Below are 115,343 nucleotides of genomic sequence, written 5' to 3' on the forward strand. Positions count from 1 at the left end.
TAGCTATTTCAGGTGCATACAGAAAGCTATTGTGTAGTAATGTTTTTGCCGTGCCTGCCGAAAGCTTGCTGAAGGCAGGCGCAATGCCTCCCCAAAGTATCCCCAAAGCATCCTCAAAGCCTGCACTAAGCCTGGTTAATGCCCAAATGAAGTTCAAATGGTGCCTTTTCAATGCTCCTATAATGCTTAAACAATGCCCAGCTCTGGCATGAATAACATCCCCGTGTGGCACGAAATCGCATATCTGTATTATTGTACCCCTGCCGCGCCTGCCGAAAGCTTGCTGAAGGCAGGAATATTGGTAGTTAAATCAGTAATGCGTATAAATAATACCTCCTCTTTCTATCGACCTTTGCCTCATCAATTTAAATTTTATGCAAAGCGATAAATCAAGTATTGTTTCAACCCTTCCCAAAAGAATTTTAGGGAAGAGCGGATTGGAAGTTTCAGCACTGGGCCTGGGATGTATGGGACTGAGTTTTGGCTACGGCCCGGCAACCGGCAAACAGGAGGCCATAAAACTATTACAGGCTGCTTTTGATAGCGGTATCACCTTCTTTGATACAGCGGAAGCTTACGGTCCATATGATAATGAAATATTGCTGGGTGAAGCGCTGGCCCCTTACCGAAATAAAGTGGTCATTGCCACCAAATTCGGATTCAAAGAAGGAAAACCTGCCCTTGGATTAGATAGTAGTCCTTCCAACATCAAAGCAGTAGCAGAAGCTGCCCTGAAAAGATTGAAGACCGATCATATTGACCTGTTTTATCAACACCGGGTAGACCCATCTGTGCCCATTGAAGAGGTTGCCGGAGCCATACAGGAATTAATGGGTGAGGGCAAGATCCTTCACTGGGGATTGTCTGAAGCGGGGGTGGCAACCATCCGTAAAGCACATGCCATTCAGCCGGTTGCTGCGCTGCAAAGCGAATACTCATTATTCTTCCGGGAACCCGAAGAAGAGATCATCCCAACACTGGAAGAACTGGGTATCGGTTTTGTTCCCTTCAGTCCACTTGGGAAAGGTTTCCTTACCGGCGCCATCAATGAGCATACACAATTTGATCCCACCGATTTCAGAAATATAGTCCCGAGATTTTCCGAAGAAAACAGGAAGGCAAACCAGAGAATGGTTGATATGGTAAAAGCAATCGCCGATGCAAAAAAGGCCACACCTGCGCAAATTTCCCTGGCCTGGCTGCTGGCTCAAAAACCATGGATAGTTCCCATTCCCGGAACAACCAAATTGCATCGTCTGCAGGAAAATATAGGTGCTGTGTCTATTGAATTGACCGAAGCCAACCTGGAGCAGATCGAAACATCAGCTTCAAAGATAACTATCCAGGGAGAAAGATACCCACAGCATTTGCAAAAGCAGGTGGGAAAGTAATTCTAACCACAACGCATGAACACGAAAATTAAATACTGGTTAAGCATCTTCGCGGTTTTCTGTTTGCTGTCTTCATGCTCAAGGGCGCAGAAGCCGGGTGCTCAAAAATCATCCCGGCCGGAGGATAAAAAGGTGTTGATCGTTTATTTGTCACGTACCAAAAACACCAAAGCAGTTGCTGAAATGATTCACCGGCATATTGGTGGCAAACTGGTGGAACTTGAATTGAAAAACCCCTATCCCGCGCATTATCAAACCACCGTTGACCAGGTGGCCCGTGAAAATGCCAGCGGATTTTTGCCCCCACTGAAAACTGTAATTGACAGCATAGAAACATACAACCTGGTGTTTATTGGCTTTCCCACATGGGGCATGCAACTGCCTCCGCCCTTCAAGAGTTTTTTGAAACAATACGATCTCAGTGGTAAAACCATTATCCCTTTTAATACCAATGCTGGTTATGGTGTGGGAAACGGATTTGAAACGATCAAACAGCTCTGTCCCAACAGTAAAATACTGAAAGGCTTTTCAACAGAAGGCGGAAAAGAAAGAGATGGGATTCTTTACATTATGGAAGGGAATAAAGCCGTGCAGGTGGAAGAATCCGTGAAAGGATGGTTGCAAGAAATCAGCATTATTAAATAGTCTTTTCATGATACCAGCAGATTTCATCAACTAATAAATTGCAGATATGGAAAACAACAATCGCCGACGGTTCCTGAAAACAGGCGCAGCAATCAGCAGTGCATTCTTACTTTCACCAACACTTGGACTCAGTAATACGGGATCAGAAAAAAGATCCGTGACTCCAACCGATACCAAAAAACGTGTATTGGGTTCAGGAAGTCAAAGCCTCGTAGTTTCAGCATTGGGATTAGGTTGTATGGGGATGAGCTACCATCGCAGTTTTGTTCCCGATAGAAAGGAAATGATCGGGTTGATTCGCAAGTCTCCTGATCTGGGTGTTACCTTCTTTGATACTGCGGAAGCCTATGGCCCATTAGTGAATGAGGAACTGGTGGGTGAGGCTTTACAACCGATAAGAAAGAATGTGATCATTGCAACTAAATTCGGATTCATTGATGGTAAACCAAGCCTGGGACTTAATAGTCGCCCGGAGAATATTCGGAAAGTGGTGGAGCACTCTCTTAAGAGTCTGCGCACAGACTATATCGATCTGTTATACCAGCACCGTGTTGATCCCAAAGTACCAATGGAAGATGTTGCGGGCACAGTGAAAGATCTGATCAAAGAAGGTAAGGTGAAATATTTTGGCCTCAGTGAAGCGAACGCCGCAAATATCCGTAAAGCACATGCTATTCAACCCCTCACCGCCTTACAGAGTGAGTATTCTATCATGACCCGGCAACCGGAAAACGATGTGATAAAAGTTTGTGAAGAGCTGGGTATCGGCTTTGTTCCTTATAGTCCCCTTAGCAGGGCACTACTTTCTGGTTATATTCATGAGCGTACCAAATATAATGCGGCCAATGATAACCGACCTACACTACCCCGTTACCAGAAGGATGCCATTATCGCCAACTGGCCTATAATTGAGATATTGAAAGATTTTGGTGATCACCGGGGACTAACAGTTGCCCAGGTAGCACTGGCATGGCTGATGGCACAAAAGCCATTTATCGTTCCCATACCAGGAACTACCAAACTGGCTCACCTGCAGGAAAATATGTGGTCTGCCAATTATACCTTCACACCTGAAGAACTGCAAAAGATTACTGCTGACTTATCTAAGATCAAAATTGTGGGCGATCGATACACGGGCACTGCGGCACAACAAACAAATAAGTAAGACTTTAGATAAAAAGTGCCATATCGTGTTTTGTAAACGAAGGAGATGGCCTTTTTTAATTATCCATGCAAAACTTACTTGATCTTAAGAGATGGAATGAGTGGATCTGTTTCAACCAGCTCCAGTGCCTTCACCATATTCGCAGTTCCATTCTTATACTTCAAAAAATGAGGCGTTTTCAAGTGCATCTGGTATGCTTCTTCATTGGCGTATATCTCCAGAATGGTTAAGTGAGTTGGTCTTTCCTTTTCAAACACGGCATATAAAGTCAATACACCTGGTTCTTTTTCAATGGAGGCTTCAATCTCTTCTTTTAAAAGTGACTTATATTTTTCCAGCTGGGCGGCATCAACCTCAACTTTTGCCAGCCTTACTTTATGCAGAGTTACATTACCCTTAAAAACTTCTTCCTTCTTCTGGGGCGAAATTATTTTCTTCAGCGTGGCCCTTGCCGCTTCTGCTCGTTCTATTCCAATATTCATTTCTGTGAGATCGAATATTCCCATTAACTGCTCTTCAGTCATTCCCAGTTTCAAGCCAATGGCCAGATGACCTTGTAATTGAGCTTCCACTCCACCCAGGGCAGATAATGCTGAAATGGTTATAAGCTCGCGCTGACTGTAGGTTAGCAGATCGCGACTGAATATATCAGCAAACAAATGCTCTTTCAGAAATGTATCGATCACCGGTGAGAATGCATTGTAGCCTGTTTTAGGATCTCTTTCCTCACGACCAGTGAGAGCTTGCAAGGTTCGCTTTCCCCGCTCATATTTTGTGACGGAGTCTTTAATGGGGGAAGCGTCCTTTCCCATTATATCTTTTATGCCTTTTGCTTTTCTCTCTTCAAGCACGGCCATAAAATTGATGATACCATTCAGACTACGGGGAAACCCACAATAAGCGTAGAGATGCACAAGCGTTTCTTTGATCTCATTGATGGTAAGTCCCGCATCTAGTCCCGCATTCAATTCCATCTTCAATTTCTCAATGTTGCCCACTGCAGTTAGTGCGGCAATTGCCGACATGCTTTTCTGTCTGGCATTTAAGGATCCATTATTGGTAGTTTGCGCACTCATGGGTTGTACTATACACAGCAAAACCAGAAACAGCAACTGTACCGGAAAAAATGTTTTTACCATATTGGTGATTGTTATTTGTTTTTTGCATTATCATATTCTGCATCAGTGACTGCCTCCCGCCATACTACGCTTTGATCGCCAAGGAAGTTTGTAATGGCAATATGCACGAACATGCTATTGGCTGAAGCCCCATGCCAATGCTCCGTATTCTCGGGGATGGTTACCACATCACCTTTTTTTAATAGGCGGGGCTCCTTCCCCTTTTCCTGGTAAAATCCTTCCCCCGATGTAATGATTAATGTCTGTCCTTTCGGATGAGTATGCCAATGGGTTCTTGCACCTGGTTCAAAAGTGACATTGCCAATAGAATAATCATTGTTCTTGTTACGGGTAACCAGTGGCGTTAGGAAGGCATTTCCGGTAAAATAAGTATTTGGTAAAGGATCTCCTTTCGGAAATATTAAGTTATTGTATTGGGTAATCATCTCTCCTTGATTTTTTGAACTTTTACATGCTGATATGGATATGATACATAAACAACATGCCATTTGAAGGATTTTCATAAACTACTATTTGTGATCAGAATGCGCTATCGGCCGCTTATTGAAGGTCCCACCTTTTATCCGGATGGTACTGATACAGATTACTGATTCTATTACCAGAATTACTGAAGCAGACATCTTATCTAACCATTCAATTAATATGTCGTACATATTAAGTGTATATTAAATTTTGCGCAAACGATTGCCTTTCTATATCAAACGTTTGCATTTTTTGGTTGGCGTATTTGTAACTCCATACAGGTAAATCTTATTCGGCAAAACGCTTCATATTCGTTTGGAAGATGATTGATAAACATCAATTGTAAAAACCAAACGAGTATGAGAAATTTTTTGCTATTAATTGCATTCCTGGCAATAGGCTTAACGTCAGTTGCGCAAAAAGTTCCTGTAAAGGGAACCGTTCGGGATAAGTCCGGAAATTCATTACCCGGCATCTCCGTTACGGAGAAGGGTACTTCCAATGTTGTTGTTACTGATGATAAGGGCGCGTTCAGTATTTCAGTATTGGAGAAAGCCAGCCTGGTGCTTACCGGAGTTGGGTTTGCCAGCCAAACTATTGAAGCCAGAACAGGTAATACACTTGCTGTACAACTGGATACTGAAGCTGCAGAATTACAGGAAATAGCAGTAGTCGGTTATTCAACCAAGAAAAAATCACAGCTATCCAGCGCGGTCACAGTAGTATCGGCAGAAAAGCTGACGGATGTAACTTCCAGCAACCTGAATTCTTTATTGCAGGGTAAAGCACCAGGTGTGGTGGTATCCTCTGCCTCAGGAGATCCCACTTCGGGATCCAACGTGGTAATTCGTGGTGCAGGAACCATAAATGCAAGTACAAGTCCGCTTTATGTTGTGGATGGAAATATCGGCGGAACTTATAATCCAACCGATGTTGAATCAGTTACTGTTTTGAGGGATGCAGCTGCAACAGGTTTATATGGCTCAAGAGCGGCCAATGGAGTAATTATAATCACCACCAAATCAGGGAAGGCAGGTAAAACAAAAATCGAGTTGAATTCTACCCTTGGTGTTGCCCAGGCCACAACTGGAAATTTCAAACTGATGAATGCGAAGCAGCTCTATGATTATCAGCAGACTTTCTATAATCCTGATCCAGCTGCGCTCAATAACAATACCGACTGGTGGGATCTTGCATTCCGCAATGCAATGGTAAACAGCTATACCCTTAGTGCAAGTGGAGGAACAGAAAAAAGCCAGTTTTATGTTTCCGGAAACTATTACCGCGAGGAAGGAACACTCATAGAAAACAGTAATAACCGGTACAATTTCAGGGCTAATTTAACGAGCAGGCTCACCCAAAAGCTGAAGCTTACAACCATGCTGAACGGAATATTCATCCAGGATAAATATAATCCGGATGCAACAGTTTATGATGCATATCTGAACCTTCCCTTTGATGCGGCGTATAATGCTGATGGCACCCCGGTTGATGCACGTTATGGCACCTGGTATGGCCGCGACCGCGACAATTACCTTCATTCCTTACAGTACAATACATCAAAAGCACGCAGCTTTAATATGAGTGCTGATGTTAACCTGGATTATACGTTACTAAAGAACCTAACGCTTTCTACGTATAACCGTGCCCGTATTTACCATTACAACAGTGATTCATATTACGATAAGCGCTCCAAGGAAGGTGCTACCAACAGTGGGTCTGCCTATATGAGCAATGGTTTTAACACTACACTGGTCTCCTCAAACCGTTTGCGTTATGGCCTTGAAATGGGGCAACACAGCCTGTCGTTATTAGGGGTCTATGAAATAGAAAAGGGATATTCAGAAAGCAGCGGTGCATCCGTAAAGGGTTTGCCTCCAGGTAGAGATGCCTTTAGTACGGCAACAGATATAATTCAGAATCCTTATGGTGGTAATGACCGTTATATGTTCAGTAAATACCTGGGACAGGCAGATTATAGTTTTGCCAATAAGTATTTTGCTGTTGCCTCTGTTGTCAATGAATTCTCATCCCGGTTCGGGGTTAATAACCCGGCTGCCACATTTTATCAGTTGGGTGCCAGCTGGATTATCAGCAATGAAAATTTTATGACCGGCATCCAGCCAATTAGCTTCCTGAAACTTCGGGCTAGTTATGGTACTACTGGAAACGCTGAAGGTATTGGGTACTATGCATCCATGGGACTCTATAGCATTTCCACCGGTGCAAGTTATGCAGGCCTGCCCGGCGCAGCACCCAGCCAGAAATCAAATCCTGATCTGACCTGGGAAAAGTCCAAGTCAATGAACCTCGGTATTGATATGAGTTTCTTTAAAAGGATTGATCTGTCGGTCGATCTTTACAGTAAAGAAACCTCCGATCTGCTATTCTTCCGTGGCTTGCCCGCCACATCCGGATTTGATGGGGTATATGAAAACGTTGGTGCTATTCGTAACAGGGGGGTGGAATTCAATCTTACCACTAAGAATATTGTTAAAAAGGATTTCAGCTGGGAAACCAATTTCAATATGGCCTTTAACAGGAACAAGGTACTTGAGATAAACGAAGGTCGTACAGAGGTGAACACAGGCGCCCGTCAACCTGTTGCTGTAGGTCGTGATATGGACGAATGGTTTATGCCGGTTTGGGCAGGCGTAAATCCTGACAATGGTGATCCATTATGGCAGAACCTGATCATGGATGCTGACAATAAAAATTATATCACGTATACCAATAATTACAACCTGGCTTCACGTGTTTATACAGGTAAATCTGGCGCCCCTAAATTCACCGGTGGTTTATATAATAACCTTCGTTATAAAGCCTTCACTCTTTCTGCTTTCGTCAATTTCGTATATGGCAACTATGTGTATAACGATAGCCGGTTTTATTTCGACAATGATGGTTTATACGAAAGCTACAACCAGATGCAACTGGCAGATGGCTGGAATCGCTGGACCAAGCCTGGTGATATCGCAACACACCCTAAGCCCATCCATGGTCGTTCGGATGCCTCCAACGCTACTTCAACACGTTACCTCGAAGATGGAAGTTATCTGCGGCTGAGAAATATAACCCTTGGTTACAATCTGCCCGACCAGATAACACAATCTCTTCGTATTGCTAATTTTCGGGTATTTGTTAGTGGCGATAATCTCTATACTGCCACTAATTTTTCCGGAACAGATCCGGAAGTTGATCTGGGCTCTGGTCAATCCAGCATTAAATATCCCATCAGCAGGAAATTACTTGTTGGTTTAAACATTACCCTTTAAGCATACTGAAAATTTAGAAACATGAAACATTCTTTTATATCTGCATCACTGCTTGCTGTTGTTCTGATGACCAGCCTGGGTTCCTGCAGAAAAACCTATCTGCCCTCCACGGCAATTGATGAAAATTCCGCTCTCTCCAATGCGGGTGATATTGAAACCGCAACAATCGGTACTTATGCCTTATTCAAAAACGAAGGCTATGTTCGGAGCGGCCACTTTTTAATGGAATATCCCAGTGACGAAATTGCACAGGGACAAAACTCCTCTGATGATCTGACAAGGGCCTATCGTTACACGCACCTGGTAACTTCTTCGCACCCTCAATTGTTCTGGTCGCAGGCTTATAAGGCAGCCGGTGCAGCAAACAGGATCATTGAAGTAATACCTGATAATGCAACTCCTGATCTTCTACAATTAAAAGGAGAGAACCTTTTTATCAGGGCGATGATGCATTTCAATCTGGTTCGGATTTTTGGACGTCCGTATTCACAAGGCAGCGGACTGGATGCCGGTGTGCCTATACTGAAAGAGGGGTTAACGGAAGAGGAAAAACTGACAGTACCCCGAAGCACAGTAAAAGAAGTATATGAATTTGTAATAACTGACCTGTTAAAGGCTGCTGAATTCATGACACAGCAAAAATCAAATTCTTTTGCCTCCAGGGAAGTTGCATATGCTTTATTATCGCGGGTTTATCTCTATATGGAAGATGATGCTAAAGCCATTGAGTATGCGAACCTCGTAATTGGAAATGATATTCCTGGAACTGCTGCTACAGGTCGTTACCGGCTTTTGCAGGGCGCCGAATTCTCTAACTATTTCAGGAATGCACCAGATGGAAATAAGGAAACAATTTTTTGTATCCGTCATATAAAAACAGAAGATCGTGGATATTCTGCAATCGGCTCCATGTACTTCAGTGGAGATGCCAGCGGGAACGCGCAGAATCAGGCATTCAGTGGATGGGGGGAAATTTATGCCTCTGAAAAATATGTGAATTTCCTAAAACAGCAACCCGGTGATCGCAGGCTTTCCTTTATTTCCAGTTATACAGTAAACGGTGTTCAGCAAATGAATACTAAACTGACTCCGAATACCCCTATGCATTATATCAATAAATACAGCTTGCAGGAAGGAATTGTTAACCTTAGCTCTCCTGTCTATATCCGCCTGGCTGAATTATATCTAAATCGCGCCGAAGCTAATGCGAAACTAGGTAATACTGCAGCAGCACTGGAAGATGTTAACCTGATTCGCACCCGCGCAGGTGTTGCTTCATATACTGAGGCAGACCTTACTTTATTGAATAAATCTATCCTTGATATTGTATTGGAAGAACGTTGGCTGGAACTCGCATTTGAAGGTCATCGGGTGTATGATCTATTCCGTAACAATCGGTCTATGATCCGGAATTATCCTGGATCGCATGTGGTAGGTGGTAACGTAAACCAGACGATCCCTGCTGCTGACAACCGGGTTATATTCTATATTCCGCAAAGCGAAATTGATAAGAACCCGGCGCTCTCTCAAAATCCTTAAGCGTTCATTTTAAAAATTATGTGGATGCTACTAATAAAACAAATCATGGGTTGGGGACTTTTCTTATCTGCCCTTGCCTGTGGTAAATCTTCAACGGGTGGTGATAATATACTAACCCCGGAACCCATCATTACAGGTACCAATATCCCACTGGGAGGAAATGCTTACCTGGTAGAAAAGCCCGTGGGTGCAACTGAGAAAATTGAAGCTTCCGGACTGGAGGGCTGGACAAATACCACTACCGTATGTGCAGTATATTTTCTGGTTGAGAAACCGGGCGAAGTATCTATTGCAATTAAAGGGAGGGTTCCTGCAGGTAACAGCACCATAGAGGTGGGTATAGGCGACAAATCCTTTAGAAAGGAATTGACCAATTCAACAGTTAAAGTGGTCAATATTGGATCTGTGCAACTGAGTGAGCCCGGGTATCTGAAACTGACGCTAAAGGGTATTCAGAAAACAGGAGCAGAATTTGCACAGATATCCGATATCGTAGTTCATGGCGCCGCTGCAACGCGGGTAAAATTCGCCAATGATCCAGAGAATTTTTACTGGTCGAGAAGAGGCCCTTCGGTTCATATGACCTATTCGATTCCCACTGAAACCCAGGTGGAATGGTTTTACAATGAGCTAACAGTTCCGGTTGGAGAAGACAAACCCGGTTCATTTTTTATGAGCAATGGTTTTTCGGGTGGCTACTTTGGCATCCAGTCGAGAGCCAATGACCGCTGGGTTTTATTTTCTGTTTGGGATCCTGCAGTTGGACAAGGAACAACGCAGGCCATTGAACAGGGCGAAAATGTAGTGGTACAGCGTTTTGGCGGAGAAGGAACCGGTGGTCAGAGCTATCTCGTTTATGACTGGAAAGCTGGCACAACTTATCGTTTCCTTACCCGGGGCCGTCCAGATGGCGCTGGTAATACACTTTTCAGTGCCTGGTTTTACGCCCCTGAATTAAACAAATGGACTTTTATCGCTACCTGGAAACGACCTAATACAAGCACCTTTCTTACGGGCAACCATTCCTTCCTTGAGAATTTTTATGATGAAAACGGATGGATGGAAAGGAAAGTAAATTTTCATCAGCAATGGATGTTGCCAGCCGCGGGTGCCTGGACGGAGATCACTTCGGCCCGATTTACCGCAGATGCTACTGCACGCAATAAGCAACGTTTTGATTATGCAGGCGGGCTCAGTTCCAATGAAGGGTTTTTTCTGCGAAACGGCGGTTTCTTTTCTCCCGCTGTAACGATGGATCAACAATTTTCCAGGCCTGCTAAAGGGCAGGCACCAGTAATCAATCTTGAAACATTACCAAAAAAATAAACGGGTATGAAAACAACATTTTTATGCATAGCATTCGTAGTATTTACTATCATGGGCTGTAGCAAACCGGAGGCTGTTCTGTTCAAAGACAACAGCACTGCCATCAAGGCCGACAAATCATCCTGGACGGCAACTGCCGATAGTGAAACGCCTGATGGTTGGGAAAATACCGGTAAAGCCTCCGCTTTGCTGGATGGCAATAATGCTACCTACTGGCATACAGATTATTCTGTATCACCAACACCCGGGTATCCGCATTGGGTTTTAATTGATATGAAGGCAGACCAATATATGGTAAGTGTTGCTGTTACAAACCGCCAGGCTGCCACGCCAAATCGTGTGGGAATGAAAAAATTCAAACTGGAAGGAAGCAGAGATGGCCAGGCATTTACTTCACTGGGTGAATTTAATTTTGCGATCACCAATGCTGCGCAAACATATCCCTTATCTCCTTCGGAGGGTTGGCGCTATTTAAAACTGACTGCCCTCGAAAGCCAGACCGGCACAACCGCACATACATTCCTTTCAGAGATCGATGTGTTTACGACAAAGTAATTATGAAGTACTGATTCTTTTTATTGAGCATTTAGTTTTGGTTAAACGAGCCGGGGTTTCAACCCCGGCTATTCATATACTCTATTAACTAATAATCCCAGCAACCCGCACAGGGTTCTCCATCTACATCAGATAAAGTTACTTTAACGATGTCCTTCGCTTTAAGTCCTCCTTTATCGGTTACTTTAAATTCAAAAATATATTCACCATATTCGGGTAAGTAAATTCTGGCAATAGCATCTTCCATTGGTGGGATAGTAAATCCTGGTGGACAAGATATTAATCTCCAGCTAAAACGGAGTATTAACCCTTCAGGATCTTTACCGATCCCATCTAATGTTATAAGCTTAGGTTTATGGTTAAAGAACTGATCAGTCCCGGCATTGGCGGAAGGTGGTTTGTTATGGAGCAATGAGAATGGTCCCGCCTCATCATTTTTGTTGCAGGCAATTAATACCAACAACACAATGCCTATATAAAATGAAAACTTATGTGGTTTCATGGCACTTGTTTTAATTGATTAATGAATAAATCTTATCTGCTTATCCATATGCTCTATAAGAGCGCTTCCAAGCATCTTACCTGCGGCAATAGAAAAGCGGTAATGCAGTCCTCCTAAAACGCGGCTATCACCTGCATCTTCAGCTGCATGTTGAAACGAATAATAGTATCGTGTTGGTAACCCCAGAAAGTCATAGGTGTGATCGGTGAAGGCGTAATTATTGCCAAACTCCTGGCTCATTACGATGGCAGCCGGAATTGAAAAACTGGAATGTGCTGAAGGATATTCCGGGTGGTTTGGAGTAGTTATAAATGAATTCCAGGCGGGCATTGCCATTACTGACCGGATATAAGTAACTGGCCTTAAAAGATTATAGTGGTATTTGGCTTTCCAGGTAGCAATCCGGGCATCGCTCTGTGAAATACCAAGGCGAACATAAATTAACGCCGCACGGTCAAGCATAACCGCATCGCCTTCCATTTCCAACACTTGCATCAATATACTTAGCCAGTGTGCATGACCTCCGCCCGGTACATCTCTCCATGCAATGACCTGTTCTTTCTGCTCATCGTTAAGGGTAAGTGATAGGTCGTAAACTTCCTTTACCGCAGCATAAAATTCTGATGATGGATCAGTGGAAAAGGCTAATGGCGGACCTATATGCGCAGCTTCCACACTCCCTGGAATGAGGGGCCTGTTTGTTCCCCAATAAGGGTTTTGGGGATTCAGATTAGCTGGCGGTGTTTTTCCCAGGCACCTGGCCCAACAGGTAAAATATATAGTGGGTGTTCTGTAAGAGAGCCGTCTGATTTAGACCATTCGTAAACTGAGAGGGCAACTGCTTTGCCAAAATCAACTGATGTCTGAAAGGTTGCAGACATTTATCTCTTCCTGGTAGCGTTCATTCAATGCAGCTTCCAGAGAATCTGTAGAACCTTTATCCGCCTCAGATAAATTGGAATAATAATACCTTTTCATTTCCGCAAAAACAGTATTTGCTACCGTTGGCCAATGGTAGGCGATCCCAGGTTCTGTTGAAGGCATGGCGGGCATGTCAGATAATTGACCACTTAGTGTACGATAAGCAGGCATCCCGGGCAGAACCGATTCGTATAAGGCGATACTGCTATATGCCCAGTGCTGCATCATCACAAAATTATTCAGTAGGGTTGGATTGGATCTCAACAACCTTAAATCAAATTTTATCCAGGTTTGAACCACGTCTGACGGATAGGTTTTGGTTTGCTTCAGATGCCCATTAAACTGTTTAACCTCCTTCATTATGTCTTTCTGAGAAACATCGTTTTCAATTACATCTTTTTTACATGATACAACGAAAATGAGACATAGAATCAGCAGAAATAAATTATTCTGTAAACTGGTTATTCTTTTCATAATTGATAAGTTTTTGGTTAATGAATAACTACACGCAGTAGTCAAAATTAAAATCTAACCTGTGTGGGGTCAATAGCATAAACAGTTCATTTTTAGATGAAAATCATTGCTTTAACAGCATGAATATGCTATTCCAAACTAGCCCGGGATTTGATAACTTTATAGGAGGCATTCATTATTGAAATGAAGCAATCAGAATTTACCCCTCCGCGCATTAAACCTTTCCTGCTGTTAATCATTTCAGTGGTGCCGGCTTTTTGCATCGCTCAGAATAAACCCCCTATTGATTCTCTCAAAAGTGTTTTGAAATATCAGCCGGAGGATAGTTCCAGGGTTCAAACCTTAAACCTGCTAAGCAGACTACATTGGCAAAGAGCTAAATACAGTGATGGGGTAAACTACGCAGATGAAGCGCTTGCTCTTGCTGAGAAAATCATATTTCATCCAGGTAGGGCCGAAGCCCTCAATAACAAAGGAATAATTGCTTCTTACCAGAGTAATCATCGGGAGGCTCTTCAGCAATTCAGTGAGGCACTTAGAATAAGTGAAAAATCAAAATTTTATAAAGGAGTTGTTGGTGCTTACAACGGAATTGCCGGAGTGTATTATGCACAGGGAAATTATCCTGAGTCACTGAAAAATCTCTTTGCATTACTTAAGATTGGGAAAGAAGGCGGCGATAAAAAAGGGGTATCTAATTTTTATAATAATATCGCGATTATTTATGCTGTACAGGGTAATTACTCTGAAGCAATTAAAAACCACTTTGCCAGCCTTTCATTAAAGGAAGAATTAGGCGATAAAAATGGTGTATCAAACTCATTTGCAAATATCGGTCTCAAATATAGTTCTCAGGGAAATTACCCGGAAGCATTAAATCATTATTTTAAGTCGTTGAAGATAAAAGAACAACTTGATGATAAGCAGGGGATTGCAAATACCTGTAACAGTATCGGGCTGGCTTATATGAACCAGCATAAATATTCGGAAGCTATGGATTTTTGTTTTGCTTCATTAAGAAAGAATGAAGAAATAGGGTATAAGATTGGTATTGCCCATGCATACAATAGCCTTGGTCTCATTTATGGTAAACTACATAATTATGAAGATGCCTTGAAATATCATCATGTGTCTCTGAAAATCAATGAAGAGCTCGGGGATAATAAAGCAATTGCCTGTTCATATATAAATTTGGGTGAAGCTAATACTAGCCTTGGAGATTATTCAGAAGCAAGGAAACTCCTTCTGGAAGGGTTAAACCTTTCCAAAAAAGTAGGAGCCAAGGATGATATAAAAAACTGCTATGAACAACTTTCGCGGCTCGACAGTTCAACTGGAAATTGGAAGGGGGCGTTCTATAATCATAAACAGTTTATTCTTTATCGAGATAGCCTCCAGAATGAAGCTCATGGGAAGAAAATAATGGAGGCACAACTTAAATATGAGTTCCAACGCCGGGAGGATTCGCTTAATTACCTTCAGCAACTTACCAGTGAACAGTTAAAGCAGCAATCCTTATTAGCGCAACAACACCAGCAATCTCTTGCGATAAAAGAAATGGAAGTTTCCTTAATGCTTAGCGATAAAAAAGTGAAGCACCTTGAATTAGAAGCTAAGGACGCAGCCTTTGCCTTGCAGAAGGCAGATATAAATAAAAAGAATCGAGAATTATTGATTCTCAACAATCAAAAGGCCATTCAGACACTCCGCATAAAAAAGCAGGAGGATCTCCGTAATTATTTGTTCCTGGTACTGACCTTATTCGGAATTCTCGCCATTCTGATGTATAAGAATTACAGCACTCGTCAAAAGTTGAAACTTCAGACCCTTCGAAATAAAATAGCCAGCGACCTGCACGATGACGTAGGAAGTACGTTGAGCAGTATCTCTATATTTTCTCAGATGGTACAGCAACAGTCAAAGGAGGTAAATCCCATGTTGGAAACCATTGAGGAAAGCTCAAGGAAAATGCTCGATGCTATGGCCGATATTGTTTGGACCATCAATCCGGAGAATGATCAGTTTGAGAAGATCATTTTACGGATGCGAAATTTTGCCTATGAAGTGCTTGGAGCCAAAGGAATTGATTTCGAATTTATTGCAGATGATGAAGTGGAAAGATTGAAATTGTTAATGGATGTCAGGAAAAATCTTTACCTGATATTCAAGGAAGCTGTTAACAATATGATTAAGTATTCAGGAGCGGATAAAGCCTTATTCTCACTTAGCTCCTCCAATAATAATTTGACCATGCTGATTAAGGATAATGGTAAAGGCTTCGCAGTAGAAAATTCCAGGGTTGGTAATGGTTTGAAGAATATGAAAAAAAGGGCAGATGAAATTGGTGGTCAACTCACCATTGATTCTCTTCCAGGCAAGGGAACCACAATTGTATTAAATCTCGCTGTATAAAAAAAGAAAAAATGGATATACGTGTAGCCATATTTGAAGACAATAAGAGCTTACGCCAGGGGCTTTTTCAATTAATTAATGGCAGCGACGGTTTTGAATGCGTTGGTGCCTTTGAAGATTGTATGAATGGTTTAAAAAACATTGAAGAGAGCAGGCCCGATGTAGTATTGATGGATATTGAAATGCCAGGAATGAATGGCATTGAGGCGGTTAAACTTATTCGCCAAAAATTTCCTGAATTGAAAATATGCATGCAGACAATATTTGAAGACAGCGATAAGATTTTTCAGTCTATCCAGGCTGGTGCCTCAGGGTATATTCTTAAAACAACATCCCCCTCACGGATACTTGATTTTATTCGGGATACTTATGAAGGTGGCGCACCCATGAGTCCTTCGGTAGCTTCAAAAGTTTTAAATATTGTAAAACAACAATCCCCTTATACTGCTGTGAACGATTTTAATCTCTCTGACAGAGAAAAAGAAATTCTTTCCTGTCTTGTAAAAGGGATGAGCTATAAATTGATTGGCAGTACCTGTTTCATCAGCATTGATACAGTACGCGGACATATCCGCAGCATTTATGATAAACTTCATGTGCACTCTAAGGGTGAAGCAATCGCCACCGCAATAAAAGGTAATATAGTTTGATGCACTCTCCCTTTCCATTGCGCTTTGGTTTTATGGTGTCTTAAGCATGGTACTGAATTGGAGCTGACAGGGTTCGGCGTAGGATCCACGTTACGTGCAAAAAAAATCCTCGCAGAATATTGTATCTGCAAGGACTTTTGTTTTCTTAAGCTCCCCCTGCTGGACTTGAACCAGCGACCCTCTGATTAACAGTCAGATGCTCTAACCAACTGAGCTAAGGAGGAATAACCAGCTTCACAGTTGCCTGTAAAGTTCCCTTTTGGGGAGTGCAAAAATAGGCATTTTTGCAATCGCACAAAATTTTTACTGCCTTATTTTAAAACAATGGATGTATTGAATCATTGTTCTTCCACATATGATAATGAAACATCAATCAAAGGATGCAGCATAGGGGTCATTCCGCTTTCTCTGCACCATCAGCCATTCAAAACATTTGGCTCCTGCTGTTCCTATAAAAATACCCAACAGGGCTCCCCCCGCTATATCGAGGGGGTAATGTTTACCCACATATACCTGTGCATAGCCTATTATAAAAGCCCATACAAATAACCAGCTCCAACGTTTTCCTTTTACCAGCCATATTGCCCAGTACCAGAAGCTTGCCAGCGCAAAATGATTGCTCGCATGCGATGAAGGGAAACTATGATGACCGCCACAACCCACGAGCGACCTGACCATTCCTTCCAGCGTGGGCTCAAAGCAAGGCCGCTCCCTGGCAAATAAGGGCTTCAGAATGGAAGCAGACCCGTAATCGGCCAAACCCACGCAAACTACAGTTATAAGAATAATGTAAAGAGGATATGGCCGGGCATATCGGATTACCCAGTATAAAATGAATGCATATAAGGGCAGCCATGTCCTTGCGTTTCGCAACATTAGCATAATGAAGTCAGTAGATGGCGAAACATTGGTTTGTTGTACCCAAAGTAATAAGGCTCGGTCAGCTTCAAGCAACCATTCCATTCCAGACATAAAGAAGGTTTTAATGAGCTAAGGTGGAATTGATAAGTTAGGGGAATATGAAAGGCCTGTTATCTAATCTTGAAATCCCCGCACTCAAACCAAAGCATATGGGTGATTTTTCGCCCCTATTTGGATGGGTTTTTTCTACGCTAAAGGGTCTGAAACCCCCTCCATTACCCATATTTCTGCTGGCACCGGAATTGTTGCTTAAAGGTATTCTTTAACCATAAAATTATTAACTATGCAAAACAGATCAGAAAGGCGGGACTATGGCTCTCGTGATCAGGACAGGCAGCGTTATAATGACCGGTATGAAGGCCGATCTAACGATAACCGGTACTACTCAGAATATGACCGCGGATTTGAAGATGACGATGATCTCCGCCGCAGTTCTCAGCGTTACCGGAATGATGATGAAGATGTAGATGAGCGTAGCGATTTTAGCCGCGCTTACAATTATGGTCGGAACGATTATAGCCGCAATGACTTTGACCGACATCGCAGTGATTATGACCGCAATGACTATGATCATAACAACTACAGTCGATTCAGCGATGACCGCAATGAGACATCAGATCGCTATGATAGTCAGTGGCGTTCAGAACGCCAGAATCAGTATGGCCGCGATCATCATTCAGATGACCGCAACAGATCCCGTAATAATCCAGAATCAGCTGATAACCTCGCCCGTATGACAAGCCGTAATTACGGCCGCGGACGCAGCACTGATCCCTATGAAAATACAAGGTCTTCATGGGACAGCAATTATCGTGAAACCCGCGGTAGTGGCTACGGTTATGCAGGTAGAAGAATACGCAGAGATAACGAATGGTAAAAACTTTGCTTGCCTAAAAACAATACGATCAGCTCGTTGGAACTGATCGTATTTTTGTTTAGTTCAGGCAAGGAATTTGTAGTAAATTATTAAACGATTGCATCTTTTTCCATCTTTAAAACAGCCGCCATGAAAAATTTTAAACCAGGTTCAAAAGCCCTGAGAAATTTCCGTGTTATTGATACTAAAAGACAAGAACCGGCATCCGCTGCAAATACTAACCAATATGGTCACCGCGGTATTTATGACCAGGTGGAAGCTGCAAAAATGGGCTATGGTATTGCTAATCCAGATAAGAACAGGCCGGGATTGGAAAACCGTCATATCGGAAGCGACCCGGCAATGGGTGGATTTGCGCAGTGGGATATTGAAGAGAGTTTGCAAAAAAATCCAAAAAACACGTATAGTCATAAGGATGAGGACCTCGCCTATGATTGATCATCATCAGAATATTCCGAATAGACCTTTTTCTTCCATCCCTATATATATACCCTCTTCCCGGATCTCAACGGGCCAGTGTTTCAGGTAATAACCTTCGCCTGAAACATTGCGCCCGTTTTCCATGCAGAATTTATACCGGTGCAACGGACAAACTACATTTCCCAGCGCATCTATAAAACCCGAAGACAAAAGCCCGCTGGCATGCGGGCATTTGTATGCGAAGGCAAACAGGCGTTCCTGATACTTACCCACGCAGATGATCTTCCCATTGAGTGATGCTACTGCAATATTATTTGCAGCGAAATCCAACTCCTCCACACTCTCCGCCAGCTTATGCCATTTGTATTTCTTATGGCTCATCTGACCAGAAAAATTCCGTTTTGTAAGGATAGCGTTCGCGGTATAGTTTACGAACCCTGTTTAGGATGGTTGCCCTTAACCCTTCCAGGTTACGGCGTTCCAGGGCAGAGATGAATACGCAGTTGCCAAGTGTTACATTCTCCCACCGCTCTCTTAGCTCTTCCAATATCTGGTTTCTGACATCAGGCTCCAGCCATTCATCAAATGTGTTCTTTTCATATTGATCCAGCTTATTGAAGATGGTGATCATGGGTTTCTCCGTCACCTTAAGTTCCTGCAAGGTCTTATTCACCACATTGAACTGGTCCTCATATTGTGGGTGGCTCAAGTCAACTACATGCAAAAGAATATCCGCTTCCCTTACTTCATCCAATGTGCTTTTAAAACTCTCCACGAGATGATGCGGTAATTTCCGGATGAATCCCACCGTATCACTTAATAAAAACGGAGTGGTATCAAAAACAACCTTTCTCGTTGTGGTGTCGAGGGTCGCGAATAGTTTATTCTCAGCAAAAACCTCACTTTTGGCCAGCAGGTTCATGATGGTGCTTTTACCCACGTTGGTATATCCAACAAGGGCAACCCTGATAAATTCTCCACGGTCCTTACGTTGCGTAAAGGACTGCTTATCGATCTCTGCAAGTCTCCTTCGGAGGAGGGCGATCTTTTCCTTAACAATACGACGGTCAGTCTCAATCTCCGTTTCGCCCGGTCCCCTTGATCCGATTCCACCTCCCTGTCTTTCCAGGTGCTTCCACATTCCTTTGAGTCGGGGTAAGATGTATTGGTACTGCGCTAATTCAACCTGGGTCTTGGCCTGGGCTGTCTGCGCACGGCGGGCAAAAATATCGAGGATGAGATCTGATCGGTCGATGGTTTTCACACCAAGCGCCTTTTCAATATTAAGGATCTGAGAGCCGGTAAGTTCATCATCAAATATCACAAGGTTGATCTCATGGCGTATGATGTATTCTTTGATCTCTTCCAGTTTACCCTTGCCTACAAAAGTTTTGCTATCGGGATGGCTTAGCTTCTGCATGAATTTGCGGTGGGTGACCGCTCCGGCTGTTTCCGCCAGAAAAGCCAGCTCTTCGAGGTATTCTTTTACCTGCTGTTCATTCTGGTCTTTCTGTACAACGCCAACTAGTACTGCCTTTTCGTCTGTAAGTATCTGCGATTTTTCTATCAATGAGATTTGATTAAGTGGACAAAAATACTATAAAAAAAGCGGGCCATCGGGCCCGCTCCTGAATATGTTGACCTGTTTTATTAAAGTCCGCTGATAGTGAGGCCGATACTGTAAGGGCGCACCTGTGGTCCCTGGTTTTCCTTAATAAGTGTTGTGATCTGGTAAGCCCCATGCAATGAGAGATTGCCATATCCAACCCGCGCCATTGCAGAGAGCCTGGTAGTATTGAAATAGCGCTTGGTACTCTCTTTGAAAGTGTATTGATTAATGGAGCTGCCCGATTTTGTCTGGAGGTTCTTACCCTTTGTATGCGCATTGAGCATGGTTCCTATCTTGGCTCCCATGGCAAATTTCCAACTGCGGTTGCTATTCTCAGGGTTGGCTACAAAACGAAGCTCCACGGGGATCTCAGCCCAAACATTGGCAAGTTTATATTTTTTGAAATGATTGGTATCGGCAACATTCCTGAACTCCATCGTTGGTGTTGTGCCCGCGATCTTAACTTCCATCTTGTCAAAAAAGATATTACTGCTTCCTATTCCAGCACCAAGGCCCACACTGAAACGGGGATCGGTCTTGAAAGGAAAATCAAGCATGAAATAAACATTCAGGTGACGTCCAATGCCGGTTGTTACGATAGAATCCGGCTTATTGGCCCAGCCATCATACCCAACCTGGATCATAAAATGATCATTGGCCCGGCCGGCAAGGTTCACTTTACTCCAGTCTTTTTTTGATTTCTTACCGGTGGAATCTGTCTGCGCAAAAACTCCCAGGCTACATACCAATGCCATGAGGGCAACAAAAAATTTTCTCATATTAGTTGATAAAGAACAAATCTAGAGGTCCCGTCTCATTGCTGTAGCCGGGCTCCTGTTAATGTTAATAAAAATCACCGCCCGCGGCGGCGACCGCAAAAATAGGGTCTTTTAGGTTCTAGGGAACAAGAATTAGAGGCTCTATGCCAGAGGGATGACCTTCTTTTCATGGAAACTCTCCATCGCAGCATCAATTACCCGCATGGTTCGTATAGCCTCCGATGCAGGAACCGGGTTCACGGCCCCATCCACAAGGCACTTATATACATCATCATAAAAACCCATATAGTTGCCTGGCTCTGAGCGGGTTTGTTTTTTTATCTCCTCTCCCTGGTAGGTTGTATGGATATATCCGTCTGGTTCCTTAGAGGCCGGGCACCAGGAACTGATGGTGGGTATGGCTCCTTCAAGCAGTTGCTGCTCCTGCTGGTCTGATCTTTCCTGTAAAAATGTACCCTCCATACCATGCAGCACAAAGGCGGGAGTAGTTACCCGGGCAACCACGGTGCCCTTTAGCCGAACACGCATCCGCGGATAATATAACAACACTTCAAAATAATCATTGGCACCTACCCCTTCCCTGGTTATCATCAGGTCTGCAAATACCGATTGCGGCCATCCGAATAATTGAAGGCTCTGGTCAATAAGGTGCGCCCCAAGATCATGCAATGTACCAGCACCGGGCAAGGATCCCTCTTTATGTTCCTTACCGCTGCTTACTGTCCGATAGCGATCATAACGAAACTCCACTTCGCGGAGATCTCCCAGCATTTTATCATCCACCACTTTTTTGATGGCCCTGAAATCGCCATCATAACGCCGGTTCTGGTAAACAATTAGCATACGATTTGTTTCCCCGGCAATTGCCTCAAGCGCTTCAGCCTCGCTGGCAGTTACCGTGAATGGCTTCTCTACTACCACATGCTTTCCTGCCTGCAGCGCTGCTTTAACCATTTCATAATGGGTCTGCACCGGGGTATTCACCACCACAAGTTCAATACTTGAATCAGCCAACAGTTCCTCAAAGGAGCGGTAGCACCTGGAAACAGGATATCGTTCGCGCGATTCATTCTTACTTCGCTCCACAATAGCCGTTAATTCGAAGCCGGGATGGCTGTCAATAAAGGGGGCATGAAATAATTTGCCGCTCATGCCATAGGAGCAGAGGCCGGTTTTGATGGTTCTCATGTAAAAGATGATATTCCCAAATATACCAATTGTGATACTTCCTTTGCAGGCAATGGATCATTGTCCCCATTTATTACGGGGATTGCCCCTGTATGGCGAGATTTTTTTTCGCAACCCTACCAATGCATCTGCGAAGGCAAGTGCCCGTTCAGCAGTACTGAATCGGAAGGTGCCTACGTTTATGTATGATTTTATAGTGATCTTTCCATCAGCATCTGTCTCCATCATTTCATGCGGACCATCGAGATAGAGTTCCACTTCCTTATCCATGGGCTTTATGCCATAGAGAAGATGGTTGCCTGCACTGTCGGTTGTATATGAACGAAGGGTTAGTAATGAGATGGAGTCTTTCTCTTTTCCCGATTTGTCAAGCCATAACTTTAAAGTACCGGTTTTGGACAACCGAAGATCGTGGATTCCTTTGCCATTGTATTGTGCAGTATCCTTGCCAAATAGTTCAGCTTTTAGTGAGGCTAATGTTTCGCCAACCTCTGGTTGCCGGCCAACTTGTGACTGCTGGCCGCGCAGCACAGGTAAGTAACCAACTATAAAAAGAAGGAATAATATTGATCGCATGACTTGAGAACGAAAACAAATCACAGTTAATTGCGTCCATCCAACACCAGCACCCAATCTTGTCCATAGCCCCCTGTTGGCGGATCAAATCGGAACGGAAGCTGTCAGCGTATTTTTTATTTTCAAACCCGCTCCAGTATAACGGCATATCCCTGTCCCAGTCCTATACACATGGTTGCCAGCGCATATCTTTTCTGCTGTTTCTTCAGCTCCAACGCCGCTGTATGGATTATTCTCGTTCCGCTCATTCCCAATGGGTGACCAAGCGCAATTGCTCCTCCATTGATATTGATACGGGCATCGTCATCGGCCATCCCCAATTCACGGATGCAGGCTAAACTCTGCGCAGCAAAGGCTTCATTGAGTTCAATCACATCTATATCACTTAATTGAAGACCTGCTTTTTCAAGTGCTTTCTTTGTAGCACCCACCGGACCGATACCCATGATCCTGGGTTCAACACCAACCACTGCTGAACTAACAATGCGTGCCATTGGAGCCAGTCCATATTCTTTTGCCGCTTTATCTGAAGCTATGTACATGGCCGCGGCTCCGTCATTTAGTCCTGATGAATTGCCTGCGGTAACTGTTCCGTCTTTTTTGAAGGCTGGCTTCAGTGACGAAAGCACCTCTTCTGTAGTTTCAGGTCTGAGAAACTCATCTTTGTCAACCACGAACGTTCCTTTCTTCTGAACAATCTCTATTGGTGTGATCTCTTCTTCAAACCGTCCGGAGGCCTGTGCAGTAGCTGCTTTCTGCTGCGAAAGGAAGGCGAAGCGGTCCTGGTCTTGCCTGCTGATTTTATAGATCTCTGCCAGGTTCTCCGCGGTTAATCCCATCGGATCTGTTCCGTATAATCTTTCCATCTCTGGATTCACAAACCGCCAGCCGAAACTGGAATCATACATTTTTGCATCGCTGCCAAATGGTTGTGATGTTTTGGATATTACCCATGGACTTCTTGTCATATGTTCTATTCCACCTGCTATGAACAGCTCTCCATCTCCAGCCCTGATTGCCCTTGCTGCCTGCACCACGGCGCTCATGCCCGAAGCGCAAAGCCGGTTAACGGTTTCTCCGGGCACCGTGTAGGGGATGCCTGCCAATAGTAATGCCATCCGGGCCACATTGCGGTTGTCTTCTCCGGCCTGGTTATGACAGCCAAGTATTACATCATCAATTGCCTGCAGGGGGATAGCGGGATTTCTGTCCGTCAGCTTGCGTAGTATGGTTGCTGCAAGATCGTCGGCCCTTATACCTGCAAGACTTCCTTTAAAACTACCGATGGGCGATCTTATCCCGTCAATGATATAAGCTTCTCTTTCCATTATTTCTGATTAGGGCTTCAAAGGTGCAGCTTTCCGCGCAATGGTTAATTTCCAGCCCGGGAGAGAGTATAGACTTTTTGTTCTTAAAGGCTCAAGACCTGCAGATAATTGCCAATCGGTAATTTCCTTTACTGTCCAGGCGCATGAGGAACTGGTCATAGAAAAATATAGTGCCGATGTTGCGGTGATTATATCTGTTTTTGCCCGACGGCCTTCAGGAATAAACTCTCCGATAACATAAATTCCTCCCGGCTTCAATGCCACTGCAACTTTTTTTGTAAGCCGGCGGTTCTCTTCCGCATTGAAATGATGCACCAGGTTGTTGGCCATAACAAGATCATACAGGCCTTCTCCGAGATCATCCGCCAATGCATTTCCCGACCTGTAATGGATGCGGGAACCATCATGATATTGCATTCCAATTTCACGGGCTGCTTCTACGGCGCCGGGTAATTCGAGAATTGTTGCTTCCAGATGAGGAAACTTCTTACAAAGCTCAATTGCATAAGCGCCATGCGCCCCGCCGATATCCAGCATATTGCGGGCATCATCAGGCAGCGGTAGCTTTTTTGCCGTTTCCAGGGCAAGCGTATAGGAGAGGTCGCGCATCGCACCCTGGTAATGAACCCATTCTTCAGGGGTTAATCTGGAATGAATGTCTATAGCCTTTCCCTCCCTGATATAATCTTCCAACCCGGCCATCCAACTCCATTCTTTTTGCTGGAAACGGAGTTTAGCAAGCAGGTTGTTGGGAGATTCAGGAAGAAGCCATTTATAATAGCTACTTCTCAAACGGTAGGTATTGTTCCGGTAACGGGCATAGTCAATACTTACAAGAGCATCCAGTAATTTTTTTGTGGCCGCTTCATTGCATCCGATTAACTGAGCAAGATCCTTTGCTGTATTACTGGTTTTTCCCATCGCTTCAAACAGGCCGGTATTGGCGGCAGCCATAATTACACGGGCAGCATTAAACGCTACCTGGGTATCGATCAATGGCCTCGGGGCCAGGTTGAATAACATGGCAATTGCTTCAAGGAGGTTCTGCGCTTTAAGCTTGTATTTCATGATGTGTTCCAGCCCTTAATTTAAGCATTTGCGAAACATTTGTTAATCACTAGATCATCACCCAACCCTTTTTTCTCCACCCAGGGTATTACCTCTATCAAACCTGAACCTTAAAAATTTAAAAAATGAAAAAGTTATTTCAGTTAAACCTTGTTCTGTTTTCTTTTATGATTCTTTTACTTGCTGCATGCAGTAAGCAGGATGTAGTTAAACCAATTCCAGGTGGTGGTAATGGTGGCAATGGGGGCGGTGATCAAAAAACAACCATTCGTTTCCAGGTTGCATCGCTGCCGGGTGAAGTATCCGCGGTAAACGGATTGTATGCTGTTATCAGCATGGTTAACGGCCAGCAGCAACCGGTTTGGACGGCTAAAAAAATCGCCCTCCCGCACAATGGTGCCTATCTCTCTGATTCTATTATTGTAGAAGCCGGTAACTACCGCGTTACCAGTGTAATGATCATGAATGCTGCCGAAAAAGTGTTGTTTGTTAGTCCCATGGCCAATTCACATAAAGCCAATGAAGTAAGCAAACAGCTTCCTTTTGGTTTCCAGGCAGTAAGAAACAGCCGGACTGATATTTCACTTGAACTCTCGAAGGTTAATCCAACCGACCAGCCTGAAATGTTCGGTTACCCTGCAGGATCTTTCAACCAGGGTAATGTACCAGTTGATCCTTTCATGAAGATCATAGTGCATCCCCTGATCAAAATCGGTGATGTGGTGTATGACAGTATTCCGGTTGCCTACCGTCTCATGACCTGGGACGCTAACGGTGGTGGAACGGTTGTTCATGGAACATTCAATCCTGGTAAAAATGAATTGACCCTGCTTCGTTCTGCCATCCGCTATCAGATTGCGATCAGCAAATGGGGTACCCGTGATGAACTGACACTGGAGAAAGCTGATGTACAGGAAGGTACTGTTTATACTATGGGTGGAAGCAAGGAGGCTAAAAAACTCCGCGCTGAGTATAGTTATCAATATGACAATGGCAACTTTAAGCCTATTACAAAAGCAGCCTATGTGTATGCTTCTGATGGCAGGATCGCCCAGATAATTCATTACCGCAAGAAAGCAGATAACACAACCTATGTGGAAATGACCGATAAGTTTGAATACAACGGACTCAGTAAACCCGCCCGTATCATCAGATACAACGAAAGCAATTCAATTATAGCAGAAAATATGTTTACATATGATGCGGAAGGCCGGGTAATAACCATTAAGAAAAAAGAGGCGGGTGTTGAAAACAATGCCCAGGTACAATACAGCCCACAGCCAGGCGGAACAAGTATAACCGGTAACTATGATGTGATGGCCCGTTATGATTACAGCAATAGTCCTATTGGCATGACATATACTATGCGGTTTATAGGTGGAAATAATATGAGTGATGCTGCTACTACATCTAATCATAGCAGTGAGGTTGGTTCTTACCAGTATGATTTCAACATCAATCCGTTCATTCATATAAGTCTCCCTGACTTATTGCAACCTGCAAGATCAAGGCATAATGCAACTGTTGAGGTGAAGTCTTACCATGGTAGTTATCCTGAGTTTGTAGCGTACGATTTTCAATATAAGTATGATGCCGATGGTTACCCCATTGAGCTTATCAAAAGCTACAAGTCATATTTAACCGGAATATTTGCTTTTAAAACGAAGACGGTTTATAGCTATTGATTGTGAGGTATAATGACGAAAGGGTTCCGGAATGCCGGAACCCTTTTCTATTTGTAATCCTTCCTACTTTATAAATCGGCTGATGTTTTTAAAGCTTCGCTGAAAAGAATCATTGGCAATCTCTACTCCCCTTTTCACTCCTTCATAAAATACCTTTTCCATCCGGTCTGCAATCTTCTCATCCATTTTTTCAAGGTTTGCTCCTATCTCCTCTCTTACAGCAAGCAGACCGCTCCCAATGGCGATCGCAAAGAGTGGATTAAGGTCAAGCCATGGCACCACTGGATCATGAATTTCTTCCGGTTGAGGAAACCATGGGTCAATTGTAGGAATGAGTTCGGGAAGTGGATAACGGATAATATCAAGTATGAACTGTATTTTACGGCAATGACTCGCTCTTTTACCAAGCACATCCGTTGCATGTGTACCGATGGCATAAATAAGGGAGGCATGTATTTTGTCAAAACGGAGGTTTGGTTCCATCATAGTTGCTTCCAACACGCGGTGGTTGTAAACCAGGTCCCAGATTGTCCGCTTGCGGAAACATGCATGGTTAGTTTTCCGTGCGATCCACACACCAATATTGATATAGTAATGTTTGATCTGATCGAAGTGCGCCTGCCCGGCAGCAGTAGCCAAAAATCCAAGCCCCTTTATTTCCGAATCAGGAATGCCCAGTTCACCAACCAGGTTAACATTCACGAAATGGTGCCATGTGGCATCAGTTACCACTCTGCCGATATCCGCACGGTGACCATCATACGCAGATATCGCTCCAAACCGTTGTGCATTAGTGGCGGTTTTACTTCCTCCCGCGTTGCTACCTGCAAGTACCGTTGAAAATGCTATCACTTCGGGACGTATACCCATTGGGTATTCCGGGCTGCCATCTAAATATGTTTGGGAAATATCCGATGGTTCAATGCATTCGCCTTCATGCGGATGATCGGGCAATACCATTATTCTTCCATTGGGACTGCAAAGAAGTGGATGAGGATAGGTCTCCTTCCAGAATGCACCCCATCTGCTTGAATAAAGTTTTGGCTGGATAGGTTGCGGAACATCATCCGACTGGTCGTCAAATTGGGAGCCGGCATCATGGCCAGGGCGGTTGGTATCATTACGGGCTGCGTCTGACATCCCAACATTACCGGCGCTATTGTTCCAGTTTCGCATAGACCGAACCCTGGTGATGTTTCCACAAAGCTCATTACCAAGGCTGCCATGATCGCCGGTAGCAAATACCCCACCACCTCCATTCATGAACTGGCTGATGGCGATGAGTTCACTATTGGGCAATGAGGAACCGCTATTGATTCCAAACAGAAATACCTCATCATACATGTTACTGCTAAAATGATTGGTATCATCAAACTTGAAACCTTTGATACTTCTCTTTATACCTGCCACGCCTGCCTGAACCTGAGCATCCGACGCAAAGGCCGAACGATGTGCAAGTGTAAGTTCAAACCGAACATAGCCCCTTCCATCATTCTGCAGAATACTGACAAAAGTGGAGAGGCCGAAATCGCCGGTTCCAAAATCAAGTCCCCCATCAGTTACCAGCAGAGCCCGCACCGTGCAAGGCCAGAACCACCATGGATAGATCTTAAGTGGTTCAATTCTGAATAACTCTTTGTTTTTCCTGATCTCGCGCAGGAGATTTTCATTTGCTGTTGACAGCAATTTGTTGTCTTCCATTTTAATTCATATTTAAGGTTTACGAAAATGCAATAGCAGGATGATGCGCTAATCAGGAGTGATGTAAAAATAAGATGATGGAGAAACTTGATACAGGGGCCTTTTTCCCGCTCTGGCAGGGCATTTTAAAGGGGTTGCTACTGTAGGTCTTACGATAGCATAAATACCAGATGATTGCAGTATTCCGCAGAATGAATTTTATTGAGGGATATAGTTAAGTAGTATTACACCGCTTTTAAAGGTGCGTGTATTAACGAGTTGAAAGGAGAGTGGTTGCGCTATATTTTCAAATAGGGCAGTTCCCTTTGCTATGGCAACTGGATCGATCATGATCTGTAATTCATCGATAAGCCCAGCTTCCGCAAATTGAGAAACAATGCTTCCGCTACCCAGAATGGTCATATCATTTCCGGCATTTCCCTGAGCTTTTTTGTTTCCTTAATTATATCATCACTTATAATACGGGTGTTATTCCAATTGGCTTGTTTTGCCAGCTGATATCCTCATTTAGGCCTTTGTAATAACCATTGAGGCCGGTAAACACAAATGCTGATATTTTTCTCATTTTGAAAATTGTTTAATGCGGGCTGGTATGCATATTGATAAAACCATTTTAACGATATTATTCATTAAAAATTTAACCCATGAAAAAATTCATGTTGGCCTGCGCTGTATTGTCGGCACAGATGGCCTTCTCACAGAAAATTGTGAAAGAGCATTACACCGTTAGTGGTGGACTGTTAGGTGCAGCCAATTTCGCTAAACTCCGTGTGTCGGATAACCACAATCTGGATTACAACACTAAATTTGGCTGGGGCGCCGGTGCCTGGCTTAACATCCCACTGGGTAAAGTAGTGTCTTTTGAACCCCAGTTTATGTACAATAGCCTGAAATTCGAAACTGATGCGGGTGCTGCTTTTCTGAAAGATACTAAAGTCAGTTATTTCTCAGTTCCCGTTTTATTAAAGTTTCATCTGGGCGATAAATTTGCCCTGACTGCCGGCCCACAATTCGATTTCGTTTCCTCAGTTGATGATAATAACAACCGTTATACCAAAGACAGTCTGGAAAAATCGGGGATTGCCCTCAACGTGGGTGCTGAATTATTTCCCCATGGCAGGGTTACTCCTTTTGCCCGTTATATACACGGCTTGAAAAATATTGATAAGCGGGGAAATGCTAATCCCGGTGGTGAATATTTCAACCAGAACATACAGGTTGGATTGAAACTTAAACTTTTTGGAAAACTCATTCCAGCCGATTCCGATGGTGATGGTGTTATTGACAAGAATGATGAATGTCCAAATGTAGCGGGTCTTGAGCGCTATAAAGGCTGCCCCATTCCTGATACCGATAAAGATGGTATCAATGACGAAGAAGATAAATGTCCAACAGAAGCCGGACTGCCTAAATATGGTGGTTGCCCTATTCCAGACACAGATAAGGATGGTGTGAATGATGAAGAGGATAAGTGTATTGATGTGCCCGGTATTGCGAAATACAACGGATGTCCTATTCCTGATTCTGATAAGGATGGTGTGAATGATGAAGAAGATAAGTGTCCGAACGAAGCTGGATTGGCCCGCTACCAGGGATGTCCTCCGCCAGACCGCGATAATGATGGTGTTAATGACGATGAAGACCGTTGTCCCGACCTCGCAGGTACTGCTGAAAATGCTGGCTGTCCGGCACTTGAAGCTTCCAAATTCAATGCGAGTGCTGTTCAGTTTGTGAGCGGTAGTGCCACACTTACCGCTACAGGTCGCAAAGAATTGGATAAAGCTGCGAGGATCCTGAATGAGCAGTATCCTCAACTGAAAGTACAGATCGCAGGTCATACTGATAATACCGGTAAGGCTGAATCTAACCAGGTGCTCAGTGAAAAACGTGCGGCTGCTGTTAAAGCATACCTCGTGAAAAAAGGAATTGCTGATGACAGGTTAACGACCATCGGCTATGGCCAGGATCAACCTGTTGCAGATAATGGAACAGCGGCTGGAAGAACACAAAACCGAAGGGTAGAGTTCAAGGTTAGTCAGTAATACTTAAATAATTTGAAGCAAATAGAAAGGGGTTACGACTAACGTAACCCCTTTATTTGTGGGCCCTGCCGGGCTCGAACCAGCGACCCTCTGATTATGAGTCAGATGCTCTAACCGACTGAGCTAAGGGCCCTTCCTCCTAAGAGGTGCCTCAACTTTAGCTGAGGCGGGGTGCAAAAATATAAAAACATGCCCTAAACTGAGCAGCTGGTAAAAAAATAATCATTGTTGAACATTATCGGTAATTTTCCAGCTCAATTCAGTTATTTATAAATTGCTCATGATTGCTCCTGGCCGTATACAATATTTGCAGGAACGCATCGCGCGTTTTGATGACCAGGCGGCCTATCGCGAGCTGTTTACAGCATTTTACCCCCCTCTCACCCAGTTCGCTTTCGGCTTTACACGCTCTAAGCAATCAGCCGAAGAGATCGTATCAGATGTATTCATAATAATCTGGGAAAAAAGAAAAAGACTGGAAAATATCAGCAGTCTGAAACTCTACCTTTATACAGCTACACGAAATACTGCCTATAATTTCCTGTCAAGACAAAACAGGGTGCTCCTGACCGACCTAAGTGAGATCCCCGTTGATCTCAAATCAGTTCATCTTGATCCGGAACGTATGCTGATTACCGCCGAAATGAAGAAAATGGTACAGGAGGCTATCCTTAAGCTACCGCCCCGCTGCCGCCTTATCTTTAAACTGGTGAAAGAAGACGAGCTTAAATACAGGGAAGTGGCTGAATTACTTAAACTTTCAGTCAAAACTGTGGAAACACAGATGTCCATTGCTCTTAAAAGGATAGGCGAGGCTGTGCGCTTTGATATCCGGAAAGCAGTTCCAGCCTCCCCGACAGGGAAATAAAAATTTTTTTAAGAATTCTTTAAGGGTAATAGGGATGAATTGGTGTCTTAGTACCCTCAACACCAAACCAGCATGATTACAGACCGGCTCTGGGAGCTAATGGCCAAAAAATTATCGGGAGAGAACTCCGTACAGGAGGCTGCCGAGCTGGAAGAGCTGTTAAGGCAACACCCCGAATATCATTATCCGCTCCAGACCATCTCAGACATATGGTTTCAGCAGGGTGTTTCTAATTCTGGTGATACCGGGGCTGCCTATGAAAGACATATTAAAAGAATGGTTACCCTGGGATTTCTGGATGAGGGAGAGGAAAATAATGGGGATTTGGAATCAATTACATCTCCCGGCTTTATTCGCCGTAACTGGTTATGGATGTCAGGCTCTGTTATAGTATTGGTTGTGGGAATTCTTTATTTTCTTAGCCCGGTACTCCCGAGCAGCCAAAAAGAGCTTGCGGTTGTCAATAGTGAGATATCTACACGCAATGGCTCCCGGTCAAAACTTATGCTTCCTGATGGAACACAGGTTTGGCTTAACTCGGGCTCAAGGATTACCTATAGTAAAGACTTTGGAATAAAAACAAGAGAGGTAAACCTGACAGGTGAAGCCTATTTCGACGTGGTAAAAAATGCAGAGAAACCTTTCCATATACATGCCCACAACATTGACATTAAAGTTTTGGGCACGGCCTTCAACGTGAAATCATATCCAGGTGAAAAATCCACGGAAACCAGTCTTATCAGGGGCAGTTTAGAAGTTAGTATCAAAAGCAGGCCGAGCGAAAAGATCATCCTGAAGCCAAAAGAAAAACTGGTAGTGATTGACGAAGAATCTTCCGTATCCCGCTCACTGAAGCCAACTGCTGTAACGGGCAAAAAAGTTCCTAAAGTGGCCATAGGGGAAATCCGTTATGCAGAAGTTGACAGCGCGGTAATCGAAACCTCCTGGATAGAGAACCGGCTGATATTTGAGAATGAATCACTTCGCGATATTGCCCGCAATATGGAAAGATGGTATAATGTGAAGATTGAATTCGGGGATGAAGAAGTGGCCGAGTGGAGGTTTAAGGCAGATTTTACCAAAGAGTCGCTGGAAGAAGCACTGAGAGCACTTTCTATTGCCACAAAATTCAGATATAAGATCAATAACGATACAGTAACGATTTCAAAATAAACCAACGAACAACTAAAAAACGACTGCCATGATCAACAACTCCACTTAAAAAATGGCGGGAAATGCGCCAACATTCCCCGCCGGGAAAACAAGGACATACTCAACCCTTGAGAAAGTTGATGAACCATTTAGTTAACCCTAATTGCTCAAAATATGAAAAAATTCGCTGATGGGGATGCCTGTCTATTAGCTCCCTTTTTGCTAAAGTTTGCCAGAATTATGAAGCTAACCGCACTCTTTATGCTTTTTTGCGCCCTGCAGGTGTCTGCAGGCGGATATTCCCAAACCAGGATCAGCCTGAAACTGGAAGGTGTTAACCTCAAAAAAGCACTCTCTGTAATTGAAAAAAAATCCAGCTACAGGTTCCTGTACAACCAGGCATTACTCAATGAGGATGCCCGTGTTGCCATCAGCGCCGAGAATGAAGAGGTTGTTTCCGTTCTCAATAAATTGCTGAACAATACACCCCTGGGTTATGAGATCCTCGACAATTATCTCGTTGTTCTTAAGTACCGTGGGATGAATTTTCAGCAGACACGTGTTACAGGTCGTATCACCGATGTTAACGGAGCGCCCGTTCCGCTTGCCTCAATTAAAATAAAGGGAAGTACCGCTGGCACCTCAGCCGATAATGATGGAAATTTCGCCATCACCGTTCCCGAGAATGCCACGCTTGTTATCTCTTCCATCGGTTTTGATGACCAGGAAATAGTGGTTGGTGATAAAACAATCATCAATGTTGTTCTCCAGCCATCTACAAAACTGCAGGATGAAGTTGTTGTGATAGGATATGGTACAGCGCAGAAACGCGATCTTACAGGCTCCGTTGCCAAGGTTAAAGGCGATGAACTTGCTTCCCAGCCTAATACAAACCCGCTTTCTTCCATGCAGGCTAAGGTAGCCGGATTATCAATCGTGAACAATGCCATTCCCGGTTCAACGCCTGATGTAAGGATAAGGGGAACAATCAGTATCGGTACGGTTCGACCCGTTTATATCATCGATGGTATTTTTAGTGATAACATGGATTTTGTTAGTCCAAATGAAATCGAAAGCATCGAGGTGCTGAAAGATCCCTCCTCCCTCGCCGTATTTGGTATCAGGGGTGCAGCAGGCGCTATTCTGGTTACCACCAAGAGAGCTAAGGCCGGACAGGTTAACGTTAACTTCAGTTCTGTTTATGGTGTCAAAACACTGGTAGATAAGATCCAACTTGCAAATGGCGATGAATTCCGCCAGCTGGCAACCTTTGAGGCCAATAACCGCGTTCAGGATAATAGCAATGATAATTCTTACCTGAGTTTTATTGATAATATTGGCGGACCCGGATTATCAGCTTATACCGGTAATACCGACTGGATTGATGCTGTTACACGCAATGCCAGGTTCACTAACAATAATATCAGTGTAGATGGAAGTTCAGAGAAAAATCGTTTCCACATGGGCGTTGGCTACACATATGATGAGGGCCTCGTGAAGCACGTTAAGTATGATAGGATAAACATCAACATTAATGATGAATATAAGATCAACAAGATATTTAAGGTTGGTTTTAATTTCATCGGGGCAAGAGAAAACCTGCCCTACAACAGTGGTGCGCTTGAAAATGCAAGAAGGGCGCTTCCCATCATTGATTCAAAAACAAGACAGTTCAATACAAGGAATCCTTATTTCCCGGATGATTCATCCACGTATAACCTGTACTCAAATACACCAATCATCCAGAATTCGGAAGCCAATCCACTGGCCGTTCTGGAGAATGAGTGGGATAAAAGAAAAGATACACGTTTCCGCTATGTGGGAAGTGCCTTTATTGATATCAATATCACTAAGGACCTAAATCTCCGCAGCACCTGGTATGCTAACATCAGCAACCGCGATGAGCGTGTCTATACTCCGCTATATGATGTGTATGATCCTACAAGGCCTGTTGATAGCCAGGTGATCGCTAAAAATAACCTTACCGCTGTATCGCAATATGAAGACAATACCAAGTCATTCCAGCAGGATTATATTGCTACCTACAAAAAGCGTTTTGGAGATCATTCGCTTACAGCAACGGCAGGTTTTACTACCTATTACAACAAGTTCCAGTCTATCACAGCAAATATCAGCCAGGAAACCGGTGGAACACCTATTCCTAATGATGAGCGCTTCTGGTATATTCAAACTGGTTTCGGTAATATCGGCAGGGCTACTTCCAGGTCGAGCCAGAATGAATATTCAACTGTGTCTGGTCTGGCACGTGTGCTCTACAATTTCCAGAACAAGTATTATATAAATGCAAGTTTCAGGAGAGATGGTTCAAGCCAGATCAACCGCGATTACAAAAAGAAATTCCAGAATTTCTGGGCAGTGGGTGCGGCATGGGAAATGACCCGTGAGAACTTCATGGATGGTCAGGAGTTCTTTGATTACCTGAAGATCAAAGGATCTGTGGGTGAATTAGGAAACTTCAACTCAGACAGGGCTTATCCTGCATATCCAACTACATCTACAGGATCCTCGGCTGTATTTGGAACAACCCTAGAGCCGGTATGGACAGAAGATTTTCTTGTTGATCCAAACCTTCATTGGGAAACTGTAATGTCATCAGAAATAGGTTTGGAAGCCGATTTCCTCGATAGGCGTTTCCATTTCGAAGCGAATTATTATTATAAGAAAACTAAAGATCTTCTAGTTTCTCTGAGATATCCGGGTATACTTCCAACCCTTACCAATGGTGGTACCATTGAGAATAAAGGTTTCGAGTTTATCGCCGGATGGAACCAGAAATTAAGTAATGATATGACCCTTTCCCTTTCTGGAAACCTCACTACGTATAAAAATAAGGTTCTGGAGATGGAAACTAAGTTCCGGACAATTTCAAGCAGTGAACAAACTGCCAGCCAGGTGGAAGCAGGCTTCCCAATGGGTTATTTCTACGGATTGGTGGTGGAAGGTGTTTACCAGTCATACAGGGATATCCTTCTCTCTCCGGATAATACGATCAATGGGGGTAATGCCCGTCCCGGCGATTTGAAGTATGCCGACCTGAATGGTGATGGTGTTATTACGGACGAAGATCGTACCAATATTGGTAATCCAACACCTGATTTCACCTATGGCGCCAATGCAAACCTTAAGTATAAAAACTTCGATCTTGGTGTGGATGTTGCTGGTGTATATGGTAATGAGATCTACAGGGTTTGGGGAACATCAGAGCAGAAAAACTCAGTTTACAACTATCCTAAGAATTACCTCGAGGGTTGGACAACTCCCGGTTCATCCAACTTCATTCCTATTGTAAACGCAGCGCACCTGATCAACAGGGCACCATCAACATATGGAGTGGAAGACGGTAGTTATTTCAGGATAAGAAATGTAACACTTGGATATAATTTCAGCCAGTTTAAGAACTCAAATATTATAAAGAACCTGCGGATTTACGGTAGTGTTCAGAACCTGAAAACATGGAAGAACAATCTTGGATATTCTCCCGAATTTTCAGGCGATGCAACTTTCTGGGGTGTTGACTTCGGAGGTGCAGGAAGTGCACTTCCAAGGATCGTAAGTGTTGGTTTGAATGCGAATTTTTAATCACAATTTTCACAAAAAAGGAAGCAATCATGATAAAGAGTAAACATATAGTACCGCTGGTACTGATATTCGTGATCTCTACAGTAACAGGATGTGAAAAGTTCCTGGACAGGAAGCCTCTTCAGGCAACCATTGAAGATATTCCGGGTGCTCTTGATGGCCAGGCAAAAGGTCTTTATGGAGCAATCAGAAATTCTGCTAATGATCCTTACATTGGAGATGGATTTCAAAACATCCCCTGGATCGCAATGAACGGATTCCGTTCTGATGACGGTGAGGTTGTGGCCGATCCGGGTGCATCTGCCTGGAACCAGACTTATGACAGATTCCAGTACACTAAGGATGACTGGGGTGCTGGCCTGTACTGGGATAAGCATTATGTAATGATAGGGCAGTGTAACAGTGTATTGTATACAGCTGAGTCGGGAAATTTCACCGATGAAAGATCAATGGTAAACAGAGCCGAAGCAAGGTTCTTCCGCGCCTACACCTATTTTGACCTTGTACGTACATTCGGGGATGTTCCTATCATAGATTTCATTATTACCAAGCCAACGGATGGCGAAGTGGAGAAATCAAATGCAGATGCTGTTTGGACATTCATAGATGAAGACCTGGCTTTTGCAGAAATGCATCTTCCTCTGGTATGGGAAGAAAAATATGCTGGAAGGCTTACATCAGGAGCAGCGAAATCTCTCCGTGCAAAAGCACTGATGTATAAGCAAAGATGGAGTGAAGCGCTTGGCCTCCTTACGCAGGTGATCAATTCAGAAAGTGCTGCAGGGTATGGACTACTTGATGATTACTGGAGGGTATTTAAAGAAGAAGGTGAACTTGGACCAGAATCTGTATTCGAGATCCAGGCTTCCAAAGAGGCTGGTGATGGTAACATTTACTGGAGCCGTCTGGGACAATCACAGGGTGTTCGTGGTTCCGGAACCTGGGATCTTGGCTGGGGATGGAATACGCCTACGCAAGATCTCGTGGACTCCTATGATGATGGCGACAAGCGCAAAGCAGCAACCATTCTTTATTCTAACCAATCTGATGGTGGACCAAGTACGGGTGGATACGGACTTACACTCCCCAATTTAACCAACGCAAAATTCTGGAACAAGAAAGTATATAACAACTTTGAACGTTATCTCGATGCAGGTTTGGGTACCCCTAATAATGAAGCACAGAATACCTGGATCAACCATCGGGTGATTCGATATGCTGATGTTCTCCTGATGGCCGCAGAAGCTGCCAATGAAGATGGGAAAAGTGCAGAGGCATTACCATGGCTCAACAGGGTAAGGCAGAGGGCGGGGTTAGAACCTGTGACTACTACTGAACAGGTAACTCTTCGTGAAATCATCAAGAAGGAAAGAAGGGCTGAATTCGGCATGGAATACGAAAGGTTTTTTGATCTCGTAAGATGGGGTGATGCGGTGGAAGTGCTGGGTCCCCTGGGCTACCAGAACAAGCACCGCTATTTCCCGATTCCAACACCCGCACTGAATGCGAATCCAAAACTGACGCAGAATCCGGAGTGGTAATTTTCTTAAACCTATAAAAAGGAGTGAACATGAAATCAATAATTAAATTATACCTGTTATCACCTATACTGGTGATGCTGATGATCGGTTGCCAGAAAACAGAACGGCCGGTGTTGGGAGATTATCCTACAGATGAATCCAAGCCACCTCTGCCACCAGGGGAACTAAGGTTCTTTGTTCCGTTTGGTGATGACCCCCAGAAAAGATATGAAGTAAAAGATAGCATTTCTGGCGATCCGGCACAGGTACACCCTTTCAATCTTACTGAAGGTATCAACGGCAAGGCTGTACAGGGTACTGATGCCGGTAATGCCATCAAATACATGGGTGTGAATGATTTTGGTGCAGCTACCAGCTTCACTATTGCATTCTGGATGAAAAATACAGATAAAGGAAGAACTGAATTTGTGTTTTCATTGGTAGATGATAAATACGGCTGGCACCACAGCGCAATATTTCTTTTGCTGGAACATGGTGATGCAACAGCTACTACGCTCAAATTGGGGTTAATGGACCAGTGGCTGGAATTCCCTGACTCCAAAAAATTTGCTAAGCCTTTGATGGATGGCAGCTGGCACCATATCGCTTTTGTATATGATGAAACCAGCTCCAAAATGGCATATTATTTTGATGGGGCAATGGTAGAAGATGCACCCGCCAGTGCAACTGATGTTAAGAAAGATGGCAATCCAAGGGGAGCCGTTGACCTAACAACTATTAAGAACCTTGTACTTGCAGGCTGGAACAGGCATGCTAAACTTGCCGGCCCAACAGATGATTGGATCAAGAGCTATACCGGTGCATTGGACCAGTTCAGGCTGTATAATAAAGCTTTATCCGCAACTGAAATCAATGCACTATTTGCAGGTAAACTGTAAAGAGGCAGAAGATATTTCACACATGGAACATTTTATACAAAAGGGCTGAAAGTCTTCTTTCAGCCCTTTATTTTCCTGCCAGGGCTCAAAACAACCGTATGTTATTTTTAAGATCGGCCGTAATCCTGTTAACATCTGCCTCACTGTTTTTCGTTTCCTGCAACAATCAACGGAAGGATACTCTTTTCGAAAACCTCCCGGTTTCGCAGACCAACATTTCTTTTGAAAACAAACTCCAGGAAAATGAAAACCTGAACATCTTATACTACCTCTACTACTATAATGGTGGTGGTGTGGCAACAGGTGATATTAATAATGACGGCCTGCCCGACATATACTTTACCGCTAATTCAAAAAGCAATAACAAGCTTTATCTGAATAAAGGGGATTTCAAATTCGAAGACATCACTGCCACGGCAGGTGTAGCCGGCAAGGCCGATTGGGCATCAGGTGTAACGATGGTTGATATTAATGCCGATGGCTTCCTTGATATCTATGTTACTGTAAGCAGCCAGCACCATGGGCTTACCGGAAGTAATGAACTTTACCTCAACAACCAGGATGGAACATTTACAGAAACAGCTGAAAAGTATGGACTTAATTTTTCGGGTATGGGTACCCAGGCTGCTTTCTTTGATTATGACCGGGATGGCGACCTTGATTGTTACCTGCTTAACCACTCCCAAAAACCCAACTCAAATATTGTAGATACAGCAGCGAGGAGGAAATATAATCCATTATCTGGTGATATACTATATCGCAATGATCTTTCAACAGCCGGGCGATTTACTGATGTATCTGCTGCAGCAGGTATATATCAGAGTGCACTTGGCTATGGGCTGGGTATCGCCATCGCAGACATGAACCACGATGGATGGGATGATATATACATAGGCAACGATTTTCATGAAAACGATTATTATTATCTCAATAATGGTAATGGCACATTCACAGAAAGCGGTGATAAAGCTTTTCGCCATTATAGCCGCTTTAGCATGGGTAATGATATCAATGATTTCAACAATGACGGACAACCCGACATTGTAACGGTTGATATGTTACCCCCTGATGAAAAAGTACTTAAGACTTATGGCAGTGATGAAAATCCTGATACCTATAAATTCAAACTAACCTACCACGGATATCAATACCAATATTCAAGGAATGCACTGCAAGTGAACAATGGCCAGGGTATAAGTTTCAGTGAAACCGCACTATTGAGCGGAATTAGTGCCACAGATTGGAGCTGGGCACCCCTGTTTGCCGACTTCGATAATGATGGTAATAAAGACCTCTTCATTTCCAGTGGTATCGTTAAGCGCCCGGTTGATCTCGATTATATTCGATTTGTATCAGACCTGGTTGCAAAGATGGATCTAAAGGATACGAAAAAATATGACAAGGAAGCAATTGATAAAATGCCTGATGGTGCATCCCATCCATACTTCTATAAAGGGAGCGGCTCACTGAAATTTGAGGATGTAAGTGATGAATGGGGAACGTCCGATATCAAAGGATATTTCAATGGTGCATCCTATGCCGATCTCAATAATGATGGCAATCTTGATGTGGTTATCAATAGTCTTAATGCGCGCGCACTGGTAATGAAGAATAATGCTCCCCCAAAATATACTGCTGAGCTCCACTTTAAAGGACCCGGCCAGAATCGTTTTGGCATAGGAACAAAAGTTTGGCTTTTCTCCAAAGGGAAAATGCAATACCAGCAACTACACCTATCCCGCGGATTCCAGTCTTCCTGTGAACCAGTAATGCATTTTGGGATAGATAGCATTCTTACTATTGACAGCATGCTCGTAGTTTGGCCTGACCAAAAATACCAGCTCGTAAAAAACATTCCCCCTAAAGGGGATCTCCAGATGGAATACCGCCATGCAGGAGGTGCATTCCAGTACAATGATTTCTTCCCTCCGGTTCAACCGCTGCTAAATGACATAAGCAAAGAGGTGAATGTAAACTGGAAACATAAAGAGAATAATTTCTTCGACCAGAATAAGCAATACCTGATTCCACACCAGCTCTCAGCAATGGGCCCGCGGCTTGCAGTGGGCGATATCAACCTTGATGGACTGGATGATATCTATGTTTGCGGAGCCTCCGGGCAATCGGGTCAACTGCTTCTTCAACAAGCATCCGGAAGCTTTCGTAGTATCGATACGGCGATCTTTTCACCTGCTAAGTCAAGTGAAGAAACAGCAGCAATATTCTTTGACGCCAATAATGATAAGTTCCCCGACCTGTATGTGGTAAGCGGGGGTAATGAATTTAATAACGGAAGTCCCGAATTGGAAGACCGCCTTTATTTGAATGATGGCAAAGGCCATTTCAAATTAGCTGCGGGGTCCATCCCTTCAATAACGCGTAACAAATCAACTGTAAGCAGCTCCGATTTTGATAAGGATGGTGATCAGGATCTTTTCGTAGGTACACTGGCAGATGCAAGGATGTATGGGATCGCACAACCATCTTATCTTTTGATAAATGATGGCCAGGGCAGATTTTCCCAAGCTGGTAAAGATCTAATTGCCCTTGATTCCCTTGGTATGGTAACATCTTCAAGCTTCATTGATATTGATAAGGATGGCTGGGACGATCTGATCGTTACAGGTGAATGGATGCCCTTGAAAATTTTCAGTAACAAGGAGGGTAAATTTTCTCTGAAAGAAATTCCTGCTTCCACCGGACTATGGCAATCATTGCTGCCCACCGATATCAACGGCGATGGTCATATTGATATCCTGGCAGGAAACTGGGGCCATAATAGTAAGCTATATGCGGGTAAACAATCACCCCTGAAACTCTATGTAAAAGACTTCGACAACAATGGTTCCATAGAACAGATCATGACTTATACCATTGATGGTAAGGAATATACTTTCCTGGCAAAAGATGAGCTTGAAAGAGCCTTACCGGTGCTGAAAAAAGCATACCTCAACTACAGTGATGTTGCGGGAGAAACTGTTCAGTATATGTTCTACGATCTGTTCAATAATTATAAAGAACTGAAAGCAGAAAAGCTGGGATCAAGTGTATTTATCAACGATGGAAAAGGTGGTTTCAGCATCGCTGAGTTGCCTGACCAATTTCAATTATCACCGGTCTACTCTTTCCTTCCTTTGGGTGAACCGTTAAATGGTTTTATGGTAGCCGGCAACTTTTATGGAACAGTTCCTTATGAAGGAAGATACGACGGTCTGCAGCCATCTTTTCTTACTTATGACAAGGCTGGCGGTAATTATCTTTTTAATGGCATGCTCCCTACTGTTGTGGGAGAAATTCGTGATGCACGCCGTATTAGAACCGCTGGTGGCAAGGAAATGATCGTGCTGGCAAGAAATAATGAGTCGCTTCTTTTTTTCAGGAATAATATTCAATAAAGCGAAATACTATTGTTATGTATAAAAAAACAAGACTTCCCAGGGCTCTTCTTTTACTGATGCTGGTTTGGGGAACAAATTGTTCTGACAAAGGGATGAGCGGAACTGTGGTTCAACCTCCTCCGGTGAGGCCCAACGATGTGGATATGTGGCTCACAAAAGCTGACCAGACTGCCCTATTGCAGAAACAGAACCTTACTATTTCCTTTATAGATACTACCAATAATTACCCAAATATTGATGTTGATTCAAGCATTTCGTTTCAACCTGTAGAAGGCTTCGGTTATACGCTTACAGGGGGCAGTGCCACTCTTATCCGCGGCCTGAATACAACAAACAGAACAAGCCTTTTGCATGAACTCTTCGGCACAACCGGAAATGCCATTGGAATCAGCTATTTAAGGGTCAGTATTGGCGCATCTGACCTTAGCGAAACAGTGTTCAGTTATAATGATCTTCCTGCGGGACAAACTGATCCCGAACTCACAAAATTTAATCTTAGCAAGGATACTATCGACCTGATACCAGTACTGAAAGAAATACTCGCTATCAGTCCTTCTGTCAAAATAATGGGCTCTCCCTGGAGTCCTCCGGTTTGGATGAAAGACAATGGAAAGTCAATCGGCGGAAGTCTTCTCCCCCAATATTATAGTTCCTATGCAAAATATTTTGTGAAGTATATCGAGGCTATGAAAGCAAATGGTATCAATATAGATGCCATCACCATACAGAATGAACCTCAGCATGGTGGTAATAACCCCAGCATGGTGATGAGCGCCCGGCAACAGGCAGATTTCATAAAGAATCATCTGGGACCCGCCTTCCAGGCAGCAGGTATAACAACAAAGATCATCGTGTGGGATCATAACTGTGATAACCCCGATTATCCGATCGCTATCCTCAATGACCCGGCAGCAAAACAATATGTACACGGATCTGCATTCCATCTCTATGCCGGTGATATCAATGCCCTCTCAAAAGTACATACTGCACATCCTGATAAAGCACTTTATTTCACAGAACAATGGACCTCCTCAAAAGGTGAATTTGGGGGCGACCTCAAATGGCATATGAAGAATGTGATCATAGGATCAATGCTAAACTGGAGCAGGGTGGCACTGGAATGGAACCTCGCAAACAATGCAATATTCGGCCCACATACCCAGGGAGGTTGTACAGAATGTAAAGGCGCCCTTACCATCAGTGGAACAAATATTCAAAGGAATGTGAGCTATTATATTGTAGCACATGCCTCACGTTTTGTTCCCGCAGGATCTGTAAGAATAAGTAGTACGCAGGTAGCCGGACTAACCAATGTTGTATTTAAAAGACCCGATGGAAAAAAAGTTATGCTGATAGTAAATGACGGCAATTCAGCCGCCGGTTTCAACATTCGTTACAAAGGTAAACGCGCACTCAGTTCTTTGTCTGCAGGATCTGCAGCAACCTTTATATGGTAACCCCTTAAACAACGTTGTATGAAACTCAATTCATTATTTGCATCCTTACTTGCTCTGGCTGCTTCCTGCCAGCAGGCCGAAGAAAAGAAGCTGGTTGATTCTCCCGCTGATTCTCTGTCAGCTGCACCTGCTTTTAACGCTGCGGGTAAAATAGTACTGGCATATACAACAGCAGAGAAAACAAACCATCGGTTAACCCTTACCGATACCCTTAGCTTTTCTGAAATGGGGCAGCCAAAGGAAACACAGGTCTGCATTTTCATCGACCCCAAACGTATTTATCAGTCGTTCATGGGAATAGGTGGTGCTATCACTGATGCGTCGGCAGAAACCCTTGCAAAACTTCCCGCAGCAAAACAGGAAGAATTACTTCGTGCTTATTTTAGTCAGGATAGCGGTATAGGCTATTCGCTGATCCGTACCAATATCCAGAGTTGCGATTTCAGCAGCGGCAGTTATTCTTATGTTCAGGAAGGTGACAAAGAACTCAAGACCTTCTCCATTGAGCATGATAAACAATATAAAATTCCCATGATAAAGAGGGCTATCACCTCTGCAGGTGGAAAGATCCCGCTCTATGCCAGTCCATGGAGCCCTCCCGCATTCATGAAAGACAATAAGAACATGCTCCAGGGAGGTAAACTCCTTCCCGAATTTTATGACGCATGGGCCAATATGTATGTGAAATTTATAAATGCCTATGAGGCAGAAGGAATGCCAATTTGGGGGATCTCCATCCAGAATGAACCAATGGCTACCCAACGCTGGGAGAGTTGCATTTATAGCGCCGAAGAGGAGCGCGACTTTCTCAAAAATAATCTTGGTCCCACCATGCATAAAGCAGGATTCCAGGACAAAAAGATCATCATGTGGGATCATAACCGCGACCTGATCTACCAGCGTGCTCAAACCTATTTTAATGATCCTGAAGTTGCCAAATATGCCTGGGGCATTGGCTTCCATTGGTATGAGAACTGGAGCGGCGGCGATAATATGTTCGATAACGTCGCCTTGGTGCATGAAGCATTTCCCGATGAGAATATTCTATTCACCGAGGGATGCCAGGAAAAGTTTGAAGCCTCCCGTTATTATGAATGGAAATGGGCAGAAAGATATGGTAAGAATATGATCAAGGATTTCAACGCGGGTGCAGTGGGCTGGACCGACTGGAATATTCTCCTTGATGAAACCGGCGGACCTAATCATGTCCAGAACTTTTGTTTCGCACCCATGCATGGCGATACAAAAAAGGGAGAGCTGATCTATACTAACGCCTACTATTATATCGGGCACTTTTCAAAGTTTATCCGTCCAGGTGCTAAAAGGATCATCAGTAGTGCAAGCAGGTCTCAATTACTTACAACTTCCTTCCTTAATGAAGATGGCTCGATGGTTGTAGTGGTAATGAACCAGGGTGATATCAATACGCCATTTTTTCTCTGGGTGGATGGTAAGGCTGCTGAAACGGTTGCCCTTCCACATTCGATCAATACTTATCTGATCAGGTGACCGCTTAAAACGATTGACGATGACCAAAGCCTGCCATTATTTTACGATCGCCACCATGATGGCCATTAGTTGCTGGAGTTGCGGCAAGTCGGAAGAAAAGCCCGACCCCACACCACCACCTCCAAAACCTTTGACCGTTAAGAGCATTCAGCTTAACAATGCCACCATGAATGATCTTATCTATGATGTGTCAACACGTCCTGGTATCAGGGTGCATTTCAGTGAACCGCTCCTCAGTTCTAGCGTTGCTGCCGCCGTTAAACTCACTGATCCTTCGGGTGCTGCTTCGGTTTCCACCAGCCTTCAGAACGGCGATTCAGTATTACTGATAACGCCGGGTGCCGATCTCAAATACCTTTCAAGGCATACACTGCAAGTAACCAGTGCATTGAAATCTGTGGGAGGCGTAAGTTTGAATACTGTTCTTTCAAGGTCCTTCGTTACCAAAATTGATTCCTCCAATAAGTTTTCCCTCCTATCTGATGAAGAGCTACTTACCCTGGTTCAAAAACAGACATTTAAATATTTCTGGGATTTCGGTCATCCGGTAAGTGGACTTGCGAGGGAGCGAAATACATCTGGTGATATCGTAACATCAGGTGGCTCTGGTTTTGGAATTATGGCAATCGTTACAGCTACCGATCGCAATTTTATTACCCGCGCAGAAGCGCTTACGAGGCTGCAAACCATGGTCACGTTCCTTAGAGACACAGCCAAAACATTCCATGGCGCCTATCCTCATTGGCTAAACGGGGCAACAGGCCTGGCAGAACCTTTCAGCCAGAAAGATAACGGCGCCGACCTGGTTGAAACATCATTCCTCGTTATGGGATTGATCACCGCGAGGCAATATTTTGACCGCGCTGAAGCTGCTGAAACTGCTTTGCGCAATGATATCAATACCATTTGTAACAGGGTTGAATGGAACTGGTTCCGGAAAAATGATGAGCAGGTTTTATACTGGCATTGGAGTGAAAACTACGGATGGGAAATGAACCATCCTGTACGTGGCTGGAATGAGTGTTTGGTTACCTATGTACTCGGGGCTTCTTCAACTACTCACGGCATTCCGAAATCAGTTTATGATCAGGGATGGAAAGGGCTGGGTGCAAATGGCTTCCTGAATGGAAATAAGTATTATGACATCACACTACCATTAGGTCCGGCCTATGGAGGGCCACTATTTTTCTCACATTATTCATTTCTGGGAATCAATCCGAATGGACTTAGTGATGTTCATGCCAATTACAAAACTCAGAATACCAGCCATACCCAGATCAATTATAAATACTGCGTAGCAAATCCAAAAAACCACTACGGTTATAGCAGCAAGGTATGGGGACTTACAGCAAGTGATATTGAAGGTGGATATACAGCCAGCTCACCCACCAACGATATTGGGGTTATAGCGCCTACGGCCGCTCTGGCTTCCTTTCCCTATACCCCGCAGGAATCGATGGACGCACTAAAGTTTTATTACTATGTGCTGGGTGATAAACTCTGGAAGGAATATGGTTTTGTTGATGCATTCTCTTTAAAGGATCAGTGGTTCGCAAATTCATTTATAGCCATTGATCAGGCTCCTATTATCATTATGATTGAAAATTACCGCTCCGGACTGCTATGGGAATTGTTTACCAGTGCGCCGGAAGTGCAGCAGGCTATGAAAACACTTGGTTTTTCAGCACCTTATCTATAATCTTAAATCAACGATATGAAGATTCGTCAGCTTTTGCCCGCAGTAGCATTCAGAACGACACCAAGAAAAACTTTCATTAGACCAGCATTACTGATAATCACCGTATGCCTGTTTCAGTCGGCTGATCTTAGCGCACAAAAAAAGAAGACTCCCAAAGCGCCTGTTAAAGCTCCCATGGAACAGGGAGTGCTCACAGATTCTGCACTTCTTGACCTTGTACAAAAACAAACCTTTCGCTATTTCTGGGATTTTGCCCACCCTGTATCTGGCCTTTCAAGAGAACGTAGTAATGTGGCCTATAATTATGGTCCAGAGGTAGTGACTACAGGAGGTACCGGTTTCGGTATCATGGCGGTGATCGTTGCAACCGAAAGAAAATGGATATCCCGTGATACTGCTGCAAGGTTCCTGCTGAAGATGGTTAACTTCCTGCATAAGGCAGATGCATATCATGGAGTGTTCCCCCATTGGCTGAATGGTGCAACAGGTAAGACCATCCCCTTCAGTAGAAAAGATGATGGAGCCGACCTTGTGGAAACATCGTATCTCTTACAGGGCTTGCTTACTGCAAGACAATACTTCAATGGCGATGATAAAACAGAAAGAGAACTACGTAACAGGATCGGCTGGATCTGGAATGATGTTGAATGGGATTGGTTCACAAGAGGGGGACAGGAAGTTTTGTACTGGCACTGGAGTCCTAATAACGGCTGGGCCATGAATTTCCCCGTGCGCGGATTCAATGAATGCCTTATCATGTATGTACTTGCGGCATCAGGTGAACGCTATCCGGTATCTCCCAATGTTTATCACCGTGGATGGGCACAGAGCAATTTTTTTAATAACGGCAAAGAGTTTTATGGTATTAAACTGCCGCTGGGTTTTGATTATGGCGGACCCTTGTTTTTCTCCCATTATTCATTTGTTGGCCTTGACCCCCGCGGCCTGAAAGACCGCTATGCCGATTACTGGGAGCAGAACCGCAATCATACCCTCATTAACCGCGAACACAGTATTCGTAATCCAAATAATTTCAAGGGCTATTCTGCCAGCAACTGGGGACTAACGGCAAGTGATACCTATTCAGGTTATGATGCCCATTCGCCCACCAATGATAATGGTACAATTACACCAACTGCAGCCCTATCTGCCTTTCCTTATACGCCCGAGTATTCTATGCAGGCCCTCCGGCATTTCTATTATAATCTTGGTGATAAGATCTGGAGTGAATATGGCTTCGTGGATGCTTTCAATGAAACACAGAACTGGTACGCAAAGAGCCATCTGGCCATTGACCAGGGGCCGATAATTTTAATGATAGAAAACTATCGTTCGGGGTTACTCTGGAACCTTTTTATGAGTGCCCCTGAAATTCAGAAGGGATTGAAGAAACTGGGATTTGAGAGTCCGCATTTGAAGTAATCAAATTATTCATTTATAACAATTTTATCATGACCCGCCAGCATTTTATAGTTAATGCCACGCTTGCCGGTATCGGTGCCATGGTATCGTCATTAGAAGCACTGGCTATTTCAGAATCAAAGAGAATAAGGGTGGCTATAATCGGATGCGGTTCTGTTTCAACCCAATATCTTCCTCACTTAACTGCTTCCCCACAAGTAGAGGTAGTTAGTGTTTGCGATATCATTTACCAGCGAGCCGTCAATCGCGCAGCAGAATATAAAATTGCTAATCACTATGATCATATTGATAAGCAATTGGCTGGCGCTCCATTTGAACTCCTGGTGAATCTCACAGATATGCAGGAACATGGCCGGCTTAATAAGATCGCCCTCTCCAAAGGCAAACATGTGTGGAGCGAAAAACCCATGGCTAATACCTACAAGGAGGGTCGCGAATTACTAGACCTTGCACTACAAAAAAAACTGAGATTCTGGGGTGCTCCGGCAGTAGTTAATAGTCCGCAGTTTGCATTTATGTCCAAAGCCATCCAGGATGGTAAACTTGGGAAAATTTCAAGTGCACATGCACATTATGGTCATGAAGGTCCGGGATGGTCAGCATTTTTCTATGAAAAAGGCGGTGGAAGCCTGCCCGACCTGGGTGTTTATAACATCGCTACATTAACTGGTTTGCTGGGCCCCGCAAAGTCATTAATAGCAATGACTAACATTATAACCCCCGAGCGTAAGGTCGATAACAAGGGTCTGATTAAAGTGGAAGCGGAAGACAATGCCATGATCATAATGGAGCATGCAGGCGGTACATTATCACATATACAATGTGGGTTCAATTATTTCGATCCTTATGGACATGGTGGAAAGGGTCAGGAAAAACCTTCCATCAGCATCTGGGGAACAAAGGGAAATATGTCATTAGTTGGATATGACTGGGCGCCGGCAGGTGTTGATATGGCCACGCATGATGAACCCGCTACCAAAAGACATCTTCCCGATCCGGGAAAATACAAGTGGCAGGAAGGGGCAACAGTAGTGGCAGATGCTTTGCTTAATAATAAGGAGCTTCTTATAAATCCTGAACATGCCCTGCATGTGCTCGACATCATGGAAGCAGCCAGGGCCTCCTCTACCACGGGACAAAAGATCAGCCTTCATTCCACTTTTCACTGGCCCATATTTGGGAAGTCAATAGTCAATAGGGAATAGAAATACATTTTCCTTTAATTCTTACCTCTTAAATCTTAATTCTTACCTCTTAAATCTTACTTCTTACCTCTTAAATCTTACCTTCTATGGTTTCTTACGATGCAATAGTTATTGGAAGCGGCATCAGCGGTGGCTGGGCGGCAAAAGAACTTTGCGAGAAAGGCTTGAAGACGCTGGTATTAGAGCGCGGACGGAATATTGAGCATATAAAAGACTACCCGGGCTATGACCGCCATCCCTGGCAATTGCCTCATAGAGGAAGACTGCCACAATCGATACTTAAAGAAAACCCGCTGATTACAAAGGCAGCGGGCTATTCCGAAGACACGGAGCATTTCTTTATCCGTGACCAGGATCATCCCTATATTCAGGAGAAACCATTCGACTGGATCCGTGGATACCAGGTTGGTGGCAAATCACTCACCTGGGGCAGGAGCTGTCAGAGATGGAGCGACTATGATTTCAACGCACCAAAAAAATTTGGCTTTGGTATTGACTGGCCCATTCGATATGAGGATATCGCTCCATGGTATAGCCACACCGAAAAATTTGTGGGCATATGTGGTAACAAAGATGGGGTGCCCTCCATGCCCGACGGAGAGTTTCTCCCTCCCTATGAGTTAAACTGCGTTGAACAACATTTCAAGGAAGTGTTGTGGAAAGAGTACAATAGATATTATGTTTCAGGGCGATGGGCACACCTGTCACAACCTACTGAGGAACATCTGCAACAGGGTAGGGGCCAATGCCTGAATCGTAACCTCTGTATGCGTGGTTGCCCATTTGGGGGCTATTTCAGTTCGGTTACATCCACGCTTCCCTGGGCAAAGAAAACCGGTAATCTAACCCTGCGACCTCATTCGGTAGTGCATTCTATAATATATGATAAGGATAAGAAAAAAGCCACTGGTGTGCGGGTGATCGATGCCGTTAGCAAAGAGGTTATTGATTATTCCGCCAGACTAATATTTGTAAATGCATCGGCACTCAATTCTAACCTGATACTGCTGAACTCAAAATCAGAGCGTTTCCCGGATGGTCTGGGAAATGATAGTGGTGTTCTCGGGAAATATATCGGCTTCCATAATTACAGGGGTTATATGAATGGTGCTGTCAAGGGATTTACTGACAAATACTATACACCTGGTAGGCCAGTTGAGTGCGTGATCCCTAATTTCAGAAATCTGGATCGCCAGGATACCGATTTCATTGGCGGCTACACTATCTTTAGTGGAGCTTACCGCGAACGATTTAATTCCGACGCCCACCCGGGGCTCATTGGTGCTTCCCTGAAAGAAGCAATCACTGAGCCAGGCGGCTGGAGGGTATATATGTACATGCAGGGCGAAACCATCCCAAAAGAAGCAAACCGTGTTTACCTGAGTGCCGATAAGAAAGATCAGTGGGGAATTCCCCTTCTGGTGACAGATGTTGGGTATGATGACAATGACGAAAAGATGGTGAATGATTTCCTTACCCAGGGAAAAGACATGATGGAGAAAGCTGGTGCCTATGATGTTTTTGTCAATGACTCGAAGCAGCCTCCTGGTCTTGATATTCATGAAATGGGAGGTATACGTATGGGGCATGATCCTAAAACTTCCATGCTTAATGCTTTCAACCAGGTACATGCATGCCCCAATGTATTTGTAACAGATGGCGCCTGCATGACAAGCACTGGCAACCAGAGTCCGTCAATTCTTTATATGGCCTTCGCTGCAAGAGCTGCAAACCATGCAGTTGAAGAAATGAAAAGGGGAAACCTGTAAATCTAAAAAATGAAACAATTTTTCTCACCTTCTAATACAATCTGGTACCATCAGGGCATTGCATTGGTAAGGGTCATCGTAGGTTTCTTCATGGCTTACCACGGTTGGGAAATTTTCAATGAGAAACAAATGAGCGATTACGCAAAATGGCTCTCTGAACTCCATTTCCCCCAGCCATTGATAATGGCCTATTTAGGAAAAGGAGCTGAATTGATTTCAGGTATTCTGATAATGGTTGGTCTGTTCACCAGGCTCGCGGTCATTCCAATGATTGCTACAATGCTGGTGATCGCTTTTGGTATGGGAAAAGGAAAGGTGCACTACGAAGACCAGCACCCCTTTATGTTTGTATTGATCGGCGCCCTTTTCTTTTTTATTGGTCCGGGTAGGTGGAGCCTCGACCAGGCGCTGTTCGGGAAGAATGATATCCATTCACCTAAATAAAAACTAATGAAAATATTCCAACAATATATTGCGATGATCCTGGTGTGGGTACTTTTTATTTGCCCCACAACCTACGCACAGCAGAAAACTTATTGTAATCCAATAAATATCGATTATGGTTATACACCCATCCCTAATTTTTCTGAATGGGGAAGACATCGTGCCACAGCCGACCCAGTAATTGTTACCTATAAAGGAGATTATTATTTATTCTCCACCAACCAATGGGGCTACTGGTGGAGCAGTGATATGCTGAACTGGAACTTTGTATCACGTTTATTTCTTAAACCCTGGCATAAGGTCTATGATGAACTTTGCGCTCCCGCGGTTACTGTAATTGGCGATACCATTCTTGTTTTTGGTTCCACTTACAGCAGTAATTTTCCCTTGTGGATGAGTACCAATCCAAAAGGAAATGAATGGAAAGAAGCACTTGATTCACTGGAGATCGGTGGATGGGATCCTGCCTTTTTTCTTGATGATGATGGGCGCTTCTACATGTACAATGGAAGCAGTAACCGTTATCCCTTATATGGAGTGGAGATGGATCGAAAAACCTTCAAACCCATTGGCACCCGAAAGGAAATGTACCTGCTGGAGCAGTGGCGATATGGCTGGCAACGCTTCGGTGAGTATATGGACAATACCTTCCTTGATCCATTTATTGAAGGAGCCTGGGTTACCAAGCACAATGGAAAATATTATTTCCAATACGGCGCACCCGGAACTGAAATGAGCGGGTATGCAGATGGCGTGGTAGTGGGCGATTCACCCCTGGGACCATTCACCCCTCAATCGGATCCCTTCAGTTTTAAACCCGGAGGTTTCGCAAGAGGTGCCGGTCATGGGGCAACCTACCAGGATAAGTGGAACAACTATTGGCATGTATCTACTATGGGTATCAGCGTGAAGAATACTTTTGAAAGAAGAAATGGGATCTGGCCTGCTGGTTTCGATAAAGAAGGGGTGATGTACTGCAACACAGTCTTCGGCGATTATCCTCACTACCTTCCCCAAGGGGAAGCCGATCACCTTAAATCAAGATTCACCGGATGGATGTTACTCAACTATAAAAAACCGGTAACGGTTTCGTCTACACTGGGGAGTTATGCTCCTAACAATGCAGTTGATGAAAGCATTAAAACATATTGGAGCGCAGCCACAGGTAATAAGGGGGAATGGATACAATCAGACCTCGGAGCGCCTTCCACCGTTAACGGTATCCAGATTAACTATGCCGACCAGGATGCGGCCTTCCTCGGAAAGCAAACCAATATATTCCACCAGTATAAACTCTATTCGTCTACGGATGGAAAGAAATGGAAGCTCCTGGTAGATAAAAGCAACAACAAAAGAGATATTCCCCATGAGTATGTTGAGTTGGAAGTGCCGGTTACAGCCAGATATATAAGGGTCGAAAATATACATATGCCCACTGGCAAATTTGCCATCTCCGGTCTTCGTGTATTTGGAAAAGGAATGGGTGAGAAGCCGGAACCTGTTAAAGAATTCGTGGTATTAAGAACGGAAAAAGACAAACGTAGCGCTTATATCAAGTGGCGACCTGTGGATAATGCATATGCCTACAATATATTTTATGGCACCGCACCTGATAAACTGTATAACTGTATCATGGTGCATGATGCAAATGAATATTATTTTAAAGGAATGGACAGCCAGAAAACGTATTACTACACCATTGAAGCAGTTAGTGAAAATGGAATATCAGAGCGCTTTTCTCTCCTGAAATCGGAATAAGTTTTGTAGTAACAAAAATGATCAGCATATGAATCATCCTATACCAAAAATGAATTTTGCCGGCATTCATCGGCTCCTGCAGCGGGTACTATTGACCGTATTTTCCCTAATAACATTTACCAGTTATTCGCAACAGCCTTCCACCATTCACCGGCCACTGCCTCCATTTTATGATGATGTCATGGCATTTGTTAAGCAGGATAGTTTGGAAAAGCCATCCCTCAATAAGATACTCTTTATTGGCAGCTCTTCTTTTACGATGTGGAAAGATGTGGCGGATTATTTTCCCGGTTACACTATCATCAATCGTGGTTTTGGAGGCTCCTCGCTGCCCGACCTGATGCGATACCAGGAACTGATTGTTTACCCTTATGAGCCCAAACAGATCCTTATCTATTGTGGTGAGAATGACCTGGCAGCCAGCGATACAGTAAGTGCTGATATGGTTTATAACAGGTTCCTTCAACTCTTCGCCGACCTCAGGAACCGTTTCCCCAATGTCAATATCAGTTTTGTTTCAATGAAGCCGAGTCCCAGCCGCATGCATATGCAGCAAAGACTTATAGCCGCCAATAAATCTATCCGCGATTTCCTCGCAACTAAGAAAAATACGGCATACATTGATGTATATACGCCAATGCTGGGTGCTGATGGTCAACCCCTTCCTGATATTTTTCTGGGAGACAAGCTTCACATGAATGCTAAAGGCTATGCCATCTGGCAAAAACAGATTAAACCCTACCTTATGAAGTAAATATCAGGATCAGCCGCAAAAGCAACGAGCGAACAACTTTCCACAAACGAAAAACAACGAAAGATGAGACGAATTTCTTCTATTTTCTTGCCTATGGCAATTTGTTCAGTACTGGCAATGCCGGTAAGGATCACAGCCCAGGTGAAGGCGCAGCAGCCTGCAGCCTCATCAACAAAGTCACGGCCATCTGCAATCGCCCCTGCCCAATCTTTGCCGGAGCAGGCGAAGATGAAAACCTTCATTGACGCACTGATGAAGAAAATGACCCTCGATGAAAAGATCGGACAACTCAACCTGTTAGTGGGTGGTGAAGCTACAACCGGTTCGGTAGTAAGCACCGGAGTGGAAGACAAGATCCGCAAAGGACAGGTTGGGGGCATCTTTAGCGTTACTTCCCCGCAACGTATTCGTAAGGTTCAGGAACTTGCTATCAACAATAGCAGGCTTAAAATTCCCATCATCTTTGGTCTCGATGTAATTCATGGCTACCGTACTGCATTTCCTATTCCCCTTGCACTTGCTGCAAGCTGGGATATGGAACTAATAGAAAGGTCTGCCCGTATGGCTGCACAGGAAGCAAGTGCCGACGGACTCAACTGGACCTTCTCCCCAATGGTTGACATTTCCCGCGACCCTCGTTGGGGACGTATTGCAGAAAGCTCCGGAGAAGATCCCTTTCTCGGTTCGGCTATCGCAAAGGCAATGGTAAAAGGTTACCAGGGTGATGATCTTTCTAAAAACAATACACTGATGGCCTGTGTGAAACACTTCGCACTTTATGGCGCTTCGGAAGCTGGGCGCGATTATCATTCAGTTGACATGAGCCGCATCAAAATGTACAATGATTATTTCCCTCCCTACAAAGCAGCCGTTGACGCAGGCGTGGGTTCTGTAATGAGCTCTTTCAATGATGTTGAGGGAATTCCCGCCACCGGAAATAAATGGTTGCTTACCGATGTGCTTCGTAAGCAATGGGGCTTCAAAGGCCTGGTGGTGTCAGACTACACTTCCGTGAATGAAATGATTGACCATGGACTTGGAGACCTTCAGGCTGTTTCTGCCCTTTCCCTAAAAGCCGGATTGGATATGGACATGGTAGGGGAAGGATTCCTCACAACATTGAGAAAATCATTGCAGGAAGGTAAAGTTACGCAGCCGGAAATTGACAATGCCTGCCGCCGTATTCTGGAAGCTAAATATAAACTCGGCCTTTTTGATGACCCTTACCGTTACTGCGATGAGAACCGTGCGAAAACCGAAATATTTACTGATGCAAACAGGAAGATCGCACGGGAAACAGCAACCCGCACCTTCGTATTATTAAAGAATCTGAATAATACTCTGCCTTTACAAAGAAAGGGAACTATAGCGCTTGTTGGTCCGCTTGCCAATAGCAAGGAGAATATGGTTGGCACATGGGCGGTGTCGGCTGATCCTTCTAAAGCAACTTCATTGCTGGATGGACTTAAACAGGTTGCCGGCAGCAACGTAAATATTCTATACGCACGCGGTGCTAATGTTACTGAAGACTCAGCTCTTGAAGCACGCACAAGTATATTTGGCAAACTGATGGAACGCGATAACAGGAATGCTGATACCCTGATAGCAGAAGCCCTGAAGGCGGCAGCTGGTGCTGATGTAATTGTAGCCGCCATGGGTGAACTCGCAGAAATGACAGGCGAAGCATCCAGTCGCTCCGATCTCAACCTCCCCCGCAGTCAGAAGAAATTACTCGACGCTCTTATAGCCACCGGTAAGCCGGTAGTAATGGTACTCTTTACTGGAAGACCCCTGTCAATCGTGGAAGAAGACGCCAAACTTCCTGCGATACTTAACGTTTGGTTCGGCGGATCCGAAGCTGGTCCCGCTATTGCAGACGTGCTGTTCGGTGACCAGAACCCTTCGGGTAAAATTACCGCTACCTTCCCGCGCAATGTGGGTCAGATACCTATTTATTACAGTTACCGGAGCACCGGCCGTCCCCTCCAGGGCGATAACTTCCAGAAGTTTCGTTCCAACTACCTCGATGTTTCAAATACCCCTCTCTATCCGTTTGGTTACGGCCTGAGCTATACCACTTTTAATTATGGTGATATTAATCTCAGTAGCGCAAAAATGAAGGGCAATAAGCAACTTACTGCAACAATTACGGTTACCAATAGTGGAAAAGTTGCGGGAGAAGAAGTTGTGCAATTATATATACGTGATAAAGTGGCATCCAATACACGTCCGTTAAAGGAATTGAAAGGGTTTCAGAAGATACTTCTCCAACCAGGTGAGTCAAAACAGGTAAGCTTTACCGTGAGTACTGAAGAATTGAAATTCTATAACCATGAATTAAAGCATATATGGGAAGCCGGTGAGTTTGAGATCATGATCGGAGGTAACTCCCGCGATACCAAATCTGAAACAGTTTGGTGGGATAAATAATTCCATCCTTAGCTTAATCACAATAGGTTTAATACAACCGATCTTAATCATCCCCTTATGGCGGATGATTTTTTTTGAATTAACTTGAAGTCATGAAAAATAGACCGTTTTATTTAGAGGGGATGGTAATCCTTCTTTCAGTGTTTTTCTGCTGCGCATGCATGCAAACAAAGCAGCTATCAGCCCCCGATGAATGGAAAGAACTTTTCAACGGAAAAGACATGAATGATTGGTGGGTGAAAATTAACCACCATGAAGTGGATGATAATTTCGGTAAAACCTTCCGGGTTGAGGATGGCATGATAAAGGTGAGATACGACCAGTATGACGATTTCAATAATCGCTTTGCTCATCTCTATTACAAGAAACCTTTCGATTATTTTCATCTCATTGTGGAATACCGGTTTACAGGAAAATTCCACCATAACGCTCCCGGCTATGCGATCCGCAACAGTGGCGTTATGTTTCACTCTCAGGATCCCCGTACAATGTATAAAGACCAGGACTGGCCCATATCAGTTGAGATGCAATTCCTCGCAGGGCTCGATGACGGAAAAGCCCGGCCCACAGGTAATATGTGTTCGCCGGGTACAGATGTTATTTTTGAAGGACGCGTTGACCCAAGGCATTGTATTGAATCAACGTCCAAAACTTATCCTATGGAAGAATGGGTTCGTGCCGAAGCAATGGTATATGGCGACTCATTGGTAAAACATATTATCAATGGCGATACAGTTCTTGTATATTCCAAACCCCAGATCGGTGGCGGTGTGGTGAATAATTACAATCCCTCTATTAAGATAGATGGCAAACTTCTTAGTAGTGGATATATTGCACTCCAGGCTGAGGGACAGGAAATCGACTTCCGACGTGTTTCCATCAAAGAAATCCCTCGAACCCCCTAAATCTTACCTCTTAAATCTTACCTCTTACCTTAAATCTTACCTCTTACCTCTTAAATCTTACCTGTAACATGTCTGAAATCAGAAACATAATCCTTGACCTTGGCGGTGTACTGATGAATATCAGTTTCGCCGATACAGAGAAAGCCTTTGAGAAAATAGGACTTAAGAACTTCCATAATTATTTTTCGCAGTACAAAGCCACTCCGCTATTTGAAGATCTGGAAACGGGAAAGGTCACTGAGACGGAATTCATCCATAATTTCCGGAATGAAACCGGCCTCAAAGCACGCGACCATGAAATTGTACAGGCCTGGAATGCCATGCTCCACGACTTTCCACCCGAGAGGATCGAATGGCTTCGCAATCTCGAAGGCCGTTATCGCGTCTTCCTATTCAGTAATACAAATATTATTCACCATGAAGAATTCCAGCTGAAATTTCATGCGAATTATCCCGGCAAGGCCTTCGACCGGCATTTTGAAAAAGCTTATTACTCGCATGTGATAGGAATGAGGAAGCCCTATGTGGAATCATACCATGCCCTTCTTGCCGATGCGGGAATAGATGCCCATGATTCAGTATTTATCGACGATACGCTCACCAATGTGGAAGGAGCACGCGCTGCCGGCCTCCAGGGAATCTTCCTTGAACCGGGTAAAACCGTCCTGGACCTCCCTCTCTAAATCTTACCTCTTAAATCTTACCTCTTCCCTCAAATCTTACCTCTTCAATCTTACCTCTTACCTCTTATTTCTTACCTGTCTGGATTTCCTCAAAATCTATATAATCACTTTTCCTCGGCTTATCGGTACGGGAAGGATCAACCTGAGAAAATGATCCCGGCCCTTGCTGGAATTGCTGTCCGCCAGCACCCGGATATTGTTGTTGGGAACGCATTTGGGCATCCATCTGCTCCTGGGCAGCCTTGAACTGGCGACGTACCTGGCGGGTAGCACGTGTTACAGGGATTAGAAATCCGAAAATAAAACGGTAAGCGATGTACGCCAATAACAGTAGTAATACAGTTTTTAACATAGCCACGCAAAGGTACATTCTATACAAATGAAGTTATTGTTAATCTTGCCCGCTCCTAATTTGGAAGGAATAGGCTATTACCTTACATTTGCAGCGGAAAAAGAAGCAAGAGAAGGGAACGAAAGCGTTCCCTTCTTCCATTTTCATATCCCCCATTGCACGGGAAAAGGCTAGAATCAGGACATTTGACAAACGAAACCCTTATACAATCTGTGACCAGGTTCATCAATGAACTGCTGGAAGGTGATACTGACAACTTCCTCGTGGACCTGCGGGTGAAACCGGGGAACAATATAAAGGTGTTCATGGATGCTGACAGTGGAATAAGCATTGCACGATGTGTAAGTATCAACCGCGCCCTGTATAAAAAGATCGAAGAGGCAGCCTGGTTTCCGGAAGGGGATTTCTCACTGGAAGTATCGTCACCCGGGTTAGATGAGCCACTGAAACTTCTTCGGCAATACAGGAAAAACCTTGGCAGAAGCGTGGAAGTGACCATGAAGGATGCCTCCAGAATTGAGGGTAAATTGCTGGAAGTAACTGAAGACGGAATCGTTGTGGAAGAAATAAAAGGTAAGAATAAGAAAAAGGAAGTGATAGCACATTCCTTGTTATTTGATAACATCAAACAGACTAAAATTCAGGTAGTTTTCTAAATATCACTACAATGGCAAGTATCAATTTGATAGAAGCATTTCAGGATTTCAAAGACGCGGAGAATATTGACCGTCCCACCATGATGAAAGTGGTGGAAGATGTTTTCAAGACCCTCCTGCGCAAGAAATACGGTGCAGACGACAACTTCGACGTGATCGTGAACGCTGAAAAAGGTGACCTCGAGATCATTCGCAGGCGCACTATCGTAGAAGATGGTGCAGTTGAAGACCCGCTGGCACAGATCGCCTATAGCGATGCTGTTAAGGTGGAACCCGACTATGAAGTGGGTGAAGAGCTGTACGAAGCGGTAGAGATCCTCGATTTTGGTCGGAGAGCAATTCTTGCCGCCAAACAAACACTGGCAAGCCGTATCAGTGACCTGAAAAAGAACGTATTGGTCAAAAAATATGGTGACCGTGTAGGGGATATTCTGAGTGCCGAAGTTTACCAGGTCTGGAAAAAGGAAATCCTCCTGCTCGATGAAGAAGGAAACGAACTTATCCTCCCCAAAAGTGAACAGATCCCACAGGATTATTTCAAGAAAGGCGAAACAATCCGTGCTGTGGTAAAGAAGGTGGAACTAAAAAATAATTCACCCGTAATCATTTTGTCGCGCACCAGTCCGCTTTTCCTCGCTAAATTGCTCGAAATTGAGGTTCCGGAGATTTTCGACGGCCTGATCGTGATCAAAAAGATCGTTCGCGAACCAGGTGAAAGAGCCAAGGTTGCAGTAGAATCCTATGATGACAGGATAGATCCGGTTGGTGCCTGTGTGGGCATGAAGGGAAGCCGAATCCATGGCATCGTTCGGGAACTGAAGAATGAAAACATAGATGTTATCAATTACACCAACAATATCCAACTTCTGATCCAGCGCTCACTTACGCCCGCCAAGATCACCAGTATGGAGCTGGACAACGAAAAGCACCATGTAAACGTCTTCCTGAAGCCCGACCAGGTATCACTTGCCATTGGTCGTAAAGGCGTTAATATTAAACTGGCCCAGGAATTGACCGGATTGACAATTGACGTATTCCGTGATAATGAAGGAGAACCGGAAGAATTTGATATAGACCTCGATGAATTCAGCGACGAAATTGAAACCTGGATCATTGATGAATTAAAACGCATCGGCTGTGATACCGCACGCAGCGTTTTGGACCTTACTGTTGACGAATTAGAGAGAAGAACTGACCTGGAACGCGAAACCATTGAAGAGGTGAAGCGGGTTGTTCAGGAGGAGTTCGAAAAAGAATAAATACTGTTCACACAGAAAAGATAAATGGCAGAAACAACAACACCTAGATTGATGGCTGCGGCCAAGGAATTCAACATCGGTAAAGACACCCTTGTTGACTTTCTGGCGAGCAAAGGATTTGATCGTGAAGATCTGAAACCCACTTCCAAACTCACGGAGGACATGTACAATGCCCTTCAGCGTGAGTTTCAGGGCGATAAAGTGGCAAAGATCAAAAGCGACCAGATTGACCTGCCCAAAGGCAGTGTGCAGGATAAGAAGCGGAAGGAAGATGAGGATATCAGTATTCGTAAAGAAGTTAAGAAGACAGAGCCTGTTAAGGAAGAAAAGCCAGTAGTAGTTGAGGCCACTCCGGCACCCGTTCAAAAAGTGGAAGCGCCAGCTGCTCCGGAACCAGTTGCCCAGGTGGAAGCCCCTGAACCTGCTCCGGTTGAAGCTCCGGCTCCAACACCGGCCCCGGAAGCTGAGCCTGCTCCCATTGTGGAAGCGACACCAGCCCCTGTAGCAGAAGTTTCTGTTCCGGATGCTACGCCTGTAACAGAAAAGCCCGCAAGCTTTGAGGGCCCCAAGATCATTGACAAGATCGACCTCTCTACCATCGATTCTTCAACCCGACCTAAGAAAACGGTGAAGAAATCAGAGGCACCCGCACCCGCGGCTAAAGCAGTGGAACCCCCCGCTCCTAAAGCGCCAAAAGCCCCGGTAGCCGTACCTAAAGAAGATGTTGTTGCTAAAGAAAAGACTATTGAAAACCCACCGGTCGCAGCACCACAGGAAGAACCTGAAACGCCGCCGATGATTGAAAATATCCAGGCACAGCGCCTTACCGGGCCTAAGATCTTAGGTAAGATCCAGCTTCCGGTTGATAGCGATACCCGCCCTAAAGCAGCGCCAGCAGCATCAGCCGGTGCATCAGCATCATCCGCTGCCCATGACGAAAAACGTAAACGTAAACGTATCCCTATCGACAAGAAAGGGGAGAATATCACCCGCCAGCAGGCAAGCGGACAGCAGGGTGGTGGTGGCGGATACCAGGGCCAGCAACGTCCACCCGGTCAGGGTGGTGGCGGGGGCCGGTTCCCGCGTCCACAGGGCCCAGGTGCCGGAGGCGGCAGAGGTCCGGCCCGTCCGGGACAAGGAGCACCTCGTACCGGTGGTCCTCGTGAAGTAAAAGAAATTGACCAGAAAGAGATCCAGGAGAAAATACGCCAGACCCAGGCCAAAATGGCCGGAAGCTCTGGCAAAGGTAGAAGTGTAAAATCAAGGCTCCGCCGTGAGAAACGCCAGGAAATGGCCGACCAGCAAGGCAATGAGACCCAGGATATGACCCTGCAGGTAACAGAATTTATCAGCGTTAGCGAACTGGCTAACCTGATGGATGTTGGTTATGCCGATGTTATCGGAAAATGTATGGGACTTGGAATGATGGTGTCTATTAACCAACGACTCGACGCTGAAGTAATTGAACTGGTTGCCAATGAATTTGGATTCAATGTTGAATTTATCGGAGTTGATGACGTTGACCAGCTTGATGAAGAAGATGATGAAGATTCACCCGATGAACTTCAGCCACGTAGTCCCATCGTTACCATCATGGGTCACGTTGACCATGGTAAAACCTCACTGCTCGACTATATCCGCTCTGCCAACGTAGTTGGCGGTGAAGCAGGTGGTATCACCCAGCACATTGGTGCCTATACAGTTGATCTCCCAAGTGGTAAAAAGATCGCATTCCTCGATACACCCGGTCACGAAGCCTTTACGGCGATGCGTGCACGTGGAGCCAAGGTTACCGATATCGCTGTGATCGTGATCGCTGCAGATGATGCCGTGATGCCACAAACGAAAGAAGCCATCAGCCATGCCCAGGCCGCAGGTGTTCCAATGATCTTCGCCATAAACAAGATCGATAAAGATGGTGCAAACCCTCAGAAAATATATGAGCAGCTCGCAGGAATGAATATTCTCGTTGAAGAATGGGGTGGTAAATTCCAGAGCCAGGAACTGAGCGCTAAAAAAGGACTCAATGTTGATCTCCTGCTCGAAAAAATATTGCTCGAAGCTGAAATTCTGGACCTGAAAGCAAACCCCGAGCGAGAAGCAAACGGAACCATCATTGAAGCAACCCTCGATAAGGGCCGCGGATATGTTGCTACCGTACTTGTTCAGAACGGTACCCTTCACCAGGGAGATCTGGTAGTATCGGGACAGTTCTACGGAAGGGTGAAAGCAATGTTCAACGAAAGGAACAAAAAGCTCGATCAGGCCCCACCATCCACACCAGTTTTGATCCTTGGTCTGAATGGTGCACCACAGGCGGGTGAAACATTCCGCGTATTTGAAGACGAATCAGAAGCTAAAGATATCGCTACCCGCCGGGCACAGATCCTGCGGGAACAGGGTATCCGTACCAAGAAACATATCACCCTTGATGAGATCGGCCGACGCCTCGCACTGGGTAACTTTAAGCAGCTCAACCTCATCATCAAAGGTGACGTGGATGGATCTGTGGAGGCACTGAGTGATTCCCTGATCAAGCAAAGTACCGAAGAGATCGCGGTGAGCGTTGTGCACAAAGCCGTTGGTGCAATCACAGAAAGTGATGTACTCCTTGCAACTGCATCAGACGCCATTATCATCGGATTTAACGTCAGGGCATCCTCACAGGCAGCCAAGCTGGCAGAAAATGAAGGTGTACAGATCAAGACTTACTCCATCATTTACAATGCCATTGAAGAGATCAGAAGCGCCATGGAAGGAATGCTTGAACCCAAAGTACAGGAGAAGGAAGTTGCTACCGTGGAGATCAGGGAAGTGTACAAATTCGATAAGGCTACTGTTGCCGGATGTTTTGTTACGGAAGGTAAGATCAAGCGCGATAGTAAGATCCGCCTCTTCCGCGATGGCGTACTCATCTACCCTCGTACCGAAGGAGCCTTTGCTGAACTGGGAAGCCTGAAACGCTTTAAAGACGATGTAAAAGAAGTAAACAACAATTACGAGTGCGGACTTACACTTAAAAACTTTGCCGATATACAGGTGGGAGATACCATCGTGGCAATCGAAGAAGAAGAAGTTAAACGTACTCTGTAATGATCCGCTCCTCACAGTAACCCTGTGAGGAGCCATATCATTTTGTTAAATAATCAAACAATCGAAACAGGAGCCCGTCTCCTGTTTTAATTTGTAGAAGAATGAAGAAATTATTGCTGCTTTTGACGGCCATCAGCGCCGGCTACCTCACCCAGGCACAAACGCGTAAAGTAGTGGCTGACAAAATTATTGGTGTGGTAGGAGATAAGATCATACTCCACTCCGATATCAGGAACGCCATCTTTGATGCACAGCGTCAGGGACAAACACTTCCCGATAACCCGGAATGTATCATCATGGAACAGGCCCTTGCTCAGAAAGCACTGGTGTTACAGGCTGAAAAAGATTCACTGGTTGTGAGTGAGGCAGAGATCGAAGCGCTGCTTGATAACCAGGTTCGTGGTTTCGTTCAGATGTACGGTTCCAAAGATGCCCTCGAGCAAATCGCGGGACGAACTGTTTACCAGATAAAGGAAGATTTCAGGCAGTCTTTCACAGAGAGGAAGCAGGCTGAAATGATGCGGGCCAAGATCGTCGAAAACATCCGAATCACACCAAATGAAGTAAAGGATTATTTCGATAAAATCCCCTTTGACAGTTTACCCTTTTATGAGAGTGAACTTGAAGTAGGTGAAGTAGTGATGTATCCAAAGGCGAGCCGTGACCTGGAACTTTATGCCATCGAAGAACTCAAGGATTTTAAACAGCAGGTAGAAGAGGGACGTCAGAAATTTGAGACACTCGCTAGCCTTTATACAGATGATCCGGGAAGCAAAAATACTGGTGGCATGTATGCCATTAACCGTACCGAAAAACAAATGGACCCGGCATTTATTTCCAATGCCTTCAGGCTTCGCGAAGGACAGGTTTCCCCTGTTTTCAAAAGTAAATTCGGATACCATATCATCCAGATGGTTAGCCGCGCCGGAGATGATGCAACCGTGCGCCATATCCTGAAAATCCCCGCAATAACCGATACCGAAGTAGGAACGGTTGTTGAAAAAATGGATTCCCTCCGTACTAGAATTGTTGATGGAACAGTAGGATTTGGGGAGGCAGTTAACAGGTACAGTGAAGACGAAAATTCCAAGTTCACAGGTGGTATGCGCCAGTGTGGGAACGGCACCTTTTGCACCATCGATCAACTCGACAAGGAACTGGTATTACAATTGAAAGATCTCAATCCCGGCGACTTTTCAAAACCCCTTGTTTATACCGATGAGCGGGGTAAGAAAGGAGTACGATTAATTTACCTGAAATCACGTACAGAACCCCATCGCGAAAACCTGAAAGACGATTATAATAAGGTGGCAGAAAGAGCCCTTGAAGAGAAGCGATATGAAACCATCGAAAAATGGTTCGCCAATAAGATCCCGAGTTTTTATCTCACCATTGATCCACAGTTTGCTTCCTGTGACCAGCTTGGATTATGGATGCAGAATCTGGCAAAATAACCTTTCCTGTCTGATGTTTTTCCTACTGAACTGTTCTGCCTAACTTTAAGGATATGATCGTTACCAGCCAGGGAATACATAGCATGACGCAACACCTGCCCTATCGGTTCCACTCAGATGAAGTAGGTGTGATATCCTTTTGCAGCGATGCGCTCAGTTTGCTTTCCGGAAAAGAGGTTAAAGCAACACCTGTAAAACTCGACGCGCTACTACATCTTGATAGCAGCGCGAGTTCTGCCCTTGGTGTTGCTACCCGCTACCGTGAACCTGTCTGCTTTCGTGCATCTATTCGCGTTAAAGAAGAAAGTTTACTCCCAGTCTATTGGACAGTTGTGCCCCATCCTGGTGGATACGACTGGTTCGGATTTCCTGCTGCAATACGCGACAGAATTGAAGGTCGGCTCACAGAGCTTGAACTCCTGGTAGCCTCCCTCACTGATATGGTTTTTGAACTCGATAAAGATGGAATCTATATCAATTTCTGGGTCAAAGATCCGAGTGTATTGTATGTAGAACCTTCACTATTCCTGGGACAGGATGTTCGTAATGTAATCCATAAATATTTTGAACCACTTGAACACCGCCTTCGTCCCGCCTTTGATGAATCAGTAGAAACACGTAGTAGTAAAGTTGTTGAATACGTATTGCCAGGCACAAATCAATGGTACTCATGCCGCTATTCTCCTATCCTTAATTCTGAATCAGCATTGGTAGGCATGATTATCACAATAGCTGAAATAAGTGCCCAGAAAAAACTTGAAATCGACCTTCGTGAAAGTGAACAGAGTTACCGCGACTTGTTCGAGAATGCAAATGATATAATTTATATCATTGATCCCAATTCAAATGTGCGATCAATGAATCGCATGGCACAGAAATTACTTGGTTATTCGCAAGAGGAGATGACAGGTAAATCATCACATCTTTTCTTCGCACCTGAAAAGCTCACACATGCCATTGAACAGGGTAAAATAAAAATGGATGGCGGCTCGAGCCTTACCGTTTATGAATCTGAATTCGTCTCCAAAAACGGAACGCGCATACCCGTTGAAGTGAGTTCCAGGCTTATCATTAAAAATGGTAAGACAGATGGTATTCATGTTACCGCACGTGACATGACCAATCACAAAAAAGCCCAATCAGAGCTCGCCAACAGCGAAGCAAGATTCCGTTTTCTTTCAGAATATGCGCATGACCTGATTTGTCTGCACCGGCCTAATGGCGATTATATTTATGTTTCTCCGGCATCAAGACAGTTACTTGGTTATGAGCCCGAAGAACTCACCAATCGCTCTCCCTATGATTTTTTTCTTCCGGAAGATGCGGATACCACAGTAAGAGATGCGCATAATCATAACAGTAAGGGAATGAGCAGCCATTCTGTTCAATATCGTTTCCGAAAGAAAGACGGTTCTTTTATCTGGCTGGAAACTGTCTCTAAACCAATCGTTGAAGATGGCGAAGTAATTTATATCCAAACGAATAGCAGGGATATAACTTATCGGAAAATGACTGAAGACCAGCTTGTGGAAAGAGATCGGCTTTCTTCAGCTCTCGCTAAGTCCTCTAAATTATTACTAACTAGTAACTCTATAGAAGATGGCCTCCGGCAATGCCTTCAGGTACTGGGTGATGCAGTTCAGGCAGAATGTCTCTTTGTATTACAAGGTGTGAAAGGTGAAAGCAAGCTATTCCATATATGGTGCCAATCTTCACCCTGCACTGTGATGCAGAAGGCCCACTTCTTCGTTGGTGCTGCTTCCCTGTTAACTGAAGAAGAAAGGAATACTGCGGGTTTTGTAACAGAGTACCATATTGCCAATGAATCAAATGAAATTATACGTAGCTGGATGGATAAGTTGGGATATAAATCGCTTTTGATTATACCCCTTGTAACCAGTGATGGTAATTGGGGTATTTTTGGTTGTGGCCAGAAAGAAAATGCCAGACAATGGAGTAAGACAACCATAGACACCCTCACCACATTTGCTTCTTCGCTTAGTTCAGTAATTGAAAAAAACATCCGCGACCAACAGATCAGGCGGAGCGAAAACCTTGTGCAATTGGAGAAAGAAGTGCTGGAAATGCATACGGGATCTAATGCTTCACTGCAGGAGATTGCAAATCACTTAATTGTTGGACTGGAAGCCCTTGGTGATAATCTTTATTGTGCCGTTCTCCTTTGTAAAAGTAACCTTCGAGAAGCTGTTAGTCTTGCTGCTCCAAGTCTTCCTGCTGCTTTCAGGGATTTTGTAAATAATACCCCCAATGACTCAATTCATACTACTTGCGGAAGGGCAGTAGAAACCCGGCAGCAGGTATTTATTGAAGATATAAGCAAAAGCGATCTTGCAGAAACTACACGCCAGGGTGCTGTAATGTTAGGTATAAAGGCAACCTGGTCCATACCCATTATTAGCTCATCCGCTGAAGTGCTGGGAACATTTTCTGTATTCTTCCAGGTTGCAAGATCACCCAGGCCAGACGAACTAACGATGATCAATAGGGCCACTCATATCCTGACGATGATCATTGAAAATAAACAAGCAGCAGAGAAACTGCGTATGAGTAATGAAAGATATTTATTGGCAACACGTGCTTCTAATGAAGCCATCTGGGATTGGGATGCAATTGAAAGAGTTTCATTCTGGGGAGAGGGCTTCAATTCACTATTCGGCTATCCATCACAGTTCTACCCCGGCGATACTAATAATTGGGAGGATAAGATTCATCCCCATGACCGTGAACGCGTACTCAAAAGTATAGATTCGGTTTTAAACGGGGAAAGACAAGGTCTCTTCATTGAAGAATATCGTTTCCGGAAAGCCGATGGCAGCTATGCACTTGTAATAGATAAAGGGTACTGCATGTATAATGAGGAAGGCAAAGTAATACGTATGATTGGTTCCTGCGAAGATATCACTGAACGGAAGCGTATGGAGGAGCGACTGGTGCAGCAGGAGATCCATAAACAGCAGCAGATTGCACAAGCCGTAGTGGATGTTCAGGAAAGTGAACGCGCTGAAATCGGTAAAGAACTTCATGATAACGTAAACCAGTTGCTCACCACAGCCAAACTTTTCCTGGAGGTGGCCCAAAATGAGGATGGCATGTCAAAGCAGATGATACGCCGTAGTTCCGATACCATCATGAGTGCCATAAATGAGATCCGGACCATCAGCAGGAGCCTGATGCCAGCCAGTCTCAATGACCTCGGACTTGTTTCATCCATCAATGACCTGGTAGAAAACATTGAACTTACCCGACAATTAAAAGTAATTTTCCGCCACAAAGAAAAGTTGGATAGTATTTTGCATCCCAAACAAAAACTGACCCTGTTCAGGATCATTCAGGAACAGGTCAATAATGTGATCAAACACGCTAAAGCAAATAAACTCGAAATCGATATAACTTATACAAATAGGTTCACCCGTCTCGAAATTAAAGATGATGGTCAGGGCTTTGATCTCAATGAAGCAAAGTTGAAAGACGGCATGGGATTGTCTAATATTATGAGTAGAGCAGCCATCTTTAATGCAGATGTTCAGGTGCTCACGGCACCTGGTGAAGGGTGTAGACTTATTATTGTATTACCAAATAAAAACAACCAGAATACCTGATGAAAAAAGTTTCAATACTGATAGTGGATGATCACAAGCTGATCCGCGAAACATGGAGTTTTATCCTGGCGAGTGATTCCCGCTTTGAAGTGATTGCCGATTGTGGTGATCCCGGTGAGGCCATTCAGATCGCCAGCGAACATAAACCCAGCGTAGTGCTTATGGATATCAATATGGTCCCAATGAGTGGATTCGATGCCACCGGTGAAATTCGGAAGGTTAGCCCCAATACAAAAATCATCGGCGTGTCTATGCATTCACAACCGGCCTACGCACGTAAGATGCTTCAGGTAGGGGCCCAGGGATATGTAACCAAAAACAGCAGTCGCGAAGAAATGGTAAAGGCCATTCTTGAAGTTGACAAAGGGAATAAATATATCTGCGATGAGATACGGAATATAATTTCTGAACAAGTTCTGGAGCCCGGAGGTGAAGGTCACGATATCCAGAGCCTCACCGATCGTGAGATCCAGGTGATACATTATATCAAGGCCGGCCATTCTTCCCGCGAAATAGCCCAGGAACTTGATATATCGCTAAAAACAGTAGAGGTACACCGCCATAATATCCTGAAAAAACTGAAACTAAAAAATGCAGCTTCTCTCGTAAACTTCATCAACAGCAACCCTAGTTTGTATTAGGTGTCTGACATATGTTCGGGGGATGTTCGAACATCATGTTCCTGAACAACCTAAGTTCAATGTTCTCTACTTGCGCCATATCTTTTTTTAGAAAGCTCCAGCCACCGGAAAAACTACCGGAAGGTATTGATCTTCTTTATCCGCATCCTCAACCTGAGGTACAGCGGGTAATACAGGAATTTTTTAACCGTTTTTATTCCGATGGAGAACTCCGGGTCATGCTTATAGGAATCAATCCAGGTAGATTCGGTGCAGGTATTACAGGCATCAATTTTACAGCACCCAGGCAATTATTGAATGATTGCGGCATAACCCATCCCTTCGGTGAATCTTCAGAGCTTTCAGCCGAATTCATCTATACCCTAATCCGTGCATATGGTGGTGCCGCGGCATTCTACAGCAGATTCTATATAGGCTCCGTTAGTCCGATTGGCTTCGTGAGGGCAGGTAAAAATCTGAACTATTATGATGACCCACATCTTCTCGCATCTATAAAACCCTATGCAGTCCAATGTCTTCAAAGCCAGCTCAGTTGCGGCATCCGGCGCCACAAAGCCATCTGCATCGGAGGACATAAGAACCTGCATTTTCTTAACTGGCTCAATGAGGAGTATCATTTTTTCAACGAGATCATTTCCGTTCCCCATCCGCGGTTCATCATGCAATATCGCCGCTCACACATAGAGCAGTACGTCCAGGAATATTTATCGGCGCTTGCGTATTGTGTAAAAGAATAATATATACTTTTACAGCCGATAATATTTATTTTATGATTTTCTAAGCTGTCGGCCCCCCACCGACCTGGGTCAGATAACCCACCCAAAATCAGTCAACTGGTAAGCATTCCTGCGAAGGCTATACCCCCATCCGGTAATTTAACCGGCAACCCCTTAGCACTAGTTTTTTTAACCAACTGAACAGTCACAATGCATCAGAACGACGCATCAACCCTTTCAATGGGTAATATATTTCGCCTTATCCGCGCCGCCCTTCGTGGCGATGAACAGGATTACACCTCGGGAAGCATCCGCCGATCCGTTTTTCTTCTAGCTATTCCTATGATATTGGAAATGGGAATGGAAAGCGTTTTCGCAGTGGTGGACCTTTATTTTGTAGGAAGGCTTCCCGATAGCCGGCATAATATTCAAACGGTGGGACTAACGGAGTCTGTCCTCTCACTTGTTTATGCCCTCGCTATCGGTATAAGCATGGCAGCTACGGCCATGGTAGCCCGAAGAATCGGAGAGAAAGACCCTCGCGCGGCAGCCCACGCTGCCATGCAATCACTTTGGTTGGCACTCGCCATTACGGTGGTAATAAGCATAACAGGTATAATTCTGGCGCCTGATATACTACGATGGATGGGAGCGGAGGCCGAAACTATCGCCCTGGGTACCCCCTATACCAGGCTCATGATGGGAGGTAGCATAGTCATCATGCTGCTATTCCTTATCAATGGTATTTTCAGGGGCGCAGGAGACGCCTCCATGGCCATGAAAAGCCTTTGGATCGCCAATATAGCCAACATAATTCTTTGTCCACTCCTGATCCTGGGCTGGGGACCATTCCCTGCACTTGGCTTATTTGGTGCAGCTTTGGCCACAACTATAGGAAGGGGAATCGGTGTGTGCTATCAGGTTTACCACCTTTTCGGAGGAAAAGGAATTGTAAAACTTAAAACCGCGGATTGGCGCCCCGACTTCAGCATCATTGGATCCCTGCTTAAAGTGGCTACACCAGGAACCATGCAGTTCATCATCGGTTCCTGCAGCTGGATCTTCCTCGCAAGACTAGTAGCCGAAACCGGGCATTCCGCTGCCTCCGCAGGATACCAGACTGCAATCAGGATCCTGATCTTTTTCCTTTTGCCGGCATGGGGAATGGCTAATGCGGCAGCAACGCTGGTGGGACAAAACCTCGGCGCCGGTCATCCGGAAAGAGCCGAAAGTTCAGTAAACACTGCAGCACTCTATAACACCATTTTCATGGCTGCCGTAATGCTTTTTTTCCTTGCAGCAGCAGATGTAATAGTTGGCTTTTTTACCACAGAAGCTGATGTGAAAAGAATAGGCGTGCAGGCTTTACGCATCATGAGCGCCGGTTATATTTTCTATGGAATCGGAATGGTTATGGCTAATGCCTTCAACGGCGCCGGCGATACCAAAACGCCGACCTGGATAAACCTCTTCGGCTTCTGGCTTTTCCAGATACCACTGGCATACCTGCTTGCAAAAACATTGGAGATGGGCCCCCCGGGTGTGTTCATCGCAATCCCCGTTGCAGAAACCGCGATCACCATCACAGCCTGGCTACTGTTCCGGAGAGGGAGATGGAAAACGGTGGCGATATAAAAAGGCAATAGGCAATAGGCAATAGGCAATAGGCAATAGGCAATAGGCAATTGATTTTACTTATCTTCATTTCAGCATCTTTATCTATTGCCTATTGCCTATTGCCTAGATAACTTTCACCATTAACCGACTATGAGCTATATCGATCCGGACAAACTTCGACAATCATTTTTCCTCCTGATCATAGCGGGATTAGCAGTACTGCTTTTCTTTGAGATGAAAGCATTCCTGCCAGCCACCCTCGGTGCATTTACCCTGTTTGTATTAATGGGGAAATGGATGCAGAATCTTGTAGACAGGGGATGGAAACAGTCGCTGGCAGCGGCAGCCCTGATGTTGTTATCTTTCATCGTAATCGTATTGCCAATAGGAGCAGTTGTGAAGCTGGTGATCTCGCGGCTAAGCATATCCGAACAACAAATAACAGAAGCCGTAAATGCCCTTAAACTTTATGTTGGACGTATTGAACAGAAGACCGGGTTTGAAATATTGAGTGATAAGTATATGGGACAGGTGAGTGAGCAAGTAGCCAAAACACTCCCGGGTATACTGGGTGCCACTTTCAACACGCTAACCACCCTGGTTGTGATGTATTTTATTCTATATTTCATGCTTACCCAGCGCAAAGAAATGCTGGATGCTTTTACTGATCTTACCCCCATGAGCCGAAGGCACCAGCAAGATCTTCGCAAGGAAGTTGGATCGCTGGTTTATTCCAATGCTATCGGTATCCCACTTATTGCTATACTGCAGGGTTTAGTTGGTTTGATTGGGTTCCTGATTCTGGGTGTCAAAGAACCCATGCTCTGGTTTGCCATTACATGCATCACCGCCATGTTACCCATCGTAGGTGCGGCCCTGGCCTATATTCCACTTGCGGTCATGTTTTTTGCGGCAGGAGATACCTGGCGAGGGGTTGCTATGCTGATATTCGGATTCGGTATCATTGGTACAGTAGATAATGTTTTCCGATTCTGGCTTCAAAAAAAAATCGGCGATGTCCACCCCCTCATAACCGTTTTCGGAGTTATTATCGGATTGCAATTATTCGGTTTTATCGGACTGGTTTTTGGACCACTTCTTATATCTGTTTTTATCCTTCTTATTCGTATCTATCGCTATGAATTCAGCAATAAAACAGAGCCATCCAATACTGACACCAGATCAGAAAGTAAGTCATTATCCAAACCCGGTTCAAAAGCAGATAACAGGTCTTCAAATAAACCCGTTAACAAACCCCGAAATCAACAACCTCACAAACAACCAACAAAAGCAGCCTCCAATTCACCTTCCAAATCTGAATCAAGATCTGAATCCAAATCAGAATCCCCCCGCATCACCATTCAAAAGAAAAAGGACTAAACCCTCCCTCTAAATCCTTCCATCTCTCCATCTCTCCATCCCTCCATAATATTTCCCCCGCTTCACCGTTATATCCTTCCAAACCTCTGAAAAACCCAGATCATGAACCTGACCGTGAAAACTGTTATGGTAGGCTCGATGCTATTTGCAGGCCTGCTCACTCCCGTCTTTATGACGGGAAAAGACACCGGTGAATCAACAAGGCGTATTACCGGATTCACTGCGCTGCTGATTGAAGACCCCACCACAAAAACCGGCTCCAAAAATCCAGTTTCTCATAGTAACGGTAACCCAATTGCTCTGGATAAGACAAATGTGTCAGCTAAGAAAAATACTTCCCACAAACTTGCCGAAGAAGCTACAGCCATCTATACAGAATTGGGCCTTCGCGCAAGAGGACTTTCTTCTGCTGCATTTCAATATGCATGGAGGGGCTATAAGAACCTTCGCCAAATGGGAAAACTTCGTCGGGGTGATGTTTTGTCAATCTGCGACTTTAGCCAGTCTTCACGCAGAAAACGCATGTATATTATTGATGTAGAAGAGATGAAATTACTTGTTCATACCTATGTAGCACATGGCCGGAATTCGGGAGGTGAGTATGCGAAACAGTTTTCCAATCGTCCGGAGAGCCACCAAAGTAGCCTGGGTTTTTATGTAACACGACAAACCTATTTCGGGGAGCATGGACTGGCATTAAAAATAGATGGGGTAGAAAGAGGAATAAATGACAAAGCTTCCGCACGCAATATTGTAGTGCATGGATCGGATTATGTTGGTTCGGATTTCCTGAGATCAAATAAATTCAATGGCCGCAGTTTCGGTTGCCCTGCAGTGCCGAGGGAACAATCAAAAAAAGTTATCAATGCCATTAAACATGGCAGTTGCCTGTTTATATATCACCCGTCCAAAAAATACCTGGCGAAATCGCAGATACTCAACGCTTAGAATGTATTAGATCAATTGCTGGTTTGGACAACCCCTGAACCCGGTCTGAATAGATCGGGTTTTTCCCGCTGATGGCAGTTTATAACAGGCCACCGGCTTTATTCTGACTCTTAGGCACTATGTTACTGTCGCATGTTCTGTATTACGCCAGGGCCTATGCGCAATTGTTTTCGATTCGCAGCGCTGGTGGAAAAAATTGCTGTAGTTGGCGTGAGTCTATTAGCAATATTACTCTGGTCCGCTATTTCAAGAGCCCTTATCCAAATGTATATAATGGGCTCCTTCTCCTAAATCTTACCTCTTACCTCTCACCTCTTACCTCTTACATCTTACCTCTTACCTGTTTTGCTTCTTACTTCATAGGGCTACGACCGCTATCAGCATTGACGCCAACCCTGTTGCATATCCCCATACGATCTCTTTCACAGTATGGTCACTCACGGCAAATCTCGCTGTTCCAACGGCTCCTGCAATAAGTAATGCAATCGAGAGAGGCATACCCATGGGGATCTCACTGTTCCAGGCAAGGTGAATAAAAAAGCCTGCCAGCACACCCATTGCAATAGTATGCAAGCTGATCTTTATGAAGTTGTTAGCAGTTAGCGCAATGATACTTGAAACGAAAACCGCACAGAGCATCTGCACTAATTCAGGTGGATTATCCGGACGGTTTTTACTTACATAAAAGATCCAGAAATAGAAGATCATAGATGCCACAATAGGAATGATGCGGTCCTTTTTTTCCTTCAGGTGGATGCTACCCGCAAAGCCGAGTTGCTTCAAAAGGAAAACAGTAAACGCGGGGAATAGCGTTGTGCTCACCATCACCGAAGCAAGCTTTAATGTTTTATACCATTCATTCTCGCCAGCAAATGCAAATGGATGCAGGTAAAGAAGAAAAGCGGTGATATAGGCAGGGATGAAAAGGGGGTGAAATATAAAGGACAGCAGGTGGCCAAAAACACGAAGTGGTGCAGGCGTTTGTTCAGGTTCGGCACCCTGGGCAGCGGATTGCTCATTTTGTTCAGAGAAGACCATCATATTTCCTTTCTTAGTCGGGCCACCGGGATGTTCAGTTGTTCACGGTACTTGGCCACTGTTCTGCGTGCAATGTTATAACCTTTTTCCTGCAAAAGTTCAGTAAGGCGTTCGTCGCTCAAAGGTTTGCGCTTATGTTCTGCTTCCACCAGGTTGCTTAGAATTTTTTTCACCTCGCGTGTACTAACTTCTTCACCGCTCTCCGTACTCAGGCTTTCAGAGAAGAAAAACTTCAACCGGTAAGTGCCAAATTCAGTTTGTACAAACTTACTATTAGCTACCCGGCTTACAGTGGAAATGTCTAGTCCCGTCCGCTCTGCAATATCTTTCAGGATCATGGGGCGCATCGTAGTTTCATCGCCCGTGAGAAAGAATTCTTGCTGGTATTCCATGATGGTTGACATGGTCATCATCAGCGTCTCCTGCCTTTGCTTAATGGCGTCGATAAACCATTTGGCCGCGTCTATTTTCTGTTTGATAAAAAGTACGGCATCACGCTGGCGTTTGTCTTTCTTTGTGCCTTTGTCATAATCCTTCAACATGTCGCGGTAACCCTCACTGATACGAAGATCAGGTGCGTTTTTGCTGTTGAGGGTAAGTTCAAGTTTGCCACCATTATTATAGATGAAAAAATCGGGCAGCACATAGCTTTCGGCCTTGTTGATCTCACCTATATTTCCGCCAGGTTTGGGACTCAGTTTAATGATCTGCTGGATGATTTCCTTTAATTGATCATCGTCAATATTTAATCCCCGCTGGATCTTATCATAATGTTTTTTGGTGAACTCATCGAAATAACGGGTTAGGATTTCAATAGCTCCTTCAACGGCAATTCCTCCCACCGACCGGCGGCGTTCGAGTTGAAGGAGAAGGCATTCCTGCAGGTCGCGGGCAGCCACTCCGGCGGGATCAAATTGCTGTATCAGTCTGATCAATCCTTCGATCTCATCTTCAGTTGCGTCAATATTCTGGCGGAAAGCCAGGTCATCCTGGATGGAGGCTGTTTCGCGACGAAGGTAACCATCATCATCAATGCTTCCCACGATCTGCTCGGCGATCTTGCTGCTGCGCTCGTCTAGTTTAAGCATACCCAATTGGTCAGCAAGCGTATCATGAAGTGTGGTCTCAACTTTAAAGGGCATCACCTGCTTATCGTCCAACTCAGGGTAATTATCATCGCGAAGCCGGTAATCGGCAATATCATCATCCCCTTCATGAACATAATCGCTGATATCAATTTTGTCATATTCATCCTCACTTCCTTCTGTATCATATTCATCCTCACCCTCAAAATCATCCCGGTTTTCATCAAATTCATCAGAAGCTTCATCCGATTGCTCCAGGGCCGGATTCTCCTCCAGCTCCTCCTTTATCCGCTCTTCGAGGTTTGCCGTAGGCACCTGCAGCAGCTTCATCAGCTGTATCTGCTGAGGAGAAAGCTTCTGCAGTAATTTTTGTTGTAAACTTTGACTAAGGGCCATACGTTATTAGGGTTTATGGCGGACCTTTCCGGTGGGATGGCCGCGCTTTCCACAAAAACCAGGCCGTAAATTACAAAATTCATGGTAATACAGGGGGAAGGATTCCTTAAAATTCTATTAACACTGCTTTTTGGAGCAGTCCAGATGTGCTCAAATGCGCAACAGGAGCGGATTTTATACCATCAGGATCTTTTTTCCGCCTTCCAGTTCACAATTGTGGATAAAATGGAAAAAAAATTCAATATTTCTGCGGGCGGGAGTGCTTATTCCGGGGTTAAATCTATCCCTTTCTGGACAACGTACAATGTGTCCCTCCCTTATTTTCAACCGAATAATCCTGCCGCGATCGCCCCGCATATGTCAATGAATCAATGGGGAGTAATTTGTGTTGGGGAGTGGAAATTCGAACAACGCACCGGCATCCCACTACGCTTTCGGCTTGGGTCATTGCAGTATGTTGATATGCTGGAAGGTAAGACCCAGGGATATGATTTCAGGCAGCGGTAGATCAATGTGGCGCTTACTGTTTATTCACCCGGCGATGGCTCTTTCTCAGGAATCCACTCCATTACAGGTATGGTTGCACGCTGCCTGTAATAATTAAGTCTTAAACTATCGCTCCATCCATTCGGATTTTTCACGAAACTCTTACTACTGAAATAAACAGCACCATGAACATTGGGGGTTTTGCGAACTGCCTCAATCATCCTTGGAAGCTGTGACTTATCGCGCCATGGCGCACTGGTTCCCGCCTTATAGATACCCAATCCGATATAGCAATGTTTACCATAGCTGTTGCGACTCCACCAGTCGAGCAAAACTTCAAAAGCAGCAGCTTTATGCCCAAACTCCCAGTAGATCTGTGGAGCCACATAATCGATCCAACCCTCACGAAGCCAGAGGAGGATATCAGCATAGAGATCATCATAATTTGTTACTCCTGCAGTGGTCGCGCTCCCCATGGGGTCCTTATCTGCATTACGCCATACCCCGAAAGGTGAGATGCCGAATTTCACCCAGGGCTTTTCTTCCTTGATGGCACGCGATAAACCAACAATAATAGAGTCTACATTACTCCGGCGCCAGTCGTCGCGCGTCATACCATTACCATATTCCCTGAATGTTTTTGTATCAGGAAATTCCTTTCCCGCAAGCCGGTATGGATAGAAATAATCATCAAAATGCACCGCATCAATGGTATAGCGCTTCACCAAATCCCTGACCACCTTAACCACGAAAGCCTGCGCTTCCTTGTTACCCGGATCAAAATAGGTCTTATCTCCATAATTAAGGAACCAGTCGGGGTGCTGTCTACTCACATGGTCGGGCGCCGGAACAGATTTTTTTATATTGAAGACCGCCCGGTAAGGATTCAGCCAGGCATGGAATTCCATTCCACGCTTATGCGCCTCGCTGATCATAAACTGCAAAGGATCATAGTAGGGTACGGGTGGCTTTCCCTGCTTGCCGGTGAGCCACTCGCTCCAGGGCTCATAAGGGGAAGGGTAGAAGGCATCGGCGGCCGGACGTACCTGCACTATCACGGCATTCATGCCATTCCGCTCATGCATATTCAGCAGCTTGATATATTCCAGTTTCTGGTCATCGGGATGATAACTGCCTGCATCAGGCCAGTCAATATTGGTGACGGTAGCGACCCATGCACCCCTGAACTCAGGAGCAGCTGTTGCCAGGCCTGCTTCAGCAACTTCCATGGGTGCGGCAATGGGCGCTTTGGGAAGGGCTGCAGGGGGAACGCCTTTCAATACTTCAGGAGCCTGGCTGCTGACTCCAACGGCAGATGACAACAATATAAAAATGGAAAGAATACGGGTAAGAGATTTTTTCATTTCAGAGATTTCATCAACAATCGCAACGCTTAAAAATAAGGCAGTTGCATTGGTTTCCATTTATAGGAACCGTTAAATATATTGCCTCGCGAGTCAATCCTGAGAATTGCGTAGTTTATCCAGCAAATGATTAAGCTGTAGCGCCTCTGCCTCATCAAGGTTTTTTAACACGGATTCCATTTCATCTTCCTGGGCATCCATCTGCGATAAGAGTTCTTTTCCTTTCTCTGTTATAACAACATCTACCAGCCTCCTGTCAGCACCGCAAACGGTTTTACGCACCAGGTCCTTCTTCACCAGCCTGTCCACAATGCGGGAAGTATCACTCATTTTATCGAGCATGCGTTGCCTGATCTGAAGCGTACTGAGTGGCTCACCCGCCCCGCGAAGGATTCGCAGGATATTGAACTGCTGGTTGGTGAGATCATAGTGGTCAAGGAACTTACGGGTGTTTTCCATCAGCCAGTTGTAGGAAAAGATCATATTGATCATCGCCTTCTGGTGCTCATTTCTGAACTTTCGCTGGTTGATGTCCTTATTGAGGCTCATAAAATGAATGGTTAAACGATAAAATTACAGAAATTCCATGTGCCCACTTCAATTATCCCCACACTTTAGTTCCCTCAGAACAGTTTGCGCATATATCAATATTCGCCCTCCCCGCTAATAATTTAGAGCGGAAACTTTTATAATCACTATCCTGCCAAACCTCTTTAAATGGCTTTCCCTTCAGGTTCCCGAGCTGGTGCTGGGCGTCCTTATCAAAACAACAGGGAACAACCAATCCATCCCAGGTTATGACCGGCGAATGCCAGGCACGCCAGCAATGATTTGCCAGACTGCCTTTGAATTGGTAGTCTCCTTTCTCGTTCTTCTTATACCTGCTATACTTATCCAAAGTGGGGATCAGCTGGTTGGGATCATTTTCATAATCATATACCTGCGCTGTCTTCAGCCAAACGTCATCAACACCCATTTCTTTACCCAGGGCCTTTACCTCATCTATCTGGTGCTGATTAGGCTTAACCACCAAAAACTGGAATACCACCAAGGGCGTCTTGCTCTTCAGTTTTTTCTTCCAGCGCACAATATTCCTGGCGCCCTCAAGCACCTTATCCAGTTTTCCGCCCACCCGGTATTGCTGGTATATTTCCTGGGTGGTGCCATCAAGTGAAATGATCAGCCGGTCGAGCCCACTCTCCACCGTTTTGCGTGCATTTTCATCGGTTAGATAATGTGCATTAGTGGAAGTGGCTGTATAGATGCCTTTATCGCCGGCATACTTCACCATTTCAAGGAAGCCCGGATTCAGGTAAGGCTCGCCCTGGAAATAAAATACCAGGTAATAAAGGTGGCGATGCAATTGATCAATGGTATCACGAAAAAAATCCTGCTGCAGCATACCCGTAGGGCGGGTGAATGCCCTGAGTCCACTGGGGCACTCGGGGCAGCGGAGGTTGCAGGAGGTAGTTGGCTCAAAAGAGATAGAGATCGGCAGCCCCCATTGCACCGGTTGCTTCAGGTACTTACTCACATAATAACTACCTAAAACCTTGGAGGCATTCCAGGCGCGGCGGATCGTGAGCTTTCGCAGAAGATTTACTGAATCGGTGAAATTAAAGGGCATGGCGCAAATATACGTTTCTCCCTTCCTTAACCATTCCATAACCATGCGTTCACAATATGGTAATGAGCCCGGCCTAACCTTGCTATTCCAAAAAATACTGCACTAATTATGAAAAAATTTCTCCCCCTTATTCTGCTGGCGGGGTCCCTGGTTGCCTGCAATAAAAACGATTCTCCTTATTTCACCAACGAAGACCCGGCTAGTTTTTCCGAGACCGGCTCAATTGATATTGGTGGTGAAGGCGCTGCTGAGATCACCGCATTTGACCCTGTCACCAAAAGATTGTTCGTGGTGAATAATACCGATCGTAATAAGATCGATGTCATCGATTTCAGCAATCCCGCTTCCATGACAGTTATAGCAGATATCGACATCAGTTCATTCGGCGCAGCGAATAGTCTGGCAGTTTCTGAAGGTAAACTTGCTGCAGCAGTTGAAGCTAATAACAAACAAGATAATGGCCGCGTATATATCTATGATACAAAGTCACTAACTGAATTAAAGCAAATCAGCGTTGGCGCTTTGCCCGATATGATTTGTTATAGCGCTGATGGCAATTTCATACTTACCGCAAATGAAGGCGAACCAAGTTCGGATTATAGTAATGACCCCCTTGGAACAGTATCCATTATTTCAGTGAGACAAGACTATTCTGTAAATACAATTGATTTCAGTTCTTATAACAAGGAGGAGTATGCGCTAAAGAAAAAGGGCCTTCGGATCTTTGGCCCCGGTGCAAGTCTGGCCCAGGACATGGAACCTGAATACATCACGGTATCACAGGATTCGAAAACCGCCTGGGTAACGCTGCAGGAAAACAATGCCATTGCAAGGATCAACCTCGCATCACAATCATTCACCGGTATTTTCCCGCTTGGTTATAAAGATTATAGCGATATTATGAACGCTATCGATCCTAGTGATGAAGATGGTATCAAGGAATTGCGCACAGTTCCTGCTTTTGGGATGTACCAGCCTGATGCTATCGCAAGTATGCAGATTAAGGGAGTGCCCTTTCTCTTTACTGTTAATGAAGGCGATGTACGTGAGTATGATGCGTATGTAGAAAACAAGCGTGTCAGTGCTATCACACTTGATCCTGCTGCGTTTCCAAATGCTGCTGTGTTGCAGCAGAAGCCTGTTCTTGGCCGGTTGAATATTTCTACTGCCCAGGGTGATACCGATGGTGACGGTGATTATGATGAGCTCTATTCATTTGGCGCCCGTTCATTCAGTGTGTGGAATGGAAATACCGGTGAGCTGTTGTTTGATAGCAAAAATGACATCGAGAAAAAGATCATCGCCGCTGGCATGTATGAAGACAAACGCAGTGATGATAAGGGCGTAGAACCGGAAGGTATAGCACTTGGTAATGTGGGAAATAAAATAATTGCTTTCGTGGGATTAGAGCGCGTGGATGCAGTTGTACTTTACGATGTAACAAACCCCGGCAATCCGCAGTTCCTGCAAGTTCTTAAAACAGGAGATGCTCCTGAAGGAATACTATTTATCCCTGCGCTTCAAAGTCCCACCGGTAAAAGCCTGCTGGTTGTAAGCAGTGAAGGGGATGGGGTGATTAAGGTGTTTAGTCCGGAGGGCCTGTAGGAGAGATGGAGAGATGGAGGGATGGAGGGATGGAAGGGCAATGGGCAATAGTGGAATTTCTATTCACTATTGCCCATTCTCTTGCCGAAGCAATTGATTTTCAGTCCTAAAATAATATGTTAATTTTTTAACAGTTTTTTGGTGGAATTGGAGAAATTCACCCTATCTTCACGACCGCTTATAAAAAAAAGAAGGTCCACTGTAGAAACAGTCGACCTCTAACGATTGCTTGCCATATAAAAAAACGTTCGATTCTTGTTTGTCCCGTCCAACCCTTTGGCTTTCGGGGGAATGAGTTCCGGATGTCAGGCCTCTAATTCTTGCTTTGCCCTTTCTAACGATTGTCTTCCTTTCTAACGGTTGCTTGCCAATTTTTTCTTTTCTCCTGAACTCTGATGTAAAAGTAATGCCTGTTATAAGTGGTTTAAAATCATATTTAGCCACTTTTTATTACTCCAAAAAGGGTAATTTTGCGCCTAATCGCTTATCCAGCAAGGAGTTCCGAAAAAAAACCTAATGATGCCCAACCGATCTACAGATGCTTTATTTCAATTAATAAAATCACTTCACAAGGCCGAAAAGCGACATTTCAAGCTCTATATTAAGCGTGCAACTGCAAAAGAGAACCTGAAAATTGTGGAATTATTTGACACGCTCGACAAACTCGACGACTATGAGGAAAGGGAATTGCTCAAAAAACTCCCATCCATTAAAAAACCACAGCTCAACAATATCAAATCGCATCTATATAAACAACTGCTGGCCAGCCTGCGCGACCTTAAGAGCACAGATACCCTTGAACTACAACTCTCCGAACAACTCGATAATGCCCGGATCCTCTACCATAAGGGCCTCAAACACCAGGCCATGCGGATTCTGGAACGCGCCAAAGAACTGGCCACAGCCAATGGAAAGTTCAATTACCTCGCGCAGGTGATCTCACTGGAGAAAAAGATCGAAACCCTGCATATTACCCGCACCATACAGGAAAAAACTGAAAAGCTTACCCAGGAGGCCCTCGAGATCAGTGGTCATATCGATCGTGTAACCCGGCTGAGCAACCTGGCACTTCGCCTTTATGGCTGGTATGTGATGCATGGCCATGCCCGAAATGAAAAAGACGAAACAGGCATCAGGCAATTCTTTAAAGAACAACTTCCTTCAGATGCATTTGAGCTAACTGATTTTTATGAGAAGCTCTATCTCTACCAAAGTTATACCTGGTATGCTTTCATCAGGCAGGATTTCCTGATGTACTATCGTTACTCCAAAAAATGGGTAGATCTTTTTTATGAGCAGGAAGTAATGCAGAAGGTGGAGATAGGTCACTTTATTAAGGGATTACATAACCTCCTGAACGCACATTTCGATTTACGAAACTACCAGCAGTTCCAGGTGGTGCTCAAACAGTTTGAGGAATTTGCCAAAACGCCCATCGCACAACAGCACGATAATTTCCGGATCCATACTGATATCTATATCAACAGCGCCCGGCTTAACTGGCACCTGATGACCGGCACTTTTAAAGAAGGATTGGGCCTCGTGAATACCATGGCGGAAAACCTTAAGGAATATGAGCTCTATGTTGATCCGCATCGCATCGTGGTGTTCTATTATAAGTTTGCAACATTATATTTCGGCAGCGGCGATTATAATACCTGTATCGACTATCTGCAAAAGATCATCAACGATACTTCTGCCAACCTCCGCATCGATCTGCAAAGCTATGCCAGGCTCATGCACATGATGGCGCATTACGAACTGGGTAACGATGATATCATGGAGTCACAGATCAAATCTGTTTACCGCTTTATGGCAAAAATGAAGAACCTGACTGTGGTGGAAGAAGAGATGTTCCGCTTCATAAGGCATTCATTCGGATTGAGTCCGCGCAAGCTAAAACCCGAACTCGAAAAATTCCTGCAGAAGATCAAGCATCTTGAGAAGAATCGCTTTGAAACCCGCGCCTTCGCCTATCTCGATATCATCTCCTGGGTAGAGAGCAAAGTATTTGAAAAGCCGATGAACCAGGTGATAAATGAGAAATACTTAGCGAGCAGGAAGAGGAGATATTGATGGAGGGATGGAGGGATGGAAGCGAACTCCTAAATCGGTTTACTCCAGAGCTTGATAAAATATCGGATCATTGCGATTAGGCTGATCAGAAAAAAGGCATAGAAGATATAATTTCCGAGGGTTGGTGTATTGGCGAAGAAGAACCATCCGAACCACAATCCCAGTGTAACGTTGGTGAGCATCCATAAAGCACCCACACTAACGGTCATCAGTGTTCGCGTTAGCAAATCGCGGGCGTCTTCTTCCATTTCACTCATAAAATTTTCTTTACAATTAACTTCCATCCCTCCATCTCTCCATCCCTCCGTTTCATTCTATCAAAAGGTCCGCAAAATCCGTGGAGTCACCATTAAAAACATTGAAATCCACCTTACCTCTTATGCCATTCACATTTCCCGTTTCACTGTACTGCCAGAAGGCCCAGTTACGCGCAATACGGGGTCGGTCCTTTCGCAGGTAATGCGCCACCCAGAGAGGATAGTTATCAAAATCACCTTTCAGGAATTTATTATAGAATTCCACATTGGTATAGATAATAGGCTTCACACCATAGTGGGCTTCAAGCCGATTGAGGAAGGCCTTCACTTCTGTCCTTAATTTATCGGGCGTTACACCATAGGTCTGTTCAACATCCAGAACAGGGGGGAGGTCACCCTTTTCAAGCTCCACCCGCCGGATAAAATTTTCAGCCTGTTCAACGCCACTCTTAGGAGCCAGGAAAAAATGATAAGCCCCGCGCGTGATTCCGGCATCGCCTGCATTTCGCCAGTTCCTGTTGAACTGCGCGTCCATATTACCTAATCCCTCAGTTGCCTTGATAAACACAAACCCGATGCGTACATCCTCCGCCACCATCTCTTTCACCATATCCCAGTTGATACGTTGCTGGTATTTGGAAACATCGATACCGTGAATGGAATAATTGGCAGGTACTTCGATCCCGAATTCCTCATAATGCTCAAAATCGGGTCGGCTGCTGCTGAACCACCACCACCCCAGTAGGGCCACCACCGCTAGTATAAGTACTGCTAGCAGGGAACGGGGACCAGTATTATTTGTCGCTTTCTTTTTCGCCATGCGTCGGCAAATTTATGGATTTAGACCTCCTCTCCATCCCTCCACCTCTCCATCCCTCCATCTCTCCATCCCTCCACCACAATTTTTCCCTTTTCTGGAACGTTATTTGCCAATAATCCGTTCTAATAATACCATATGAAAACAATTACCCTACTGCTTACCCTATTTACCCTTGGTTTCGTTTCTTGCGAAAAAGTTGATAAACTCACGCAGTTCACCATCAATGACCAGTTCGAGACAACCATAAAGGCCGGCCTTGCCACCCTGGCACCTACCGATATGGAAACCCCACCTGTTACATCCATAGCCGAAAAAGAGCTGACGATGAACAACTCACGCATGGATATGATCGAATCGGTAAAACTGGAAGAACTGAAGATGGTCATCTTTGACCCTACCGGCCGCACCTTTGACTTCCTCAAGGATATTGAACTATATATTGCGGCAGAGGGTCTGCCGGAAAAGAAGATCGCTTCTGCCAACAACCTGGGCGACGATGTAACCAATACCATCCGACTCACAACAGAGAATGTAGAACTGGAACAATACCTGAAAAAAGGAACCTATACCATCCGGATGCGGGTGACAACTGATAAGATCATCAACCAGGACATAAAGGTGCGTAGCACCGCCAAATACTTCGTGGATGCTAAAGTATTGGGACTCTGATCGTTAACATAATCTGAAAATATGGAGGGATCGCATCACTGCGGTCTCTTTTTTTATGCCATTAGCCGGTAATCCGCTAAATTGTAGGTTGATTAAAAACAAGACCATGTCGCTCCTGAATAATAATAACAAGAACAAAGACAAAAAGAAGAACAATCCGCAGCCGGCAAAGCCCGGATTTGGATCAGGCGTTAAAGGGAAGAGCAGTACCAAGGCCGCTACCCGCAATACCAAACTCACCGGTGGAACACAGCGTGGATCCTAGTCCACGGCAGTATGTACACTCTTTTTTCTTATAAAGGTGAAGACCGCTCCGGCCAGTAAAAGAATGAGGCAGGCCTGGGCTACATTTCCTACCATGGCATTGTCTGCACCCTGCCTGGAGTAAATGCCATATAATGCCCAGGCTATCACCAGCGCATACGCCAGGTCCTTAAACTTCACCAGGAAATATATTCCTAATAAAGTAGCCACAACAGTCATTATGCTGCTCCATGTTGCTGCTTCTATTCCCGCGCCCTGCCATCCCATATCTACCAGCAAAGCTGTGATATTGGCGATAGTAGCAACACTGATCCAGCCCAGGTAAACACTGAAAGGAAGACGGGTACAAACTTTTTGGGTCACCGTAAGCTCTCCCCTTAAGGGCAGGAGTTTCCGGTATATATAAATGAGGGTCGACAAAAACAACAGCATAACTATTACTGACAACCGAACCTGTAGGTAATGCCAGCAAAATATCCAGCTGATATTCAGGAAGCAGCTCACCACGAATAAATTCAATACCGATTCCAGTGTATGGTAAGGGATTCTCGCCCCGGGGGCACTGAATGCCACGATCAAATGATAGATGGTATAGGTAAGCAGTAAGGAATAAATAACCGACCAGATACTGAAAGTGAAACCCGCAGGCACAAACAGGTTGGGGTAGCGATCGGAAATGGCTCCGGTGCTCATGCCATTAAGGGGAAGCATCACGGCCATCGCATTCACAATAATCACGGCGATCATCGCCAGCAGGCCAAGAACGGCCCAGGTTTTGAAGCTATTTTTCATACTCAGGTTCAAATTAACATCTGACGATCTAAGATGGTTTATCCGGTTAAGGTAAATAAATTGCTGATTGGATAATATTCTGTAAACTTCCGGCTGATTGCAAGATGTTTTTTAATGCCAATCAATGGAGATTTGTACCAATTAATATATGCTCATGATCAATCTGTCGTGTATGTTCCGTACCTATGAGTCAAGGTCACAGCGAATCCATCCGTGCAGACGGCATTTAATGCTGCTGCTATTCGTAGCATTCAGTTTTGCCACTGCATCTGCGCAACAACAGCTATACCCCATACCCTATGGTGTGCTGCCAACTGAAAACCATCTTCGCTGGCATGAGATGGAATCATATGTGCTGATCCATTTCACACCCACAACATTTGAGAATAAAGAATGGGGCTACGGCGATGCAGATCCTTCCATCTTCAATCCCACAAAATTTGATGCCCAACAGATCGTGAACGCAGCCAGGGCCGGTGGATTCAAAGGCGTGGTTTTCGTTGCCAAGCACCACGATGGCTTTGCCCTCTGGCCAACAAAAACCACTCCATATAATATTAGTAAAAGTCCATGGAAAGATGGCAAGGGCGATATGGTCAAAGAATTTGCACAAGCCAGTAAAAAAGCGGGAATGCAGTTCGGCGTCTACTGCTCACCGTGGGATCGCAATCATCCCGGTTATGGAACCGCCGCTTATGTGACCGACTATCGCAACCAGCTCCGCGAACTCTATACCAACTACGGCGAACTCTTCATCACCTGGTTTGATGGTGCCAACGGAGGCGATGGTTACTATGGAGGCGCCAATGAAAAAAGAAATATTGACCGCACTACTTATTATGGATGGGATAGTACCTGGAAACTTGTGCGCACCCTCCAGCCAAAGGCCGTGATCTTCAGTGATATGGGCGATGTACGCTGGGTGGGAAATGAACATGGTCATGCAGCAGAAACTTCCTGGGCAACCTTCACGCCGATTCCTACAGATGGAAATAAAGTGGCCGTTCCCGGTGAAATGAAATATGAAAACTCCGCTGGCGGTACCCGTAACGGTGAGTTCTGGAAGCCGGCAGAATGCGATGTTCCTCTGCGGCCAGGATGGTTCTATCATGCCGATCAGGATAAGAGAGTTAAAACACCTGCACAACTCTTCGATCTCTATTTTAAAAGTGTTGGTCGCGGTGGCAACCTCGACCTTGGACTCTCCCCCGATACCCGTGGACTCCTCCACGACAATGATGTGGAATCCCTCAAAGCTTTCGGTGAAATACTGAAGAAAACCTTTGCTGAGAACCTTGTTAAGAAAGCAAAAATTTCTGCCAGCAATGTTCGTGGTGATAATAAATTATTCAGTGCTGATAAACTGATCGATGCCAATCGCTATTCTTATTGGGCAACTGATGATGATGTAACCAAAGCAGAAGTTTTACTTGAATGGAAAGAGCCTCAAACCTTCAATGTTATCAGGCTGCGTGAGAACATTAAACTGGGGCAGCGTATTGAGAAACTTGCAGTGGATGTAATGAGCAACGGGCTCTGGAAACAGGTGGGAGAGGCCACCAGCATTGGCGCTAATCGACTCATCCGCCTACCCGCTACTGTAAAGACCGACAGACTTCGCATCCGCATTATCGAGTCACCTGTGAGCCTTGCGCTCAGTGATATCGGCGTATTCCGCGCCCCCGATAGTATCCCCGACCCATCTTACGCAAAGATCAGGGGTAAGGCAGGTATCGATCGCAGCGGATGGAAGTTAGTGGAATCAACTCCCGCCAAACCCGGTCAGGTTACCATTGATATGGGACAGGCATATTCAGTGAAAGCATTTACTTACCAGCCGCAGTCTGGACAAACAGCGTTTGCTGCTACCAGTTATGAATGGCAGGTAAGTGTTGATGGCAAGAACTGGAAAACTGTTTCAGAAGGGGAATTTAGTAATATCAAGGCCAATCCCATTGAGCAACTCGTGGTGCTGAAGAGGCCGGAGCAGGTTCGCTATTTCCGGTTCATCGGGAAAAATGATGGCGAGGTGCGAACAGGTATTTCCGGTTTGGGCGCTATCGAAGAATGATCACCTGCTTTTGACTTATCTCATAATAAAAGAGGTAAAAAAAGCGGCAGTTAATTACCCGGACGTGCCTTCAACTTGCATGTGTAAACGAAAAATTATGAAGAGCTTTAGCAAAAGAATGATTTCAAAACTATGTGTTGGTTTGCTGGCCACTTCATTGTTACTGGCAGGTAAGGCAATTGCGCAAACACAACCATCGCAATTACAATCACCTCACCCCCCTGCCCGCCCAAATATAGTTCTCATCATTTCCGATGACCATGCTTACCAGGCCATAAGCGCCTATGGTAGCAAACTGGCAACCACCCCCAATATTGATCGGATCGCCAAACAAGGCGCCATTTTCAATAAAGCCTATGTAACCAATAGCATCTGCGGACCAAGCAGGGCAGTGATCCTCACAGGAAAATACAGCCACAAAAACGGGTTTAAGGATAATGAGAATTCCACCTTCGATGCCAACCAGGATTCATTTATCAAACAGCTTCGCACCAATGGTTACCAGACAGGCTGGGTGGGAAAATACCACCTGCATTCTGATCCGCAGGGATTTGATTTCTGGAAAATATTACCCGGACAAGGAGAATATTATAACCCCGATTTCCTCACAATGGGTGGAGGCAAAGAACGTATCGATGGTTATGTAACCAATATCATCACTGATATCGCGGAAGACTTTCTCAATAAGCGCGATGCCACCAAACCATTCTGCCTGGTGATCGGCCATAAGGCTACCCATCGAACATGGATTCCCGATACTGCCGACCTTGGCATGTTCAGTAATACAAAGTTTCCCCTGCCGGAGAATTTCTATGACCAATATCGCGGTCGCGCCGCAGCAAGCGTTCAGGACATGACCATCTCCAAAACCATGCTGATGGATTATGATCTTAAAATGCATTCCTTCGGTAATAAGGGGCAGGGCTATCACAAACGTTACAATGAAGCGCAGCGCCAGCGGATGGATGCATATTATGGCCCCATTGAAGCCGACCTCAAAGCAAGGAACCTCAGTGGTAATGCATTGACGGAATGGAAATACCAGCGCTACATGGAAGATTATCTCAGCACCGCAGCATCCATGGATCGCAATATTGGTCGCGTGCTCGACTACCTCGACCAGAATGGCCTCTCTAAGAATACGATCGTTATTTACATGAGCGACCAGGGATTTTTTCTCGGTGAACATGGATGGTTCGACAAGCGGTTCATGTATGAAGAATCATTCCGAACACCCATGCTTATGCGCTACCCCGGGCATATACAGCCGGGCACCGTGGTCAATAGCTATGTGATGAATACCGATATCGGTCCAACCCTGCTTCAGGCAGCAGGCGTGAAGGTTCCTGCCGATATGCAGGGCAGGTCTTTCCTTCCCCAGTTAAAAGATACTGCTAACAAGGGTCCTGCCACGATGTATTATCATTATTATGAGAATGGAGAACATTCTGTATCGCCACATTTTGGTGTGCGTGCAGGTCGCTACAAGCTGATCCGTTTTTACCAGCGGGTAGATGATTGGGAACTTTTTGACATGCAGGCCGATCCTAATGAAATGAATGATTTGTATGGGAAGAAGGGATATGAAAAGATCACTGCGCAGATGAAAAAAGAACTGCTGAAGCAGATCGACAAATACCAGGATGAGGATGCACGGAAGCTGGTGAATAAACCACTGCCCGGATCCAGATTAAAACAACCAGGAGAAAAGTTATAGGAATGTTCCGCACATTAATTTTATCGCGCCAAATTCCTGGCAATATGCCGCGCCGATTTTTCGCTTAATATGTTTACTGCGCCGATTGACAGGAATATTTATTAGTTGCAAATGCAAAAAAAATTCGCGACACTGTTAAATATGTGGGCACAGGATTTTTACGATTTGATTAAAGATGTTTGGCTTATGAGTAGGATTTCCATTTTGCTTTTATTTCTAATAGTTCCGGTATTGTTGTGGGCACAATCAAATGCTCCCACACCACCCAATATAATTTTCATACTCGCCGATGATCTCGGCTATGGCGATCTTGGCGTCTATGGACAAAAAAAGATCCGAACACCTAATATCGACAAGCTCGCACGCAAAGGCATGCGCTTCACCAATTTCTATGCCGGCAGCACAGTCTGCGCACCTTCCCGTGCTGCGCTGATGACGGGGCAGCATACCGGTCATGTATATGTGCGTGGTAATGGTGAAGTGCCATTGCGTGAAAATGATACGACGCTCGCGCAAAGATTGAAGGCGGCGGGATATATGAATGGAATGGTGGGCAAATGGGGTCTCGGGTTGCAGGGTACCACGGGAACGCCTGAACGCAAAGGCTGGGATTTTTTCAGTGGTCACCTTCATCATATTGAAGGACATTACCAGAAGCCCGATTCGGCCTGGCAGATCGTCAGTGGGGAGTCTGTGAGGGTGCCGCTTCCCGCAGGCAAATATGCCAATGAATGGTTTAAGGATGAAGCGCTGCGGTTTATTAAACTGCAAACTGCTTCCAAAGCAAATACTTCAGCTGCCGCGCATTCTTCACCCTCTTCAAACTCATCGACCTCCTCGAACTCTTCATCATCCGCAAACTCTTCAGCTGCCGCACATACTTCAGCTGCCGCGCATTCTTCAACTTCCTCATATTCTCCAACCACCTCCAATTCTCCAATCTCCTCCAATACTGCGAAACCTTTTTTTCTCTACGTTTCCTTTACACTTCCCCATGCAGAGCTTGTGACCAATCCAAAATACCTTCGCAAATACATCCGCCGCGGAAGAAGCATTTTTGGTGAGGAGAAGGCACATCCTGCAGGCCAGCATTATGGTCCACAGCCTTTTCCCAAAGCGGCCTATGCTGCCATGGTAACTGAGATGGATGATTATGTTGGGGAAATAATGAAACAGCTTCGTAAATCCGGATTGGAAGAAAATACCATCGTGATCTTTGCCAGCGACAATGGAACACATGTTGAGGGCGGCCGATCGAAAAGCGATGCTATCGAAACATTTAAAAGCAGTGGCGCCTTACGAGGCGTTAAGCGCGATCTCTATGAAGGGGGTATTCGCATACCCTTTATCGTGAACTGGAAGAAAAAAATAAAGGCAGGCTCCGAAAATCCTCATATTGGTGCTTTCTGGGATATGCCCGCAACCTTCGCAGAACTCGCAGGTGTTTCATCGCCTGGAGGAGATGGCATCTCTTTTCTCCCGGCACTTATGGGTAATGTGCAACCTTCCCATGCATTTCTCTATTGGGAATTTGGTGAAGGCGGATTTAAACAGGCTGTGCGCCATGGCAAATGGAAAGCGATTCGATATTACAGCAACGGTCAGCCTGATCGAACTGAACTCTTCGATCTTTCAACTGACATCGGTGAGCAAAACAATCTTGCGGGCTCAGAACCTGCTAAAGTAAAAGAGATGGAAATGCTAATGGACCGCGCGCGCCGCGCATCCGAACACCCCCTTTGGCGTTGAGTATTTTCTTTAGTTTTCACAAAGGACTGCTCCCAATTCGGTTGTCTGGCATAAATTTTCTATTTTTTGCCTTGGGCCGGCGGAGTATTTTTTGTTTCACTAGCGCTTCAACTATCTCATTAGCCCCTGCCAGGTTGAGCAGATTTTTCTCTACTCCTATTTGAACCAGAACCTTATAAATGGCGCCAATTGAAACACCAGGATCTCCATTCTCCATCCGGTGAATAGTGCTTCTGCTGAGTCCGGTGTTCAATGCAGCAAAATTGATTGAAATATTACTCAGATATCTTTTTAACCTGATCTGTTTGCCCATTTCCGCAAGTATTTCCTTTTTGCCCCATTTATCCGTTTCTTTTGATTTCATGCTCGTTGAAATTTAGTGTAAAGAACTAAAATAAAAGATGATTGAACCAGCGTGAAAAAACCTATTATCTAAGGGTTATTTTATCGTTACATTGATTCTGCCATTCCTTTTTACAAATCGGAAGTTGCAGGAGAGTGGGGTTAAAAAAAGATGTGTTTTATATTGACCCGTATTTGGATCAATAAAGGCCAATTATGGAGCATATTTGGATCACTTTAAAAACAGCCTTGAAAATAGTATAGCTCCTGATACAAGCTGCAATTTGTAATTTTTATTGCACGATAACGATGCCCAACCATCACCTTGCCCAACCATCCCCCTGTTCAACCATCACCTTTCGCAAACATAACCGAGCCGAACGTTAACAACTTCCATAAAAAAAGCCAGCGAAATTTCGCTGGTCTTCATTGATTGGTTGTTTATCCTTAGTATGCGCTCTTCGACTTTAATTTTTCGATCTGCCTTTCGAGGGCCTCAACAGCTTCCGCAGTTGCTTTCTCAAAAGAATCTGCCTGCGCACTTGCTAAAAGATCGTTACCCGGTATGACCAGGCGAATATCTGCGATCTTATTTTCTCTTGTTGCAGACTTTTCAAGTTTCAAGGTTATATCATAACTGATAATATTGTCGAGGTAGCGGCCAAGTCTTGATACTTTTTCATTCACAAACTCATTTAACTCAGTTGATGCGGTAAAATCCAGCGATTGAATATTAATGTTCATAGTGTAACTCTTTGATACAAAGTACAGCTTATTCCGGGCTTCCCGACTGATAAAAGTCACACCCCCAACTGTTTAACATTAGGTCAACAATTCCTTCCATTGATCATTATTGGGAATTTTGTATGCACACAAAGAATCTCAAAATATGTCCGATCTCCCCGCTCAATTGTCGCATTTTGCCCGTAGCATTTCGACCCCATAAAACTAGCTTTATTCATCAAATCAAAAACCCCCGCCTGCCGATAACCAGGGATGGATGTATGGTTTCGCTTTCAAAGACCCTGACGGATATCGCTGGAACCAATTGTATATGAATAGAAGCACGATGCCAGGAACTCAGGAATAAGGCGATTGTTAAAACAATCCAAAAACGTTTTCCGGTTTATGTATTCAATCCTGCGATTGCATCTCAGCATGAAAACCATAACCATGCCCTCTCTGCTATCCACCTCCGCCACGGCCATACTAATTGTGGCCGCAACAACTACGTTTGTCTATAACCGTTTGAACCAGGAAACTATTATTGCAGAGTGCCCGCCCATACCACCTGTAAGCCAGTCGCCGCCCGTAACCCAGGTTCCACCATTATCCGATTCACCCGAAGTAATGATGGCACCACCAATACAGAATGCATCAATAAGTACACAAACAACCGTTGTCTCCACTACATCAGTACCCCTGCACCCACCCGCACCCCTTCCATCCCTCCATCCCTCCATCTCTCCCCAAAAGATCCAGGTCGCGATTCTCCTCGACGTCTCCAACAGCATGGACGGCCTCATAGACCAGGCCAAGGCCCAACTCTGGAACATGGTGAGCGTACTGGGAAAGGCCCGCTGCGATGGTAAAACACCGCAGGTGGAACTGGCACTCTATGAATATGGTCGTAGCTCCAACAGCGCACAGGTTGGCTATGTGAAACAGATAAGCGCTTTCACCAGCGATCTGGATGAAGTGTCACGCAACCTGTTCCGACTCACCACCAATGGCGGGGATGAATACTGCGGACAAGTTATGCATACCTCACTCACCGATCTTCCCTGGGATAACGGTGATGCACACTACAAAGTGATCTTTATTGCCGGTAACGAAGATTTCCTGCAGGGAACAACTCCCTTTACAAAGGCATGCACCATCGCCAAACAAAAGGGCGTGATCGTTAATACCATCTATTGCGGCGACCGCCAGCAGGGCATCCGCGAGCATTGGAACCTCGGTGCTGAATGTGGCCGTGGAAGCTTCACGAATATAAATTCCAACGCGCGCATCCAGGATATACCTACGCCCTACGACCAGGAATTGATTGTATTGAATGATAAACTCAATGCAACCTATATTGGTTATGGTACACTTGCCGCCGAGGGCAAATCAAAACAGGAAGAAGTAGACCGCGTCAATTATGAAGCACATCCATCGGTGGCGGCTAAACGAATTTCAGTGAAGGGCAAGAGTGAGGTATATCGCAATGATAGCTGGGACCTGGTAGACGCACATGCTGCTGATACTGCCTTCCTCACCAAACTACCTTCCTCATCACTACCCGAAAACTTAAAAGGAAAGTCAAAGGCCGAACTGAAGAAATATATTTCCGACCTGTCAGCCAAACGAAATAATATCCAGAAGCAGATCAGCGAGGTAACAGTAAAGAGGGAAAATTTCCTTGCGGCCGATCGCGCCAATAAAGCCGGCAATAAAGAACAAACACTGGAAACGGAGATCGAGAAGATATTGCGCGAGCAGGCAAAAAGGTACCGTATGGAGATCCGTCAATAAACCTTGTCGTCCAGTTATGATTATTATACCCTAACGGACAGATCTCTCCTAAATAATGGAGCTCCTGTTATTGAAACTATAAGCAATAACCCCGGGAAGACAAAAGGTTCAGACCTATCTCCACCTGCTAATTTCATTTACAACAGTCCGCTTACAATCTCCTTAAATCTTACCCCCCTATAACCATCTATCCATTAAGCAATATGCTGGTTGCTACTCCCTGGCAGGCTGATGAAGTTTGATTTTTTTCCACATCACACAAAGGTTAAATTGCGGTAACACTGGCTTAATACCAGGCTGATAGCTTTGATTCAAAATCAAGAATAAAATGAAAGCAATCAGCCGCGCATCATTGCTGTTAGGTGGAATGGCATCTGTTTTTGCCGTTACCAGCTGCAATAAGGTTTGGGATCATGTAAAAGACTGGGACGGAACAAAACCCAATCCCGTTGTTCAGCTAAAGAATCATTCCGCCACCCCTTCATTCGTAAAAATGATGCCTGGCTTTGAAGAAGCCGAGATCTTCACCCTTATTGGCAGTGATGACCAACTTGCCGCTTCTCCCTCTTTCATTTATGGTGCACAACCTGATGGTGCCGGCTTGCTTAGGGATCCTAACAGTGATGGCTACGTTATGATCAATAACCATGAGATCCTGCGTGGCGTTTCCCGCGTATTCCTCGATAAATCGTTCAAGCCGGTTAAAGGTGAGTATATCGTTGATGGCGATGGCGGTCAATGGCGTCTCTGCTCCGCAACCATGGCCACCCCTGAAGAGCATGGCTTCGGTCCCCTCTTCCTTACAGCCGGTGAAAGCGGCTCCGAATCACGCATCCATGCTATCAACCCATTCGGATCTGCGGAAGACCGCAAGCGTACCGACCGCGTAGTGCCCGCCCTCGGTCGCGCCAGTATGGAGAACGCTGTTCCTCTTCCAAAAGATGCCTTCAAAGGTCGCACTGTAATAGTGATCGGCGAAGATGACGGTAATGGACAGGTGCTGCTCTATGTTTCCAACTCAGTAGGCGACCTTGAGAATGGTCAGCTTTACATGTTGAAACGTACCAATAATGATCCTATCGAAACCAATATGGAACTGGGATCATCATACGATGTTGAATTTGTTCCGGTTGATAACCACACCACGGCAACCGGTGTTGAAATAGCAGCACAGTCTGTAGCAAAAAATGCCATCCAGTTCGCGCGGGTAGAAGACCTCGACTATCGCAAAGGTGGTGGTAGCAAGAGCCGAGAAATTTTCTTCGTTGCAACGGGTGTAAATGGACAGTCGACCAAAACAAAATGGGGCCGGCTTTACCAACTGAAACTGGATGCCAATAATCCATTGAAAGGTTCACTTAGAGCCGTTGCTGATGGCGGTACTGATCCCGGTAACGACCTTATCAATCCCGATAACGTTTGCGTTACCGATAACTTCGTGTATATCCAGGAAGACGGAGATTCATACTATCCGGAGGCTAAGCATGATTCATGGATCTGGCAGTATGATATCCGCAGCGGAAAATACAAGCCGTGGATGACCATGGACCACCGTCGTGATGACGCAACATTCAATGCAAAATATAATACCACCAATAATATGCGTTTCGGTTCATGGGAGTTTGGTGCTATGATCGATATCTCTGAAACCATCGGTTCACCCAATACCTTTCTGGTGAATATTCACCCGCATACCTGGCAGGATGAGAAGTTCCGCAATGCTGATGGCAGCACCGTTTCCGGTAATAAGGAAGGAGGCCAAACCATCATTGTGAGAGGTGTTCAGAAATAATTCCCTTAACCATTGATACCATACCTCATCCTGCATCTGCGGGGTGAGGTATTTGCTTGAAATAATATTATGCGCTTATTTGTTCTGACTGCCACACTGGTTGGCTTTCTGATTTCCTGTACCATCAATGAAACTCCAAAAGGCAAACCCTCCGGCCAGGTTCAGGGCATCCGCACAGCTGTTTCCAATTCCCTTGACAGTATGGTCAACTGGATCGACCATGATTTCATTCCCCTTGTTCAGAGCGGCGGTGATACAACTACCCTGCGCAGGTCTTACCGCCAGGGAAGAAGAATATATAAGTCGTTCTCCCCACTCACCGATTATTTCTATCCGAGTTCGGCCAGGCAACTGATTGGTCCGGCCCTCGACGAAATAGAAGCAGAAGAACATATAGTGCTGCCCCCCGGCGGGTTCCAGGTTTTGGAAGAACTGCTATTTGATGGCACTCCACATACTGATTCATTCGCACTAATGCTGGAAGCCAGTAAAATGCGATCTATATTCATTCGTCTCCAGACCATCTGGGAGCAGGAAGCTTTCAGGGACGACCAGGTTTTTGATGCCATCCGAATGGATATAGTACGAATGGCGACCCTTCAGCTCAGTGGCTTTGATGCACCGGTTTCACTGGAAGGAATAACCGAAATTCCGGTAACCTTGCAGGCATATAAAAACTTACTGGGTTTCTATAAAGAATCATTTAGCGATAACCAGCTCCTGCATCTTAATAAGGCACTTGATTCAGCTATTGCGTTTGTGGCTGGCCGTTACCATGATTTCAACAGCTTCCCGCGACTGCAATTTATAAGCCAGCAACTTAACCCCCTTTCTGCTTCCATCCTGCAAGCGCAGCAGGATGCGGGCATTGCAGTACTGAATGGATCAGGGCCATTAAATATGCTGGCCCCGCATATTTTCACCGATAGTTCATTCCGGATAGATCATTTTATTCCGGATAGCTATTCAAAATTCAGTGCAGCGCGTGCAGCACTTGGAGAAAAATTATTTACTGAAACCGCACTTTCTGATTCAAGGAATATAAGTTGCGCGTCCTGTCATAATCCAGCCAAAGCATTTACGGATGCACTGCCAAAGGCGCTGGCATTGGCTTCGGGCGGAACAGTGGCACGCAATACACCCACCATTCTCTATGCCGGACTACAGAAAGGGCAGTTCATGGATATGCGCAATACCTTCCTGGAAGACCAGGCAAAAACAGTTATTGAAAATAAGGAAGAGTTTCATGGAGACCTGGCAAAGAATGTTACAAGGCTTGTGGCCGACCCTTCTTATGCAAAGCTGTTCAAGGATGCATTTCCCGGTGAACAGGAATGGATGACCGAAAGGCAGGTTCAGGTTGCACTCGCTTCTTTTACAAGATCAATGGCAGGTTTCAACTCCAGGTTTGACGCCTTTATGAATGGTCAGGAGGATGCGATGTCAATAGATGAACAACGCGGTTTCGATCTGTTCATGGGCAAAGCCAAATGCGGCACCTGCCATTTCGCACCCGTATTCAATGGAACCGTTCCCCCTGCCTTCCAGTTTACGGAATCTGAAGTGTTGGGTGTAATGAAACATCCTGATAGTAAGGAGCTTGACACTGATCCCGGCCGTTATGGTATCTGGAAGATCGAAAATTTTCGTTTCGCCTTCAAAACCCCTACACTACGGAATATAAGTTTAACCGCGCCCTATATGCATCATGGCGGCTACCAGACGCTGGAAGAAGTAATGGATTTTTATAACAAAGGCGGAGCTGTTGGAATGGGACTAACGCTGCCGCACCAGACCCTTCCACCAGATCCACTCCAGTTAACGAATGAAGAAATGCAACAGGTGATTGCATTTTTGCATACGCTGGAGGATTAGAACTTATCCGACACTATCACACTCCAATCTTTATGCGCTAATCCCTTTTCAAGAAATTTGTCCATCTCAGCAGCCATGGGCGGAATCACGAGTAAAGATTTGCCGCCTTTCTCCGCTTCTTCCATCATCAGCCTGGCATCTTTGCGCGCCATCTGCAATTCCCAGGATGGATTATCATAATCCCTCGCCATAATTCTTTTCAAACGGCCAGGCGCACCCGCACCCGGATTGAAATCCTGGAACAATTTAGCGATCTCCTCTCCGCCAATGCCCATTTCTTTTCCTATAACCAGCATATCAGAGAAAGCCCCGGTTAGTGAGATCAGGAAGAGGTTCCCGATCAGTTTAATACCGGCGGCTTTGCCTGTAACATCACCTGCGCCACCACTTCCTGCATCACCATCACCACCAGCCTCAACCCCGAAATCCAACAGCTTGCCTGTCATGGGCTCCAGCCAGGGGCGCAACTTTTCCGTCAGCTCCCTGCTCTCCGAAATCAGCATGAATCCCGAACTATCCAATGCATTGGATGGTCCCATAAAAACTGGCGCATGCACATAAGTGAAACCCTTTGCAGCCCAGTTGCGCGTACGTTCAACAGCACCATTCTTTGAGGTTGTTGAATGGTCGATAATGATAGCGCCCTTTTCCATTCCGGCTTCGGCCTGTTGCAGCACACTATCCACCACCGCATCATCAGACACACAGAGATGGATTCTTTGCACCCCTTTAACTGCATCAGCCGCCGCGGCAAAAGCAACGGCACCATCCGCTTCCAGCTCCTTTGCCTTTTCAAACGTGCGGTTCCACACCTGTACTTTTTCTCCTTTCTGTAGCAATGCTTTTATAAATCCCGAGCCTAGCAGGCCCGTTCCGAGAAATGCGATCATAGTAAATTGATTTGTACAAATTTACCGAAACCCGGCAGCATCATCACTCGCAATTAAAAGGGGATGTTTAGCAGGCATGGAGAAGTTGTTAATCCGGTATGGAATAGTTATTGAATACAGGGAAATATGAAACACTATCTACTTGCCATACTTGTTTTTGCCGCAGCCTGTGGCGACAACAAACCCGATAACCCGGATGAAATTCCGACGGAAACGGTTATCGACACACTGCACCCGCAACCACCGGTTGATTCCGGTTCTATAAAGGATAGTAATAATCATGTTCCGCCTGCTGGCCGAACTGATTCATTAGCAAAAAATCAACCATCGGGTGCAAGCACACAATCGGGCTCCGCACTTCCTCCCCGCGGTATCCCAACCAGGGAAACAAGGGTGATAGCAGTATCCAATTCGGATAATCAACCCCAAACTCCTACTGCCCTTGAAGTGATCCGCGAATCACCCGCACCGCTTCAGCCGGCGGAGAAAGTGGAGGTGGGAAATCTCAAACCAGCTGAGCTCATACGCTTTGCGAAAACGCTTCAGGGCGTTCCATATAAATATGCATCTACCGATCCCACTGTTGGTTTTGACTGCTCGGGATTCATCACCTATGTTTTCAATCATTTCAGTATTCGTGTGCCGCGCTCATCCGTGGATTTTACCAATGTGGGAAAGCAGGTGCAAAGAGAGAAAGCAAAGCCCGGCGACCTGGTATTGTTTACCGGTACCGACAGCAGCATAAGAATAGTTGGACATATGGGCATCATCACAGACAATGATAATGGTGCACTTCAATTTATTCATTCCACTTCGGGTAAGGCATATGGTGTTACCATCACGCCGCTGAACAGTTATTATGATGGTCGATTTGTAAAGGTTATCCGTATATTCCCATCATAAGAATATTCAATCGTAAGTACACACATGGATAATCAGTACACCATTCCACCGCAAACCCGGATAGGGCATGTTCACCTGAAGGTGTCTGACCTCGACCGTGCGCTTGGTTTTTACCGTGATCTTCTTGGTTTTGAACTCATAACCATGTATGGTTCACAGGCAGCATTTATAAGTGCGGGAGGATACCATCATCATATCGGACTAAATACATGGCATAGCAAAGGGGCCGGACCGGCTGTAGAAAATGCAGTGGGATTGTATCATACCGCAATTCTATATCCGACCCGCCGCGATCTTGCAGCCATATTCCGGCGCCTCCGCGATGCAAAATATCCATTAACGGGCGCCAGCGATCATGGGGTTTCCGAAGCTCTCTATCTCGATGACCCTGATGGTAATGGAGTAGAATTGTACTGGGATAAGCCCCGCGACCAGTGGCCTACCCGGCCTGGTGGAGGGATTGAGATGTACACGCGCCCGCTTGATCTGCAGGCTCTCCTCGCGACGCTCGAAACTTAGGAAGCTTCCAATTAAAATACTCGCTTCAATGCTTGCTTTAAATGCTTGCTTTAAATGCCTGCTACAAATGCTCGCTTTTACAATCCGCAACTGGCATGGCGTTGTACTGAAATTCAGGCAGTTTTTATATTGCACTAAATATGGAACACTAAATGCATTTATTGTACTAAATATAGATCAATAAAAAACACTCGTTTTTTTCACCTATGCCTTCCACTGTTTTCGCTCTGTAGCCACTTCATTACCTTAATTGCCAAATCCCGATTACGCTGCCCCGCCATTTAATGGATATTGTTAACCTAAAGCAGAACTTAATTTTCACTTGAGTGGGAATATAATATTTTGCAGCGCCTATCGTTATTGCATATCCTAAATAAAGCTTTACAAAATGATTAAAAAGAACCTTCTCCTGTTTTGCAGTATTTTTTTAGCCCTTAGCTCTTTTGCCCAGTTTGAAAGTGCCAAGCAGATTTATAAATCCCCGCAATTTGATTCAGAAATATCCAGCCATAAAACGGTAGCAATACTTCCTTTTGATGCTACAATCAATTATAAGCGTCCGCCCAAAAATTATAATGAAGAAGCGCATAAGCAGGAAGAGGCTACACTGTCTAAAGATTTGCAATCCGGTATGTATACTTATTTGCTGAGGAAATCAAGCAAATACACTGTTGAGTTTCAGGATACGGAAAGAACAAATACATTATTGAGATCCTCCGGACTGGCAGATAAGCTTGGAGAAATAACCGCCGATTCACTTTGTAAGATTTTAAAAGTAGATGCTGTGATCAAGTGCCGCTATTCTTATGAGAAAACAGCATCTGAGGGTGGTGCCATTGCAAAAGCAGTATTATTTGGTGGCTTAGGCGGTAAAACCGGAGCAGGCAACCTTGTGATGCAGATCAATTCAGAAAATGAGGGCAAACTGATCTGGCGCTACACGAAAGCAATGGATGATAATGTTTTTTCTTCAACCGATGACCTTATTGAAAGAATGATGCGCAAGGTTGCGAGAAATTTCCCTTACGAGAATTAAATCTCTCAAAATAGAATTATTCAGCCGCCGGTAAGAACTGGCGGCTTTTTTTTGTGCTTTGGTGGAGAAAATTCTGCTTCTAAAATAGGGGTCGCAAAGTGGGTCTCGCTGCAAAACCTTACTCAGGGAGCCCAAACCTCGTTTTCGGGAATATTTTATCAGAACAGCGCTTCCCCATACCATACATTTAACTTAATCTGTATATTAAACTCGGATTCAAAAATGAAAAAATGGCGGTATAGGGTGACAAAGTGGCGATAAAGAGGGGATAAAGAGGCGACCAGGAGGGGACCACAATTAGCCTAAATGCCTACTAAAGCGGAAGACAACATGAACATAACTAATCAAAACCTATTTGAAAATGGCAAAAAACAAAGGAAACATCCTGCTAAAAAACTTCTCTGGTAAGATCGGAGACTTGTTTTATCTCAAAAATCTGGGGGAGGACCAGTATCTCATTACCAACCCGAGCCGTAAGAGTCACAAGAAAACGGAAGGGGAGGCCGCGAATCAAAATCGATTCAAAAGAGCCCAGAAATATGGCAGCAACGTCATAAAAAACCCGGAGGCTAAGGCTTTTTATACCCCTTTCCGAACAGCAAAACAAGCGGAATACCATATAGCCCAGTCCGACAAGCTGATTCCACCTGTTATTGATTCCTATGATAGCAGCGGATATAAAGGATTATCCGGGCAGCCAATATTAATAATCGCCACAGACAATGTGAAGGTGGTAGAAGTTACCTGCACCCTTATAAATGCGGCAGGCAAAATATTGGAGACCGGGAGGGCAGAAGAAACCGGAATTATAAACCAATGGATGTATTACGGTCAGAAAGATCACCAGTTGGAGGAAGGGTCCCGGTTGATTTTGCATGCCTTTGACCGCCCCCGTAACAAGGCGGAAACAATTATACCGCTTATAGCCTAAGATTCCCCCCTGACTAAAAAATAACTGATCCTGCTCTGCATCCTTTGCAGGATCAGGTATTCTCATGCCCCGGAGAAGCAGTCAATTTCACGGATCCGCACCTGTCGGCTCTTTGTCCCCCCCCTTGTCCAGTACTTGTCCGGTCAGTTTTTTGCTACAATCTTCGCCCTCAATTATCTTACCTGCAGATTCTAAACATGCGTATTCACCGCATCGTTCCAATCCCGTTGATCATCCCTGAACTATTTTTCTTAAAGCTATCAGTTGCTTTCGGCAATCTGTAGCCCCTAAACCCCTTGCCTAACATTTAACCCCCAAACCAATGAACCAGAAATTTACTAACTGCTTTTTCCGCCCTCTTTTACTACTACTCACCATGATCATTGCTGCCGACGGATTTGGGCAGTTTTATTTTGTGAGACCATCAGGTAGTGATGCCAACTTAGGCACCAGTTGGGCATCTCCATTTCAATCCATTCAAAAAGCATTAACAGTAGCATCATTTGGCGCTAAGATCTTTGTTGAGAAAGGAACCTATTTTGTGGATGAAGGCTTTCTGGCAATCGACAATAGCAGGACCTCAACTATTTCATTAAAGAATGGAGTGTCACTATATGGAGGCTTTGATCCCAATAATGGGATTGATGATCTGAACGATGTCCGAACTAGTAAATCCCGCTTGAGCGGCGATCTCGCGCAAAATGATTTTGGCGTCACTCCTGTTTTGACGGACAATGCTTTCCACGTTGTAACTAGTACCGGTGTTGGAGAAACTACTGTATTCGACGGATTCGCCATTAGTGATGGTAATGCAAACGGGGGCGGAACCTTTGATTGGGGTGGCGGAATGTTTAATGATGGCTCTTCACTTATTATAAGCAATTGCGATTTCCTCTATAATTACGCGGTAAATGGAGCCGCGGTTCTTAACCAGAATGGCACACCCACATTTAACAAGTGTGTAATGGCTAATAATGCTGCGACATCCAGCGGAGGCGCGATCGCAAACTTTTCCTCTTCGGCCATACTAAATAATTGTAGCCTTTTTAATAATACAGCCATTACTTATGGGGGAGGCATTTACAATACGGGATCTTCTCCAATCATTACAAACACATCAGTAGCAAACAATTCAGCCGGTATGGGCGGGGGAATATCCAACCGGGCTTTATCCAATCCTTCCTTTATAAATTGCGTGATTCAAAGTAATGCTGCTACAATTAACGGGGGAGCAATTGATAATGACCAGGCTAATCCAGTATTAATCAATACTACCATTACGGCGAATTCTGCCGTTTCTTCTGGTGGTGCCATTCAAAATTACCAGGGTAATCCCATCATCACCAACTGTATTTTATGGAATAATGCTGCCCCCACTGGTCCGGAAATAAGGGAAGCCTATTTAAGTACATCCACGGTTACCTATTCCATTGTAAAGGGTGGACATACGGGCACCGGAAACCTTGATCTCGATCCTTTGTTTAGTGTTAGTCTAAATCTGGCTGAATGCTCGCCGGCAATTGATGCTGGCAGCAATGCGGCTATTCCGGCGGGGGTTCTTACTGACATCAATGGAACCACGCGCATAGTGAATATAACCGTTGACATGGGAGCCCTGGAGTATAATGTTGGGACCCCGATTACGTATTACAGAGATGCGGACACGGATACTTATGGTGATCCCAATACCTCAAAAGCTTTGTACTGCTCATCAGCACCATCGGGATGGGTTGCGAATAATACTGACTGTGATGATACTAACGGAGACGTTCATCCGGGCGCAGAGGAAATTTGTGGTAATGGTGTTGATGATAACTGCGATGGCGAAATTGATGAATTTTGTGGTGGTACAGGATGTACTAACGATGGAACTTATTATCTTGACTTTGATGGGGATGGCTGGGGTAATTCGGAAGTAATTTATCCGAATCCTCCTTGTACTACTAATATTCCAGGATATGTTGGCATCGGTGGTGATTGTAATGATGACGATGCAGCCATCAACCCTGGCGCTGCAGAAATTTGTGGTAACGGAATTGATGATAACTGCAATGGACAAACGGATGAAAATTGTGACCCCTGCGGTGTTTTCTCCAACCTTACCACAACCAATATCAACTCAACCAGCGCAACGCTGAACTGGGTTGCTTCAACCAACCCCGATCAGTGGCAGGTACAATATAAATCCACTTCAAAGGGTTCTAAATGGATCGATGTTCCCAATGTTGCACCTGCAGACCGGTCGGTGACAATAAACAACCTGAATCGTAACCAGAACTATATCTGGCATCTCCGGGCTAAATGTGCTAAGGTAGTAACCAAATATTCTGAATCCATTGGATTTAAGACTGCTCTGAATAGTAATACAAGTGCTGCGCTGGCAAGGGATACGCAAAAAGACCAGCTTGCGCAGGCCTCGGCGCTGGTGATCTATCCGAGTCCGGCAAGCCACCAGTTCTCTATCCGCCTGAACCTAGGCACTGCAGTGGCTGCACCGGTTGCCATCCAGTTATTTGATATGAATGGCAAGCTGGTGTTGTCACAATCTGCCGGGTTGCAGAATGGTATATTACAAAAACAACTGAGTCTGCCACACTCACTCATCAATGGACTCTACCTGGTGCGCATTGGCGTCGATGGAAAAGTATTTAACAGGAAACTTATAGTGAACAAGTAAGAATAAGCATGGGTAAAATGAAAATCCCGCTCTGCAATGGAGCGGGATTTTCATTTTCAGGAATGCTATTACAATCTGCTCCATGACATAATGCTCAGAGAGATTGCGTTATCGTTTTCCTTACTCATATAATTGGCCAGGTCTGATCCAATAGAAAATTGGGGATATGTGCCATACTTTTTTCAATACCTCATTGATTAACTATATCAATCGTTTGCATACTATTTACAATCATGTTTAATGTTAGTGAACTATTTCGGCACCAGAAAATAACTTAGAACTAACCATTAGTAAAACGGTTTATATTCGCGGCGATAAGTTCTTTTATTACAGCTTCTTCAATCAGAAAGGTTTTACTTAACGTGAATTAATAGGGAATTGTGTGTGAATCACAAACTGTCGCGCAACTGTAAGTAACACATAAGTTTTTATCAATTATGTCCACTGCCAAAAGCGGGAAGGGCGATAAAAATGTTACAAGTCAGGAGACCTGCCTTTATTGATTGTTTTTAGAAGTCACGCAAAAGAGCATTTTATAAGTAAATAGTTAAAGACTAAAAAATGCGTACGCAAAACTTAGGCTACCCGCGGATTGGCAGCCAACGTGAACTCAAGAAATCCTTAGAACAGTATTGGTCGGGTAAAATCTCGTTGCAGCAAATGCTGCTGAACGGTAAAGATATCCGCCTGCAAAACTGGGAACTTCAAAAATCGACAGGAATTGACCTTATCCCCTGTAATGATTTTTCTTTTTATGACCATGTACTTGATCTTAGCCTGATGGTAGGTGCTATCCCTGAACGTTTTCATTCATTGATGGTAGATAAACAATTGAATGATTATGATCTCCTTTTTGCCATGGCCAGGGGCTATCAGAAAGATGGATATGATATCACGGCATTGGAAATGACGAAATGGTTTGATACCAATTACCATTATTTGGTTCCGGAGTTTACCGCCAATCAGAAGTTTTCATTGTATAACACTAAAGTTGTGCAGGAATACCTTGAAGCCAAACAATCGGGTATAAACGCAAAGCCCGTTCTCCTCGGCCCTTTATCTTATCTGCTTTTAGGAAAAGAAAAAGAACCTGGCTTTCACCGTATTGATCTTATTAAGAACTTATTACCCGTATATCTGGAGGTGCTGGAGAAATTAGATGCCGCCAATGCTTTCTATATTCAGTTTGATGAGCCCTGCCTTTCTCTAGATCTCACTTATAAAGAACAGTCAGTATTTTTAAAGACATACCAGGAAATTAAAACTAAGTTTCCTCATTTACATATCATACTCACCAGTTATTTTGATTGCTTTGGTCACAACCTGGAAACAGTGCTCAGCCTTCCTGTACAAACTATTCATTTAGACCTTGTACGATGCCCGGCTCAACTGGATGATTTTTTGACCAGTCCCGGTTTTGTAAACTCCAAAACCAATCTCTCTTTAGGTATCGTTGATGGCAGAAATATATGGAAGAACGATTTCCTTACATCGCTCAGTTTGGTTAATGCAGCCGTGGAGAAATTAGGTCATGATCGGGTGTGGATAGCCCCATCCTGTTCCCTGATTCATTGCCCCTGTGATCTGGACCTTGAGGTGAATGCGGAAACCCTTAATCCTGCTATAAAAAAATGGATGGCTTTTGCAAAACAAAAGATCGAGGAGGTTGTGACATTAAAACAACTCATGTGCGAAGTAAGTGATATACAGATAAACACTAAATTTTCTGAGAATATTGCAGCGCAGCAGGATCGCCTATCTTCTGAAATCATCCATAACACACATGTTAAGGAGCGAGTATTATCTATAACACCTGATGACCTGATAAGGCAGGATGATTTTGTGAAGAGAAAAAGAAAACAACGGGACGTTCTTAAATTACCTGTGTTCCCCACTACCACCATTGGGTCCTTTCCCCAAACCGCAGAGATCAGAGCCTGGCGAGCTAAATTCCGAAAAGGAGATCTTACAGAACAACAGTATGATGAACTCGTAGCAAAGGAAATCAGGGATGCTATAAACTGGCAGGAAGAAATTGGACTGGATGTACTGGTTCACGGTGAGTTTGAGCGAAATGATATGGTTGAGTATTTCGGTGAGCAGTTGAATGGATTTGCCTTTACGCAGCATGGTTGGGTTCAGAGTTATGGCAGCCGGTGCGTGAAACCTCCGGTTATATTTGGTGATGTTTCTCGCCCTGCTTCCATGACTGTAAAATGGACATCATTTGCACAGTCGCTAACTCGTAAACCTGTAAAGGGTATGCTAACAGGACCGGTCACAATCCTTCAATGGAGTTTTGTGCGAAATGACCAGCCCCGCAGTGAAACCTGCAGGCAGATCGCACTCGCTATCCGTGATGAGGTGCTGGATCTTGAGAAGGCCGGCATCAGTATAATCCAGATTGATGAACCAGCTATCAGGGAAGGCTTGCCCTTGCATAAAGAAAATTGGAATGAATACCTCCATTGGGCTGTTGGTTCATTCCGGCTTGCCGCCAGCGGTGTAAAAAATGAAACCCAGATACATACCCATATGTGTTATTCGGAGTTCAATGACATTATGGAAAGTATTGCTGACCTCGATGCTGATGTAATTACCATAGAATGTAGTCGCTCTCAAATGGAATTATTAGATGTATTTGCAGATTTCAGTTATCCAAATGATATCGGTCCGGGTGTTTATGATATACATTCTCCACGCACGCCTTCAAAAGCAGAAATGATTAAGCTGATGCAACATGCTCAATCTCTTTTACCTGCAGACCAGTTATGGGTGAATCCCGATTGCGGATTAAAAACCCGCCATTGGGTAGAAACAAGGATTGCATTAAAGGAAATGGTTGCAGCGGCTAAAGAGCTGCGCGTAACTGTTACGGCAGACTAGTTGTTTAGTTACACCCGCAGGCAACATCCTGGTGTTGCCTGCATTTTTTATTGCTTTCGGAATAACCTTTACCTATATGGAAAAACATGAAACGAAGGAATGCCCAAGATGCTCCAGATCTTTTACATGCAAAACAGGGGATATAGCTAATTGTCAATGTAATACGGTTCAGGTTAGCAGAGAAACTACCGTTTTTCTTCAAACTTCCTTTTATGATTGCCTTTGCAGAGATTGTCTGGCGGGTTTTGATATTCTGTTGAAACATTCCAGGACTTATAAATTTCCCACACAAAAGGAAATGTTGATGGAAGGCTTACACTACTATAAAGAAAATGGCTTCTATGTGTTTACAGAATTGTATCATCTGCTGAGAGGTTATTGCTGTAGATCTAATTGCAGGCACTGCCCTTATGGATTCCGGATCAGCTGTTCAACAGAAGATGATCTCTAAAATAGCGCAAACGGTTGCACACATATTTTATCCGGTTATATATTATTTTCATTTTCAGGTATTATGTTATACATATTCAGGTAGATATTTCAGATATACCTAAATATGATAAGAAACTACCCGGATCGTATCCTTTGAGCTACCGTTTCTTATTTGCCATAACTGCATAAAATCAACTCAATGCAAGCCAAACGAATTGCGTGCCTGGCCTTAATGGTCTTTCTTTTCTGCTTTCATCCCTTTGCCCAAACAGGGAAGTCCTTATCTCTAAACGGTGTAAATGCATACATGTCGGTGCCCGACCATACCGACCTTGATATTGCTCCCGGACAAAACAAAACAATCACCTGCTGGATTAAAACAACCTCCGCGGCAAGCTCCCGGATATTCGCCAAGCGGGCCAGTACAAACGCATTAGATCCCTCCGCCCCGGGAACCGCTGGAACCGGCTATGAAGTATGGATGGGTACAAGTACCAACGCGGGTAAAATTGCCGGCAATGCTGCTGCCTGGAATACTGCCAGCTCCAGCTCTCAAACTTTCAGCACCACGGGTTATAACCCTGTTGCCAGTAATGATGGATCATGGCACCATGTGGCGGTGGTATTTGATAATTCCAGTGCCAGTAAAACCGTGACCTTTTATGTGGATGCCGCCAACCCTAATTTGAGAACGGGCACCTTCTCCGGAAACTACGACTTTTCAACAGGGGTCGCATTTGTAGTTGGGGCCGCCACCAATAGTACCAACTTTTTCAATGGCCAGATTGATAACCTGCGCATCTGGAACAAAGCCATGACAGCAGCAGAACTAGCTGCTGATATGGTGCAGAACGTTACGGGTCCCACCCCTTCCTTACTCGCTGCCTGGAACTTTGAAACAGCCATCGGAGCCACCATTCCCGATATTTCCGGTAATAACCACACGGGCACCCTCGCCGGTAATGCCACTATTGAAACGCCCCCGGCTACCTCAAACAACAAAGCATTATTCCTGAGCGGAACACCCGGCAGCTATATGCGTGTTGCCAGCCACGATGATATCAACATCAATACCGGTGAAAGCTATACCATCTCCTGCCTGGTCAAAACAACCACCACCGTTGCGAATCCCCGCATTCTCGCTAAAAGAAACGGAACCGGCGGCGCGGCAGTTGGCTATGAGTTCATCAGCAGCGGAACAGGTCAGTTTGGGGCTAACCTTCGCAGCGCGGGAGTGAGTGCGGGACCGGCTTTCAGTACCACAACCATAAATAACGGACAGTGGCGGCATATCGCTATGGTGGTTGACCAGGTTGCCGGTAACAGCAAAATTTATGTTGACGGCGTTCTTGATAAAACCAGCAATACCTGGTTGCCGCCTCAGGATTTTTCCAATACAGTTGACCTGATCATTGGCGCTGATGCAACTAGCGCAAATGGTTTCCCCTGGACCGGCCAGATTGATAATATCCGGTTTTGGAGCAGAGCCATGACACAAGCTGAACTGCTAAGTGACAAAACAAGTTTTGTTAACAGCAGCACTCCCGGCTTATTGGCCGCATATGATTTCGAGAATGCTATTGGAACAAACGTACCGGATGTAAGTGGAAGAAATCATCCTGGTACTCTTGCAGGTAATGCAGCCATTGTAAACCTCAATGGTGATATGCAATATCTCTCCACATCCTTGCTGCAAACAGAATTGCCGGCGGGTAAAGGCGACGCAAACCAACGGATCATTGCGGTGAATGTTTTTACCAGTGGAGCATCGGCACCAATCAGCCTCACTGCTTTGAACTTTACGCTCAATGGAACAACTAATATTGCCGATCTCACCAATATTAAAATTTACTATACCGGCAACAGCAACCGGTTCAATACAAATACTTTGTTTGCAACAGTTGCCCCTGCTTCCGGCACTATAACTGCCAACGGATCAAAAGCATTGCTGGAGGGGAATAATTATTTCTGGATAGCTGCCGATATTGCCCCTTCAGCCGCTGAAGGCAACCTGGTTGATGCCACCCTTGAAGGCCTCACGGTAGGCGGAGCAGTTAAAACAATAAACGCTCCCAATAATACTGTAGCGGGTTCCAGAACCATCCTGCTTTCACATAAATTATTATTCAGCAGCGGCGATGGGGGAGCGGCCAGTTATCGTATACCCGCCATCGTTACAGCAAAAGATGGATCACTGATAACGGCAGCCGATAAACGAATGAATCATTCCGGTGATCTGCCGGCAGATATCGATATCGTCATCCGAAGAAGTACCGATAACGGACAAACATGGTCGCCGGCGCTTACCATTGCTAATCTAGGTACAACAGGTGCCAGTGATCCCGCTTTGGTGGTAGACAAAACATCCGGCAAGATCATCTGCCTCTTTGCCACCAACCAGGGACTATTTGGTTCCACTCCATCCAATCCCATTCGTATACAGCTTTGTACCAGTATGGATCATGGTATTACCTGGACTGCCCCCACTGATATCACCAATCAGATTTATGGAGCAGGCTCTGCCAATCCTCTTACACAAAATTGGAGCGCTGCCTGGATCGCTTCGGGTGCTGCTCACCAGATGCGCAATGGCAGGATTGTAGCTGCCATGGGTGTAAGACAAACCTCCGGCAACCAGATCGATAATTTTATGATCTATTCTGATGATGCCGGACTAACATGGCATCCATCCACCGGTATTGCGGAAACCAATGGCGACGAGGCTAAGATCGTTGAACTGAACAACGGTTCCCTGATGATGAGTATCCGTAATCCGGGTACCCGCAGAATGAGCGTGTCTGCCACCCAGGGCCTCACATGGGGTTTGCCCTACAACCAGGCCGACCTCACTGACCCCAACTGTAACGGTGATTTCATCCGCTATACGTCTACACTTGACGGTTATGATAAAGACAGGTTGCTTCATACCATCCCTTCTGCAACAAGTCGTAAAAATGTATCGGTGCTATTAAGTTATGATGAAGGAAATAGCTGGACGGTAAAGAAAACCATCTACCCGCAGTCATCTGCCTACTCAAGCCTTACTGTTTTACCCGATGGTACATTAGGCATGTTTTATGAGAATGGTGAATATGAAACCTATCAACTCTATTTTGCCCGGTTCAGTCTGAACTGGCTCACAGATGGTGCCGATACCTACAAACCATCTGCTGAACAGCCGGTTCAAACCATTAAATCTTTCAGGGCGCTGGATGTTAACAGCAGGGCGGTGCGCCTCGACTGGCATACGCAGTTTGAAGTAAATACTGCCTCATTTGAAATAAGCCGGTCTGCTGATGGTATCAACTTCAGTTCCATCGGAACGGTAAACGCAGCAGGCAATTCACTCTATGAATCCAAATATAATTTTACCGATAATAATCCGCCGGCTGGTACTCTCTACTATCAGTTGCAACTGGCAGATGCCCTGGGAAATATCACTAAATCAGAAATCGTTTCCATTCAATCCGGCACTACCTATACCAGCCCCAATGCCCGAAACCTGAACCTGGTTTATTTTGTTCCTAACGATATCGACTACCTGCCCGATTACCAGAAAAGATTAAGTGAATTAATGCTGTGGACGCAAAACTTTTACGGGCAGCAAATGCAGAACAGTGGCTATGGGTATAAACCCTTCGGACAGTTTACCGATGCATCAAAAACCCGCGTTAAGATCATCACTGTTTTTGGATCTAAATCCACAGCATCCTATCCTTATTCAGGTGGAGCAAACGCTATTATGAATGAGATCAATGCCTGGTTTGCGGCACATCCGGGAGAAAAAACATCTGAACACACGCTGGTTATTTTACCCAGGTATGGTTATCGCGAAGATGGGTTTACGCCTACCGGCGGACCCTTCTATGGACTAGGAAAATGGTGCTTTGCACTGGATTATGAAGACATGGATATCAGGAATCTCGGGAAAACAGATGCGGCCGGAAACCGCTTTAGTGTTTGGTTTGGTGGATTGGTACATGAGCTAGGACATGGATTGAATCTGCCCCATAACCGGCAGAAAGTTTCTGAAAATAATGATCCCGAAAAAGGCATGGCATTGATGTGGGCAGGTAATGGAACGCTGGGTAAATCACCCACTTTCTTAACCGATGCCGATTGTGCCATTCTGAATGCCAACCAGATCTTTAATAACAATAATGATCCTTACTATAATGGGGTTGACTTCCGCCTAACTTCCTTCCATGCAAATTATGATGCGGCAAAAGATGCTATTGTTGTATCAGGATCCTATACTACTGATGTAGCCGTATCGGATCTTACCTACTATAATGATCCAAATGTCAACAATGAAGGCACTGGTGTTAACCGTGATTATAATGCCATTGCCTGGCGTTCGCAACCTGTAAATAACGAAAGTTTTTATGTGGAAATGCCGCTTAGTGAACTGGTAGAAAAAAGCAATGTGGACTATGAGCTGAAGCTGCGTGTGGTACACCAGAATGGAACGATAACAGAGAATATTTTCCCCTACAAGTTTGTGGATGGTCAGGTGCAGATCAATTATGGATATGTGCAGAAAAAAGAACTTGGAAAGCATGGATGGAGTATTGCTGCTTACAGTTCAGAGGAAACAGCCGGAGAAGGACCAGTGAATGGTCGCGCAGTAACTGTAATTGATAATAATCTCAGTACATTCTGGCATTCAAGATGGTCGTCTAATACAGCCGCTTATCCACATTGGGTAACTATTGATATGGGTAGACCACAGGAAGTGAAAGGCCTGAGTTTGGTTCAGCGCTCAGGGCTTGCAAGGGCAGTGAAAGACTTTGAAATACTGGTTAGCGTTGATGGAGAGAACTTTACCAGCCAGGGAAATTTTGTTGCGGAGAGAACAAATCTTTATCAGTATTTCGACTTCCCATCATTGCAAACATTCCGCTATGTTAAAGTAGTTGCCAAATCGGCCTGGGATGGACAGTCCTTTGCAGCAATCGCAGAACTGGGACTTTACCATGATGGTAATTATGCTCCAACTTTTACCCTGCCGGCAGATGCAACGATCTACAAAAATGCCAGTGGAAGTTATGATGCAGCTACAGCAGTTACAGGAAATATAACAGATGTATGGGACGATTATGATCCGAACCCTGTTATTAGTTCTTCCGATGCCATTACTGAAGGAACCTGCGCGGGGGAGAATATCATTACCCGTACCTGGAGAGTAACAGATGCAGATGGCGGGTTTGAAGAAAAGCTGCAGATTATAACGATTAAAGATAATCTGGCACCAGTGATTGTTGAACCCCTAAGTGAAATACGGTGCTTTGATTCAGGAGGGCAGTATACTATACCAGCACTTGTAGCATCAGATAATACGGGCATCAGCGGGATAGCTTTTGAAATAACGGGTGCCACTAACCGAAGCGGAACATCTGCTGATGCGAGCGGCAGTTTTAATCCGGGTGTTTCAACTATTCATTTTACCGTAACAGACGGATGTGGAAACAGCAGCAGCACATCGATGAATATAACGGTGAACCAGCAGCTATCGGCAATGGTAGAAGATGTGTATGCGGTGAAGCCTGGAGGTAATGCCAACACCATTTATATTGGTTATGGTCCTGCATCTCTAACCTACCAGGTAGTTGTAAGCGGAGGAACGGCGCCGTATTCCTATAACTGGTCCAATGGGTCAACAGCATCATCCTCCATGGTAAACCCAAATGTGCCCGGTACCTATACTTACAGTGTTTTGGTTACAGATGCACTAGGATGTACCGTTATTGTGGAGAAGCAGGTAACGGTAACAGATATCCGCTGCGGAGATGATAAATTATATATCTGTCACAATACTGCCAGCAGCCATGATAAAAATATCTGTATTGCAAAAGTTGATGTGTTCAATCATCTTCAGCATGGGTGCCGGTTAGGGGCATGCGCGGTAAGTGCTAACACTGCGGCTATCATGGGAAATATTTCTGCAGATCAGTTGCCGGAAGCATTTAATGTTCAGGTGTTCCCCAATCCAACAGCAAATGAGTTCTCACTTCGCATAAGTGGTGCAAGTAAACAATCTGTGAGTATCCGGGTATTTGATATCCATGGAAGGCTTCTGCGGCAGATAAACACCAGTGAAAAAACTGTTCGTTTTGGTGCTGATTTCAGGCCCGGATTTTATACCGTAGAAATTATGCAGGACAAGAACCGAAAAACCATAAAGTTGATTAAACAGTAAAATATGCACTGAAGCAATTTTCATTACCGATCTCTATTTGTTGGCAATCGTTAGTTTTTATAATCGCTACGGCCCCTATTTCTATAGGGGCCTTTTTTAGTTAACATAAGAACAGTATCTTTATAGCACTTTAGGGGTGCCGAAAGGCTGAGATAATACCCTCCAACCTGCTCTGGATAATGCCAGCGAAGGGAAAAGTATTCAATCTTTTCTTTTTTTCCATTCCTGAAGTTTAGAACAAAACAACATAAGAATGGAGATCCTTCTCAACAATCAATTACGGGTTATTAATGAACCATATACGCTTCAACAATTATTAAATGAAGTGGTTGGTCAAACTCAAACAGGTATAGCTGTTGCTGTCAATAATTCTGTAATTCCAAAAGCTGACTGGCCAGCGCATTTTATTGAACACCAAGACAATGTGCTGCTGATTAAAGCTACCCAGGGCGGCTGATTATTTTAAATCT

General features: G+C 44.8%; 87 protein-coding genes, 2 tRNA genes, 1 pseudogene and 2 riboswitches. Of the genes and pseudogenes, 61 read left to right on the forward strand and 29 right to left on the reverse strand.

Translation table 11 applies throughout. The annotated features are described in order from the left end of the window. Nucleotides 1-374 precede the first annotated feature (374 nt). From HY58_RS00010 to HY58_RS00020, 3 genes are read left to right on the forward strand one after another with little or no spacing between them, the layout of a single operon-like run. Entirely contained in the window at nucleotides 375-1,391 is a 1,017-nt protein-coding gene (locus HY58_RS00010) for an aldo/keto reductase (protein WP_039126014.1), read from the forward strand. Nucleotides 1,392-1,406: 15 nt separating this feature from the next. Beyond that, the gene (locus tag HY58_RS00015) at nucleotides 1,407-2,036 is read left to right on the forward strand and encodes a flavodoxin (RefSeq protein ID WP_039126016.1); all 630 of its coding nucleotides are present in this window, start codon (nucleotides 1,407-1,409) and stop codon (nucleotides 2,034-2,036) included. A gap of 46 nt (nucleotides 2,037-2,082) precedes the next feature. Next, complete coding sequence (locus HY58_RS00020) at nucleotides 2,083-3,201, forward strand: aldo/keto reductase (RefSeq protein WP_082021992.1); 1,119 nt, start codon at nucleotides 2,083-2,085, stop codon at nucleotides 3,199-3,201. A 74-nt stretch (nucleotides 3,202-3,275) separates the two neighbouring features. Here the strand turns inward: HY58_RS00020 and HY58_RS19810 are convergent, their stop codons facing one another. After that, nucleotides 3,276-4,340, reverse strand: coding sequence for a carboxymuconolactone decarboxylase family protein (locus HY58_RS19810; RefSeq protein WP_082021993.1), 1,065 nt, complete (start codon nucleotides 4,338-4,340; stop codon nucleotides 3,276-3,278). 11 nt (nucleotides 4,341-4,351) lie between these two features. Next, nucleotides 4,352-4,765, reverse strand: a complete 414-nt coding sequence (locus HY58_RS00030; protein ID WP_039126019.1) for a cupin domain-containing protein — start codon at nucleotides 4,763-4,765, stop codon at nucleotides 4,352-4,354. Between the two features lie 396 nt (nucleotides 4,766-5,161). Between HY58_RS00030 and HY58_RS00035 the strand changes: the two genes are divergently transcribed. From HY58_RS00035 to HY58_RS00050, 4 genes are read left to right on the forward strand one after another with little or no spacing between them, the layout of a single operon-like run. Further along, the gene (locus HY58_RS00035) at nucleotides 5,162-8,077 is read left to right on the forward strand and encodes a TonB-dependent receptor (protein ID WP_052323688.1); all 2,916 of its coding nucleotides are present in this window, start codon (nucleotides 5,162-5,164) and stop codon (nucleotides 8,075-8,077) included. Between the two features lie 21 nt (nucleotides 8,078-8,098). Further along, nucleotides 8,099-9,616, forward strand: a complete 1,518-nt coding sequence (locus HY58_RS00040; protein ID WP_039126022.1) for a RagB/SusD family nutrient uptake outer membrane protein — start codon at nucleotides 8,099-8,101, stop codon at nucleotides 9,614-9,616. A gap of 24 nt (nucleotides 9,617-9,640) precedes the next feature. Continuing rightward, complete coding sequence (locus HY58_RS00045) at nucleotides 9,641-10,942, forward strand: DUF3472 domain-containing protein (RefSeq protein ID WP_039127581.1); 1,302 nt, start codon at nucleotides 9,641-9,643, stop codon at nucleotides 10,940-10,942. Nucleotides 10,943-10,948: 6 nt separating this feature from the next. Next, entirely contained in the window at nucleotides 10,949-11,497 is a 549-nt protein-coding gene (locus HY58_RS00050) for a discoidin domain-containing protein (protein ID WP_082021994.1), read from the forward strand. Between the two features lie 88 nt (nucleotides 11,498-11,585). Here the strand turns inward: HY58_RS00050 and HY58_RS00055 are convergent, their stop codons facing one another. The 3 genes from HY58_RS00055 to HY58_RS00065 all read right to left on the reverse strand — a co-directional run bounded on the left by HY58_RS00055 (nucleotide 11,586) and on the right by HY58_RS00065 (nucleotide 13,394). Continuing rightward, on the reverse strand, nucleotides 11,586-11,999 hold the full coding sequence (locus HY58_RS00055) for a hypothetical protein (protein ID WP_039126029.1): 414 nt from the start codon (nucleotides 11,997-11,999) through the stop codon (nucleotides 11,586-11,588). An 18-nt stretch (nucleotides 12,000-12,017) separates the two neighbouring features. Further along, nucleotides 12,018-12,674, reverse strand: a complete 657-nt coding sequence (locus HY58_RS00060; protein WP_052323690.1) for a vanadium-dependent haloperoxidase — start codon at nucleotides 12,672-12,674, stop codon at nucleotides 12,018-12,020. A 177-nt stretch (nucleotides 12,675-12,851) separates the two neighbouring features. Then, nucleotides 12,852-13,394 carry a hypothetical protein gene (locus HY58_RS00065; protein WP_039126032.1) on the reverse strand — a complete coding sequence of 181 codons (543 nt, stop codon included), beginning with the start codon at nucleotides 13,392-13,394 and terminating at the stop codon, nucleotides 12,852-12,854. Between the two features lie 183 nt (nucleotides 13,395-13,577). On the opposite strand from HY58_RS00065, the gene HY58_RS00070 reads away from it, so the two are divergent. Both HY58_RS00070 and HY58_RS00075 read left to right on the forward strand, forming a co-directional pair. Continuing rightward, a complete protein-coding gene (locus HY58_RS00070; RefSeq protein ID WP_039126035.1) occupies nucleotides 13,578-15,806 on the forward strand; it encodes a tetratricopeptide repeat-containing sensor histidine kinase in 2,229 nt (742 codons plus the stop codon). 11 nt (nucleotides 15,807-15,817) lie between these two features. Further along, nucleotides 15,818-16,456 (forward strand): response regulator transcription factor, encoded by a 639-nt coding sequence (locus HY58_RS00075; protein ID WP_039126038.1) that lies wholly within the window; start codon nucleotides 15,818-15,820, stop codon nucleotides 16,454-16,456. A gap of 150 nt (nucleotides 16,457-16,606) precedes the next feature. On the opposite strand, the gene HY58_RS00080 is transcribed toward HY58_RS00075, so the two are convergent. Together HY58_RS00080 and HY58_RS00085 are read right to left on the reverse strand one after the other, a co-directional pair. Continuing rightward, nucleotides 16,607-16,680, reverse strand: a tRNA-Asn gene (locus tag HY58_RS00080). A gap of 145 nt (nucleotides 16,681-16,825) precedes the next feature. Next, nucleotides 16,826-17,428: a phosphatase PAP2 family protein gene (locus HY58_RS00085; RefSeq protein WP_082021995.1), complete on the reverse strand. Its 603-nt coding sequence runs from the start codon at nucleotides 17,426-17,428 to the stop codon at nucleotides 16,826-16,828. A gap of 232 nt (nucleotides 17,429-17,660) precedes the next feature. Between HY58_RS00085 and HY58_RS00090 the strand changes: the two genes are divergently transcribed. Both HY58_RS00090 and HY58_RS00095 read left to right on the forward strand, forming a co-directional pair. Further along, nucleotides 17,661-18,254 (forward strand): hypothetical protein, encoded by a 594-nt coding sequence (locus tag HY58_RS00090; RefSeq protein WP_039126040.1) that lies wholly within the window; start codon nucleotides 17,661-17,663, stop codon nucleotides 18,252-18,254. Nucleotides 18,255-18,383: 129 nt separating this feature from the next. After that, on the forward strand, nucleotides 18,384-18,692 hold the full coding sequence (locus tag HY58_RS00095; RefSeq protein ID WP_039126043.1) for a hypothetical protein: 309 nt from the start codon (nucleotides 18,384-18,386) through the stop codon (nucleotides 18,690-18,692). A gap of 6 nt (nucleotides 18,693-18,698) precedes the next feature. Here HY58_RS00095 and HY58_RS00100 read toward each other — a convergent pair whose 3' ends face one another. From HY58_RS00100 to HY58_RS00130, 7 genes are all read right to left on the reverse strand, one after another. After that, entirely contained in the window at nucleotides 18,699-19,055 is a 357-nt protein-coding gene (locus HY58_RS00100; RefSeq protein WP_039126047.1) for a nitrite reductase (NAD(P)H) small subunit, read from the reverse strand. Continuing rightward, nucleotides 19,045-20,244 carry a GTPase HflX gene (hflX, locus tag HY58_RS00105; RefSeq protein WP_082021996.1) on the reverse strand — a complete coding sequence of 400 codons (1,200 nt, stop codon included), beginning with the start codon at nucleotides 20,242-20,244 and terminating at the stop codon, nucleotides 19,045-19,047. Before hflX ends, HY58_RS00100 begins: the two co-directional genes overlap by 11 nt. 80 nt (nucleotides 20,245-20,324) lie before the next feature. After that, nucleotides 20,325-21,062, reverse strand: coding sequence for an outer membrane beta-barrel protein (locus tag HY58_RS00110; RefSeq protein WP_039126050.1), 738 nt, complete (start codon nucleotides 21,060-21,062; stop codon nucleotides 20,325-20,327). 141 nt (nucleotides 21,063-21,203) lie between these two features. Further along, nucleotides 21,204-22,250, reverse strand: a complete 1,047-nt coding sequence (locus HY58_RS00115) for a Gfo/Idh/MocA family oxidoreductase (protein WP_039126054.1) — start codon at nucleotides 22,248-22,250, stop codon at nucleotides 21,204-21,206. A 57-nt stretch (nucleotides 22,251-22,307) separates the two neighbouring features. After that, the gene (locus HY58_RS00120) at nucleotides 22,308-22,826 is read right to left on the reverse strand and encodes a hypothetical protein (protein ID WP_039126057.1); all 519 of its coding nucleotides are present in this window, start codon (nucleotides 22,824-22,826) and stop codon (nucleotides 22,308-22,310) included. Nucleotides 22,827-22,948: 122 nt separating this feature from the next. Further along, nucleotides 22,949-24,154: a 3-oxoadipyl-CoA thiolase gene (gene pcaF / locus HY58_RS00125; RefSeq protein ID WP_039126061.1), complete on the reverse strand. Its 1,206-nt coding sequence runs from the start codon at nucleotides 24,152-24,154 to the stop codon at nucleotides 22,949-22,951. 9 nt (nucleotides 24,155-24,163) lie between these two features. After that, nucleotides 24,164-25,222 (reverse strand): class I SAM-dependent methyltransferase, encoded by a 1,059-nt coding sequence (locus HY58_RS00130; RefSeq protein ID WP_039126064.1) that lies wholly within the window; start codon nucleotides 25,220-25,222, stop codon nucleotides 24,164-24,166. A gap of 125 nt (nucleotides 25,223-25,347) precedes the next feature. Between HY58_RS00130 and HY58_RS00135 the strand changes: the two genes are divergently transcribed. Continuing rightward, nucleotides 25,348-26,907, forward strand: coding sequence for a hypothetical protein (locus tag HY58_RS00135; protein WP_039126068.1), 1,560 nt, complete (start codon nucleotides 25,348-25,350; stop codon nucleotides 26,905-26,907). Nucleotides 26,908-26,970: 63 nt separating this feature from the next. On the opposite strand, the gene HY58_RS00140 is transcribed toward HY58_RS00135, so the two are convergent. Next, entirely contained in the window at nucleotides 26,971-28,608 is a 1,638-nt protein-coding gene (locus tag HY58_RS00140; RefSeq protein ID WP_052323692.1) for a hypothetical protein, read from the reverse strand. A gap of 198 nt (nucleotides 28,609-28,806) precedes the next feature. Beyond that, nucleotides 28,807-29,013, reverse strand: a pseudogene (locus tag HY58_RS00145) (dihydrofolate reductase family protein); the annotation flags it as partial. Nucleotides 29,014-29,252: 239 nt separating this feature from the next. On the opposite strand from HY58_RS00145, the gene HY58_RS18570 reads away from it, so the two are divergent. Beyond that, nucleotides 29,253-30,650: an OmpA family protein gene (locus tag HY58_RS18570; protein WP_052323694.1), complete on the forward strand. Its 1,398-nt coding sequence runs from the start codon at nucleotides 29,253-29,255 to the stop codon at nucleotides 30,648-30,650. A 59-nt stretch (nucleotides 30,651-30,709) separates the two neighbouring features. Here HY58_RS18570 and HY58_RS00155 read toward each other — a convergent pair. Next, nucleotides 30,710-30,783, reverse strand: a tRNA-Ile gene (locus tag HY58_RS00155). 147 nt (nucleotides 30,784-30,930) lie between these two features. On the opposite strand from HY58_RS00155, the gene HY58_RS00160 reads away from it, so the two are divergent. The 18 genes from HY58_RS00160 (at nucleotide 30,931) to HY58_RS00245 (ending at nucleotide 58,122) form a co-directional block, all read left to right on the forward strand. After that, nucleotides 30,931-31,518 carry an RNA polymerase sigma-70 factor gene (locus HY58_RS00160; RefSeq protein WP_039126071.1) on the forward strand — a complete coding sequence of 196 codons (588 nt, stop codon included), beginning with the start codon at nucleotides 30,931-30,933 and terminating at the stop codon, nucleotides 31,516-31,518. A gap of 72 nt (nucleotides 31,519-31,590) precedes the next feature. Beyond that, nucleotides 31,591-32,691: a FecR family protein gene (locus tag HY58_RS00165; protein WP_039126074.1), complete on the forward strand. Its 1,101-nt coding sequence runs from the start codon at nucleotides 31,591-31,593 to the stop codon at nucleotides 32,689-32,691. A 153-nt stretch (nucleotides 32,692-32,844) separates the two neighbouring features. Next, the gene (locus HY58_RS00170; protein WP_052323695.1) at nucleotides 32,845-36,270 is read left to right on the forward strand and encodes a TonB-dependent receptor; all 3,426 of its coding nucleotides are present in this window, start codon (nucleotides 32,845-32,847) and stop codon (nucleotides 36,268-36,270) included. A gap of 29 nt (nucleotides 36,271-36,299) precedes the next feature. Next, a complete protein-coding gene (locus tag HY58_RS00175) occupies nucleotides 36,300-37,811 on the forward strand; it encodes a RagB/SusD family nutrient uptake outer membrane protein (protein ID WP_039126077.1) in 1,512 nt (503 codons plus the stop codon). 29 nt (nucleotides 37,812-37,840) lie between these two features. Continuing rightward, nucleotides 37,841-38,689 carry a LamG domain-containing protein gene (locus HY58_RS00180; RefSeq protein ID WP_039126080.1) on the forward strand — a complete coding sequence of 283 codons (849 nt, stop codon included), beginning with the start codon at nucleotides 37,841-37,843 and terminating at the stop codon, nucleotides 38,687-38,689. A gap of 98 nt (nucleotides 38,690-38,787) precedes the next feature. Next, on the forward strand, nucleotides 38,788-42,084 hold the full coding sequence (locus HY58_RS00185; RefSeq protein WP_039126081.1) for a VCBS repeat-containing protein: 3,297 nt from the start codon (nucleotides 38,788-38,790) through the stop codon (nucleotides 42,082-42,084). Between the two features lie 17 nt (nucleotides 42,085-42,101). Further along, complete coding sequence (locus HY58_RS00190; protein ID WP_039126082.1) at nucleotides 42,102-43,544, forward strand: glycoside hydrolase family 30 beta sandwich domain-containing protein; 1,443 nt, start codon at nucleotides 42,102-42,104, stop codon at nucleotides 43,542-43,544. 18 nt (nucleotides 43,545-43,562) lie between these two features. After that, on the forward strand, nucleotides 43,563-45,053 hold the full coding sequence (locus HY58_RS00195; protein ID WP_039126083.1) for a glycoside hydrolase family 30 beta sandwich domain-containing protein: 1,491 nt from the start codon (nucleotides 43,563-43,565) through the stop codon (nucleotides 45,051-45,053). Between the two features lie 19 nt (nucleotides 45,054-45,072). Beyond that, on the forward strand, nucleotides 45,073-46,752 hold the full coding sequence (locus HY58_RS00200; RefSeq protein WP_039126084.1) for a glucoamylase family protein: 1,680 nt from the start codon (nucleotides 45,073-45,075) through the stop codon (nucleotides 46,750-46,752). Between the two features lie 15 nt (nucleotides 46,753-46,767). Next, the gene (locus HY58_RS00205) at nucleotides 46,768-48,174 is read left to right on the forward strand and encodes a glucoamylase family protein (protein ID WP_253271464.1); all 1,407 of its coding nucleotides are present in this window, start codon (nucleotides 46,768-46,770) and stop codon (nucleotides 48,172-48,174) included. Between the two features lie 29 nt (nucleotides 48,175-48,203). After that, nucleotides 48,204-49,379 (forward strand): Gfo/Idh/MocA family protein, encoded by a 1,176-nt coding sequence (locus HY58_RS00210; RefSeq protein WP_039126086.1) that lies wholly within the window; start codon nucleotides 48,204-48,206, stop codon nucleotides 49,377-49,379. 86 nt (nucleotides 49,380-49,465) lie between these two features. Then, on the forward strand, nucleotides 49,466-51,148 hold the full coding sequence (locus HY58_RS00215; protein WP_039126089.1) for a GMC oxidoreductase: 1,683 nt from the start codon (nucleotides 49,466-49,468) through the stop codon (nucleotides 51,146-51,148). 9 nt (nucleotides 51,149-51,157) lie between these two features. Further along, nucleotides 51,158-51,592, forward strand: a complete 435-nt coding sequence (locus tag HY58_RS00220) for a DoxX family protein (protein WP_039126092.1) — start codon at nucleotides 51,158-51,160, stop codon at nucleotides 51,590-51,592. A gap of 6 nt (nucleotides 51,593-51,598) precedes the next feature. Continuing rightward, nucleotides 51,599-53,350: a discoidin domain-containing protein gene (locus HY58_RS00225; protein ID WP_082021997.1), complete on the forward strand. Its 1,752-nt coding sequence runs from the start codon at nucleotides 51,599-51,601 to the stop codon at nucleotides 53,348-53,350. Nucleotides 53,351-53,378: 28 nt separating this feature from the next. Next, complete coding sequence (locus tag HY58_RS00230) at nucleotides 53,379-54,104, forward strand: GDSL-type esterase/lipase family protein (RefSeq protein ID WP_156123514.1); 726 nt, start codon at nucleotides 53,379-53,381, stop codon at nucleotides 54,102-54,104. 63 nt (nucleotides 54,105-54,167) lie between these two features. Then, nucleotides 54,168-56,534 (forward strand): beta-glucosidase BglX, encoded by a 2,367-nt coding sequence (bglX, locus tag HY58_RS00235; RefSeq protein WP_253271465.1) that lies wholly within the window; start codon nucleotides 54,168-54,170, stop codon nucleotides 56,532-56,534. 92 nt (nucleotides 56,535-56,626) lie between these two features. Next, nucleotides 56,627-57,439 (forward strand): DUF1080 domain-containing protein, encoded by an 813-nt coding sequence (locus tag HY58_RS00240; protein ID WP_039126099.1) that lies wholly within the window; start codon nucleotides 56,627-56,629, stop codon nucleotides 57,437-57,439. Between the two features lie 68 nt (nucleotides 57,440-57,507). Continuing rightward, nucleotides 57,508-58,122 carry an HAD family phosphatase gene (locus HY58_RS00245; protein WP_039126102.1) on the forward strand — a complete coding sequence of 205 codons (615 nt, stop codon included), beginning with the start codon at nucleotides 57,508-57,510 and terminating at the stop codon, nucleotides 58,120-58,122. A 64-nt stretch (nucleotides 58,123-58,186) separates the two neighbouring features. Here the strand turns inward: HY58_RS00245 and HY58_RS00250 are convergent, their stop codons facing one another. Then, on the reverse strand, nucleotides 58,187-58,474 hold the full coding sequence (locus HY58_RS00250; RefSeq protein WP_039126105.1) for a hypothetical protein: 288 nt from the start codon (nucleotides 58,472-58,474) through the stop codon (nucleotides 58,187-58,189). Between the two features lie 212 nt (nucleotides 58,475-58,686). Between HY58_RS00250 and HY58_RS00255 the strand changes: the two genes are divergently transcribed. The 10 genes from HY58_RS00255 (at nucleotide 58,687) to HY58_RS00300 (ending at nucleotide 73,858) form a co-directional block, all read left to right on the forward strand. After that, on the forward strand, nucleotides 58,687-59,130 hold the full coding sequence (locus HY58_RS00255) for a ribosome maturation factor (RefSeq protein ID WP_253271466.1): 444 nt from the start codon (nucleotides 58,687-58,689) through the stop codon (nucleotides 59,128-59,130). 11 nt (nucleotides 59,131-59,141) lie between these two features. Then, nucleotides 59,142-60,389 (forward strand): transcription termination factor NusA, encoded by a 1,248-nt coding sequence (nusA, locus tag HY58_RS00260; RefSeq protein WP_039126110.1) that lies wholly within the window; start codon nucleotides 59,142-59,144, stop codon nucleotides 60,387-60,389. Between the two features lie 24 nt (nucleotides 60,390-60,413). Beyond that, a complete protein-coding gene (gene infB / locus HY58_RS00265) occupies nucleotides 60,414-63,482 on the forward strand; it encodes a translation initiation factor IF-2 (RefSeq protein WP_039126112.1) in 3,069 nt (1,022 codons plus the stop codon). A 101-nt stretch (nucleotides 63,483-63,583) separates the two neighbouring features. After that, nucleotides 63,584-64,936, forward strand: coding sequence for a peptidylprolyl isomerase (locus HY58_RS00270; RefSeq protein ID WP_039126115.1), 1,353 nt, complete (start codon nucleotides 63,584-63,586; stop codon nucleotides 64,934-64,936). A gap of 53 nt (nucleotides 64,937-64,989) precedes the next feature. Beyond that, on the forward strand, nucleotides 64,990-68,556 hold the full coding sequence (locus HY58_RS00275; protein WP_039126119.1) for a PAS domain S-box protein: 3,567 nt from the start codon (nucleotides 64,990-64,992) through the stop codon (nucleotides 68,554-68,556). After that, nucleotides 68,556-69,197, forward strand: a complete 642-nt coding sequence (locus HY58_RS00280; RefSeq protein ID WP_052323696.1) for a response regulator transcription factor — start codon at nucleotides 68,556-68,558, stop codon at nucleotides 69,195-69,197. The genes HY58_RS00275 and HY58_RS00280 overlap by 1 nt, the downstream gene beginning before the upstream one ends. Before the next feature lie 59 nt (nucleotides 69,198-69,256). Beyond that, the gene (locus tag HY58_RS00285; RefSeq protein ID WP_039127613.1) at nucleotides 69,257-69,934 is read left to right on the forward strand and encodes a uracil-DNA glycosylase family protein; all 678 of its coding nucleotides are present in this window, start codon (nucleotides 69,257-69,259) and stop codon (nucleotides 69,932-69,934) included. A gap of 189 nt (nucleotides 69,935-70,123) precedes the next feature. Continuing rightward, nucleotides 70,124-71,548, forward strand: coding sequence for an MATE family efflux transporter (locus tag HY58_RS00290; RefSeq protein ID WP_082021999.1), 1,425 nt, complete (start codon nucleotides 70,124-70,126; stop codon nucleotides 71,546-71,548). A 132-nt stretch (nucleotides 71,549-71,680) separates the two neighbouring features. Beyond that, nucleotides 71,681-72,910, forward strand: a complete 1,230-nt coding sequence (locus HY58_RS00295; RefSeq protein WP_072037549.1) for an AI-2E family transporter — start codon at nucleotides 71,681-71,683, stop codon at nucleotides 72,908-72,910. Between the two features lie 102 nt (nucleotides 72,911-73,012). Further along, on the forward strand, nucleotides 73,013-73,858 hold the full coding sequence (locus tag HY58_RS00300) for a murein L,D-transpeptidase catalytic domain family protein (protein WP_253271467.1): 846 nt from the start codon (nucleotides 73,013-73,015) through the stop codon (nucleotides 73,856-73,858). Between the two features lie 357 nt (nucleotides 73,859-74,215). On the opposite strand, the gene HY58_RS00305 is transcribed toward HY58_RS00300, so the two are convergent. Both HY58_RS00305 and rpoN read right to left on the reverse strand, forming a co-directional pair. Continuing rightward, nucleotides 74,216-74,899 carry a hypothetical protein gene (locus HY58_RS00305; RefSeq protein ID WP_052323698.1) on the reverse strand — a complete coding sequence of 228 codons (684 nt, stop codon included), beginning with the start codon at nucleotides 74,897-74,899 and terminating at the stop codon, nucleotides 74,216-74,218. Then, nucleotides 74,896-76,377 carry an RNA polymerase factor sigma-54 gene (gene rpoN, locus HY58_RS00310; RefSeq protein WP_039126122.1) on the reverse strand — a complete coding sequence of 494 codons (1,482 nt, stop codon included), beginning with the start codon at nucleotides 76,375-76,377 and terminating at the stop codon, nucleotides 74,896-74,898. Before rpoN ends, HY58_RS00305 begins: the two co-directional genes overlap by 4 nt. Nucleotides 76,378-76,458: 81 nt before the next feature. Here rpoN and HY58_RS00315 point away from each other — a divergent pair, with 81 nt between their 5' ends. Then, on the forward strand, nucleotides 76,459-76,884 hold the full coding sequence (locus tag HY58_RS00315; RefSeq protein WP_039126126.1) for a hypothetical protein: 426 nt from the start codon (nucleotides 76,459-76,461) through the stop codon (nucleotides 76,882-76,884). A gap of 20 nt (nucleotides 76,885-76,904) precedes the next feature. On the opposite strand, the gene HY58_RS00320 is transcribed toward HY58_RS00315, so the two are convergent. The 3 genes from HY58_RS00320 to HY58_RS00330 form a co-directional block, all read right to left on the reverse strand. Further along, entirely contained in the window at nucleotides 76,905-78,227 is a 1,323-nt protein-coding gene (locus tag HY58_RS00320) for a glycoside hydrolase family 10 protein (protein ID WP_253271468.1), read from the reverse strand. Between the two features lie 93 nt (nucleotides 78,228-78,320). Next, nucleotides 78,321-78,776 carry a MarR family winged helix-turn-helix transcriptional regulator gene (locus HY58_RS00325; RefSeq protein WP_039126130.1) on the reverse strand — a complete coding sequence of 152 codons (456 nt, stop codon included), beginning with the start codon at nucleotides 78,774-78,776 and terminating at the stop codon, nucleotides 78,321-78,323. Between the two features lie 52 nt (nucleotides 78,777-78,828). After that, the gene (locus tag HY58_RS00330) at nucleotides 78,829-79,893 is read right to left on the reverse strand and encodes a radical SAM/SPASM domain-containing protein (protein WP_253271469.1); all 1,065 of its coding nucleotides are present in this window, start codon (nucleotides 79,891-79,893) and stop codon (nucleotides 78,829-78,831) included. 69 nt (nucleotides 79,894-79,962) lie between these two features. Between HY58_RS00330 and HY58_RS00335 the strand changes: the two genes are divergently transcribed. Both HY58_RS00335 and HY58_RS00340 read left to right on the forward strand, forming a co-directional pair. Next, complete coding sequence (locus tag HY58_RS00335) at nucleotides 79,963-81,459, forward strand: choice-of-anchor I family protein (protein WP_039126135.1); 1,497 nt, start codon at nucleotides 79,963-79,965, stop codon at nucleotides 81,457-81,459. A 516-nt stretch (nucleotides 81,460-81,975) separates the two neighbouring features. Continuing rightward, a complete protein-coding gene (locus tag HY58_RS00340) occupies nucleotides 81,976-83,535 on the forward strand; it encodes a hypothetical protein (RefSeq protein ID WP_371197759.1) in 1,560 nt (519 codons plus the stop codon). 29 nt (nucleotides 83,536-83,564) lie between these two features. On the opposite strand, the gene HY58_RS00345 is transcribed toward HY58_RS00340, so the two are convergent. After that, nucleotides 83,565-83,792: a hypothetical protein gene (locus HY58_RS00345; RefSeq protein WP_156123516.1), complete on the reverse strand. Its 228-nt coding sequence runs from the start codon at nucleotides 83,790-83,792 to the stop codon at nucleotides 83,565-83,567. Between the two features lie 52 nt (nucleotides 83,793-83,844). Then, nucleotides 83,845-84,612, reverse strand: a complete 768-nt coding sequence (locus tag HY58_RS00350; RefSeq protein WP_039126141.1) for a glycoside hydrolase family 25 protein — start codon at nucleotides 84,610-84,612, stop codon at nucleotides 83,845-83,847. A gap of 135 nt (nucleotides 84,613-84,747) precedes the next feature. On the opposite strand from HY58_RS00350, the gene HY58_RS00355 reads away from it, so the two are divergent. Together HY58_RS00355 and HY58_RS19370 are read left to right on the forward strand one after the other, a co-directional pair. Further along, the gene (locus HY58_RS00355; protein WP_039126144.1) at nucleotides 84,748-85,281 is read left to right on the forward strand and encodes a hypothetical protein; all 534 of its coding nucleotides are present in this window, start codon (nucleotides 84,748-84,750) and stop codon (nucleotides 85,279-85,281) included. A gap of 106 nt (nucleotides 85,282-85,387) precedes the next feature. After that, nucleotides 85,388-85,546 carry a hypothetical protein gene (locus HY58_RS19370; RefSeq protein ID WP_156123517.1) on the forward strand — a complete coding sequence of 53 codons (159 nt, stop codon included), beginning with the start codon at nucleotides 85,388-85,390 and terminating at the stop codon, nucleotides 85,544-85,546. Here the strand turns inward: HY58_RS19370 and HY58_RS00360 are convergent. Next, on the reverse strand, nucleotides 85,543-86,337 hold the full coding sequence (locus HY58_RS00360; RefSeq protein ID WP_039126147.1) for a tryptophan-rich sensory protein: 795 nt from the start codon (nucleotides 86,335-86,337) through the stop codon (nucleotides 85,543-85,545). The genes HY58_RS19370 and HY58_RS00360 overlap by 4 nt on opposite strands. 229 nt (nucleotides 86,338-86,566) lie before the next feature. Between HY58_RS00360 and HY58_RS00365 the strand changes: the two genes are divergently transcribed. From HY58_RS00365 to HY58_RS00375, 3 genes are all read left to right on the forward strand, one after another. After that, nucleotides 86,567-88,408: an alpha-L-fucosidase gene (locus HY58_RS00365; protein WP_039126150.1), complete on the forward strand. Its 1,842-nt coding sequence runs from the start codon at nucleotides 86,567-86,569 to the stop codon at nucleotides 88,406-88,408. Nucleotides 88,409-88,505: 97 nt separating this feature from the next. Then, nucleotides 88,506-90,125 (forward strand): sulfatase, encoded by a 1,620-nt coding sequence (locus tag HY58_RS00370; RefSeq protein ID WP_253271470.1) that lies wholly within the window; start codon nucleotides 88,506-88,508, stop codon nucleotides 90,123-90,125. Between the two features lie 186 nt (nucleotides 90,126-90,311). After that, nucleotides 90,312-91,874, forward strand: coding sequence for an arylsulfatase (locus HY58_RS00375; protein ID WP_082022037.1), 1,563 nt, complete (start codon nucleotides 90,312-90,314; stop codon nucleotides 91,872-91,874). 16 nt (nucleotides 91,875-91,890) lie between these two features. Here HY58_RS00375 and HY58_RS18575 read toward each other — a convergent pair whose 3' ends face one another. Then, nucleotides 91,891-92,238, reverse strand: coding sequence for a helix-turn-helix domain-containing protein (locus HY58_RS18575; protein ID WP_052323700.1), 348 nt, complete (start codon nucleotides 92,236-92,238; stop codon nucleotides 91,891-91,893). A gap of 425 nt (nucleotides 92,239-92,663) precedes the next feature. After that, entirely contained in the window at nucleotides 92,664-92,960 is a 297-nt protein-coding gene (gene hpf / locus HY58_RS00385) for a ribosome hibernation-promoting factor, HPF/YfiA family (RefSeq protein ID WP_039126152.1), read from the reverse strand. Nucleotides 92,961-93,344: 384 nt separating this feature from the next. Between hpf and HY58_RS00390 the strand changes: the two genes are divergently transcribed. The 3 genes from HY58_RS00390 (at nucleotide 93,345) to HY58_RS00400 (ending at nucleotide 98,400) form a co-directional block, all read left to right on the forward strand. Further along, nucleotides 93,345-94,733, forward strand: coding sequence for a VWA domain-containing protein (locus HY58_RS00390; RefSeq protein WP_156123519.1), 1,389 nt, complete (start codon nucleotides 93,345-93,347; stop codon nucleotides 94,731-94,733). Nucleotides 94,734-95,061: 328 nt separating this feature from the next. Further along, nucleotides 95,062-96,525 (forward strand): hypothetical protein, encoded by a 1,464-nt coding sequence (locus tag HY58_RS00395; protein ID WP_039126155.1) that lies wholly within the window; start codon nucleotides 95,062-95,064, stop codon nucleotides 96,523-96,525. A 69-nt stretch (nucleotides 96,526-96,594) separates the two neighbouring features. Next, the gene (locus HY58_RS00400; protein ID WP_052323704.1) at nucleotides 96,595-98,400 is read left to right on the forward strand and encodes a cytochrome-c peroxidase; all 1,806 of its coding nucleotides are present in this window, start codon (nucleotides 96,595-96,597) and stop codon (nucleotides 98,398-98,400) included. Here HY58_RS00400 and HY58_RS00405 read toward each other — a convergent pair. Continuing rightward, nucleotides 98,397-99,290 (reverse strand): NAD(P)-dependent oxidoreductase, encoded by an 894-nt coding sequence (locus tag HY58_RS00405; RefSeq protein WP_039126157.1) that lies wholly within the window; start codon nucleotides 99,288-99,290, stop codon nucleotides 98,397-98,399. The two genes, HY58_RS00400 and HY58_RS00405, sit on opposite strands and share 4 nt — an antisense overlap. A 126-nt stretch (nucleotides 99,291-99,416) precedes the next feature. Between HY58_RS00405 and HY58_RS18590 the strand changes: the two genes are divergently transcribed. The 9 genes from HY58_RS18590 (at nucleotide 99,417) to thiS (ending at nucleotide 115,330) form a co-directional block, all read left to right on the forward strand. Beyond that, nucleotides 99,417-100,193 carry a C40 family peptidase gene (locus HY58_RS18590; RefSeq protein ID WP_052323705.1) on the forward strand — a complete coding sequence of 259 codons (777 nt, stop codon included), beginning with the start codon at nucleotides 99,417-99,419 and terminating at the stop codon, nucleotides 100,191-100,193. A 24-nt stretch (nucleotides 100,194-100,217) separates the two neighbouring features. Further along, nucleotides 100,218-100,712, forward strand: coding sequence for a VOC family protein (locus HY58_RS00415; RefSeq protein ID WP_039126159.1), 495 nt, complete (start codon nucleotides 100,218-100,220; stop codon nucleotides 100,710-100,712). A gap of 388 nt (nucleotides 100,713-101,100) precedes the next feature. After that, on the forward strand, nucleotides 101,101-101,748 hold the full coding sequence (locus HY58_RS00420) for a hypothetical protein (RefSeq protein ID WP_039126162.1): 648 nt from the start codon (nucleotides 101,101-101,103) through the stop codon (nucleotides 101,746-101,748). Nucleotides 101,749-102,109: 361 nt separating this feature from the next. Then, a complete protein-coding gene (locus tag HY58_RS18595; RefSeq protein WP_052323706.1) occupies nucleotides 102,110-102,679 on the forward strand; it encodes a hypothetical protein in 570 nt (189 codons plus the stop codon). 322 nt (nucleotides 102,680-103,001) lie between these two features. Continuing rightward, nucleotides 103,002-105,356, forward strand: coding sequence for a MopE-related protein (locus HY58_RS00430; protein WP_082022002.1), 2,355 nt, complete (start codon nucleotides 103,002-103,004; stop codon nucleotides 105,354-105,356). Between the two features lie 331 nt (nucleotides 105,357-105,687). Further along, nucleotides 105,688-105,869, forward strand: a riboswitch (cobalamin riboswitch). Nucleotides 105,870-105,917: 48 nt separating this feature from the next. Then, nucleotides 105,918-108,242 (forward strand): 5-methyltetrahydropteroyltriglutamate--homocysteine S-methyltransferase, encoded by a 2,325-nt coding sequence (gene metE, locus HY58_RS00435; protein WP_039126168.1) that lies wholly within the window; start codon nucleotides 105,918-105,920, stop codon nucleotides 108,240-108,242. A gap of 76 nt (nucleotides 108,243-108,318) precedes the next feature. After that, nucleotides 108,319-108,693 carry a cysteine-rich CWC family protein gene (locus HY58_RS19815; RefSeq protein ID WP_072037552.1) on the forward strand — a complete coding sequence of 125 codons (375 nt, stop codon included), beginning with the start codon at nucleotides 108,319-108,321 and terminating at the stop codon, nucleotides 108,691-108,693. Between the two features lie 180 nt (nucleotides 108,694-108,873). Then, entirely contained in the window at nucleotides 108,874-114,873 is a 6,000-nt protein-coding gene (locus tag HY58_RS18600; RefSeq protein ID WP_082022003.1) for a LamG-like jellyroll fold domain-containing protein, read from the forward strand. Nucleotides 114,874-114,995: 122 nt separating this feature from the next. Next, nucleotides 114,996-115,084: riboswitch (TPP riboswitch) on the forward strand. Between the two features lie 42 nt (nucleotides 115,085-115,126). Next, nucleotides 115,127-115,330 (forward strand): sulfur carrier protein ThiS, encoded by a 204-nt coding sequence (gene thiS, locus HY58_RS00455; protein ID WP_039126175.1) that lies wholly within the window; start codon nucleotides 115,127-115,129, stop codon nucleotides 115,328-115,330. The last annotated feature ends 13 nt before the right edge of the window (nucleotides 115,331-115,343 follow it).

The sequence above is a fragment of the Flavihumibacter sp. ZG627 genome (assembly GCF_000814325.1).
Lineage (GTDB): Bacteria > Bacteroidota > Bacteroidia > Chitinophagales > Chitinophagaceae > Flavihumibacter.

Bases quoted from the DNA above. Each gene is read 5' to 3' on its own strand.
- HY58_RS00010 (WP_039126014.1), top strand. From the start codon at position 375: ATGCAAAGCGATAAATCAAGTATTGTTTCAACCCTTCCCAAAAGAATT.
- HY58_RS00015 (WP_039126016.1), top strand. From the start codon at position 1,407: ATGAACACGAAAATTAAATACTGGTTAAGCATCTTCGCGGTTTTCTGT.
- HY58_RS00020 (WP_082021992.1), top strand. From the start codon at position 2,083: ATGGAAAACAACAATCGCCGACGGTTCCTGAAAACAGGCGCAGCAATC.
- HY58_RS19810 (WP_082021993.1), bottom strand. From the start codon at position 4,340: ATGGTAAAAACATTTTTTCCGGTACAGTTGCTGTTTCTGGTTTTGCTG.
- HY58_RS00030 (WP_039126019.1), bottom strand. From the start codon at position 4,765: ATGATTACCCAATACAATAACTTAATATTTCCGAAAGGAGATCCTTTA.
- HY58_RS00035 (WP_052323688.1), top strand. From the start codon at position 5,162: ATGAGAAATTTTTTGCTATTAATTGCATTCCTGGCAATAGGCTTAACG.
- HY58_RS00040 (WP_039126022.1), top strand. From the start codon at position 8,099: ATGAAACATTCTTTTATATCTGCATCACTGCTTGCTGTTGTTCTGATG.
- HY58_RS00045 (WP_039127581.1), top strand. From the start codon at position 9,641: ATGCTACTAATAAAACAAATCATGGGTTGGGGACTTTTCTTATCTGCC.
- HY58_RS00050 (WP_082021994.1), top strand. From the start codon at position 10,949: ATGAAAACAACATTTTTATGCATAGCATTCGTAGTATTTACTATCATG.
- HY58_RS00055 (WP_039126029.1), bottom strand. From the start codon at position 11,999: ATGAAACCACATAAGTTTTCATTTTATATAGGCATTGTGTTGTTGGTA.
- HY58_RS00065 (WP_039126032.1), bottom strand. From the start codon at position 13,394: ATGAAAAGAATAACCAGTTTACAGAATAATTTATTTCTGCTGATTCTA.
- HY58_RS00070 (WP_039126035.1), top strand. From the start codon at position 13,578: ATGAAGCAATCAGAATTTACCCCTCCGCGCATTAAACCTTTCCTGCTG.
- HY58_RS00075 (WP_039126038.1), top strand. From the start codon at position 15,818: ATGGATATACGTGTAGCCATATTTGAAGACAATAAGAGCTTACGCCAG.
- HY58_RS00085 (WP_082021995.1), bottom strand. From the start codon at position 17,428: ATGTCTGGAATGGAATGGTTGCTTGAAGCTGACCGAGCCTTATTACTT.
- HY58_RS00090 (WP_039126040.1), top strand. From the start codon at position 17,661: ATGCAAAACAGATCAGAAAGGCGGGACTATGGCTCTCGTGATCAGGAC.
- HY58_RS00095 (WP_039126043.1), top strand. From the start codon at position 18,384: ATGAAAAATTTTAAACCAGGTTCAAAAGCCCTGAGAAATTTCCGTGTT.
- HY58_RS00100 (WP_039126047.1), bottom strand. From the start codon at position 19,055: ATGAGCCATAAGAAATACAAATGGCATAAGCTGGCGGAGAGTGTGGAG.
- HY58_RS00110 (WP_039126050.1), bottom strand. From the start codon at position 21,062: ATGAGAAAATTTTTTGTTGCCCTCATGGCATTGGTATGTAGCCTGGGA.
- HY58_RS00115 (WP_039126054.1), bottom strand. From the start codon at position 22,250: ATGAGAACCATCAAAACCGGCCTCTGCTCCTATGGCATGAGCGGCAAA.
- HY58_RS00120 (WP_039126057.1), bottom strand. From the start codon at position 22,826: ATGCGATCAATATTATTCCTTCTTTTTATAGTTGGTTACTTACCTGTG.
- pcaF (WP_039126061.1), bottom strand. From the start codon at position 24,154: ATGGAAAGAGAAGCTTATATCATTGACGGGATAAGATCGCCCATCGGT.
- HY58_RS00130 (WP_039126064.1), bottom strand. From the start codon at position 25,222: ATGAAATACAAGCTTAAAGCGCAGAACCTCCTTGAAGCAATTGCCATG.
- HY58_RS00135 (WP_039126068.1), top strand. From the start codon at position 25,348: ATGAAAAAGTTATTTCAGTTAAACCTTGTTCTGTTTTCTTTTATGATT.
- HY58_RS00140 (WP_052323692.1), bottom strand. From the start codon at position 28,608: ATGGAAGACAACAAATTGCTGTCAACAGCAAATGAAAATCTCCTGCGC.
- HY58_RS18570 (WP_052323694.1), top strand. From the start codon at position 29,253: ATGAAAAAATTCATGTTGGCCTGCGCTGTATTGTCGGCACAGATGGCC.
- HY58_RS00160 (WP_039126071.1), top strand. From the start codon at position 30,931: ATGATTGCTCCTGGCCGTATACAATATTTGCAGGAACGCATCGCGCGT.
- HY58_RS00165 (WP_039126074.1), top strand. From the start codon at position 31,591: ATGATTACAGACCGGCTCTGGGAGCTAATGGCCAAAAAATTATCGGGA.
- HY58_RS00170 (WP_052323695.1), top strand. From the start codon at position 32,845: ATGAAAAAATTCGCTGATGGGGATGCCTGTCTATTAGCTCCCTTTTTG.
- HY58_RS00175 (WP_039126077.1), top strand. From the start codon at position 36,300: ATGATAAAGAGTAAACATATAGTACCGCTGGTACTGATATTCGTGATC.
- HY58_RS00180 (WP_039126080.1), top strand. From the start codon at position 37,841: ATGAAATCAATAATTAAATTATACCTGTTATCACCTATACTGGTGATG.
- HY58_RS00185 (WP_039126081.1), top strand. From the start codon at position 38,788: ATGTTATTTTTAAGATCGGCCGTAATCCTGTTAACATCTGCCTCACTG.
- HY58_RS00190 (WP_039126082.1), top strand. From the start codon at position 42,102: ATGTATAAAAAAACAAGACTTCCCAGGGCTCTTCTTTTACTGATGCTG.
- HY58_RS00195 (WP_039126083.1), top strand. From the start codon at position 43,563: ATGAAACTCAATTCATTATTTGCATCCTTACTTGCTCTGGCTGCTTCC.
- HY58_RS00200 (WP_039126084.1), top strand. From the start codon at position 45,073: ATGACCAAAGCCTGCCATTATTTTACGATCGCCACCATGATGGCCATT.
- HY58_RS00205 (WP_253271464.1), top strand. From the start codon at position 46,768: ATGAAGATTCGTCAGCTTTTGCCCGCAGTAGCATTCAGAACGACACCA.
- HY58_RS00210 (WP_039126086.1), top strand. From the start codon at position 48,204: ATGACCCGCCAGCATTTTATAGTTAATGCCACGCTTGCCGGTATCGGT.
- HY58_RS00215 (WP_039126089.1), top strand. From the start codon at position 49,466: ATGGTTTCTTACGATGCAATAGTTATTGGAAGCGGCATCAGCGGTGGC.
- HY58_RS00220 (WP_039126092.1), top strand. From the start codon at position 51,158: ATGAAACAATTTTTCTCACCTTCTAATACAATCTGGTACCATCAGGGC.
- HY58_RS00225 (WP_082021997.1), top strand. From the start codon at position 51,599: ATGAAAATATTCCAACAATATATTGCGATGATCCTGGTGTGGGTACTT.
- HY58_RS00230 (WP_156123514.1), top strand. From the start codon at position 53,379: ATGAATCATCCTATACCAAAAATGAATTTTGCCGGCATTCATCGGCTC.
- bglX (WP_253271465.1), top strand. From the start codon at position 54,168: ATGAGACGAATTTCTTCTATTTTCTTGCCTATGGCAATTTGTTCAGTA.
- HY58_RS00240 (WP_039126099.1), top strand. From the start codon at position 56,627: ATGAAAAATAGACCGTTTTATTTAGAGGGGATGGTAATCCTTCTTTCA.
- HY58_RS00245 (WP_039126102.1), top strand. From the start codon at position 57,508: ATGTCTGAAATCAGAAACATAATCCTTGACCTTGGCGGTGTACTGATG.
- HY58_RS00250 (WP_039126105.1), bottom strand. From the start codon at position 58,474: ATGTTAAAAACTGTATTACTACTGTTATTGGCGTACATCGCTTACCGT.
- nusA (WP_039126110.1), top strand. From the start codon at position 59,142: ATGGCAAGTATCAATTTGATAGAAGCATTTCAGGATTTCAAAGACGCG.
- infB (WP_039126112.1), top strand. From the start codon at position 60,414: ATGGCAGAAACAACAACACCTAGATTGATGGCTGCGGCCAAGGAATTC.
- HY58_RS00270 (WP_039126115.1), top strand. From the start codon at position 63,584: ATGAAGAAATTATTGCTGCTTTTGACGGCCATCAGCGCCGGCTACCTC.
- HY58_RS00275 (WP_039126119.1), top strand. From the start codon at position 64,990: ATGATCGTTACCAGCCAGGGAATACATAGCATGACGCAACACCTGCCC.
- HY58_RS00280 (WP_052323696.1), top strand. From the start codon at position 68,556: ATGAAAAAAGTTTCAATACTGATAGTGGATGATCACAAGCTGATCCGC.
- HY58_RS00285 (WP_039127613.1), top strand. From the start codon at position 69,257: ATGTTCTCTACTTGCGCCATATCTTTTTTTAGAAAGCTCCAGCCACCG.
- HY58_RS00290 (WP_082021999.1), top strand. From the start codon at position 70,124: ATGCATCAGAACGACGCATCAACCCTTTCAATGGGTAATATATTTCGC.
- HY58_RS00295 (WP_072037549.1), top strand. From the start codon at position 71,681: ATGAGCTATATCGATCCGGACAAACTTCGACAATCATTTTTCCTCCTG.
- HY58_RS00300 (WP_253271467.1), top strand. From the start codon at position 73,013: ATGAACCTGACCGTGAAAACTGTTATGGTAGGCTCGATGCTATTTGCA.
- HY58_RS00305 (WP_052323698.1), bottom strand. From the start codon at position 74,899: ATGATGGTCTTCTCTGAACAAAATGAGCAATCCGCTGCCCAGGGTGCC.
- rpoN (WP_039126122.1), bottom strand. From the start codon at position 76,377: ATGGCCCTTAGTCAAAGTTTACAACAAAAATTACTGCAGAAGCTTTCT.
- HY58_RS00315 (WP_039126126.1), top strand. From the start codon at position 76,459: ATGGTAATACAGGGGGAAGGATTCCTTAAAATTCTATTAACACTGCTT.
- HY58_RS00320 (WP_253271468.1), bottom strand. From the start codon at position 78,227: ATGAAAAAATCTCTTACCCGTATTCTTTCCATTTTTATATTGTTGTCA.
- HY58_RS00325 (WP_039126130.1), bottom strand. From the start codon at position 78,776: ATGAGCCTCAATAAGGACATCAACCAGCGAAAGTTCAGAAATGAGCAC.
- HY58_RS00330 (WP_253271469.1), bottom strand. From the start codon at position 79,893: ATGGAATGGTTAAGGAAGGGAGAAACGTATATTTGCGCCATGCCCTTT.
- HY58_RS00335 (WP_039126135.1), top strand. From the start codon at position 79,963: ATGAAAAAATTTCTCCCCCTTATTCTGCTGGCGGGGTCCCTGGTTGCC.
- HY58_RS00340 (WP_371197759.1), top strand. From the start codon at position 81,976: ATGATGCCCAACCGATCTACAGATGCTTTATTTCAATTAATAAAATCA.
- HY58_RS00345 (WP_156123516.1), bottom strand. From the start codon at position 83,792: ATGAGTGAAATGGAAGAAGACGCCCGCGATTTGCTAACGCGAACACTG.
- HY58_RS00350 (WP_039126141.1), bottom strand. From the start codon at position 84,612: ATGGCGAAAAAGAAAGCGACAAATAATACTGGTCCCCGTTCCCTGCTA.
- HY58_RS00355 (WP_039126144.1), top strand. From the start codon at position 84,748: ATGAAAACAATTACCCTACTGCTTACCCTATTTACCCTTGGTTTCGTT.
- HY58_RS19370 (WP_156123517.1), top strand. From the start codon at position 85,388: ATGTCGCTCCTGAATAATAATAACAAGAACAAAGACAAAAAGAAGAAC.
- HY58_RS00360 (WP_039126147.1), bottom strand. From the start codon at position 86,337: ATGAAAAATAGCTTCAAAACCTGGGCCGTTCTTGGCCTGCTGGCGATG.
- HY58_RS00365 (WP_039126150.1), top strand. From the start codon at position 86,567: ATGCTGCTGCTATTCGTAGCATTCAGTTTTGCCACTGCATCTGCGCAA.
- HY58_RS00370 (WP_253271470.1), top strand. From the start codon at position 88,506: ATGAAGAGCTTTAGCAAAAGAATGATTTCAAAACTATGTGTTGGTTTG.
- HY58_RS00375 (WP_082022037.1), top strand. From the start codon at position 90,312: ATGAGTAGGATTTCCATTTTGCTTTTATTTCTAATAGTTCCGGTATTG.
- HY58_RS18575 (WP_052323700.1), bottom strand. From the start codon at position 92,238: ATGAAATCAAAAGAAACGGATAAATGGGGCAAAAAGGAAATACTTGCG.
- hpf (WP_039126152.1), bottom strand. From the start codon at position 92,960: ATGAACATTAATATTCAATCGCTGGATTTTACCGCATCAACTGAGTTA.
- HY58_RS00390 (WP_156123519.1), top strand. From the start codon at position 93,345: ATGTATTCAATCCTGCGATTGCATCTCAGCATGAAAACCATAACCATG.
- HY58_RS00395 (WP_039126155.1), top strand. From the start codon at position 95,062: ATGAAAGCAATCAGCCGCGCATCATTGCTGTTAGGTGGAATGGCATCT.
- HY58_RS00400 (WP_052323704.1), top strand. From the start codon at position 96,595: ATGCGCTTATTTGTTCTGACTGCCACACTGGTTGGCTTTCTGATTTCC.
- HY58_RS00405 (WP_039126157.1), bottom strand. From the start codon at position 99,290: ATGATCGCATTTCTCGGAACGGGCCTGCTAGGCTCGGGATTTATAAAA.
- HY58_RS18590 (WP_052323705.1), top strand. From the start codon at position 99,417: ATGAAACACTATCTACTTGCCATACTTGTTTTTGCCGCAGCCTGTGGC.
- HY58_RS00415 (WP_039126159.1), top strand. From the start codon at position 100,218: ATGGATAATCAGTACACCATTCCACCGCAAACCCGGATAGGGCATGTT.
- HY58_RS00420 (WP_039126162.1), top strand. From the start codon at position 101,101: ATGATTAAAAAGAACCTTCTCCTGTTTTGCAGTATTTTTTTAGCCCTT.
- HY58_RS18595 (WP_052323706.1), top strand. From the start codon at position 102,110: ATGGCAAAAAACAAAGGAAACATCCTGCTAAAAAACTTCTCTGGTAAG.
- HY58_RS00430 (WP_082022002.1), top strand. From the start codon at position 103,002: ATGAACCAGAAATTTACTAACTGCTTTTTCCGCCCTCTTTTACTACTA.
- metE (WP_039126168.1), top strand. From the start codon at position 105,918: ATGCGTACGCAAAACTTAGGCTACCCGCGGATTGGCAGCCAACGTGAA.
- HY58_RS19815 (WP_072037552.1), top strand. From the start codon at position 108,319: ATGGAAAAACATGAAACGAAGGAATGCCCAAGATGCTCCAGATCTTTT.
- HY58_RS18600 (WP_082022003.1), top strand. From the start codon at position 108,874: ATGCAAGCCAAACGAATTGCGTGCCTGGCCTTAATGGTCTTTCTTTTC.
- thiS (WP_039126175.1), top strand. From the start codon at position 115,127: ATGGAGATCCTTCTCAACAATCAATTACGGGTTATTAATGAACCATAT.